This window comes from Patulibacter ginsengiterrae (assembly GCF_056269115.1).
In genome coordinates, this window is the sequence record NZ_JBWDOG010000004.1 from 1 (window position 1) to 115343 (window position 115343).

A 115343-nucleotide genomic window follows, 5' to 3' on the forward strand; every position below is an offset into this window, starting at 1 on the left:
CGGGTCGCCGGCCGAGTTCGGGTCGCCGGCCGAGTTCGGGTCGCCGGCCGAGTTCGGGTCGCCGGCCGAGTTCGGGTCGCCGGCCGAGTTCGGGTCGCCGGCCGAGTTCAGTAGCGGGCCGGTTCCGTGGCCGCCCGGGTTCGGGTCGCGGGCCGGGGACAGGTCGCCGCCCGGGTTCGGGTCGCGCCGGGACGGAGCGGGTCACGATCCGTCGCTCCGCCTGCTCTGGGGTCATTTCGCGTCGCCATCCGACGCGAAATGACTCCACCTCCGTGGAGCCGGTGCAACCTGACCCCGGAGGCGCGGCGTCGTGCCCCCTTTGGGGTCAGGCAGCGTCACGTTGCCTGTCCCCGGCAGCGAGCAGGTCGAGGAGCGTCGCCGTCACGCCCCGCGCGTCATCGACGATCCGCCGCCAGGTGAACCGCACCACGCGGTAGCCCGATCGGACGAGCTCGGCGTCGCGCCGCCGATCGGTCTCGAACGCTTGCCGCCCGGAGTGCACCGACCACCCGTCGACCTCGACGATGAGACGCGCCTCGGGCCACAGCGCGTCGACTTCGTACCGCCGGCCTCGGAGCTCGAGCGGGACGTTGAGCCGCGGGATCGCCAAACCCGCTGCTGCGACCAGCTCCGTGAAGAGCAGCTCCAGTTCGCTGCGCGTGATGCCGTCGAGTCCACCATCAGCAGCGGTGGCGAGCAAGCGGCGGATCGCGGCCGATCCGGGGCGTCCAGCCTCGAGCTGACGCGCGAGCTGCCTGGTGTCGAGCGTCCGCATCTCGACAGCACGCCTCCAAGCGCGCGTCAACCCGCGGTCGTCCACGAACGTCGCCAGCTGGACGAGGGTGCGGGCGACCGAGACGACAGGAATCCCGCGCACGACGACGATCTCGTCTGCGGGCAGGCTCGTCGTGCGATGCCCGATGATCCCGGGCCGGGTCGGGACGTTCCGCGGGGACACGACGTGAATCGACGGGCTCCCGGTCTGTCGCAGCCCGTGGAGGTCGGCCGCGGTCGCGTGACTGATCGCGGCCCCGTCTCCGGCGGCGAAGGTCGCAGCGAGCAACCGCCCGTCGGCCGCGACGTTGACATGACCGACGGCGAACACGCCTCGGTGCAGCGCGTGCAGGCGGCCCGTGCGCAAGCGCCGGTCGATGCCCGATGGGGAGAGTCCGACCGCCACCAGCTGTGCCCGCGAGACGACCCCGTGCTGACGAGCGGCCAGTGTCGCGATCCGTCGCTCGCGGACCGAGCTCGTGTCGGAACGGTCACCGCGCGTCCCTCGCTCGCGACCCTGCTGGGTCGACGGGGATCGGGGCGACACCAGGTGAGGGGTGACATCGCGGGAGTCAGGCATCGTTCATCTCCAGCCTTCTGGGATCTCGGTGTTTGGGCGTCGCGCGCAGGGACCGCGGCGCCGGACCGCAGGAGACGACGGGAGGGGGAGGACCAGGCGACGGAGGTCCGCCGTCGGCATGCCCTCGCTCCGCCCGCCGCGCCCCGCCGCGGCCAGCGCCCCGCCCCGCCCCGCCGCGCCGCGGCCAGCGCCCCGGCGTCAGGACCCGAGACCGGGATCACCTCGCGTCGCCGCCGCGCCCCCGGGTCATCTCGCGTCGCATTGCGGGGACAAATGACCCCGCGTCGCCCCGGGCGACGCGGAATGACTCCGGGCGTCCCCCGAGCCGCGCAGCGAGGTCGTTGGTCCGCAAGACGCACCATCCCCTCCAGCGTCGCGCGTCCCGCGTTGCCCGTGGGGTGCTGACTGCACCAACTCTGCGCCATTCCTGCGACGACTGTGCGCCGCCGCGCCCGGGGCGACCGTCGCGTTCGGGAAGGAGCTCCGAGCCCGCCCTCATGCGCCGCACCTGGATCGCAGCGGCGTCCCAGAACCGTGGTGCCCCGCCGGGGACGGCGGAGCGCTGCCGGATCCCGGCCCGGCCTATGCTCCGTACGTGCCTTCCGCCGCCTCCCTGGCGATCGCCCAGGTCGCCCCGTATCCGTTGGAGGCCGGTCATCCGGTCACCGCGCACGCCCGCCGACTGGCCGACGAGCTCGCCGCCCGCGGACACCGCGTGGTCGTGCTCGTCCCCTCCCGCGATCCGGAGCTGGTCCGCCAGACCCGCCACGACCTGCACGAGGACGCCGCCGCGCTGCTGCCCGCCCCGGGCGGCCCGCCGGCGATCCTGGCCGTCGCCGAGGCGCTGTCGGGCACCGACCGCCATGCGACGGTGCCGGTCGACGCCGCCCGCGCGGTCGAGGACGCACTGCGCGTGCTGCCGCTCGACCTCGTGCACGTGCACGAGCCGTTCGGGCCGTCGGTCTCGACCGCCGCGCTCCGCCACAGCCACGCGCTCAACGTCGCGACCTTCCACCTGCCCGTCGAGCGGATCGGCTCGGGAATGGGGGCCGGAGTCGGGGGCACCACCCTCGGGCGCAAGCGGGCCGAGCGGCTGCTGGGACGGATCGACGACCGGCTGGCCGCCAGCGAGGCCGCCGCCGCGGTCGTCGCCCACTCGTTCCCGATCGGCCTCGGCTACACGGCGCGCGTCCCGCCCCCGGCCGACGCGGGCCGCGAGCCGCCGGCGCTCCCCGCCGGCCCGGCGCCGCCGGACGCCGCGTCGCCTGATCCCGGCAGCGCCGCGAGTGGCTCCTCCCCGGCCGGAGCCACCGGGGCGAGCAGCGACACGGACCAGACCGCGACCCCACTCCAGACCGCGACCCCGCTCCACGTCGCCAGCCCGCTCCACACCGCCAGCCCGCTCCACATCGTCGTCCCGCTCGACGAGGACCGCCCCGCTCGCCGCGCCGCCCTGCGCGCGCTCCGGCGTCTCGACCCGGCGCTGCCGTGGCGGGCGACGGTCATCGTCGGCGACGACGCCCCGACCCCGCCGCTGCGGGCCAGCCTCCGCGACCGGATCTCGTTCGTCCCGCTCCAGCGACTCCCGGCCGACGCCGACGTCGTCCTGCTGGCCTCGTCCGGCACCCGGCCCGCCCCGCACACGCTGGTCGAGTCCCTGCACCTCGGGGCCGTCCCCGTCGCCAGCCGGATCGACGTCTACGACGAGCTGACCGACGGCGGCCGCCGGGGGCTGCTGTTCGAGCCGGGCGACATCGACGTGCTCGTCGCCCAGACCGAGCGGCTGCTGCGCGACCGCGAGCTGCGGGAAGGACTGCGGGCCGCGGCGGTCAACGCGCCCGTGACCGAGAGAGGCTGGGGCGCCTACACCGACTGGGTGCTGGGGCGCTACGAGGGACTGCGGGCCAAGCGCCACGACCCGGACCGCTTCGACCCCGCGGTCGTCGCCCGGATCCGCGCGCGGCCGCTGATCGACGTCGACATGCACATGCACACCGACCACAGCGGTGACTGCGCCACGCCGGTCGAGGTCCTGCTCGACGCCGCCCGCCGGCAGGGTCTCGGGGCGATCGTGGTGACCGACCACAACGAGGTCTCCGGGGCCCACGAGGCCGCGGCCAAGGCCGAGCAGTACGGGATCAAGGTCATCATCGGCGAGGAGGTCAAGACCGCCGACCAGGGCGAGGTGATCGGCCTCTTCATCAACGAGAGGATCCCGAAGGGCGTGACCCTCCAGGAGGCGATCGCCGACATCCGCCGCCAGGGCGGGCTGGTCTACGTGCCGCACCCGTTCGACCGGATGCACTCGGTGCCCGACTACGAGCACATGCTCGACATCGTCGACGAGATCGACGCCGTCGAGATCTTCAATCCGCGGGTGGCGATCGGCTCGTTCAACGAGGAGGCCGTCCGCTTCGCCGCCAAGTACCGGATGGTCGCCGGGGCCGGCTCCGACAGCCACGTCGCCCAGGGCCTCGGCTCGGTCCGGGTCCGGATGCACGACTTCGACGGCCCGGAGGAGTTCCTCGCCTCCCTCGCGCAGGCCGAGATCCAGACCAAGCCCGGCACGCTGGTCTACGTCCAGGCGCTGAAGTTCCTGGAGACCAAGGCCGTCCCCGCGCCCGCCCGGAAGATCGTCCGCGACCGACGGGTCCGCCGCGCGACCCGCGACTGAGGTCCGGGCGGCGGCCACGGACGGGTCCGGATGGGGGCCGGGCTCCGGATCGTCGTCGCCCGGCCGGACCGCCGTCCGCGACCCGGCGACCGCCACGACCGACCACGGGCCGCGGCCGCCGGAAGCCCCCGCGCCGTATCCTGACCCGGTGCGTTGGCGCTCCGTCCCGCCGTGGGCGCTGACCGCGCTGATCGGCCTGGTCTACCTGCTGGCGACGCCGGCGACGACCGATCTGGCCGCCCAGGAGCACCGGATCGCGCTGGCCCGCGACGGCGTCTGGCTGTTCGACCTCTCGTGGTTCGGGGGCCACCACCTGCCGAGCTACAGCGTGCTGCTGCCGCTGTTCGGCTCGTGGATCGGGGGCACGCTGGTCGGCGCGCTGTCGGCGGTCGTCGCCGCGTGGGCGTTCCGCTGGCTCGCCGAGCGCCACTGGGCGGGCACCGCCGGACGGGTCGCGAGCTGGTGGTTCGCGGCCGGGATCGGCGGGCTGCTGTTCACCGGCCGGCTGACCTTCGTGCTCGGGATGGCGTTCGGCCTGCTGACCCTGATCGCCGCGGTCGGGTGGGAACCCCGGGCCCGACGGTCCGACGGGCCCGGCCCCGAACGGCCCGATCGCGTGCCGGCGGGCTCCGACGCCCTGCTCCGCCGGTCGCTGCTCGGCGCGGTCGGCGCCGTCGCGACCGCGCTCGCCAGCCCGGTCGCCGCGCTCTTCCTCGCGATGGTCGCCGCCGCCTGGGTGCTGACCGCGGACGGCCGCCGCGCCCGGATCGCGCCGCTGGTCGTCGCCGGGGTCGCCTTCGTCACCGCCGGCGTGCTCTCGCTCGCGTTCCCCGGTGGCGGCAGCGAGCCGTTCGTCGCCTCCGCGCTCTGGCCCGCCGTCGCGGCGATGGTCGTGGTGCTGGTGGTGCTGCCGCGGGACGAGCGGACGTTGCGGGTGGGGGCGGCGATCTACCTGGTCGCGATCGTCCTCTCCGGCCTGCTCGAGACCCCGATGGGCGGCAACGCGACCCGGCTCGGCGCGCTCGTCGGCGGCCCGCTGCTGGCCGGCGCGCTCTGGGGCCGGCGGCCGCTGGCGCTGGCCCTGCTCGCGCTGCCGTTCCTCTACTGGCAGTGGTACCCGCCCGTCCGCGACGCGGTCCAGGCCTCCGGCGACCCGAGCGCCCGCGCGAGCTACTGGCGGCCACTGGCCGACCAGCTGCGCGTGCGGCTGGCCGCGTCGCCGTCGCGGGTCGAGGTCCCCCCGACCGCCCGCCGCGGCGAGGTCCGCTGGCTCCCGCCGGAGGTCCCGCTCGCCCGCGGCTGGATCCGCCAGCTCGACCGCGACCGCAGCGCGCTCTTCTACGACGGCCGCCCGAGCGCCGCCGCCTACGTCGCCTGGCTGCGCGAGAACGCCATCGGCTGGATCGCGCTGGCCGACGCCCCGACCGACTACGCGTCGCGCGCGGAGATCGAGCTGCTGCGATCGGGCCGGGTTCCGGGGCTCCGGCCGGTCTGGCGCGACGCGCACATCAGCCTCTGGCGGTTCGAGGACGCCCGCCCGCTGGCGAGCTGGGCGACGGCCCGCCCGAACGACGACCCGGCGTCGGCCGAGCGAGCCGACGCCCGCGCGGCGCGGACCGCCGGCGGGACCGAGGCGACGCCGCGCGTGACCACGCTCGAGCCGGAGCGGGTCGTCCTCGAGGTCCCCCGCGCCGGGGCCGTCGACCTGCGGATCCGCTGGAGTCCGTACCTCCGGATCAGCGCCGGAAGGGCCTGCATCCGCCGCGGTCCGGGAGGCTGGACACACGTGACGACCTCTGTTCCCGGTACGGTTACCGTGGGCACCGGCTTCGCGGTGCCCTGGCGACACCCCGGATCGGCGACCTGCAACACCTAGGGCCGGTACCCGCGGACGGTCGCCTCGACCGGTCCCGCGCGATGCCTGAAGCTCTCACCCGTCCCCGCCGATTCCTGCCGAACGGCATCCTCGATGCCCTGACGCAGCTGTTGATCGTGGTGGTGGCGTACAAGCTCTACCAGAACACCCGCGGCCTGATCAACGATCAGTTCGGGGCCAGCGACGCGTTCGCCAACGCCGACTGGATCGTCTCGACCGAGCGCCTGCTCCACCTGAACATGGAGGGCGGGATCCAGCGGTTCGCGGACAGCGTCCCCGGCCTGATGGACGCGTCGAGCCTGATGTACCTGAACGCCCAGTTCTCGGTCACGTTCGGGGCGATGATCTTCATCTACGTGGTGCACAACGAGGCGTTCGGCTTCGTCCGCAACATGTTCATCATCGCCTGGACCCTGGCTCTGGTCGGCTACGTCGCGATGCCGACCGCTCCGCCGCGGCTGGTCCCCGGGCTCGGGATCCTCGACGGGGTCGCCCGCTACACCGGGATCGATCCGACGACGCACAGCGTCAGCAAGCTCTTCAACCCGTACGCGGCGGTCCCCTCGATGCACGTCGGCTTCTCGCTGATGGTCGGGATCCCCCTCGCCCGGCTGTCGAAGCGGCGCCCGGTCCGGATCTTCTGGGCGATCTACCCACTGGTCGTGACCTTCGTGGTGATGTCGACCGGCAACCACTTCTTCCTCGACGCCGTCTTCGGCGCGCTGGTGATCGCGATCGCGGCGCTCGGTGCCCGCTGGCTCGGCCAACGGCGACCGCACGCCTGGCAGTTCGGCAGCAGCAGCCGGGTCGCCGACGGGGCCACCTCCTAGGGGTTCCTGTGCGTGGGGACCGGACGTCCGCCGCGCACCCCCGAACTCCTGCCCGCGCCGGCATGCAACATGGATTGCTGCATACGGCAACGCTCGCTGCACCGGCGAGGACGCGGGGCCGCGTGAGCCAATTCAGGCCACGATGCCCGTGACCGACGACGAGATCCACGACAAGTACCTCGAGCGTGCGATCCGTGAGATCAACGCCCTGACCCATGACGTGCAGACGTGCTCGCACTGCCCGCGCGGGTCGGCGATGCCGATCGTCGGCTCGGGCCACCCCCAGGCCGACGTGATGCTGCTCAAGCACCACGCGACCCGCGAGGAGATCGACGAGGGCGTCGCCTTCTACGGTCGTTCAGGCGGAGCGGTCCTGAAGAGCCTCAAGCGGCTCGGGATCGACCCGACGACGATCTACGGCACGCTCTGCGTGAAGTGCCCGGTCGACCTCGCCGAGCACCCGGAGTGGACCGCCGGCGGCGCCTGCGTCGCGCGGGTCGCCGAGGAGATCGCGATCGTCCAACCACGGATCATCGTGGTGATGGGCAGCGACGCGGTGGAGGTCCTCAACGGCCTCGACCTGCCGCTTGCCGAGCCGGTGCTCGACGCGCCCGGCGTGCTCCAGCGCCTGACCCCGTCCTGCCGGGTCCTCGTGACCCCGTCGATCGACGATGCGCTCGACGAGCTGGAGGCGAAGCAGGCCTTCTGGACCGCGTTCCGCACGCTCGGCGCCTGGCACGACGCGCTGCCGCCCTACTAGCCGAGGTCGAGCACGACCTTGCCCAGCTTCGCCCCGGCGGCGAACCGCTCGTAGGCGGCCTCGGCCTCCGCGAGCGGGTAGGTCGCGGCGACCGGGACCGTGATCCGGCCGCGGGCCACGAGCGGCAGCAGCTCACGTTCGACCGCCCGCGCGGCGGCGGCCTTCTCCTCCAGCGGGCGGGCCCGCAGCGTCGAGCCCATGATCCGGCCGCGGGCGCCCATCAGCGCCAGCAGGTTGATCTCGCCCTTGAAGCCGCCGCCGACCCCGATCACGGCGATCCGGCCGCCGGTCGCCAGCCGCCGCAGGTCGACGTCGAGGTTCGGTGCCCCGACCAGCTCGAGGATCACGTCGAACGGCGCGATCTCGCGGCGCTCGCGGTCGCTCAGCACGTCCGGCGTGACGACCTCGTCGGCACCGAGCCCGGCGACCGCCTCGTGGTGCTCGCCGTTGCGGACGGACGCGGTCACGTGCGCGCCGATCGCGTGGCCGATCTGGACCGCGGCCGTGCCGACGCCCCCGGCCGCCCCGTGGACGAGCAGCCGCTCACCCGGACGCAGCCCCGCCTGGGTCACGAGCGCATCGTGGGCGGTGGTGAAGACCTCGCTGAAGCCGCCGGCCTGCAGCCAGTCGAGACCCGCCGGGACGGGCGTGATCTGCCGCTCGTGGACGTTCAGCAGCTCGGCCTGGCCCCCGCCGCCGACGATCCCGGTGACCCGGTCCCCGAGCGCGAACCGCGTCGCCGCGGCCCCGCAGGCGACGACCTCTCCCGCGAACTCGAGGCCGGGGATGTCGGCCGGGCTCCCGGGCGGGGCGGGGTAGCCGCCCTTCGCCTGCAGCAGATCGGCGCCGTTGAGGCCGGCGGCTCGGACCCGCACGAGCACCTCACCGGTGCCCGGGGTCGGATCGGGATGCTCGGCGACGACGATCCCGCCGTCGAGGATGGTGGCGGCACGCATGCGCACACGCTACCCGTCCCCCGCCGGGCACCCGAATCGCTCTGGTCCCGCCCGGCGCGGCCGACCGGTTCGCGCGCCCACCGCCTACCCGTCCAGAATGTGGCGCCGAAACGCTCATGAAGACTCACTTGTAGCTTGCAGTCCTATACGCTCGCCCGGATGTCGGGCAAGAAGCCAGCTGACCCCTTCGATCACCTGCAGCTGGAGCTCGCGATCCTGGCCCGTCGGTCCGAACGGGTCCGGGTGGCGTCGCTCGACGATGCCCGCTCACCGCTCGACCGCTCCGGCTACCTGCTGCTGGTGCTGCTGGAGCAGCGCGGCAAGCAGACGATGAGCCAGCTCGCCCTGGCGTTCGACCTCGACGCCTCGACCGTCACCCGCCAGATCGCTCCCCTGGAGCGGCGCGGGTTCGTCGAGCGCGAGCGCAGCACCGAGGACCGCCGCGCGACCCTGGTCTCGATCACCGAGAGCGGCCGCGCCGAGCGCGAGCTGGTCCGGCAGGCGCGGATCACCCACATGCAGAAGCGTCTCGCCAGCTGGAACGCGAAGGACGTCCGTCAGCTGGCGACGCTGATCGACAAGCTCAACACCACGCTCGCCGAGGCGACCGGCGCCGAGTCGATCCTCGAGCGCTGAGCAGTCCCGCCGCGCGCGCCGACCGGCGCACGGCGATCCCATGCGCAGCGGCGCGGCCGTCCGCCGAACCCGACGGTTCCCGTGGGGCGACCGATCGCCGCCCCACGGCCCGCCCTACGCGTCCTTCTTCGGGGCGTTGGACTTCGGGGCGTTGGACTTCGCCGTCTTGACCGGCTTCGCCGGACGCGGCTTCGGGACCGGCGGAGCCGGCGCGTCGGGCCGGCGATCGAGGACCGCGACGCACTCGACGTGCGGCGTCTGCGGGAAGAGGTCGACCGGGCGGACCTTGCGGAGCTCGTAGCCGGCCTCGACCAGCCGCGCCGCGTCCGGGGCCAGCGTCGTCGGGTTGCACGAGACGTAGACGATCCGCTTCGGCGCGGCCTCGATGATCCGGCGGCAGACCCGCGGACCGAGGCCGGCGCGCGGCGGGTCGACGATCAGCACGTCCGGGCGGCCGACCAGCTCGATCGCGTCGGGCAGACCGGTACGGGCGTCGGCGGCGAGGAACTTCGCCGACCGGATGTCGTTGTTCTGGGCGTTGGTCGCCGCGTCCTGGACGGACTCCTCGACGATCTCGACCCCGATCACCTCGCCGGCGCGGGCGGCCATCGAGAGGCCGAGCGACCCGCTGCCGCAGTAGAGGTCGAAGACGCGCTCCCAACCCTGGAGGTCGGCGTACTCGGCGGCCAGCTCGTAGAGCCGCTCCGCCATCACCGTGTTGGTCTGGAAGAACCCCTCGGGGCTGATCCGCAGCCGCAGGTCGCAGATCTCGTCGTAGAAGTACGCCTCGCCGGAGACCAGGTCGGTCTCGCCGCCGGAGGTCGTCTCGCCGACGCCGCCGATCTGGGTCCAGAGGATCCCCGTCAGCGGCCGGCTCATCGTCTCGTTGAGGTGGGTCGCGAGGCCCATCACGTCGAACTCGCCGGGGCTGGTGACGATCCGGACCTGGAGGTCGCCGGTCCGGAAGCCCTCGCGGACCACGAGGTTGCGCAGCAGCCCCTGGTGGTGCTGGCGGTCGTAGGCGCTGAGGCCCCGCTCGCGGCACCACTCGTAGACGCGCTGGCGGACCTCGTTGCCGATCTCCGTCGCCAGCAGGCAGTCCTCGATGTGCTCGATCGTCTGCCACGAGCCGGCGGCGTGGAAGCCGCAGACGAGCGACCCGTCGGCGCGCTCGCCGAACGAGTACTCGAGCTTGTTGCGGTACCGCCACTCGGCGACGGCCGGGATGATCGGCTCGATCTCGGTGTCGGCGTGGCCACCGATCCGGCGCAGGGCATCCTCGACCTGCTCGGCCTTGATCTCGAGCTGACGCGCGTACGGCAGCACCTGCCACGGAGCACCGGGGTGGTCGGCGGCGGGATCGATCCGCTCGGGCGAGGCCTCGAGGACCTCGTCGATCACGGCCTCGCCGTAGTCCTTCTTGCGCTTGGTGATCGTGCCCCGGACGAGGTCGCCCGGGATCCCGCCGCGGACGAAGACGACCCAGCCGCCCTCGGTCCGGGAGATCCCGTTGCCGCCGTGGGCGAGCGCCGTGACGCGCAGCTCGATCTGCTCGCCGCGGTGCGGGCGGGCCGGGCGGACGCGCTTGCCCTCCGAGGCGACGGCCGCGTCGGGCGCGTTCGCCGTGATCGTCGGGCTGTCGCCGGTCACGCTGGCGGGAGCGGCGGTCGCCGGTGTGTCGGAAGCGACCGCCGGCGAGGCGGAGGTCGCCGTTTCGTCGGAGAGCTCGGGGGCGCCAGCGGCGGCGGAGTCGACCGTCGACACGGCGACGGCGGCCGGAGACGCGGCCGCGGCGGGTACGGGGTCGGTACGGGAAGCGTCGTCGGCCATCGACCAAGGGTGGCACGACCGGTCCCAACAGGGGATCCCGCCCTTCGCGGCCGCGCGCCCGCGCGAGGCCGGTCGCGGCCGGATGGGCACCGATCGGGGCGGGACGACGGCGGCCCGGCCGCCCCACGAGCGGCCCGACGCCATTCCCGAGCGATCTAGTTGGCATTCGCCCCGAAGGTGCGCTACTGTCCCCGCTGGTCGCAGGAGTTCGGGTAACCAAACTCTTGCAGCAGACCGCAATCGAGCACCCGCTGACCCCGCGGCTCGCCCCGTCATGACCGTCGTCCCGCAAGGGCCGGCGGGTGAGCGGGCCGCGGGCGTCGGTGCCCACCAGCGCCACGCCAGCAGCAGCAGCCACCACCACCAGACTTCCCACGATCACGACGTCTCCGCCCGGTGTGAGGGCCGCCGGAGGCACAGGGACCACCAGCGCTCCGCGTATTGAGGGATACGCGGGCGCGGGATCCGGGGGCTTCGGCCCTCGGATCCCGCGTCGGCGCTGGATCGATGGGGCCGGGGCGGCGCGGGCACGATGCGGCGGTCGCCGCGCGGACCGTGAGGCGCCGCGCGGGAGACGAGGCGCCGCGCGGGAGACGAGGCGCCGCGCGGGAGACGAGGCGCCACGCGCACCGACTCGTTCTCCTTGAGGTTGACCACCGCTACGGTGGCAAACCTCAACGAGAACGCGGGAGCGCCGGGCCGGGGCTCGCCGACCGCTCGCTCAGGCCGCGAGTCGCCGGTCGACGGCAGCCAGAACCGTCTTGCGCTCGGCGTGCGCGGCCTCGTAGCCGCGGACGGCGGTCAGCTCGGCCGCCGAGAGCCCGGCGAGGCGCTTGCCGACCTCGGTCGCGGTCAGGTCGTCGTAGCCCGCGAACGGCGGCGCCGCCTTCGCCTCGCCCTTCGCGGCCGACGGCTTCGCCCCCGCCGCCTTCGCCCCCGCCGCCTTCGCCTTGCTCTTCGCCCCAGCCGGCCTCGCCGCGGGCTTCCCGGTCGCCGGCTTCGCGCCAGCCGCCTTCGCAGCCGGCTTCGCCTTCGCCGCCGCCGCGCCCTTCGCGACCGCGGACGTCGCGCCGGCCTTGGCCGCCGTCGCGGCCTTGGCCGTCTTGGCCTTCGCCGCTCCGGCCTTGGCCTTGGCCTTGGTCTTCGCCGCCGTCGGCTTGGTCTCGCCCTTCGCGACGGCCTCGGCCCCGCTCGACGCGACCGACTCGCCCTCGCCCCCGCGGCCCTTGCGCGCCCTGTTCCGCTCGAGCAGCAGCTCGAGCTCGTGCCGCAGCTCGTCAGTCTGCCGGCGGCTCGCGCTGACGATCGCCGCCGCCAGCTCGTGTGCGTCCTTGCGGGTCATCCGCCCGCGCCGGACGGCGTCCTCGATCGTCTCCTGGACCCGCTCGCCGGTCACGACCACGCCCTGCTTGAGGGTCTTGACCAGATTCGAGGCCTGGGCCAGGAACGCCTCGTCGCGCTCCTCGCCGGCCGACTCGCGGCCCGGACCGTCCGGAGCACCGGACGTTGCGTCCGGCTCCCGCTCGCTGCTGCTGTCGCTGGTGTCGCTCATCACGTGCCCGGCCGGTCGGAAGGTGTCCGCGAGGACCTGCTCGCGAGCCTACCCGACGCGCCGTCCGTTTCAGAACGACCGGCGCGCGGCGACGGCCCCGGGCTCAGCTCGGCTCGGCGAACGGGCCCACGCGCAGGACCCACTCCAGCAGCGCCTTCTGCGCGTGCCGACGGTTCTCGGCCTGGTCCCAGATCCGCTGACGGTCGCCGTAGAGGACCTCGGCGGTGATCTCCTCGCCGGGATGCGCCGGCAGGCAGTGGAGGGCGATCGCACCCGGGGCCGCGGCGTCGAGCAGCGCGTCGTCGATCGAGTAGGCGGCCAGCGCGACCCGGCGCGCGTCGGCATCCTCGTCGCCCATCGAGACCCAGACGTCGGCGTAGAGCGCGTCCGCGCCGGCGACCCCGGTCCGCGGGTCGGAGGCGAGCGTCGCCGGCGTCTCGTCCGTGGCGAGCTGGTAGCCGTCGGGAGCGACCACCGTCACCTGGAGGCCGGCGATCGCACCGACCAGCGCCAGCGAGCGGGCGACGTTGTTGCCGTCGCCGACGTAGGCGAGGTGGAGGTCGTCGAGGCCGCCGTCCTCGCTCAGCCGCTCCGGGAACGCCTCCTGCAGGGTCAGCAGGTCGGCGACCGCCTGGCACGGGTGGTGGCCGTCGGTGAGCAGGTTGACGACGGGGATCGTCCCCTCCTCGGCCAGCTCCTCGAGCAGCGCGTCGGGGCCCGTCCGGATCCCGATCGCGGCCACGTGACGGGAGAGCACCAGAGCGGTGTCCTGGACCGACTCGCCGCGCGAGAGCTGCATCTCGTCGGACCGCATCAGCACGGGGTGACCGCCGAGCTCGAAGACGCCGGTCTCCATCGAGACCCGGGTCCGCGTCGACGGCTTCTGGAAGATCAGCGCGACCGAGCGACCGGCGAGGGTCCCGGGGTGGGATGCGGGGGTCGTCGGATCGGCCAGCCCGGCCTTGAGCTCGTGCGCGCGTCGCAGGACGGCCAGGAGGTCGGTGCGGGTGAGCTCGGTCCCGGTCAGCAGATGGCGCGTGGTCACCACCAAGAAGCTAGACGACGCCCCCGCGCGAGGAGTGGCGCCCGACCGCCCGACCCGTCACGATCCGGCCACGGTGCGCGTCGTCAGCTGGAACCTCTTCCATGGCCGTGCGCTGCCGGCCGCCGGCCGCCCGCTCCTGCACGAGTTCGCCACGACCCTGGCCGGATGGGAGTGGGACGTCGCGCTGCTCCAGGAGGTCCCGCCGTGGTGGCCGCCCTTGCTCGCCCGCAGATGCGGCGCGGAGACGCGGTTCGCGGTCGCCCTGACCTCGCGCAACGGACTGCTGCCGCTCCGTCGCGGGATCGCCGCGCGGCGGCCGGACCTCTTGCGCAGCAACGGTGGCGGCGCCAACGCGATCCTCGTCCGGGGCGGCCTCCGGATCACCGCCCACCACCAGCTGCGACTGCGGGCCTGGCCCGAGCGACGGATCCTCCACGGCGTCCGCGTCGGCGGGCGACACGGCGACGCGCTCGACGGCGCGTGGGTGGCCAACGTCCACGCGCAGAAGGGCGAGTGGGACGGCGGGCCGGGGCTGACCCGCCCGCGGGAGGATCTGGACCGCTCGATCGCGCGGCTGAACGTCTGGGCGGCAGGGGCGGCGGGGACGACGGGGACGACATCGCCGATCGTGCTCGGCGGCGACCTCAACCTGCCGCGGGACGCGGTCGAGGATGCGCTGGCGGTCCCGTGGACGCGGATCGCCTCGCACGGCCCCGACCACGTCCTCGGCCGCGGGGTCGTCGCGCGTGGCGCCTCCGCGTGCCCCGACCGCGGCGGGCTCTCCGATCACGCCCCGCTCGCCGTCGCCGTCCGCGCTCCCGCGGACGGCTGACCCCGCCTGCACCCCCCGATCGGCGGGCCAGCCCCGCCGCCGATGTGAAGATCGCGAGACCAGAGCCGGGGGTGTCGCTGTACACCGGCCCGCTTCACCAGCGAGCAACACCGTTCCGCCGAGCGCGCGTGAGCATGCCGCGACGGCGGGCCGCTCCCGGCCCGCCGTACCCTTCACCCCACAGAAGGAGGGCGGATGTCCGCCCCCACCGCTCACGCCCCGTCGCCGCGTCGTCGCCCGACCGCCCGCGTCCTGCTGGCCGGCAGCGTCGCGACGGCCCTGCTCGGCGTCTCCGCCGTCCAGCTCGCGCCCGCGGCACAGGCCGCCGACACACCGCTGCCCGCCGTCCAGCGCTACGCGCCGACTCCGGTCCCGGACCGCGTGACGCTGATCCCGACCGCCGACCCGGCCCACAGCCAGAAGGTCAGCTGGCGGTCGACGGCCGAGAGCCCGCGCGCCCAGATCATGGAGGCGCCCGCCGCCTTCGGCGACGTGATGCTCGACCGGACCGACGACGGCAAGCCGCTGCCGACGGTCGACGGCGCCGACTACACCAAGATCATCACGCTCGACGCGACGACCGCCGAGGTCGACCCGAAGACCGGCTACAAGAACCAGTACCGCTCGGTCGAGTTCCAGGACCTCAAGCCCGGCACCCGCTACTCGTACCGGGTCGGCGACGGCACCGACCCCAACGGCTGGCCCGTCTCCAACTGGAGCGCGTGGGAGGACTTCACCACCGCGGAGACGGACCTCAAGCCGTTCTCCTTCGTCTACTTCGGCGACGCGCAGAACTACATCGACACCGCGGTCCCGCGCGTCTTCCACCAGGCGATCCTCGACCGGCCGAAGTCGAAGCTGATGATCCACGCCGGCGACCTGGTCAACCAGACCGGCACCAGCGACGGCAACCTCCAGATCCAGGAGAAGGAGTGGGGCGAGTGGTACGGGGCGGCCGGGTACAACAACCAGACCCGCAACGTGCTCGCCACGCCCGGCAACCACGAGTACAACAGCTCGACGGCGATCACCGCCTTCTGGAAGCCGCAGTTCCCGTTCCCGGAGAACGGCCCGAAGGGCACCGACGGCCAGCCGCTGGAGGCCGTCCGGCGCAGCACCTACTACGTCGACTACCAGGGCGTCCGCTACATCTCGCTCGACTCGAACCCGTTGCAGAACGGGCCGATCCAGAACGACGTGCTCGCCGCCCAGACGGCCTGGTTCGAGTCGGTCCTGAAGGACCCGAACCGCCCGAAGTGGACGGTCCTGACCTTCCACCACCCGGTCTACGCCGGGACCAGCACGCGCGACAACAAGGCGGTCCGCGAGAACTGGAACCCGCTGATCGACAAGTACGGGGTCGACCTGGTCCTGCAGGGCCACGACCACGTCTACAACCGCGGCAACCAGGTCAAGGACGACGACGCCGTCGATCCGACCAAGAGCCACGGCGCCGTCTACTCGATCTCGGTCTCGGGCGGCAAGATGTACCAGCTCAACGCGGGCAAGAACTGGAGCGACAACGGCGCGCACCGGCGGGTCGCGGCCGAGAACATCCAGCTCTACCAGCTGGTCGACGTCGAGCAGGACAAGCTGACCTACCAGGCGCGACTGGCCAACGGCCGGTTCTTCGACGGCTACACCGTCACCAAGAAGGGCGACGACGCGACCGGCCCGAAGACGGTCCAGGACCTGACCACCGATCCGGACGCCGACCGGGCCACCGCGACGGCGACGACCACGCGGATCACGGCCTCGGCCGCCCACGTCGCCAGCGGTCGCGAGCTGACCGTGACCGCCAGCGTCGACGGCGCCGCCGGCAGCGTCCGCTTCTACGACGGCGACACGCCGCTCGGGGACCCGGTCACGCTCGCCGACGGCAAGGCCCAGCTGCGGACCACGGCGCTGAAGGACGGCTCCCACGCGCTGAGCGCGGTCTTCACGCCGGCCGACGAGCGCTTCGCGCCCTCGACCTCGACCGGCCTGCTGGTCACCGTCGCCCCCGTCGCCGTGCCCGACCAGCGCGTCCCGGGCGGCCCGCTCCAAGCGCCGCCGGCTCCGGCCCCCGAGCCCACGGCGAGCCGGGCGAAGGCCCGCGTCACCGCCCACGTCGCCGGCGGCAGCATCGGCCGCGGCCAGCGCGCGTCGATCGTCGTTGCGGTCGCCGCCGACGGGCGCTTGGTGCCCGGCACGGTCACGGTCGTCGACCGCACGACCAAGCAGACCTGGAAGGCGAAGGCGGCGCTCCGGGGCGGTCTGGTCACGGTCACCTCGCCGCGTCTGACCGCCGCCGGCACGCACCGCCTGGCCGTCTCCTACGCCGGCTCGGCGGCCGCCCACCCGGGCACGGCCACCGCGACGGTCCGGGTCGCCCGCCGCTGACCGGCAGCTCCATCGGCGCCGTCCTCGCTCCTCCGGCGGGGTCGGCGCCGACCGGGTCGGCCGACCGAACCGGCCGGCCATCCCGTCCACCGATCCGACGAGAGCACCATGCCCTCCACCCCCTCGCCCGCCGCCCCGCGTCGCTTCCGCCCGCGCCTCCCGCTCGTCCTCGCCGGTCTGCTCGCCCTGGGCATCGCCCTCGCGATCGTGCTGGCGACGAGCGGCGGCTCGTCCGCCCGGGTCGTCCCGACCAAGGACGCGCGCTACCTGAACGCCGACACCCCCGGCGTCCGGACCTTCGAGAACGGCGACTGCTTCCACGACGTCGACGTCAACGAGGCGATGGGCGAGCCGATCCTCAACACCGTCGGCTGCGTCGGAGCCGAGAACCAGGTCTACGGCTTCGCCGCCCTCGACGAGGGTCCGTGGAACGAGCGCGTGCTCGTAGCGCAGGCCGACCGTCGTTGCCACCAGCTGGCCACCCAGGTCTGGGACGCGAGCCAGCTGCGGGCGCTGCGGTTCTACCCCGCGCTGCCGTCGCCGCGGTCGTGGCGCGACGAGCGCGACCGCGACGCGATGTGCGTGGTCGCCTCGCCCGACGGTCCGTTCCGCGCCGACCCGGTCGAGACCGGACGCGCCTCGTAGGCCGACGAGCGGCGCGGCGCCAACCCGTATAGGCCGTCCGCAGGCGGGCTACGATCGCCGCATGCGTGACCACGACGTCTCCCGTCCCCACCGTCCTCGGCCCGAGCCGGGAGCCCTACCACTCCCCCGCCGGTCGTTCCTCGGCCTTGCCGCGGTCTCGGTCCTCGGCCTGACCGTCGCCGGCTGCGGCGGCGACGACGACAAGGGCTCGGCGTCGTCGACCACCACCACGACGACCGGCGCCGGCACCTCGACCGGCAACGGCGACCTCCAGATCGCGATGCAGAACATCCAGTTCGTGCCGAAGGTCGCGACGGCGAAGGTCGGGCAGAAGGTCACCTGGACGAACGAGGACTCGGTCCAGCACGACGTGCGCGCGCTCAAGGGCGCGAAGTTCCAGTCGAGCCTGTTCGGCAAGGACGGCAGCTACAGCTTCACCCCGAAGGAGCCGGGCACGATCGCCTACGACTGCTCCGTCCACCCGGGGATGGTCGGCGTGCTGAAGGTCGTCGCCTAGCGACCCCAGAGCAAGCCGAAGCCCTGGATCGCCCGCACCGCCCGGTCGCCCACGGTGCCCGCCTGCGGCAGGACCCCGAGCTGGACCGCCGCCGCGTAGCGATCGGCGAAGAGCCGGGCCCGGTGGACGCGGTGGGCGGTCGCGTCGAGCTCGAGCACGAGCATCCCGTGCACGTGCAGGAACCGCTCGCTCGCCGGGATGCCGCCGAGCGCGGCGGTGTGGTTGCCGGTCACCCGCATCGGGATCGCCACGATCCGGCTGCCGTCGTGCAGCAGCGGGCCGGTCGCCTCGAAGCGGGCGTCCGGGAAGCCGCTCCACAGCAACGCCAGGTGGTCGGCGAGCTGGTCGGGGCCGAGCAGCGGCCGCGCCGCGAACGCGTCCTCGTAGTGGACGTCGTGGGTGACCAGCGCCGCGACGGCCTGCCGGTCGCGACTGCCCAACGTCCGGACGACCCGGTTCAGCAGCGCCTCGCCGTCGATCTCCACCCGCGACATGATGGCGCCTAGAGCTCCGGGGTCCCGGCCACCGGCGTCGACGGCAGTGCGTAGGTCCGCTTCGGGATCCGGCCGGCGGTCCGCGCCAGCCGTCCACCCTCGACCCCGTGCCGGATCGCCCGGGCCATCCGCAGCGGATCCTGGGCGCGACTGATCGCGGTCGCGCAGAGCACCGCGTCGCAGCCCAGCTCCATCGCCAGGGCCGCCTCCGAGGCGGTCCCGATCCCGGCGTCGAGCACCACCGGGACGCCGGCCCGCTCGACGATCAGCTCGATGTTGTGGGGGTTGCGGATCCCGAGCCCGGAGCCGATCGGCGACCCGAGCGGCATCACCGCGGCGCAGCCGACGTCCTCCAGCCGGCGGGCGAGGATCGGGTCGTCGTTGGTGTACGGCAGGACCACGAAGCCGTCGGCGACCAGCTCCTCGGCGGCGGCGAGCAGCTCGACCGCGTCGGGCAGCAACGTGCGGTCGTCGCCGATCACCTCGAGCTTGACCCAGTCGGTCTCGAACGCCTCGCGGGCGAGCTTCGCGGTCAGGACCGCGTCACGGGCGGTGAAGCAGCCGGCGGTGTTCGGCAGCAGCCCGACTCCCGTCCGCTGGAGCCCGTCGACGAGCGACCCCTCGATGTCGCTGCCGCCGGAACCGGCCCGCCGGAGCGCGAGCGTGACCAGCTCGGTCCCCGACTCGCGGACCGCGTCCTCGAGCGTCTGCATCCGGCTGAAGCCGCCGGTGCCGAGCAGCAGCCGCGACGAGAACGTGCGGTCGCCGATCCGCAGCGGATCGGCCACGGGGGCACGAGGATCGGCGGCCGGGGGGACGTCGGCGGTCATGACCTCCAGCGTAGTCGGCGACGGAGGGTCGGTGGCGGCGGAGGGCCCGGAGCACGCCTCCGACGCTCGCGTCCGAAGCGGGGGCGGCTCGCCCGCTCGCTCAGCGGAGCCCGAGCCGCTCGGGCAGGCTGGCGACCGGCGGCTCGAGGAAGCCGAGCCCGGCCGCCGCCGCGCCGTCGCGGTCGACCGCCTCGTCCCCGAGGTGGGCGACCCGCTCGGGCGGCAGCTCGAGCAGCTCCAGGGCCGGAGCGAAGATCCGCGGATCCGGCTTGGCGACCCCGGCGCCGCCGGAGCTGATCACCCCGCGCAGGTGGCCGGCGATCCCGAGCCGCGCGAGGTGGTCCTCCAGCCCGCTGTCCCAGTTGGAGACGCAGACCATCGGCACCCCGGCGGCGCCGAGCACGGCGAGCGCGTCCAGCACCCCGTCGAGCGGCTCGAAGCGCAGCGCGGCGAGGAACCCGTCGACGAACGCCGCGTCGACCGCCAGCCCGAGGTCGTCGGCGACCAATCCGGCGCAGACCCGTTGCAGGGCCCGCAGCGAGTCCGGATCGCGGCCCTCGAGGTGGTGGGCCTTGTAGTAGGCGATCTCGGCCCGCAGCGCGGCCCCGATCGCGGCCGGCGGGCGCGGCGTCCCCCGCTCCTCGAGCAGCCGCGCGAGGGCCGGGATCGGGTCACGCAACGTGACCAGGCAGCCCATCGCGTCGAGGGTCAGGCCCTCGATCCGGCGGCCGTCGGAAGCGATCGTCGACACGGGGCGATCATCGCGCACCCGGGAACGACGTCGCCGCCCGGAGAGGACGTCGTTCCCGCGGGCGGACGGTGGACGGGGTCCGTCACCCGCGGGAACGGCGTTTCGCGGCCGTCGTCCGGCGCGGGATCGAGGGGATCGGTCCGCACCGGCCGTGGCGTTTGCCGATCGGCGCGCTGGTGTTGCTACCTGCGCTCCTCGTCGACAACGGGCGTTCGGAAACCGAGCGTCCGGGGGGATGTCCCGAGGAGAACTGCATGTCCCAGTCAAGCAGGTACGCCCCTGCCAAAACGTGAAACTGCCCGAATCGGACACCTGTTGGACCAGTCGACACCAGTGGTCTGGCCGGGTGATCCACACGGGCCCGGCAAAGCGCCCTCGACGAGCGTCCGCCGTCCCCGGATGCCACGGCCGATAGCCTCGCCGCATGAGCGACGACCTGCCCGTCCTCGGCTACCGACTGCGTGAGCTGGACGAGCGTGTGCTGCGGCACCCCGCCGACCGCGCCGCGACCGCGGCGCTGAAGGCGATCCCCGGCCTCGACAGCGTGATCCGCAAGCTGATCGAGCTGGGCTACGAGCGGGCCCTGCGCCAGAGCCTGCTCGCGTCCTCGGTCCGGCTCGGCCCGCGCCAGCTGGCCGAGGTCTGGGGCCGCCACCGGACCGCCTACGTGACCCTCGACCTCGGCGAGGCGCCCGAGCTGTACCTGGCCGAGTTCCCGTTCGCCAACGCCTCGACGATCGGCTCGACCGACCCGCTGGTGCTGGTCAACTCGCGGCTGATCGACCAGCTCGACGGCGACCAGCAGCGCGTCGTCTTCGCCCACGAGGCGGCGCACATCATGTGCGACCACGTCCTCTACGGGACCGCCCTGGAGATCCTGATCGCCCTCAGCGGCTCGATGCTGAACCGGACGCTCCCGACCGCGCTGCCGCTGAAGGCGATCCAGTCCGCGCTGCTCGAGTGGTCGCGGGCGGCCGAGCTGACCTGCGACCGGATCGCCGCCCTGACGGTGCGCGACCCGCTGCTCGTCTGCCGGACCCTGATGTCGCTGGCGGCCGGCACCGCCAGCGACCGGCTCGACCTCGACGCCTTCCTCGCCCAGGCCGACGACTACGGCAAGCAGGGCCAGAGCCTGCCCGGCCGCTGGAACCGCCTGAGCCTGGAGCTGACCGCCACCCACCCGCTCGCCGTCCAGCGCGCCCACGAGCTGATGGCCTGGGTCAAGAGCGGCGAGTACGAGCGGATCCGGGACGGCGACTACCCGCGCCGGGGCAGCGAGGACCCGAGCGTCGGTGCCGAGGCCCGCGCGGCCGCCGACCACTACCGCGAGAAGGTCACGACCGCCTTCAAGGACGTCGCCGGCCAGGCCGAGGGCGCGACGAAGGCGGTCTCCGACTGGCTGTCCAAGAACCTCGGCCCCGACGGCAAGGGCTGAGCCGGGATCGGGACGGGAACCGGGAACCGGGGACCCAGGACCCGGGACTGGAGCCAGGCCGGCGTATGGGGAATGTCCCCGGGGTCTGAGGGATCACCCCGGAAACGCCGGACGCGCCGGCGAACCTGTGGTGAGGTCGTCGACGTGCTCCCGCGCCGACCGCCAACGACCGCCGTTCGCCCGAGGCGGTGACCGTGCTCGACCCGATCTTCGACCTCGCGCGGGAGGCGCTCTCGTCGCCGTGGGCCTACGTCGCGATCTTCGCCTTCGTCGCCGCCGACGCCGTCCTCCCCGCCCTGCCCGGCGAGACGCTGGTGATCAGCGCCGGGGTCTTCGCCGCCAGCGGCGCGCCGGACGTCCTGCCCGTGGTCGCGACGGCCGCGGCCGGGGCGTTCGTCGGCGACCACCTCTCCTACCTCGTCGGCAAGCTCGGTCGGGGTCCGCTTCGGCGACGAGCCGCCCGCGGGACCCGGCTCACCGCCGCGCTCGGCCGGGGACGGACGATGCTCGACGCCCGCGGCGGCTCGATGCTGATCGTCGCCCGCTACATCCCGGGCGGACGCACGGCGACCACCCTGACCGCCGGGGCCGTCGGCTTCTCGCTCCGCACGTTCACCGCCTACGTCACCGTCAGCGCCGTCACCTGGGGCCTCTACTGCACGCTGATCGGCTACGTCGGCGGCAGCGCCTTCGAGGACGATCCGCTGCTGGGCCTGGTCCTCGGTCTCTCGCTCGCGGTCGGGGTCGCCGGGGTCGTCGAGATCGTCCGGATCCGGCTGCGTCGGCGGCGCGAGGGGCTCGTCGACGAGGCGGCGCGACGAGCGCCGTGAGCTCCGGCTCAGCCGCCCTGGATCGCGGTCAGGACCTCGACCCGCTCGCCAGCCTCCAGGATCCGCCCGGCCCACGTCCCGCGCGGGACCACCTCGCCCGCGACCGCGACCGCGACCCCGCGGCCGGTCGGCGGCAGCCCCAGCTCGACGACCAGCTCGGCGATCGTGCGGCCGGCGACCGCGCGCGGCTCGCCGTTGACGGAGACGGTCTGGTCGGGCACGGGGTCCTCGGTGGCGGTCGGATCGGTCATGGCGTCGTGCCGGCCGCGGTCGCCGCGGTCGTGGACGTGGACGTGGTCGTGGTCGGCGAGGCGGCGGCGTCCTCGCGGGCGAACCGCCCCGGATCGACGAGCGCCCGCAGCGGCGCCAGCTCCGGCGTCCGCGGCTCACCTTGGATCCCGTCGGCAAGCAGGGCCGCGGTCAGGGAGGCGAAGAGGACACCGTTGCGGTGGTGCCCGGACGCCCACCAGAGGTCCCGCACCAGCGGCGAGGGACCGATCACCGGCAGGCAGTCCGGGGTCGTCGGGCGAAGGCCGGCGAGCGTCTCCTCGACCCGCAGGTCGAGCAGTCCGGGCACCAGCTCGGCCCCGTCGCGGAGCAGGTCGTGGAGCGCCCAGGCGGTGACCGCGCGGTCGAAGCCCTGCTCCTCGGTGGTCGCGCCGAGCACGTAGCGGCCGTCGTCGCGCGGGACCAGGTAGCCGGGCCCGAACCGCAGCACCCGCTCGACCAGACCCGGCCCGGCCGGATCGCGGAGCACGAGCAGCTGGCCCTTGACCGGACGGACCGGGACCCGGGCCGCCGCCGGCACGCCCTCGAAGCCGCCCGACCACGGCCCCGCCGCGAGCACGACCGCGCCCGCCCGCCGCTCGCGACCGTCGTCCAGCTCGACGCCGACCGCCCGCCCCGACTCGACCAGCAGCCGCCGGACGCCGACGCCCGTGTCGATCCGTCCGCCGGCCAGCTCGATCGCGCCGACCAGCGCGGCGACGACCTCGCGCGGGTCGATCGCGTGGTCGTCGGGAACGCTCAGCGCCAGTCGCAGGGTCGGGGCGAGGGCCGGCTCGAGCCGGCGAGCCGCGCTCGGCAGCAGCCGCTCGACCGGCAGCCCGAACCGCGCGCAGACGCCCTCGAAGTGGACCAGCGCCTCGGCCTCGTCGCGGTCCCGGGCAACGGCCAGGGTGCCGCGGGTCCGCAGCTCGAGCGCGATCCCGGACGCCAGCCGCAGGCCCTCGGCGAAGGCCGGCCAGCGCGCCAGCGCCTCACGCCCCAGCGCCAGGTGGCCGGGGTCGTCGGGCTCGATCTCGGTGATCGGGGCGAGCATCCCCGCCGCGACCCGGCTCGTCGCCTGCCCGGGCCGGTCGCGGTCGACCACCCGAACCCGCGCCCCGCGCCGGACCAGCTCCCACGCGATCGGCAGTCCGGCGAGCCCGGCGCCGACGATCAGCACGTCGTCGGTCGGGGTCTCGGAGGCGCTGTGGCGGTCGTTCACGGTGGTCTCGCTTCGCCGGCATGACCCGGAGCAGCTGTTGGCGGTCGGGGCGAACGCGCCCCCTCTCAGCCCACCGACGCAGGCTCCCGCAACTCGTTCGTCCCGATCGTAGCCGCCCCCGTGGGTGACCGGGGGCCGTGACGACCCCGCCTGCGAGACTGATCGGCCATGACTCCCGAGCAGCGTCGTGCCCGGTTCGCCGCCGTCCACCTGTACCTGGTCAGTCCGCTGGCCTCGAACGGCCGGACGCTGCTCGACCTCGCCACGCACGCGATCGCGGGCGGCGTCGACGCGCTCCAGCTGCGCGACAAGCACGCCAGCGACGAGCAGCTGGTCGCCGGGCTGCGCGCCCTGCGACCGCTCTGCGACGCCACCGGCACGCTGCTGATCCTCAACGACCGGCCGGACCTGGCCGTGGCGGGCGGCGCCCACGGCGTCCACGTCGGCCAGGACGACATGCCGGTCGCCGATGCCCGCCGGATCGTCGGCGAGGACCTGCTGATCGGCCTCTCGACCCACAGCCCCGAGCAGGCCGACGCTGCGGTCACGTCCGGCGCCGACCACTTCGGCGTCGGACCGGTCTTCGCGACCCCGGTCAAGGCCGGCGTCGACCCCGTCGGCACCGAGCTGGTCGCCAACGCGGCCCGCCTCCCGCTGCCCTCGGTCGCGATCGGCGGCATCGAGGCCGGCAACGTCCGTGCGGTGCTCGAGGCCGGCGCCCGGCGGATCGCCGTCGTCCGGGCGATCACCGAGGCCGACGACCCGCGGGCCGCCGCCGCACTGCTCCGGACCGCGATCGACGAGTACCGCGCGTAGCATCGCGGCGCCCGGCCCGGCATCATTCGGGGTGATGGCCGATCGCAAGCGCAAGCGCAAGCGTCACTCGACCCCCGCCCCCGGTGGCGGCGGACGGGTCACCGCACCGCGCAACGGCAGCACCGCGGCGCCCGAGGCTCCGGCCCCCGCCGACCAGTCCGCTGGCGGCAAGGGGGCGATGACCCGCGGCTACGCCAAGGCCGAGCAGAAGAACCAGGCGATCCGCGAGGCCCTGGTCCCGCTGACCAAGGGCGAGCGCCCGCGAGTGATCGTGTTCGCGATCCTCTGGTTGCTGGTGCTCGCGGCCAACATGGCCTACAACGCGATCGCCGCCGACGGGGTCACGACCGGCGACCGGATCCGCAACGTCCTGATGATCTGCCTGATCCTCGCGGCCGCGGTCGGCACCTGGCACCTGCGGTACTGGGCGATCCTCGGCACCCAGACGATCCTCGCGCTGGCGTTCGCCTTCGCGGTGCTCGCCGCGATGGTGCTCCCCGACGTGCTGTTGATCCTGCTCGTGCTGCTCGCCGCCGTGATCAGCGGCGTGCTCTTCTTCAAGATGGTCAAGGTCATGGCCCGCGTGCAGAAGGCCGACCTGCTCCGCCGCGAGGCCAAGCGCAGCTGACCCGCGTTCGCGCCCGGCGCGCCGTCCCGGGACCCGACGATCGTCGGGTTCTCGTCCGGCCTGCCCGCCCCGCGGACACCACGCCCCACCCCACCCCGCGCCGATCGACGCAGATTGGCCCCGTGGGGGTCCCGTCCCGCGCTGATCGGCCCTCCCAGTCGGTTCAGTAAGGTCGAGGCGCGACCCAGAGAACGACGCAGGAAGACGCCCAAATGGCTCAGTACGACACCATCGTCATCGGTTCCGGACCCGGCGGCTACGTCGCCGCGATCCGTGCGGCCCAGCTTGGTCAGAAGACGGCGGTGATCGAGAAGGACACCGTGGGCGGACGGTGCCTGAACTACGCCTGCATCCCGGCCAAGGCCGTGCTGCGGACGGCGGACGTGCTCACCGAGGTCAAGGACGGGGCCGAGTTCGGCCTCCAGATCGAGGGCGTCAAGGTCGACTTCCAGGCCGTGATGGCCCGTCGTCGCAAGGTCATCGACCAGCTCACCGGTGGCGTCGCCGGGCTGCTGAAGAAGAACGGCATCGACTACATCGCCGGCAGCGCGCAGCTCGACGCCGACGGCAACGTCGTGGTCGACGGGGAGACCCACACCGCCGCCAAGGGCGTGATCCTCGCGACCGGCTCCGTCCGCCGCGCGATCCCCGGCGTCGAGTACGGCGGGCGCGTGATCGGCACCGAGGAGGCGTGGGCGCTCGACGAGCTGCCCGGCTCGATCGTGGTCGTCGGCGCCGGCGCGTCGGGCACCGAGATCGCGTCGGCCTACGCGCGGCTCGGGTCGAAGGTCCAGCTGTTCGAGTTCCTCGACCGGGTGCTGCCGTCGGAGGACGTCGACATCTCCCGCGTCGCCAACCGCGAGTTCAAGAAGCAGGGGATCGACGTCCACGTCGGGACCAAGGTCTCGAACGTCCAGACCAGCGACTCCAGCGTCTCGTTCAGCTTCGCCAAGGGCGACGCCGAGCCGACCGCCGGCCAGGCCGACTGGCTCGTGATCGCCACGGGCCGCGCGCCCGACGTCGAAGGCCTCGGGCTCGACGTCGCCGGGATCGAGCTGGACGACCGTGGCCTGATCAAGGTCGACGGCGCGCTGCGGACCTCCCGCAAGGGCGTCTACGCGATCGGCGACCTGGTTCCCGGTCCCGCGCTCGCGCACAAGTCCTCCGACGAGGGCGTGATCGCCGCCGAGGACATCGCCGGCAAGCAGACGCACCCGATCTCCTACCCGGACATCCCCCGCGCGACCTTCTGCAAGCCCAACGTCGGCTCGTTCGGGCTGACCGAGGAGCAGGCGCGGGCGCAGGGCTACGACGTCGTCGTCGGCAAGGTCCCGTACGGGGCCGTCGGCGGGGCGACCGTCTACGGCGAGTCCGGGACGATCAAGATCATCGGCGAGAAGAAGTACGGCGAGCTGCTCGGCGGCCACATCGTCGGCGCCAAGGCGACCGAGATGATCCAGGAGCTGGTCAACGTCCGCGCGCTCGAGGGTGGCTACGCCGAGGTCGCGCGCACGATCCACGGCCACCCGACGCTGTCGGAGGCCGTGATGGAGGCCGCCCGCGCCGCCGACGGCTGGCTCATCCACGGGTGACCGACCACCCGCAACGCGACACCCGGGAGCCCGCCGCGAGCGGGCTCCCGGTGACGCGCTGGGAGGGATCGGGCGACGCTGCCCGGTCCCCCGCCTCGGGTCCGCCGCCGACGGCCGACTCGAGCCCGTCCCCGACGGGTGACTCCGGCCCGCCGCCGATCGACGTCACCGCGGCGCCGGACGAGCAGGGCCCGCCGGCCTTCTACTTCGACTTCCGGGACCCCTGGTCGTACCTCGCCGCCGAGCGCGTGATGCAGGTGCTGCCGGTGGCCACGCCGTGGGTCCCGATCGACTCGTCGCGCCTCCCCGACGGCGAGGCCTGGTCCGGCTTCCGCTGCGAGAGCGACGAGCTGGCCGCCCGCGACCGGGTCGAGGCGCTCGCCCGCGAGCGCGACATGCAGCCGCTGCGGTGGCCGGTCGAGCTGCCCTTCGACAGCACCCGAGCGCTGCTCGCCGCCTGGTACGCGAAGGGGATCGGGCGGGTCGTCTCGTTCAGCCTGCCCGCCTTCCGCCAGGCGTTCGCGGGCGGGCACGACCTCTCGACCGAGACCTACGTGCTGCTGGCCGCCGCAGCCTGCGAGATGCATCCGCGGGCCGTGGTCCAGGCCTTCGGTCGCGACGCGGTCGCGGCCGAGCTGACCGCCGCGACCGAGCGAGCGATCGCCCGCGGCGTCCGGACGGTGCCGGCGGTCTGGACCGGGGACCGGGTCTTCCACGGCGACGACGGCCTGGAGGCTGCCGCAGCCCACCTCGCCCGCGCGGTGCCGCCGGCTCCGCCGGTCGCCGACCAGCGGTAGGCAGGGCGCCGGGGTCCGACACGGCGAGGAGCGGCGCGACGGCGCGCGGCTGGCCGCGGCGAGGCGGGTGACGCGTCTCCAGCCGGGCCGCGGGGCAGGCGATCGCCGCCGGCGGAGCCCGCCCGTTCAGCCGATCGGTTCGTCGTCGGGGTCGACGTCCAGCCCGAGGTCGAGCTGGGCCTCGTGCTCGTCCGGGCTCGCCTGGTACTTGCGGCGGGCCGCCTTCTTCCAGTGCCGGATCAGCTCGCGCGAGGTCGCCGTCCGCCACGAGACGCCCCGGCAGACAGGCTCGATCCGGACATCGCCGGTGCCCTCGATGCCGATCACGAGGGCGAAGAAGCGACGCCCCTTCTTGTCGACCTCGACGATGTCCCCCGGCTCGATTGGCGCGCGACGCACCGCTCGAGGCTAGCCGAGCGGGACCCGTCGGCCGCGGGCGGGTGCCGATCGCCGCTCGTGGACGGGTGGCATCGGCGGCGTACGTCCCGTGTGCGCCACGCGCCGCACCGGCAGGACGACGCGACGAGCGGCCACCCGCCGTGCCGGACCACCACCGGCGGACCCGGCGGCCGCTGATCCCCCCGGTCGTCGGGTCCTCGCCCGGAACCGACCGCGTGCCGCCCCCCGGTCGTCGGGTTCGCCGAAATCCCCGTCTGCAACGGGCAAAACGGCCGCTACGGTGGGCGGCAATGCCTGAGGTCCTGATGCCCCGTCTGTCGGATTCGATGGACGAGGGAACGATCGTCGCCTGGCTGGTCGAAGACGGCGCGCGGGTTGCGTCCGGCGACGAGATCGTCGAGATCGAGACCGACAAGACCACGACGACCTGGGCCGCCGACCAGAGCGGGGTCCTGCGGATCACCGCCGGCACCGGCGACACCGTGCCGCTCGGCGCGACGATCGCCCGGATCGAGACCGACGACGCGCTGGTCGGCATCGCCGCGACGCGCGGCACGGCCGCGGCCGGCGAGCGCGTCCTGACCGGGACCGTGGCGCACGCCGGCGGCACCAACGGCGCGACGGCGAAGGCCGGCGCAGGGACGGGTCGCAACGGGCACGACGGCGCGAAGGCGGCCGGTCCGGCGGCGGGCGACGACGAGACCGCCGGTGAGGCCGAGGCGGCCGTCCCCGCGACGACGGCGAAGCGGACCGGCGACGACGCCAGCCAACCGGCCGCGCCCGCGACGACCGCCGCGAAGGGCCCGGATGTCGACGTCGACGTCCGCGAGCCGTCGCGGATCGAGCGGATCGTGGCCAAGCGGATGGTCCAGAGCCGCACGGAGATCCCCGAGTTCACCGTCACGGTCGAGATCGACATGGCCGCCGCGCTGGCCCTCCGCGGCGAGCTCAAGGCCGTCCACAACAGCAGCACCGAGAAGCGGGTGCCCTCGGTCAACGACCTGATCGTCAAGGCCTGCGCGATCGCCCTCCGCGAGCACCCGCGCGTCAACAGCGCCTGGAGCGACGACCGGATCCACCGCTTCGAGCGGGTCAACGTCGGGGTCGCCGTCTCGACCGACGACGGCGGGCTGGTGGTCCCGGTCGTGCCCGACGCCGACACGCTGACGCTGGGGACGATCGCCGCCCGGACCCGCGACCTGACCCGCCGCGCGCGGGCCGGCAAGGCGACCCCCGCCGACCTCTCGGGCGGCACCTTCACCGTCAGCAACCTCGGGATGCTCGGCGTCGCCCACTTCACCGCGATCATCACCCCCGGTCAGGGCGCGATCCTGGCGGTCGGCTCGACCACGCAGCGCTACGTTCCGGTCGACGGGCAGCCGGTCCTGCGGCCGATCATGGCGGCGACCCTGAGCAGCGATCACCGGGTGATCTACGGCGCCCACGCCGCGGCCTTCCTCGACCGCCTGCGGACCCTGCTGGAGCATCCCGGCAGCCTCGCGCTCTAGCCCCGGGCACGGTCCCACGGTCCGTGTCCCGCGTCCGGGTGGCCCGGGACCGCGCGGCCTCGGGGCCCGGGAAGCGACCGGCCTCGGGACCCGGAAGCGACGGGCCTCGCGGCCCGGCACCGACCGGCCTCAGGACACGACCTCGGCCGCAGCGACGGCCCGCCATCCGTCCCGTATCCGCGACGCCGACGGTCGGCCCGCGCCGCCGACGTGCGATGCTCGAAGGCCCCATGTCCGAGTCGACCGATCTCGTCACCCCGCCCAACGACGTCACCGTCGCCGAGGGCACGAAGCGCGGCACCGCGACGACGCGGATCCCGTCCCGCGCCCAGACCGCGCTCGCCCGGCGGATGGCCGAGGTCCGGGCCACCGTCCCGACCTGGACCGCCACCGTCGACGTCGACGTCGAGGACCTCCAGGACGCGATCGGCGGCGACGTCGCACTGGTCGACGCGGTCGCCCGTGCGGCCGGGATCGCGCTCGGCGAGCACGAGCGCGTCAACGGCGCCTGGCGCGACGGCAAGCTCGAGTCGTGGTCGCAGGCCAACATCGCGCTGGCGGTCGACCTCGACGGCGAGGCGATCGTGCTGCCGACCCTGCTGGACGCGGCCCACCAGTCGCTGACGGCCCTGGCCGCCCGGCGGCTGGACGTGACCGAGAAGATCCGCAACGGCAGCCTCCGGGCTCCCGACAGCGCCGGCCCGACCTTCGCCCTGGTCGACGGCGGCAGCGACGGCCCCGATCGCTTCGACGCGATCATGCCGCCCGGGACCGGGGCCGTGCTCGCGCTCGGCGCCCCGCGGCGGCGGCCCTGGGTCGTCGGCGACGCGGTCGTCCCGCGGCTGCTCGTCTCGCTGACCCTGACCGCCGACCACCGCGCGATCTACCCGTCCCACGGCGGCGCGTTCCTCCGCCGCCTCGCCGACCTGCTCGAGCAGCCGGCCCCGCTGCTGCGGGCGTAGGCGCCAAGGGCGGCTCCGCGGGCGGAGGCGGGAGGCCGGGCCGAGGCGGGGCAGGCGGGCCGAGGCGGGAGGCCGGGCCGAGGCGGGGCAGGCGGGCCGAGGCGGGGCAGGCGGGACACCAGGCGGCGCGGCCGACCCCCGCGGTGCCGCAACCGGTTGCGGCACCGCTGAGAACACCCCGCGTTCTTGCTTCGCGATGTGTTCTCGACCGTCACGGTGGAGAACACATCGCGAAGCGCGGCCGGCGGCCCCCAACCGACCGAAGCGCGCCCGCCGAACCGGCAGCCGGCAGCGGAAGCGCCCCGCCGACCCTCAGGTGGCCGGCAGCGTCTCGGTCAACCAGCCCGCCGCGGCGAGGACGTCGGTCGGGACGATCTGGTGGGCGGCCTCGGACTCGTGGTAGCTGACGTCGATCCCGCCCGCGCGCAGCAGCTCGGTCGCCTGGCGACCGAACGCCACGTCCATGATCGGGTCCTGGCGGCCGTGGGCGACGAAGGCCCGCAGCTGCGGGCGCCCGAGCAGGTCGGGGGACCAGCCCTCGACGGTCGGGATGAAGCCGGAGAAGGCGAGGATCCCCGCCGGCGCCGGCCGGTCGCCGCCGAGCCCGAGCGCGTAGCTCATCACCGTCCCCATCGAGAAGCCGCCGAGGACCGTCCGCTCGGGACCGATCCCCGTCCGCTGCCAGAGCTCGTCGTGGAACGTCGCCAGCGCCCGGTAGGCCGCCGCGAAGGTCTCGGGGTCGGGGTAGCCGACCCGCGGGACGACGTACCAGTGCTTGCCGGGCCAGCCGGGCACCGTGAGCGGCCCGCCGGGCGTCACCACGTGCAGCCGCTGCTCGGGGTCGAGCACGTCGGCGAGGCCGATCAGGTCACGCTCGTCGGTGCCGCGCCCGTGGTGGAGGACGAGCAGGCCCTCGGCCGCACCGGCGGCGGGACGCTCCTCGAAGAGGAGCGCGCTCATGCCGTCACCCGCCCGCGGATCGCTACCCGCGGGGCCGCGTCCTGTCGCGATTCGGAGGGGGCTCCGTGGCGCCTGCCCTGCCGCTGTCGTGCGCTGCGTTCCATGACCGCTCCTCCAGTAGGAAGTTGCCAAAGCAACGGTACCAACAGATAGTTGCACTTGCAACCACTTCGGCTGCGCAGCATTTGGGGCGCGCGAATCGTTCTCCTTGAGGTTTGCCACCACTACGGTGGTCAACCTCAACAAGAACCGCCGCCGTGCCGCCCCGCACGCCCCGCCCCGGCCGCGTCGCGCCCCACGCCCTGCCGCGCCGGGGTGCCGCGCCCCGGCCGGCAGCCACGCCCCGCCGCCGCGCCGCCCCGCACGCCCCGCCGCCCCGCACGCCCCGCACGCCCCGCACGCCGCGCCCCGGCCCCGCCGCCCCACGGACCGCCCCGCCCCGCCGTGCCGCCCCGCCCTACGGCTCCCGCAGCTCGACCGGCGCCGGCCCCGCCACCCCGCCGGCCTGGTCGTTCGGCCGGGTGTCGAGGTCGTGCCGGGCCCGGAAGTCGGGGCCGTCGCGCCGGACGTTCACGCACCACGCACGGTCCGGCTGCTCCAGCGAGAAGCAGACCCGGTAGACGTTGGTCGTCAGCCGGCGCAGGTCGACCCGATCAAGGTGCTCCCGGACGACCGCCGGGGCCGCCCGCTTCGCCAGCTCGCGAGCGCTGGAGAGCACGTCGTCGATCTTGTTCCGCTCGGCGGTCACCGCCGGACGGTGCACGATTCCTGCCAGACAGACGGCGACGATCCCGCCGAGCATCGCGTAGGTCGCCGCCCGGTCGCGGGCGACCAGCCGCGGAAGCGACGGATCGCGACGACGGAGCAGGCGGGCGCCGATCGCCCCACCGACCACCACGAGGGCCAGGTTGAGGGCCACGCCGACCAGCAGCGCACGGGTGAACGGACCGCCGTCGCCGCGAACCGGGAGCAGCGTCAGCAGTAGCGCGTCGACGAGCACGGCCGCGACGAAACCGAGCAGCGCGCTCTCCCCGCGCAGGGTCCAGCGCAAGCGCGCGAGCCACCAGGGGAGGTCGTCCCCGCGAGCGATGCGCGGCCACCGCATGTGCCCAGAGTAGCCCGTGCGATGCGCAAGGCCGCTCTTGGTCTACCGTGGTCGTGTGGCTCCCGCCGGACCGCCTTCCGATCCCCCGAGCCGCCCCGGACACCGTCCCGATCGCAAGATCGCCGATTGGGACTGGGGCGACGACGAGTGGGACGCCCCGCCACGCGCCCGCGACGAGCGCGGCAGCGAGGCATCAGCCGACCTCGCACCGCGAGCTGGAGCGCCCCTGCCCGGACCGTCGTCCGCGACGGCAGCTGACCGCGGCACCGAGGCCACCGCGACCCACGACCGCGGTGGACCGGCGACCATCGCCAGCGACGACCCGCCCACCGGCAACGGCACGGGCGACGGCCGCGGCAACGGCACGAGATCCGGCCGCGGCAGCGGCAACGGCGGTGGTCAGCCGCCCCGCCGGCCCCGCCCCGGTGGCCCCACGGGCCCCATGGGCCCCACCGCCCACATCGTCCGCCGCCGCCGACTGCTCGCCGGGGGCGGCCTCGCGCTCGTGCTCCTGCTCGTGGTCCTCGTCGCGGCCGTCGCCAGCAGCGGAGGCGACAGCCCCGACACGCCGGCGACGACCTCCGCCGACCGACGCCTCCTGACCTCCCCATTGGCCCTCGCCTCGACCTCCGCCGTCGACCAGCTGAGTCGGATGCAGGCCGTCGACCGCTACGCCCAGACGGGCCTGCCGGTCTACTGCGGCGCGGGCCGGAAGCCCTGGGTCGCCCTGACCTTCGACGACGGCCCCGGCGAGCTCTCGCCGAAGTTCATCTCGCTCCTGAGCAAGGAGAAGGTCCCGGTCACGATGTTCCGGATCGGCCGCAACGTGCCGGGCCGCGAGGAGTTCGTCCGGGTCCAGCGCAACCTCGGCTGGGACTCCGGCTCCCACACCCTCAACCACCCCGCGCTCGCGACGCTGAGCGAGAAGGACCAGCGGACCGAGATCGACGCCGGCAACCGCGCCAGCCAGCGCGCGCTCGGCCGTCCCCCGCAGCTGTTCCGGCCGCCGTACGAGTCGCACAACGCGACCACCGACCGGATCATCCAGGAGAACGACCAGGTCCAGGTGCTCTGGAACGTCGACACCCAGGACGCGCTCGGCGCAACGACCGCCGCCTCGATCGCCGAGACCGCGATCAAGGGCCTCCACCCCGGCTCGATCATCCTCATGCACGAGGTCAAGCCGAACACCTTCGCCGCGCTGCCCAAGATCATCGCCGAGATGCGCAAGCGCAAGCTCGAGCCGGTCACCGTCTCGAAGATGCTCGCCGAGGACGGGCCGAGCAAGGAGCAGCTGCAGAAGGGCTTCGACGGCTGCCGGGTCGACCTGACGCCGGGCAAGGCGATCTCGTGAGCGACGCCGTCCCCGATCCGCCGAACGCCTGCGCCGGCTCCGACGCGCTCCCGGCCGGGGAGAGCAGCCCGCTCAGCGACCCCGACGGCCCGCTCGCGGTCGCCTGGCTCGGGAGCGTCCCGTACGAGCAGGCGCTCGACCTCCAGCACCGTCTGCGCGCGGCCCGGATCGACGACCGCGTCGGCGACCTGCTGCTGCTGCTCGAGCACCCGCCGGTCTACACCCGCGGCCGCCGCTCGACCTCCGACGAGCTGCCGATGGGCAACGAGTGGTACGCCGAGCGGGGGATCGAGATCGTCGACGTCCGCCGCGGCGGCAAGGTCACCTACCACGGGCCCGGCCAGCTGGTCGGGTACCTGATCGCCCGGACCCGCGACGTGATCGGACTCGTCCGGCGGTTGGAGCGGGCGATGGTCGCCGTCGCCGCCGCCGAGGGAGTCGACGCCCGCGGTCGCTGTGCCGAGTCGCTCGACTTCACCGGCGTCTGGGTCGGGGACCGCAAGCTCGGCTCGATCGGCCTCCACCTCTCGCACGGGGTCACGGCCCACGGCGTCGGCCTCAACGTGGTCACCGACCTCGAGCCGTTCTCCTGGGTCGTGCCCTGCGGCCTGACCGCGCCGATGACGTCGATCGCCCGCGAGGCCGGGCAGCCCGACCTCGCCAGCGACCCGGGCCTCGACTCGGCCGTGCGGGTGCGCGCCGTCGGCGAGCGCTTCGCGTCCGCGCTGGCGACCGAGCTCGGCGTGCCCACGGTCGCGGCCGACCCGGACGAGCTGCGGCGGCTGGCCGCGGCGGAGCCCGACCCGGACGACCGTCGGGCACACGGCTCCGGTCCCGACGAGGCGCCCGGCGCGGCGCGCTAGGCTGGACACGTGTCCGAGGCGACGACCAAGCCGCTCCCGATCCGCCAGACGCGGTCGCGGGCGAACCCCGGCGGAATGGACGTCAGCAAGGTCCTCGGGACCGAGACACGGCCCTTCCGCGAGCGCAAGCCGGAGTGGTTCAAGGTCAAGGCGCCGGGCGGCGAGAAGTACCGCGAGCTGAAGAACCAGATCGCCACCGAGGGCCTCAACACGGTCTGCCAGGAAGCGGCCTGCCCGAACATCGGAGAATGCTGGGAGCGCGGCACCGCGACCTTCATGATCCTCGGCGACACGTGCACCCGCCGCTGCGGCTTCTGCCACGTGATGACCGGCACGCCGACCTGGAACGACCCGCTCGAGCCGGCCCGCGTCGCCCGCTCGATCGCGCTGATGGGCCTCCGCCACGCGGTCGTGACCTCGGTCGACCGCGACGACCTGCCCGACTACGGCTCGCGGATCTGGGCGGCCACGATCAACCAGATCCGGCGTCAGTCGCCGGAGACCAAGATCGAGACGCTGACCCCCGACTTCCGTGGCGAGGAGATGCCGCTGGCGACCGTGCTCGAGGCCGGCCCCGACGTCTTCAACCACAACGTCGAGGTCGTCCCGCGGCTCTACCAGGTCGCCCGTCGCGGCTCGACCTTCGAGCGCTCCTGCCGGGTGCTGCGCAACGCCAAGGCGATCGCCGGCGACCGCATCTCGACCAAGTCCGGCCTGATGGTCGGCCTCGGCGAGAGCTTCTCCGAGGTCGTCGAGACGATGAAGATGCTGCGCGCCGTCGACGTCCAGATCCTGACGATCGGCCAGTACCTGCGGCCGACCGAGACCCACCTGCCGGTCGTCCGCTACTGGCACCCGGACGAGTTCGACGAGCTGGCCAAGATCGGCCGCGAGGAGCTCGGCTTCGACCACGTCGCCGCCGGGCCGCTGGTCCGCTCCAGCTACCACGCGGACGAGCACATCAAGCAGGACCAGCCCGGGGTCGGCCCGCTCGCGCTGCCCGAGGCCACGGCCGCAACGGCCGCGTGAGCGCGACCGCCGGCAGCGCGCTGACCGACGCGCCTCCGCCGTGGGCGCCGAAGCCGTCGAGCGGGCCGGTCGAGCTGCGCGTACGGGTCCGGTTCCTCGAGTGCGACCCGCAGGGCGTGCTCGCCCACCCACGCTTCCTCGACCTCTTCGACGACGCCTACATGCGCTTCAACGAGGGCCGGCTCGGCGGGTTCGCCGCGATCCGGTCCGGCGGGATCGAGACCCTGGTCGTGAAGACCGAGGTCGAGTTCTCGCGCTCGGTGCGCCCGGAGGACGAGCTGCTGATCACCGTCGACCTGCACCGCCTGGGGCGCTCGTCGGTCACGCTCCGCTATCGCGCGACCGACGAGGGGGACGGTGAGCTGCGGGCCGAGGCCCACACCACCTACGTCTGCGCCCTGATCGGCGAGGGACGCTCGGTCGCCTTCCCGGTCTGGATGCGCGAGCGCTACCTCGCGCTCGGGGGGCCCGGCGCGTGATCCCGCTCAAGGATGCGTTGCCCGGCAGCCGTGCCTGGGTCGCCGTCGCCCTGACGTTCCTGGTCCTGGCCGGCGGGGCGGTTCGCCCGCTCGTCGCCGTGCTGGCCGCGCTGGTGGTCTTGATCGCCGCCGACGGGGTCGCCCGCCGCTCGCGGCCGGTCGTGGCCGTCGCCGTCGCCGTCCTCGGGGCGGCGATCGCGCTGGCGATCGGGCTCACCGGTGACGCCGAATCGGCCTGGAACCCGCTCGGGCCGCTGGCCGCCACGGGCGCGGCGATCGCCCTGACCGCGGTCCACCTGGCGCTCGCCCCGCGGGCCCGGATCCTGAGCTTCTCGCTGGTCCCCGCGGCCGGGGGGATGGTCGCGGTGCCGGCGGTGCTGTGGGCGGCGGTCGGCGCGGTCCTCGTCGTCGTCCTGCACTGAGCCCGGCGCGAGACGCAACACGGGCAGCATCGGCCGAGGGCCGGTGAGACCGCGGGGACGCCTCGACGCAGCGCTGACCGTCAGCGGTTCAGGTTCCTGATCGGCTGAGGGGGAGCACAGGTCGCGCTCAGCCCTGCCTGTCACCATCCCGCGCGTGCTGCTGCCGTCCCACGTCATCCCCAGCCTGCTGAGCATGCTCGTGCTCGTCGTCACCGCCGTGGTGACCGCGCGGTTCGTGGCTCGCCGGAGCGTGCACGTGCCGCTGGCTGCGGGGATCGCCGCCGCGGTCGCCGGACTGGCCAACCTGGCGTCGGCGCTGACGCCGTTCCGCAACCAGCGCTTCGACCTGCTGCACGATCTGGTCGGCTCCGGCGTCCTCAACGTCGCCCATGCGCTCTCCGTGCCGGCCGGGGTCGCGCTGCTGCTGAGCGGGCGCTACCTCGCCCGCCGCCACCGGCGCGCGCTCGAGGCCGCCGTCGGCTGGCTGGTGGTGCTGGCCGTCCTCAACGTCTTCAAGGGCCTCGACCTGGTGACCGCCGCGGCGACGGGCGGGCTGGCGTGGGTCCTCTGGCGGGCCCGCGGCGCCTTCACCGTCGAGCCGCTCGAGGTCCGCTGGACGGCGGTCGCCTCGATGATCACCCGGCTCGCCGTCGGCGTCTTCGCGATCACGATGGCGATCCTCGCCGCCGCGAACTGGCGGACCGACAGCGGGGCCTCGATCACGACCCTGGCCCGCGAGTCGGCCGCCCTGCTGACGCTCTCGCGCGACACCATGCTGCCGATGCCGCACCTGCTGCGGTGGGTGCCGGACGCGATCGGCGTGACCAGCATCATGGCGCTGCTGCTGGCGGTCACGATCGTCTTCCGGCGACGGCCGGTCGCCGCCCTCCACGGGGCCCGCGAGCGGGCCGAGGTCGTGCTCGCCACGCACGGCACCGACACCCTCAGCGGCTTCTCCCGCCGCGGCGACGTCCACCACCACGTGACCGCCGACGGACGCGCCGCGACCTGCTTCCAGATCCGGGGTGGGGTGCTGCTGGTCGGCGCCGCCCCCTGCGGGCCGCCCGACGCGGTCGCCGAGCTGCTGACCGAGCTGCGGGAGATCGCCGACCACCACGACCTCCGGCTCGGCGTGCTCGGCGCGAGCGAGGAGCTGGCCGCGCGGATCCCCGAGCGGACCCGGCTGCGCGCGCAGTACGTCGGCTGCGAGGCGCTGCTCGACGTCGACGCGTTCACGCTCGACGGCCGGCCGATGAAGAAGGTCCGCCAGGCCGTCCAGCGGGTGACCCGCCACGGCTATACGGCGGAGCTCGTCCGACTCGGCGACATCGACGCCGCCACCCGCCACGGGATCGCCCGCGTGGTGCTGGCCTGGGGCGAGAAGCAGACCCACGGCTTCTCGATGGAGCTGCCGCTCGGCGACGCGGCCTCCGCCAGCTCGCTGGCCGTGCTCGCGCGGGACGCCGAGGGCGCGGTGCGGGCGCTGGTCCACGTGGTCCCGACCCCGGTCGGCCCGCGCTGGTCGCTGTCGAGCACCCCGCACGAGCGCGATCTGCCCAACGGCGTGGTCGACTTCCTGATCGCCCGCACGGTCGAGGCCGCGCGCGAGCACGGGATCGAGCAGGTCTCGCTCAACTTCGCCTTCATGCGGCGCTGGATCCACGACCCCCAGCGGCGGCTGGAGCGGATCGTCGGCTGGATCGCGCTGAAGCTCGACCGCTTCTTCCAGATCGAGCGCCTGTACCGCTTCAACCAGAAGTTCCGGCCGGTCTGGGTCCCCCGCTACCTGCTCCACGAGGGGCCGAGCGCGATCGTTCGGACCGCGCTCGTCGCGGCCGTCGTCGAGGGCCAGCTGGCGCTGCCGGAGCTGCCGCTGGCGGACCGCCTGCGTCGCCGTCGGGTGCTCGTCGGCCACGGGCCAGTCGAGGCGCCGAGCAGCTAGCCCGGGCGCCCCAGCCCGGCGCGCAAAGCCCCGGTGACGTTCAGCACAGATTGCAAGAGCCAATCTTTGCGGGTGGTAAGATTTGCTTGCAAAGAACGCCGGGCCCCTTCACCGGCCTCTTCACCGCCGCGACTCCGCCTCGCCCCGAACGACACCGCTCTGGAGGCCGCATGAGCACCACCGCCGATCCCACCCGCACGACTGCCGCCGGTGACGCCGACGCGACGGCGACGACCGCCGAGGTGGCCCTCGCCGAGAACGCCACCGCCCCGACGCCCGGGACCGGGACCGGGACCGGGACCGGGACCGGGACCGGGACCGGGACCGGGACGATCCGCGATCCGAGCGCGCCGGACCGCTCCTCGGCGACGCCCCTCCCGACCGAGGCCGACGAGCTGGTCGAAGCGGTCTTCGGCCTGTTCGGCGCCGCCCGCCGCCTGCGCGGTCGCGACCAGCAGCGATCCGGCGAGCTCTCGCACTCCCAGCTGCGGATCGCGACCCACCTGCTCGACGCCGGCAAGCCGCTGCCGGCCGGCGCGCTCGCCCGCGCCGTCGAGCTGAACCCGGCCTCGATGACCGCCGCGATCGACCAGCTCGAGCAGCGCGGCGTCGTCCACCGCGAGCCCTTCCCGGGCGACCGCCGGGTCGTCCTCGTCCGCCTGACCGACGAGGGCCGCGCGCTCGTCGTCGCCAAGCGCGACGCCTGGGACAGCCGCTGGCACGAGGCCCTCGCCCAGGTCGACCCCGCCGACCTCGCCGTCACCGCGAAGACGTTGCAGCGGGTCTCGGCGCTGGTCGACGAGCTGTAGGGGCGCGGACGGCCGGGTTCCGGCCGAGCAGGTCCCGGCCGGGCGATCGCCGACGGGATCGCCCACCCGCGCCCTCCCGGCCGTCAGTCATCCCGCTCCCGCTGCTCCCGCCTCGACGGATGGCCGTTGAACCGGCTCGGGCCCCACAGCTGGAAGGCCGACAGGACGAAGGACACGCCCACGAACACCAGCGTCGTGGCCGAGAAGCGCTCGATCAAGCCGACGGCGCCGAGCGCGACCAGCACCACGATCAGCAGCGTCAAACCGACCCAGAGCCTCCGCACGACGGTCATCACGAGACCTCCGGCCGGCGCGCACCGGTGCCCGCCGGAACCGCGTACGGGGCGAACTGCGTCCGCACGCGCCGCACCTCACGCCCCGGCAGCCGATCGATCCACGAGCCACCGCTCCGGTGCGTCACGAGCGGCGCCGCCGGATCTCCGATGATCAGCATCCGCCGACCCTCCCGGCCGCGGCGCCACCGGACCGCCTCGACCACCCGCCCCCGCAGGACCTCGCGCACGATCGCGTCCAGCGAGGCGAGGCCGTCGCGGTCCCTGGCGCGGAGTGCGCAGATCCGGGGGGAGAACAGCTCCGAGCCGGCCACCCAGAGCTTGACCCTCCGGCCCTTGCGCGGCACGAGCACGATGATCGGCGCGCCCCGCCCGTCCGCGGAATCGAGCCGGTAGAACCGCTCCACGTCCGACCGACGGTCGCCGTCGGCAGCGGTCAGGACGGCCGCCTCGCCGGACCGCCGGACCAGCGAGTGCATCAGGTGCCCGGTGCGCTTGCCCAGCCGCATCGGATGCCTGACGGAGACGACCCGGCGATGGCCGCGCTCCCCGGGACCGGGTACCAAGGCGAACTTCAACCGGCTGACGCGAATCCGCAGGAACGAGCCCCCCGGGCCCTCGAGCGTCAGCCTCAGCCCCAACGCCTCGACGTCGACCGAGAGGGCGAGGAACTCCAGCCCCTGCGAGTGCGCGCCATCGCCCTCGCCTCCCCACGATTCGAGGCCGTAGACGCGCAGCGTGCCGCTGTAGCGCTCGGGGACCCGCTCACGCCGTTCGGGGTGGCCGCCCGCACCGGCGATGACGCGGCCACGCCCCACCGGGATCTTCAGGACGCCACGCCTCACGTCGACGTTCGCGAGGTCGATCCATCGTCCCTCGAGGAACTTCCGCAGCAGCGTGATGCCGGCGCGGTACGCCAGATCGCTGTCGTCCTCACCCATCCCGCCGCCCTTCACGCCCTTCCGGTCGGGGTCCGCCAGGTCGGGTTCCGGGAGGAGACCCACGATTCCGGTCATCACGTCGAGGGCGTCCTCGAGCATCAGCCCACCCCCGCCCCGCCCGTCACGCCCCGTAGTCGGCCTCCGAGGCCGGGCACGGGGGCCTGCCGCACAGCGAACCGCCACAGAGCGTCATCGCTCGCAGCAACGCACCGCGCGTGGGTCTCGGCATGAATCGAACGCATCGGTCTCTCTCCCTGCGTCATCGGCAGCGCGACGCCCGGACGAACCTACCGTCCCCGCCCGTTCTCGTCGTGGGCGCCCACCACGACGGTGCCCAAGCTCGAACAGACGCCGACGCGCACCACGCTCCCGACCGCCAGCCGCCCCCCGCCCTCCCCGGGGGGCCACCAACCGCTTGGGATCCGGCCCCGGGACCCGTATGCTCCGCACATGCCTGGCTGGCCAGCCAGACAGCAGCGAGCGGCGTCCCTGAGGGCGCGGGAAGGACGAGATCGTGGATCTGAACGACGACCCGGAGCAGGCAGCGTTCCGGGAGCAGGTGCGGGCCTGGCTCGACGAGCACGCCGCCGAGGCCCCGAAGGTCCGCGGCGCCGACGCGATCACCGACGAGCACGAGCGGATCGAGGCCTGGCGCGGCTGGCAGCGGAAGCTGACCGAGGCCGGGCTCTGCGGCGTCACCTGGCCCGAGGAGTACGGCGGCCAGGGCAAGGGCCCGATCGAGCAGGTGATCGTCAACCAGGAGCTCGTCCACGCCGGCGTTCCCGGCCCGCTCGACTTCATCGGCCTGGGGATGATGGGCCCGGCGATCATCGTCCACGGCACCGACGAGCAGAAGCGCCGTCACCTCGCCCCGATGCTGCACGGCGACGAGGTCTTCTGCCAGCTCTTCAGCGAGCCGGCCGCCGGCTCCGACCTGGCCGGGGTCACGACCCGCGCGGTCCAGCAGGACGACGGCTCGTTCCGGATCAGCGGCCAGAAGGTCTGGACGACCAACGCCCAGTTCTCGGCCTTCGGGATCCTGCTCGCGCGGACCGACGCCGAGGTGCCGAAGCACAAGGGCCTGACCATGTTCATCGTGCCGATGGACGCGCCCGGGATCACGATCCGCGGCCTCCGGCAGATCTCCGGCGAGGCCGAGTTCAACGAGGTCTTCCTCGACGAGGTCCAGGTGCCCGCCGACGCCGTGCTCGGCGCGGTCGGCGGCGGCTGGGGCACGGCCCTGACCGTCCTGATGTTCGAGCGGCTCTCGATCGGCACCTCCCCGATGGGCTACAGCGCCGAGCGGTTCGCCGCGGCCGTCGCCGCGGCCCCCGGCGCCCGCGAGGACAGCGACGTCCGCCGCCGGCTGGGCGAGATCGGCACCGAGCTGATCGCCAGCCGCTTCGCGGGCCACCGGCTGCTGAGCGACCTCGCCGGTGGAGCGTTGCCCGGCCCGGAGTTCGGGCTCGGCAAGGTCACCGTCGTCCGCTCGGTGATCGAGGCCGGCGACCTGATCGCCGACGTCGTCGGTCCCGACGCGCTCGACGAGGCCGGCGACATCGGCTACATGATCTCGTTCCTCCCCGGCCTCAAGTCGGCCGGCGGCACCGAGGAGATCCTCCGCAACACGATCGGCGAGCGCGTGCTCGGGCTCCCGCCCGAACCGCGACTGGACAAGGGCGTGCCCTTCAGCGATCTGAAGGCCCGCGAGCAGGAAGGGGTGGCGTAGTGCTCCCCTCGGTGACGACCCCCAACCTCGTTCGAGGAGAGCACTGATGGATCTGTCGCTGACCGACGAGCAGGAGTTCCTGCGCGAGGCCGCCCGCGGCGCCCTCAAGCGGATCGACACCGTCGCCGCCGCCCGCGAGGCGATGGAGGACGAGCCGACGCCGCTGCCCGACCTCTGGCCGACCGCGGTCGAGGCCGGCTGGCCGGGGCTGCTCACCAGCGAGGCCAACGGCGGCGCCGGGCTCGGCCTCTACGACGCGATCATCGTCGCCCAGGAGGCCGGCCGCGTGCTCGCCCCGGTGCCGCTGGTCTCGGTGCTGCCGGCGACGCTGATCCTCGACGCCGCCGGCGACCCCGAGGCCGCGGCCGCCGCGGCCGGCGAGCTGCGCGTGGCCTGGCTGCCGGCGTCGCCGCCGACCGACGGCGATCCGCGCTGGACCGTCGACCCGCGCAGCGGGCTGGTGCGGGGCGCGCTGCCGACCGCGAAGGCCGACGGCGACGACCTGGTCCTCGACGGCGAGGTCTGCTGGGTCCCCGACGCGGCCGGTGCCGACCGGCTGCTGGTGATCGCCGCGCTCGACGGCGAAGCGACCCGGCCGGTCGCGGTCGTGGTCGACCCGGCGAGCGACGGCGTCGACGTCGAGTCGCTCTGGCGCTACGACGCCACCCGGCCGCTCGGGCACGTCCGGCTGGCCGGGGCCCGCGGGCGCCGGATCGCCAGCGACGAGGCGACGATCGCCCGGGCCTGGCACGTCGCCCAGGCGCTGCTGGCCGGCGAGGCGGTCGGGACCGTCGAGACGCTGCTGGCGACGTCGGTCGCCTACGCCAAGGAACGGCACACGTTCGGGCGGGCGATCGGCTCCTACCAGGCGGTCAAGCACCACCTGGTCGAGGTCCTGCGGCTGCAGGAGAACGCCAAGTCGCTGCTGATCTACGCGGCCTGGGCCGAGGAGCACGCGCTCGACCAGCTGCCGCTGGCCGCGGCCGCCGCCCGTTCCGGGGCCGAGAAGGCGATCGACTACGCGACCCGCGAGACGATCTCCGTCCACGGCGGGATCGGCGCGACCTGGGAGCACGACGCGCCGCTGTACTTCCGGCGCGCGCAGCTGTCGCGGCGGCTGGTCGGCGGGGCCAGCGGCGCGACCGACCGGGTCGCGGGCGAGCTGCTGGCCGGGGTCGTCCCGGCCTGATCGGCGGGGTCGCGATCGCGCTGGATCAGTCCGGCGGGATCGCGATCCCGCCGGTCGGGGCGTCGTTGATGACGGCGGACCTCAGCGCGACCGCGACCCGGTCGGCCGCGGGGCGGTGCGGGCCGTGGGGTGCGGGGCGGTGCGGCCCTGGGGCGGTGCGGCCTGGCAGGCGGTGCGGCCCTGGGGCGGTGCGGCCCTGGCAGGCCGCGCGGCCGGCCGCGGGCCAAAGGCCGGCTCCGGGGTCATTCGGCGTCGCCCCAAGGGCTCCGGGGTCATTCGGCGTCGCCTGGCGGGGCAAGATGACCCCGCCCCGCGGCGACCGGGGCGTCCTGACTCCAGGCCGCCCCCGACTTCGGCCTCTGGGGTCATTTGACGTCGGCCCCGGGCGACCGGCGTCATCTCGCGTCGCAGGGCGACGCTTCCTGACGCCAGGCCTTCCGGCGAGGCATCGTGACGCCACCCGCCCCCACCCGCCACCCGCTCACCACCCCCCCAACCCGCCCCGCTGACCCCCGCCCCAGCCACCCGACCACGCCCGACCACCCGGCCACATCACCCCGACCGTCGCGCTCCTGATCGGATCCTTACGCCGGTCTGACGCGGATTGCGCGATGGTTGTGGAGCCCGCACTCCGCCGGGCTCCCCGAACCTCGCGCCCCGCCATGCCTTCCGACAACCGCTCCCTCTGGTCCGACGGTCCCGACGAGGACGACCACCACCCGTGGCTGGACGGCGCCGACTCGCCGTCGGATGCCGCCACCCGCGAGCACCGTCAGGCGACGGGCTCAGCGCGCCCCGCTCCGCCCAACGAGCCGCCGCGCTGGACCGGGCCACGCCGCCGCGCCATGATCGGCCTGGTCGTCCTCTGCGCGATCGCGCTGCTGGCCTCCGGGATCGCGATCGGCACGCAGGTGATCGCCACCCGCACCGTCGAGCGGACGCTCGTCACCGGCAACGGCGGGGGCGGCGGCGCGATCCGCGCCGCCTACGAGGCGACCCACGACGGCGTCGTCCGCGTCTCGACCAACAGTGGCAACGGCACCGGCTGGGTCTACGACGACCGCGGCACGATCGTGACCAACAACCACGTCGTCAGCGGCGGCGGCAACTCGATCAAGGTCCGCTTCGGCGACCGCGGCGAGGACGTGCCCGCGAAGCTGCTCGGGACCGACGTCTCGTCCGACCTGGCCGTCCTCCGCGTCGACCCGAAGCTGGTCAAGAAGCTCGTCCCGCTCCCGCTGGCCAACTCCGACAAGGTCCAGACCGGCGATGGGGTGATCGCGATCGGCTACCCGCTCGGGCTCGACCAGACCGTGACCGCCGGCATCATCTCCGGTCTCGGGCGCCAGATCAGCGCCCAGAACAACTTCTCGATCGACAAGGTCCTTCAGACCGACGCGCCGATCAACCCCGGCAACTCGGGCGGCCCGCTGCTCGACCTCAAGGGCCGGGTCGTCGGCGTCAACTCGCAGATCGCCACCACCGGCGCCGGCGGCGGCAGCGTCGGGATCGGCTTCGCGATCCCCTCGAACACGGTCCGCGACGCGGTCCCGCGGCTCGAGAGCGGCAAGTCGGTCCAGCACGCCTACCTCGGCATCCAGATGGGCGACTCGCCCGGGATCAAGGGCGCCGTGATCGGCGTCGTGACCCCCGGGGGTCCCGCCGCCCGCGCCGGCCTGCGGCCGGTCAGCCCCAGCTTCAAGGCCGGGGACACCCCCGACGGCGACGTGATCACCAAGATCGACGGCCAGACGATCGAGCGGGCCGACGACGTCACGCGGACGATCAACGAGCACAAGCCGGGCGACACGATCAAGGTCGAGATCGAGCGCAACGGGCAGAAGAGGACGGTCGACGTGACCCTCACCGACCGCCCCGCCAACGTCGGCTCGAAGACCACCACGGTGCCCGACCCGAAGACCCCGACCACGCCGCAGGCCCCGCAGACGCCGACGCCGACGACCCCACAGACCCCGACGACCCCTGACCCGCTGAGCCCGAACCCGACGCCGTGAGCTTCGCCGCCCCGCTGCTGCTCCTGCTGCTGCTGTTGGCGCCGTTGGCGGTCGTCCTGTACGTCCTCCACGAGCGCCGGCGGCAGAGCCGGGCCGCCTTCGCCAGGCCCGCGCTGCTGCCCTCGGTGGTGCCGCGGCCGGCCGGCTGGCGGCGCCACGTCGCGCCGGTCGCGTACCTGCTGGCGGCCGCCGTCCTGGTGATCGCGATCGCCCGTCCGGAACGGAGCGTCGCGATCCCGATCGAGCAGGCGTCGGTGATGCTCGTGACCGACGTGTCGGGGTCGATGCGGGCGACCGACGTCGCGCCGAGCCGGATGGCCGCCGCCAAGGCCGCGTCGTTCCAGTTCCTGGACGACGTGCCCAAGGACGTGCGGGTCGGCGCGGTCGCCTTCAGCAACCGGGTCCGGTTGCTCTCGGAGCCGACCACCGACCGCGAACGGGTCCGGCAGCTGACCGCGGAGCTGACCGCGCGCGGCAGCACCGCCGCCGGCGACGCGCTGCTCGCAGCGATCCGCGTGCTGCGTCCGGGCGGGACCCAGGGCAAGCCGGTGCCGGCCTCGATCGTGCTGCTCTCCGACGGTGAGACGGTCCGCGGCGAAGATCCGCTGGCGGTCGCCGAGGTGGCCAACCGCGCCGAGGTCCGGATCTTCACGATCGCCCTCGGCACCGACGGTGGGACCCTGACCTCGCGCCGACGCAACGGCACGATCAAGACCGAGCCGGTCCCGCCCGACCGCGAGACGCTCCGCAAGATCGCCGAGCTGTCCGGCGGGAAGGCGTTCGACGCCCCCGACGACACCGCCCTGAGCGCCGCCTACGAGGAGCTGGGCAGCGCGGTCGTGACCAAGCCGGGGAAGAAGCAGTCGACCCCGGCCGTGGTCGCCGCGGCGATGGCCCTGATGCTCGCCGGCGCCGGCGCCTCGCTGGTCCTCGTCGGCCGCGTGATCTGAGCGCGACCGGCGACGAGCATCCATCGCCAGTCCTGGCGAGACCTTTACGCCATCCTCAGCCCCGTCCGGTTGGCTGGACAGGCGATGGTTGCTCGACGCGGTGCTCTCCCACTGCTGCTCACCGGTACGGCCGGAATGGCGCTGCTCGGCTTCGGCCTGACCGGCCTCTCCGGGCTCGACGGCGAGATCCGCTCGGCGGCCGACGCCGCCGAGGTCCAGCAGCGGCAACAGACCCCGCAGCCGCTCCTCTACCTCGACGTCTCCTGCCCGCCGATCCCCGCGCCAGCGACCCCGGGCGAGGTCTAGCGTGCGGGTCCTGGTCGTGGAGGACCACGAACGGGTCGCCGACGCGATCGCGCGTGGGCTCCGCCGCGACGGGATGGCCGTCGACCTCGCCGGGGACGGGACGACCGCCCTCTACAAGGCCCGGGTCTACCCCTACGACGTGGTCGTGCTCGACCGCGACCTGCCCGAGACGCACGGCGACGACGTCTGCCGGGCCCTCAACGCCGAGCAGCCGAACACCAAGATCCTGATGCTGACCGCGGCCGGGTCGCTCGACGACCTGGTCGAGGGTCTCGCCCTGGGCGCCGACGACTACCTCGCCAAGCCGTTCCGGTTCGCCGAGCTGGCGGCGCGGGTGACCGCGCTCGGCCGCCGCAGCGAGCGCGTCCGCCCGAGCGTGCTCCGTCGCGAGGACGTCGAGCTCGACCCGGCCCGCCACGTCGCCTCCCGCGGGGAGGTCCCGCTCGAGCTGTCGCCGAAGGAGTTCGGGGTGCTCCACGAGCTGCTCGTCGCCGACGGCGGGGTCGTGACCGCCGAGCAGCTGCTCGAACGGGTCTGGGACGAGAACGCGGATCCGTTCACCAACAGCGTCCGGATGGTGCTCGTCACGCTCCGGCGCAAGCTCGGGGATCCGCCGCTGATCGAGACCGTCCGCGGCGCGGGCTACCGGATGTGACCGACGGCGCCGACTCCCCCACACCGTCGGGCTCGCGCCGCCTCGGGTTCTCGCGGCTCCCGCTCCGGGCGCGGCTGACGGCGGTCTACACCGCGCTCTTCGCGGGCGCCTCGCTGGTCGTGCTGGGGATCGCCTACTGGCTGCTCGACCACCACCTCCATCGGACGCTGCCGGGCAACCTCGCCGACCCGCTGCTCTCGCGGATCGCGGTCCAGCTGGCGCTCGCGCTGGCGGGCACGACCCTGATCGCGATCACGATCGGCTGGTTCGCCGCCCGCCGGGTGCTGCGGCCGATCGGCGCGGTCACCGCCGCCGCCCGCCGCGTCTCCGACGAGCGCCTCGACGAGCGTCTCGCGCTCGACGGCCCCCAGGACGAGGTCCGCGAGCTGGCCGACACCTTCGACGCGATGCTCGAACGGCTCTCCCACAGCATCGACGCGCAACGACGGTTCGTCGCCAACGCCAGCCACGAGCTGCGGACCCCGCTGACCGCGATCCGGACCGAGGTCGACGTCACGCTCGGCGACCCGGCGGCCAGCGCCGACGAGCTCCGCCGGATGGGCGAGCAGGTCCTGGCCGGCACCGACGAGCTCGACGAGCTGCTGGAGGCGCTGCTGGTGCTCGCCCGCAGCCAGCGCGGACTCGACCGCCGGACGACGGTCGACCTCGCGGAGACGGCCCGCCGGGCGGTCGCCGCCGTCCCGGCCCCGATCACCGGCGTCGAGCTGCGCGTCCGCGCCGATCGGGCCGAGGCCTGGGGCGACGAGCCGCTGCTGCGGCGGCTGGTCGCGAACCTGCTGGACAACGCGCTGCGCTACAACCGGCCCGCCGGCCGGGTCCTGCTGGAGACCGGCTCGGGCGTCCGCGACGGCCGCCCCTACGCGACGCTGCGGGTCACCAACGACGGGCCGCTCGTGCCCCCGGCCGACCTCGACCGGATCGGCGAGCCGTTCGAGCGGCTGGCCCGCCACGGTACAGGCAGCGGTTCCGGCCTCGGCCTGTCGATCGTGCGCTCGGTGGTCGAGGCGCACGGCGGCCGGACGCGGATCAGCGCCCCCGAGGCCGGCGGCCTCGACGTCACGGTCGAGCTGCCCGGCCCGACGCTTATCCCCGCGTGACGCGCCGCGTACTAGTGTCGTGAGCCGGAAGTTCGGTGGTGGATTGCCGGATGCACGGTCGTGTCCTGACGGTGACCGGATCCCTTTCCCGTACTGGTGGTACGGGGACGGGATGCGGGTGCCGTCAGGTGCGATCGGGCGCCGGCAAGGCACGACGAACTTCCGACTCAGGACACCAGCTTCTTCCTGACCGTTCGCCCCGCTCCGCCGGAGACCGCCCATGACCCCGACGCCCGACGACCCGCCGTTCGATCCCCTGCCCGCGACCGGTAGCCCGTCCGCCGTGCCGCCGCCCGTCGCCGCTCCCGAGCCGCCGACCGTCGTCGCGCCCGGTACGGCAACGCCGCGCGGGTCGGAGCCGTCGGACGCGATCCAGCTGGCCTCGCGCGATCTCGAGGCCGTCCTGCATGAGGTCAAGCGGATCGTGATCGGGCAGGACGCGATGCTCGAGCGCGTGCTCGTCGCGCTGCTGACCGGCGGCCACGTGCTGCTGGAGGGAGTTCCCGGCCTGGCCAAGACGTTGACGGTCAAGACCCTCGCGACGGTCCTCGGCGGCAGCTTCCGGCGCGTCCAGTTCACCCCCGACCTGGTCCCGGCCGACCTCGTCGGCACGCGGATCTGGCGTCCGGACACCGGGACCTTCGAGACCCAGCTCGGCCCGGTCTTCGGCAACCTGCTGCTGGCGGACGAGATCAACCGTGCCCCGGCGAAGGTCCAGTCGGCGCTGCTCGAGGTCATGCAGGAGCGGCAGGTGACGCTCGGCGGCGACAGCTTCCGGATGCCCGACCCGTTCCTCGTCCTGGCGACCCAGAACCCGATCGAGTCGGAGGGCACGTACCCGCTGCCCGAGGCCCAGATCGACCGCTTCCTGCTGAAGGTCATCGTCGACTACCCGAGCATGGCCGACGAGGCGGCGGTCGTCCACCAGGCCGTCGAGGGCAGCCCCGACGTCCGTCAGATCCTGACCCCCGAGCGGCTGCTGGAGCACCGGGCGACGGTCCAGACCGCCCACGCCGACACCCGGGTCGTCCAGTTCGCCGTGCAGCTGGCCGACGCGACCCGTCATCCGGAGCGCTACGGGCTGCCCGAGCTGGCCTCGGCGATCGAGGTCGGCGCCAGCCCGCGCGGACCGATCGGCCTGATCCAGGTCGGCCAGGCCCTCGCGGTCCTGCGCGGGCGCGACTACGTGACGATCCGCGACGTCCGCGACCTCGCTGCCGACGTCCTGCGTCACCGGCTGGTGCTCTCCTACGAAGCCCACGCCGACGGTCTGACCGCGGACGACGTGCTGCGCTCCGTGCTGCACGCCGTCGGGTCGACGCACGGCGGCTCGCTTCGCTCCGACGAGCCGACCGACGCCATCGGCGCGGCGGCCGCGGCCTGAGGACGAGCGTGTCGGGCACCCTGATCGATCCCCCCGGACGGCAGGGGCCGGGGCGGGTGGACGGCCCCGGCGTCGCCTCGCTGGAGCTGACGCTGGCGCGTCGCAGCAGCGGCCTGCTGCCGGGCGACCACCTGGCCCCCGGGCTCGGTGGCGGGACCGAGCTGAGCCAGCTGCGCCCGTACGTCGAGGGCGACGACGTCCGTCACCTCGACCCGGCGGCGACCGCCCGCACCGGCGAGCCACACGTCCGGCTGCACGTCCCCGAGCGCACGCTGACGACCTGGATCGTCTTCGACGTCTCGGCGTCGATGGCGTTCGGGACCGCCGACCGGCTGAAGTCGGACGTCGCCGAGGGCGTCGTCCGGGTCTTCTCGCGGATCGGGATCCGCCGCGCCGGCCGGGTCGCGCTGCTGCGCTGGGGCACGCCGACGTCGCACGGAGTGCTGCTGCCGCCCGCCGGGGGCCGCCCCGCGCTCGGCGCGATCGAGCGGGTCCTGAGCGAGGGCGTCGCGGCCGACGGCACGCCCGACCCCGAGCAGCTGGCCGACGCGCTGCGGCGCCTCCACCGCGTCGCCCGCCGGCCCGGGATGGTGGTGATCGTCTCCGACCTGCGCGACGGTTCCGCCTGGGAGCGGCCGCTGGCGATGCTCGGCCGGCGGCACCGGCTGGTCGTCACCGAGATCTTCGATCCGCGCGAGCGCGCGCTGCCCGACGCCGGGCTGGTGGCGATGGTCGACCCCGAGACCGGGGACGAGATCGAGGTCGACACCTCCTCCCCGCGCCTGCGCGCGGCCTTCACCGAGGCCGAGGCGCAGCGCAGCGCGGCGATCGACGACGCCCTGCGCCGGGTTCGCGCGCGGCACGTGGCGCTGTCGACCGAGGGCGACTGGCTGCGCGACCTCGGACGGGGCCTGCGATGAGCCTCGCCGTCCGCGCCGGCCGATCGTCGCGCGAGCGGTCGGGAGCGTCGCGATGAGCTTCGCGACCCCGCTCTTGCTGCTCCTGCTGCTGCTCCTCCCGCTCGGGGCGCTGGCCGTGCACGCCGGCCGCCGCCGCAATCGCCGGTACGCGATCCGGATGCCGGCCGTGGCGACGCTGCGGACGATCGCCGTCGGGCAGCCCCAATACCGGCGCTGGCTGCCGGCGGCGCTGCTCGGCGCCGCGCTCGCCCTGATGGCGTTCGCCGTCGCCCGGCCGGAGGTCACCGTCTCGGTGCCGACCGATCGTTCCTCGGTGGTGCTCGTGACCGACGCCTCGGGCTCGATGCAGGCGACCGACGTCCAGCCGACCCGGATCGACGCGGCCCGCAGCGCCGCACTGGAGCTGCTCGGCCGGGTCCCGCCGCAGACCCGCGTCGGCCTGGTCGGGTACTCGACGTCACCCCACACGATCCAGCAGCCGACGACCGATCGCCAGGTCGTCCGCGATGCCCTGAACGGGCTCCAGGCCGACGGCGCGACCGCGACCGGCGACGCGCTGCGGGTCGCGCTGCAGGCGCTCAAGGAGGAGCGCGCCTCCAGCACGGCGCTTCCCGGTGCCCGCCCCTCGGGGGCGATCCTGCTGCTCTCGGACGGCGCGACGAGCGACGGCGAGGACCCGCTCGCCGTGGCCCAGCAGGCCAAGCGCGACGGCATCCCGATCTACACCGTGTCGCTGGGGACCGACGCCGGGACGGTCGTGATCAACGGCCAGCAGCTCTCGGTCCCGCCCGATCCGAAGACGATGGCCGAGATCGCCCGGATCTCGGGCGGCCAGACCTTCGCCGTCGACGACGCCGGCGAGCTCGATCAGGTCTACAAGCAGGTCGGGACGCGGGTCGCGACCGAGTCCAAGCAGCGCGAGATCGGCGCCGCCTTCGCCGGGGGCGCGCTGATCGTGCTGCTGGTCGGGGTCGGGCTCGGACTGCGCTGGCGGAGCCGGCTCGCCTGAGTCAGACGCCCAGCTCCCCCAGCAGCCGCTGCCGCAACGCGACGACGCCCGGATCGCTCCGCCGGCGGCCGGCGTCGAGCGTGATCCGCTCGTCGTAGGCGATCCGGCCGTCGCGCAGGACCAGCAGCCGGTCGGCGAGCGCGATCGCCTCGTCGACGTCGTGGGTGACGATCAGCGCGGCCGGCGCGTGCCGCTCGCAGAGCTGCCGCAGCAGCACGTGCATCCGGATCCGGGTCAGGGCGTCGAGCGCCCCGAACGGCTCGTCGAGCAGCAGCAGCCGCGGGCTGCGGATGAACGCCCGCGCCAGCGCGACCCGCTGCGACTCGCCGCCCGAGAGCGTCGCCGGCCAGGCGTCGGCGCGGCCGGCGATCCCGACCTCCTCCAGCGCTGTGAGCGCGTCGGCCCGGGTTCGCCCCGACAGCCCGATCAGGACATTGCGCCAGACCTTCTTCCACGGCAGCAGCCGGTGGTCCTGGAAGACGACCGCGCGCTCGGCCGGCACGAGCACCCGTCCGTCCGCCTCCGGGTCGAGCCCGGCCAGCGCCCGCAGCAGCGTGCTCTTGCCCGAGCCGCTGGCGCCGAGCAGGGCGACGACCTCGCCGTCGGCGATCGTCAGGTCGACGTGCTCGACGACGGTCCGCCCCGCGAAGCGGCGCCCGTAGCCCTCGATCACCACCGCCGGCTCGGCCGCGACCGCCGCCAGGCTCGCCGGATCTACAGGGACTCGAAGCCGCGTCGCCATGACAGGGCCCACCTTTCGAGCAGTCGGACGATCAGGTCGGAGGCCACGCCGAGCAGGCTGTAGACCAGCAGCCCGACGAGGATCACGTCGGTCTGGAGCAGGTTCTGGGCGTTGGTCATCAGGAAGCCGATCCCCGACGAGGCGTTGATCTGCTCGCTCGCGACCAGCACGATCCAGGCGATCCCGAGCGAGAACCGCAGCCCGACCAGCCACGAGGGCAGCGCGCTGGGCAGGATCACGTCGCGGATCAGCCCGATCCGGCCGAGCCCGAAGACCCGTCCGGCCTCGACCAGCCGCGGGTCGACGTCGCGGATCCCGGCGTAGAGGTTGAGGTAGATCGGGAAGGTCACGCTCGACGCGACCAGCAGCACCTTCGGCGTCTCGTCGACCCCGAACCAGAGGATGAAGAGCGGCACCAGCGCCAGCGCCGGCATCGTGCGGAACATGTGCATCAGCGGGTCGACCAGCCGCTCGCCGACCCGGAACAGCCCCGAGAGCAGCGCCAGCGCCGTCCCGGCCGAGACGCCGATCAGCAGTCCGAGCGCGACCCGCCGCAGCGAGACGAGCAGGGCCTCGGGCAGCTCGCCGCTGGCGATCAGGTCCCAGGCGGTGCCGAGGACCACGGTCGGCGGCGCGAGGGTGGTCTCCGAGACGTCGCCCCAGACGGTCGCCAGCTGCCAGGCCGCGAGCAGCAGCAGCGGCCCGACCAGCCGGATCCAGCGCGACCGCCAGACCGCCGCCCAGGCCCGCCGGGCCGCGCCGTGCGACGGCCCGACCCCGGGGCCGACGACGACCTCCAGCGGGCGATTGCCGCCGTTCCCCGTGATGCTGACGGTCGCCATCGGGTGCTGCCGCTCAGCGGGTCGCGGCCGGCAGGGTCCGGACGTCGACGACGCTCTTGGCGATGTCGGGGCGGGTCGGGATCACGCCGGTCTCCTGGAAGAAGTCGGCGACGCCCTGGAAGCGCTCGACGTCGGCCTTGCCGATCGGCTCGACCAGCGGCTGGGTCTCGTAGGACGCGGTCTGGAGCGCGGCGACCTCGGGATCGAGCTTGGCCGTGCGGTTGCCGAGCGCGGTCGCCGCGGCGGGGTCCTTGCGGACCTTCTCGCTCTCGGCGCGGGCGGCGTCGAAGACCGTCCGGACCAGCGCCGGGTGCTTCTCGAGGAAGCCGTTGGCGACCACCAGGATCACGTCGTTCTGCGACTTCAGCTGGCCGCCGGTCGCGATGAAGCGGGCGCCGTACTTGGAGCGGGCAGTCCCGGAGAAGTTGCCCCAGGTCGCCCAGGCGTCGAGCTTGCCGGTGGCGAAGGCCGGGGCGGCCTGCGGCGGCGGCAGGTACTGGAGCTTGACCTTGTCGATCGAGACGCCGTTCTCGTCGAGCGCCTTGCGCAGCAGGTACTCGCCGGTCCCGCCCTTGTTGATCGCGACCGTGTGGCCGGCGAGCTCCTTGACCGTCCGGATCTTGCTGTCCTTCGGCACCAGGATCCCCTCGTCGACCTGGTTGGCGGACTGGAAGCCGAAGACCTTGAAGCCGGGCTTGCCGACGAGGCCGCCGATCCCCGAGGTGATGCTGCCGACGCCGATGTCGAGGGCTTCGGCGTTGAGGGCCTGGGCGACCGGGGCGAAGGCGCCGAGCGGAGCGGAGAAGGTGACCTTCGACCCGGTCGCCTCGACCGCCTTCTGGATCGAGCCGTCGGCCTTGCCCAGCGCCAGCGGGTCGAAGTAGCCGGTCAGGGCGATCCGGACGGTGGCCGTGTCCTTGGCGGCGTTGGTCGTGGCGGCCACCGCGGTGCTGGTGTCCTTGTCGTCCGACCCGCCGCAGGCGCTGAGGCCGAGGGCGAGGGCGGCGGTGGCCAGGAGGCTGAGAACCTGTTTCAGGATCAGTGGCTGTCTGGGGTGGTCGTTGACCGAGCCGGCCGGTGACCGGGACCCGAGAGCCAGACTGGTTGTCTGACTGAGGGTCCGGGTGCCGGTCCGGCGATGCGTCAACGGCCGTCCCAGGCGGCCGATCAGCCTGAAGCAGGTTCCAAGCGGGAGTCGCAGGCGACGGGTCATCGGTCGGTCCTTCGTGCGCCGCGGCTGGCGGCGAGGGGTTCGGGGGCGATCCAGGCCTCGACGTCGACGTCACCGTCGAGGAAGCCGTGGGTCAGGAGGAAGTCCTTCTGGTCGATCAGCGCGGCGACGCGATCGGGCGAGAGGTCGATGTCGAGGTGCCGGTGGAGCTCGCGGTAGGCGCTGGTGACGCCGCGGGCGCCGGTCTCGGCGGTGACGATCTCCGCGACCCGCTCGGGCCGGGTGCTCGCCCAGTCGGCCGTGCGGGTGAGGACCCCGAGGAAGCGGGCGACGAGATCGCCGTGCTCGTGCAGCAGACGCTCGTCGACGGTGATCGGGCGCGGGGTCCCGTTGTTGATCCGGACGGCCGGGTCCGGGTGGGCGCCGAGGTCGATCACCTCGACGCCGCCGAGCCGACGGGCGGCGTCGAGACCCGGCGCGCCCTTGACGTAGATCGCCTCGACCGTCCCCGCCCGCAGCGCCTCGATCTCGGTCGCGTAGTGGTCGATCGTCCCGTCCGCGCGCCGGACCGAGGCGGTCGGCCCGGGCACGTCGACGTAGCGCACGTCGTCGGGGTGGAGGCCCGCGACGGCCAGCGCCGCGTGGTGGCCGCGCAGCGCCATCGCCCGCCAGAAGTCGATCGAGCCGCCGCGGTCGGGCAGCGCCAGCCGCTGACCGGCGAGCCCGATCGGGCTGCTGATCGAGCTACCGGGAGCGGCCAGGATCGCCTGGTACTCGTCGACCCAGGTGAGCCCGATCAGCCGCGTGGCCGTCCCCCGCGACCGCGCCCAGAGCGCCGGGACGTTGCCGCCCTCGCGGATCAGGGTCGGCAGGTCGTGGGTGAAGTGGCTCTCCCGCAGGCCCGCGCCGCGCTCGTCCTGGAGCGAGGCGATCCCGATCCCGTCGGCGGCGAACTCCTCGCCCAGCCAGCCCTGGTCGTAGGCGATGCTGGTCGCGGTCGGCACCGGGCAGCGGGTGAACCACAGCTCGGTGGGGCCGCCGGGCGTCGCGGCGGCGACCGTGGCCGCGTGGTCGGTGGCGCTCACGCGATCGCCGCCGGGGTCGGCGCGGAGGCGGGGCTGGCGTCGGGGACCGTGTCCGAGAGGTTCGGCTGGGTGCGGCGGTCGACGACCGGTGCCGGCGGCCGCGCGTTCATCGCCGGGAGGATGGTCTCGGCCACGTGGTAGGCCTCCTCGAGCAGCGGGTAGCCCGAGACGATGAAGGTGTCGATCCCGAGCGCCTCGTACTCCTGCAGCCGCTCGACGATGTGCTCGTGGCTGCCGACCAGGGCGGTCCCCGGTCCCGGCCGCAAGAGGCTCATGCCCGGCCACAGGTTGGGCGAGATCTCGAGGTCGCGGGCGCGGTCGGGCAGCCGGCCCTGGTGGTGCTCGTACTGGCGCTGCTGGCCGACCGAATCGGCCCCGCGCGAGATCGCGTCCATCCGGTCGAGGGTCTTCTTGCTCGTGGAGGTGAGCAGGTGGTCGGCCTCGCGCCAGGCCTCGGCGTCGGTATCGCGGGCGATCAGGTGGACCCGCAGGCCGAACTTGATCTCGCGCCCGCGGGCCTCCGCGAGCGAGCGCAGCCGGGCGATCTTCTCCGCCAGCTGGGCCGGCGGCTCGCCCCACGAGAGGTAGCGGTCGATGTGGCTGGCGGCCATCTGGAGGCCGGCCTCCGACGAGCCCCCGAACCAGAGCGGTGGGTGCGGCTGCTGGATCGGGCGGAAGCCGAGGCCCGATCCGGCTCCCTCGACGCGGATGTGCTCGCCGTGGAAGTCGAACGTCTCCCCCTGGAGCAGCCGCTTGACGACCGTCCAGTACTCGGCGCTGAGCGCGTAGCGGTCGTCGTGCTCGACGAACAGGCCCTGCTGGCGGAAGCTCCGCGTGTCGCCGTTGACGACGTTGAAGAGCAGCCGTCCGCCGTGCAGGTCGTCGAAGCTGAAGGCCATCTTGGCCAGCAGCGTCGGCGAGATCAGGCCCGGGTGGACGGCGAGCAGGAACCGCATCCGCTCGGTGAACGGCGCCAGCGCGCTGCCCAGGACCCAGACGTCGTGGAGGCCGGTCGCGAGCAGCGCGCCGGTGTAGCCGAGCCGGTCGACCGCCGAGGCGATCTGCTTGAGGTGCTCGAAGTCGGTCGCGCGGGTGCCCTCGGGCTCCCACGGGAAGCGCCCGTCGGGCGCGACGATGTACCAGAGGAACTCGGACGACATCAGCGTTACCGGCTGCGGGTGGCGATCGGGGGCAGCGCGGCGACCCGTTCGCCGATCGCGGGGACGACCGCGTCGGCGACCACGATCGGGCGGGCCAGCTGGCCGTTGCGGTGGAGCAGATCGGCCGAGGCCTGCTGCTCCGCGACGTACTCGTCGGTCAGCGGGTGCAGCCCCCAGGGGCGCCGGACCAGCGCGGCCTCGAGCGAGTCGACGGCATCGACGGAGTGGTCGCCGTCGAGCTCGCGGGCGAGCAGCGCGGCGGCCGCGCGTGGGTTGGCCGCGATCCAGTCGTCGGTCTCCTGGAGCGCGGCGACGATCGCGTCGAACGCCTCCGGCCGCTCGCGGGCGAAGTCGCGGCGGGCGAACCAGACCGAGCGGTTGGAGATCAGCTCGTCGGTGTCGACCAGCTGGCGGACCTCGACCGTCCGCTGAACCTCGGCCAGGTGCGGGTCGCCGCCGATCCAGGCGTCGAGCTCGCCGCTCCGGAACGCCTCGGCGCCGGGGCGGCCGTTGCCGGAGACGGCCTCGACGTCCTGCCAGGTCAGACCGACGCGGTCGAGCGCGAAGGCGAGCAGGGTGCTCTGGTACGAGCCGATCCCGAGGCCGATCCGCTTCCCGCGGAGGTCGGCCAGCGAGCGGATCGGCGAATCCTCGCGGACGACCAGCGCGCCGTGCTCGGGGCGCGGCTCGCTGATCGCGGCGTAGACGACGTCGGCCCCGTCGGCGAGCGCGGCCAGCGGCGGCGTCGAGCCGGTCCCGGTGAAGTCGATCTCGTCCTCCCGCAGGGCGCGGCCGGTGTCGGTCCCGGAGACGGAGACCCAGCGGACGTCCGGGAGGGTCGCCTCGAGGGTGCCGCGCCGTGACAGCATGAAGAGCGAGGTGTTGTAGGGGTGGATCCCGATGCGCGTGGTCGTCATGCGTGTCGCTCCGTGGGGTTCGGCGGAAGGAGATGGAGAGGTCGTCCCGGTCGTCTTGCCCGCTCGGCAGCGCCCCGCGGCGCTGCTAAGTTGTAATTCCGATCCGGTTTCCGGGTTTATAGCAGAACACTTGAGTCATGTCGACTATTGAGGTCTCTCAATGATCTTCTGACCCCGACCACGAGATAGGCTCGGGGTCCGTGTCCCAGCCCTCGACGCCCGCGACCCCGGCCCCGCCGCTGACCCCGGAGAGCCGGTTCACCAGCCCCGGCTTCCTGCTCCACAAGGTCGGGCGGGTGGCGGGCCGCTGGATCACCGACGCCCTCGCGCCGGTCGCGCTCACGCCGCGCTCAGCCCACGCGCTGCTGGTCCTCCGCACCCGCGGGCCGATCAGCCAGCAGGTCCTGGGCGAGGAGCTGGAGATGGACCCGAGCACGCTCGTCCTGCTGCTCAACGCACTGGAGGACGACGGCCTGGTGACGCGGAGGCGCGACCCCGCCGACCGTCGCCGTCACATCGTCGAGATCACCGGCGACGGCCTCGAGCGCCGGGCCACCGCCGACGCCGCGGTGACGGCGATCGAGGAGCGACTGTTCGAGGGCCTCGATCCGGCCGAGCGCGAGCAGCTGCGCACCCTGCTGTTGCGGGTCGACGAGCAGACCGGACCGAGCTGGGAGCCCGACCCGCCGACCTGAGCCGACCGGATCCGGTCAGCGCCCACCAGAGCCCAGGCGCGGGGACCGGCCGGCGGCCGCCGCGATCCGGTCAGCGGAACCGGTGACGGCAGGACGACCGCGATGCCCGCGGTGGGCCGTTGCCCCGCGGGGACGCCGCGGGCGGAGCGCAGGCCGAGCGGTCGCGCTCGTCGTCCGGCCGAAGCCCTGGGCCCTGCGTCGCCCCGGCCCCCTGGTCCGGCCGCCCGGACGGCCCCCGCACGGCCCAACCCCCGACCCCCAGGTCCGCCGACCCGCAGCCGCGGCGCGTGACCTGCCCGAACCCCGGTCGCGCCGTGCCTCCGCCGTGGTCGGCGCCGGACATCCGACTCAGAAGATCGAGGAGCGGAGCCGGACGGGCGGCGCGTCCGCCACCGGCGTGGCCCGGGCGGCGCGCGACGAGCGGCGGCCCGGTCGGACGCGGGTGACGATCGGCTCGTCGTCGAGCCGTGAGCGGAGCAGTTCGATCGGTGGGGCGGGTACGAGGTCGGGCGCCGGGTTCAGGTCCCAGGCGGGGCGGGCGAGGGCGCGCCGGCCGCGACGGGCACGGGCGCGGAAGGCGCCGCGGGAGCAGGCCAGCGCGGCGGCCGCACGGCTCGGCTCGAGCCGTTCCCAGGAGACGAGCAGGAGCGCCTCGCGGTCGTTCGGCCGGAGCGCGGACAGCGCCCGGAAGCCGCGGCGCTCATCGTCCGTCGCCCCGCGATCGACGAAGCCGACCCCCGGCACGGTGCTGGCGACGAGCCGGGCCGTCGTGTAGAGCCACGGCAGCGCGTCCCCGGGGACGTCGTCGAGCCGACGCCAGGCGAGCACGAAGGTCTCGACCAGCACCTCCCGCGCGTGCGCGTCGCCGACCCGCCGGAGCGCGTAGCCGTGGACCGCGGCGGCGTGATCCTCGTACAGCCCCTCGAGCCGCGCACGCCGAGCGAGGTCGTGGAACGGGGCCACGGGCTCGCTCGGCGGGGACACGGGGCTCATACGACGTATATGTCCGGGACGACCGAGAACTAACCGACCGAACAGGATCTTTATATTTTCCCGCGTGATGCAGGCGTTTTCCGAGGGCCCCGGGGAGCCGTCGCGCGCCTGATCAGACCGCGGTCAGGCGGACGATCGGGATCCGCCGCCCGACGGCAGCCGTGCGGCGCCGGTAGTCGGCGTAGGGCGGATAGATCCGGTCGGCGAGGTCCCAGAGCCGCGCGACCTCGGCCGGGTCGGTGACCTCCTCGGCGCGCATCGGCCGCCCGTGCCCGGCGGTGCCGAGGCGGACCTCGGGCTGCGCTTTGAGGTTGTGGAACCAGGCCGGATGGCGGTCGCGCCCGAAGCTGGAGGCGATCACGACCACGTCGTCGCCGTCGTGGAAGTAGAGGACCGGATTCTCCCGCTGCTGGCCGCTGCGGGCGCCGGTGGTGGTGATCAGCGCCGACGGCAGCATCAGCGCCATCCCGACCCGACCGCCGCTCTTGCGCAGCAGCCACGGGTCGACGCGGGACGCCACGTTGATCGCCAGCCACCGCCCCGGCGGGGTGCGCAGCACCGCCGCGTACCCGCGAGCGGTCCGCGACAGCGTCCGCCGCGGGTCGACGTACGGCAGCTCGCTCATCGCCGCACCCTAGCGCCGCGATTGCGTTTCCGGGCATTCTCGTCCGGGGCTGCGGAACCACCCCAACCGCGGTAGCCTTGAGGTACGGGGCCTTAGCTCAGCTGGGAGAGCGCCTGCTTTGCAAGCAGGAGGTCAGGGGTTCGATCCCCCTAGGCTCCACCTGATGCGATCCCCGTCACCGACGGGGATCGCGCCGTTTCAGGGGCCACCACACGCCGCGAGTCCGAGCCGCGTGGCGCGCGGAGCGGTAGCGGTCGAGCCGCTCGGCCAGGGCGCTCGCGCCGCCGCCTACGGCACGTACGAGATGGTCGTGCCCAGCAGCTTGCGCAGCGGCGTCGTGCGGGCCAGCCAGTGGCCGCTGCGGCCGGGCAGCGCGTCGAGCAGGCGCTCGACGGCGATCAGCGGGCCGGAGGGGACCGCCCACGCCCGGCCGCGGGCGACGATCAGGACGCGGACACGGGCGAAGCCGGCCTCCCGCAGCAGCGCCGCGACGTCCCCCGTCCCGTACTCCTTCAGGTGGAAGCCGCGCGGCACGTCGTCGTAGAGCTGCGAGATGTCGTGGGGGCCGGTCAGGCGCGACGGCGTGACGCAGACGTAGGCGCCGCCGCTGCGCAACGCCCGGGCGATGTCGCGCGCCTGGGTCGCCGCGTCCTCAGGGTGGAGGTGCTCCAGCAGCTGGTCGCTGAAGGCCAGGTCGACGCTTCCCGGCTCGGCCGGGATCGTGCAACCGTCGATCAGTCGCAGCTCGACGTTGGCCGGGCGGTCCTCGCCGCCCGTGACCGTCGACGAGACATCCACGGCGATCACCTTCGCGGCCCGCTCGGCCAGCCGGCGGGAGAGCGCGCAGTCGCCGGCGCCGATCTCCATCACGGTCGCAGCCGGTCCCGTGAAGCGCTCCAGGATCTGCGCCTGGCGCGCCACCTCCCGCATCCGCTGGGAGGGGTCGACCTTGGCGGTCAGCTGCGGATGGTCGGGCACCCGCGCGTAGAGCTCCTCGTAGACCTCGGCGTAGAGCCTCGTCCGCTCGTCTGCCCCGGCCTCGCGCAGGCGATCGGCCAACTCGCGCTCCACCAGGTAGTGGGCCCGCAGCCGCTCATCCGAGCGCTGGTCGAGCGGGGCGGGCGGGGCGGGATCCGGGGAGGCTGCGAGCCGTTCCGTCATGGGCTCACCGTACGGCGGCCCCCGCCCCGCGCAAGGGGAGAGCGCCCGTCGGGACGGGGGAGATATCTGCCCGGGAGGCCCGCCCGCCGGACACCTCGTCCTGGTGCGGTGCTGCTCGTCGCCCGTGCTCCGACGCCAGGCGCGACGCGCGGCGCTCCGGGCAGGTTCCTCTGCGCGTCGCGGGGATCCCAGCTCGCGCGCGTGACGCGCCGCCTGCGACCCCCGGGAACCTGCCGACCCCCGGGACCCCGCGCGATCTGGCAGCCTGCCCCCGTGGCCGTGACCCCCGAGCAACCGTCGGAGCAGTACCTCGAGCACCACCGGCGACTCCTCGACGGGATGGCCGACGCGGTCCGCGCGCACGGGCTGCGGGGGTCGACCGTCGCCGAGGTGGTGAAGGCGGCGCGGGTCTCGCGCCGGACCTTCTACCAGCACTTCGACGACCTGATCGACTGCTACCTGGAGCTGATGAACCGGCTCGGCGACGAGATCCTCGCCGAGGCCCGCGAGGCGGCGACGACTGGCGGCACGGTCGAGGAGCGGATCGACCGCGCCGTCGGCGGCTACCTGGCCAAGCTCGAGGAGGATCCCGCGCTCAGCCGCAGCTACTGGCAGGAGTACCACCTGACCGGCGAGCGCGGCCAGGGCACCGCCGTCGCCCGCGGCCAGATGACGGCCGAGCTGATCCACAGCCTCGCGACCGAGCTGCGGCGGGCCGACCCCGCGCTCGGCCCGATCCCGTTCGAGGTCTCGGTGATGGTCTCGGGCAGCCTCCGCGAGCTGACCCTGCACCAGTTCGAGCACGGCCGCCGACCGAGCGAGAGCCGCGCGATCGTCGTCTGGATGATGCGGCTGGTCGCGATGGCGGACGCCCCGCGGGACCTCGCCGGCGACTGAGCCTGGATCCACCGCTAGTCGGTTGAGCGTCGGTGTGGAGGACCCGACGCAGCACCCCCGCTCCGGCACCACGTCCGGCGGGGCGTCGCCGTCGACCTCCGGGGTCGCCGGTTACTACCGCTGGTATCGAACGGTACGCTGGTGTACCCTTCGGTTCGACGGTGTGTTCGCAGCCGCTGCGTCCGGCCGTTCGTCCGACGACGTCACCACAGGGAGAAGCCCGGATGACCAGCGCTGATGGATTCCGTATGCCGCCCGGCCCGAAGGCCCCCGCGGTGGTTCAGGGGCTGATGCTCCTGGCCTCGTGGTCGCGCACGCTGCAGCGGGCTCACCGCCGCCACGGCGATGCCGTCACCCTCCGGCTGCTCGGGATCGGCACTGCGGTGGTGATCTCCGACCCCGACCTGATCAAGCAGACGTTCACCGCCAAGCCGCACGTCCTCCACGCCGGCGAGCGCAACCCGCTGCGGGCCGTGCTCGGCGAGGGCTCGGTCTTCGCGATGGACGAGGGCCGCCACCTCCGCGAGCGCAAGCTGCTGCTGCCGCCGCTCCACGGCGAGCGGATGCAGAGCTACGAGCAGATCTTCGAGGAGGAGACCCTGCGGGAGATCGCCAGCTGGCCCGAGGGCGAGTCGTTCCGGACGCTCGAGCCGATGAACCGGATCACGCTCAACGCGATCATCCGCGCCGTCTTCGGGGCCGGTGGGGCCGAGTTCGACCACCTCCGCAAGCTGTTCCCGCCGTTCGTCGAGCTCGGCTCGCGGCTCTCCTCGCTGACCTTCCTCCAGCGCGACCTCGGCCGCTGGAGCCCCTGGGGCCGGTTCCTCGCCTACCGCCGGGAGTACGACGCCCACGTCGGTGCGCTGATCACCGCCGCCCGCCGCGATCCCGCGCTGTCCGAGCGCTCGGACATCCTCGCGCTGCTGGTCCAGGCGAGCTACGAGGACGGCACGTCGATGACCGACAGCGACATCGCCGACGAGCTGCTGACCCTGCTGGCCGCCGGCCACGAGACCACCGCCGGCACGCTCGCGTGGGCGGTCGAGCGGCTGCGCCGCCACCCGCAGGCCCTGCGCCGGCTGGGCGAGGAGATCGCCACGGGCGGCCGCGACTACCGCGACGCGACGATCCGCGAGATCCAGCGGACCCGGCCCGTGATCGGCGCGACGATGCGGACGGTCGTCGAGCCGTTCGAGCTCGGCCCCTGGCTGCTGCCCCCGGACACCGCGATCATCATCGACGGCCTCGCCGTCCACGCCGACGACCGCTTCTTCCCGCGCGCCGCGAGCTTCGAGCCCGAGCGCTTCGTCGGCCGCCGCCCCGAGACCTACTCGTGGGTGCCGTTCGGCGGTGGGGTCCGGCGCTGCGTCGGGGCCTCGTTCGCCCACGTCGAGATGGACGTCGTCCTGCGCACGCTGGTCGACCGGCTCGACTTCGTCCCCACCAACGACCGCGACGAGGCGTGGAACTTCCGCGGCGTCGCGTTCGCCCCCGCCCGCGGCGGCCTGGCCGTGATGCGCCGGCGGCCGCGGCCGCTCAGCGAGGACCGCGCGGCGGCACCGGAGGTCGAGGCCGCCGCCTGTCCCGTCACCCACGCCACGGCCGGAGCAGCAGCATGAGCCCGAACGAGCAGCTGGTCGACGTCGGCGGCGGGATCAGCCTCTGCTACGAGACGTTCGGCAATCCGAGCGACCCGCCGCTGCTGCTGATCGCCGGCCTCGGCCAGCAGCTGCTCGCCTGGCCGACCGAGCTCTGCCGTGGCCTCGCCGAGCGCGGCGCGTTCGTGATCCGGTTCGACAACCGCGACGTCGGGCGCTCGACCACGATCGCCACGTCGCCCCCGGCCTCGTCCAGCTTCGTCACCCACCGCTGGCGTCCCGAGCAGTACACGCTGGCCGACATGACCCGGGACACGGCCGGGCTGCTGCGGGCGCTCGAGCTGCCCGCGGCCCACGTCGTCGGGATGTCGATGGGCGGGATGATCGGCCAGACCCTGGCCGCCCGGAACCCGGAGATGGTCCTCAGCCTGACGTCGATCATGTCGACGACGGGTGCCCGCAAGATCGGCCGTCCGGCGCTCTCGACCTGGGGCCTGATGGCCCGCCGTCCGCCGCGCGGGCGGGCCGCCGCGATCGAGGCGAACGTGCGGATCTACCGCCACATCGCGTCGAGCGGCTTCCCGTTCGACGAGGCTGGGACCCGCGCCCGGGCCGAGCAGGCGTGGGAGCGCGGCCACTCGGCCGCCGGGGTCTCGCGTCAGCTGGCGGCGATCTTCAAGTCGCGCGATCGGACCCGCGAGCTGGCCGCGGTCAGCGCGCCGACGCTGGTGATCCACGGCGACCGCGACCAGATGGTCCACCCCAGCGGCGGCGCCGCGACGGCGGCCGCGATCCGGGGCGCCCGGCTCGAGACGATCAAGGGCCTCGGCCACGATCTGCCGGCCGGGGCGTGGCCGCAGCTGATCGACCTGTTCTCGGGGCAGGTCCAGTCGGGGCAGCCGGCCGCGGAGCGCACCACCGCCGGCTGAGGCCCTCACTCGAGTCCGGTCACCCGCAGCGTCAGGTTCAGCCGCCCGGCGGTCAGACCGGTCGCCGGCGGCACGGTCCCGGAGCGGATCCGTCGCGGGACGCCGTGGTAGGCGAACCGCGACGGACCGCCGAAGACGAAGAGGTCGCCGGAGCGCAGCTCGACGTCGGTGTACGGGGCGCCGCGGTCGTGGCTGTTGCCGAGCCGGAAGAGGCAGCTCTCGCCGATGCTCAGCGAGACGACCGGTGCGGAGCTCCGCTCGTCCTTGTCCTGGTGCAGGCCCATCTTGGCGTCGGCGTCGTAGAAGTTGATCAGCGCCGCGTCGGGCGCGTAGCCGTCGCCGGCGGCCGGGTCGCCGTAGGCGTCGACCAGCGCCCGTCGGCCGAGGTCGGCCAGCCAGTCGGGGAACGGTGCCACCGGCAGCCCGCCGAGGTCCTCCGCGGTCCGCGTGTAGCGGTACGGCTGCCAGTGCCAGCCGAGGCAGACGGTCTGGACCGACATCGTGCCGCCGCCGGGCAGCCGGGTGTGGCGCATCGGCGCCGGCCCCCGCGCCCAGCCGCGGCAGGCCACGACCAGCTCCCGCTGCTGCTCGATCGTCAGCCAGTCGGGGACATGGACCGCGCCCGGGGCGACCTCGACGGCCGGCCGCGGGACGAGCGACTCCGGGCTCCCCTCCGGCAGCGCGAGCTGGCGCTGGTCGGTCGCCCGGGCCACGGTCAGACCGCCTGCTCGAGCTCGAGCAGCTGGGTCTTGGCCGCCACCCCGCCGCGGTACTGCCCGAGCGCCCCGTCGGTGCGGAGCACGCGGTGGCAGGGGACGAGGATCGGCAGCGGGTTGGTCGCCAGCGCGGTGCCGGCGGCACGGACCGCGTTCGGGCTTCCGGCCAGGGTCGCGACCTCCCGGTAGGAGGAGGTGGTGCCGTAGGGGATCCGCGCGGTCGCCCGCAGGACCTCGCGCCGGAACGCCTTGCTCAGCGTCCAGTCGAGCGGGACCTCGAACGCCTCGCGGCGGCCGTCGAAGTACTCGTCGAGCTCGCGGCGGGCCTCGCTCAGGACCGGGCTGCTGCCGCGCAGGATCCGGGTCGAGATCTGCTCGGCGAGCCGGTCGACGACCGCGTCGGCGTCCTCGATCGGGAGCGCGACGTAGACCACCCCGGTCGCGGTCGCGCTGAGGCGGATCGGGCCGAGCGGGGTCTCGTGGTCCTCGAAGCTGACGTCGACGAGCCCGTCCTCCGCCGCGCGAGCCGCGAACCGTCCGCGGATCGCCGCCCACGCGTCGTCGGCCGGCGGGACGGCCGACCGCAGCAGCCGCTCGAGGCGGGCGTCGTCGTGGCTGTCGTCGGTGGGCATGGTGGTAGGACGGTCCGCTTCGGTCGGTTCGTGAGGTCGGGGGCGGTGGGCGGCTCGGCGGCTCACCGGTCCAGATCCTGACGGAGTCGCTTGAGCCCCTCGAAGACGTTGCGGCGCGCGGCCGCCTCGGAGATCCCCATCGCCGTGGCGACGTCGGCGTGGGCGAGGTCGGCGAGATAGCGGAGGCCGACCGCCTCGCGCTGCTTCGGGGGCAGCTCGGCCACCCGGCTCCAGATCGAGCCGGTCGGCTCGGGGTCGCGCCAGACGGCGGCGTGCTCCTCCAGCGTCTCGCTGGGGACCGGCGCCCGTGCCCGGCTGCGAGCGGTGTCGACGACCTTGCGGTGCGCGATCGCGAACAGCCAGCCGCCGACCGCCTCCGGATCGCGCAGCTCGTCGTAGTGGCGGAGCGCGGCGAGCAGCGTCTCCTGGAACGACTCCTCCCCGCGATCGGGGCCCAGCCGCGCGACGCAGAACCGCAGCAGCGCCGGCCCGTGCCGCTCGACGACCGTCTCGAACGGCGGCAGCGGCACGCGACGACGACGGCGCGGGGTGCGGTCGGTATCCGGGTCGGCGTCGGTCACCGTCCGTAGACCTTGGCGGACGGGGCGGTCGGCGGGACGGACCGGCTCTGCGGGCTCGGGATCAGGCACGTCCCGGTGGGACGCGCGAGCACCGGAGAACGTGAGATCCGGCCTCGGCCCGTTCCAGCGGCGACGTGCGATCGTCGGCGGCGGCACCCTCGCCGGAGCCAACCGGTCGTCCGGTCGACCCCCGTCCGCGAACCGCGACATGGCCCACCGTCCGGGGACTAGCGTGGGTCGCATGTTGGCCCTCCGCCGCGAGCCGTCCTCCGAGCGTCCAGCGGAGCACCACCGACGGCGGGCGGTCCGCGCGCTCGTCGTCCCCGTCGTCGCGGCCGGCCTCGGCCTCGGGGCCTCCGCGTCGGGGGCATCGGCGGCGGCCACCGTCTCCCCCCAACCCGGCTCGTCGGTCGCCTCGCCCCAGACCCAGCTGAGCTTCCGGGGCGTGACCGCCCGCCAGCTCTCGCGGGTCGAGGTCCGCGGCTCGCGCAGCGGCAGCCACCGCGGCGTGGTCCGTGCGCATCCCGACGGCGGCGGCGCGAGCTTCGTGCCGAAGCGTCCGTTCGTCGCCGACGAGCTGGTCAGCGTCCGCACCGGGCTCAAGCTCCGCGGCGCCTCCCGCGGGCGCTACCGGCTCAAGATCGCGCGACGCTCCCCGCTGCCGCGGGCCGCCGACACCAAGCGGGGTTCGCGCGAGCCGATCCGCGCCTTCCGCAGCCGCCCCGACCTGCGACCGCCGAGCATCGCGATCCGGACCCCGCCGACCGGTGCCGCCCCCGGCAAGATCTTCCTGGCCCCGAAGCTCGGCCGGGGCCAGGGCGGCCCGATGATCCTCGACGGGCACGGCCGGTTGCTCTACTTCGAACCGATGCCCGGCAGCACCACGTCGGGCGACTTCCGGGTCCAGAGCTACCGCGGCAAGCCGGTCCTGACGACCTGGGAGGGCGCCAGCTCGGCCGGCCAGGGCCACGGCGAGGGCGTGATCCGCAACCAGCGCTACGAGGTCATCGAACGGGTCCGCGGTGGCAACGGCTACTCGCTCGACCTCCACGAGTTCCTGCTGACCGACCGTGGCACCGTGCTGACCACGATCTACCAGCCAGTCCGCCGCGACCTCTCCTCGATCGGCGGTGCCCGCAAGGGGGTCGCCGTCGACTCGATCGTCCAGGAGATCGACGTCGCGACCGGCCTGGTGATCTTCGAGTGGCACTCGCTCGACCACGTCGGGCTCCGCGAGAGCGTCCGTGACCGCCCCGCCAAGGGCTTCAGCTACTACGACTACTTCCACGTCAACTCGGTCACCGAGGACGGTGCCGGGGCGCTGGTGATCTCGGCCCGCCAGACCTCGGCGGTCTACAGGATCGACCGCGCCTCGGGCGGGATCGACTGGCGCCTGGGCGGGACCCACAGCGACTTCCGACTCGGGCCGGGCGCCGCCTTCCGGCTCCAGCACGACGCGCGGCTCCAGCCCGACGGCACGCTCCGGATCTTCGACAACTCGTCGGAGGCCGCCGGCAAGCGGACCCGCGTGCTCACGCTCGCGCTCGACCCTCGGGCGAAGACCGCCACGGTCGTGCGCGACGTCCGTGCCCCGGACAAGATGTTCAGCGCGACCCAGGGCGACGCCCAGCTGCTGTCGGACGGCGCGCTCTTCGTCGGCTGGGGCTCGCAGGGACGGATCTCCGAGATCGGCCCCGGCGGTGAGCTGCGGTTCGACGCCCGGCTGCCCGCCGGCTACGACTCGTACCGGGCCTACCGGATGCCGTGGAACGGGCGCTCCGCCTCCCCGCCGCGGGTCGCTGCCGCCACCCGCACCGGCGGGGCCGACGTCTGGGTGAGCTGGAACGGGGCCACCGACGTCGCCTGGTGGGAGGTCCTCGCCGGACCCGCGACGGGGTCGCTCAGCTCGGTCGCCAGCAACCCGTGGCAGGGCTTCGAGACCCGGATCCAGATCGGCGGCAGCCCCAAGCGGGTGGCGGTCCGGGCCCACGCCGCCGACGGCTCCGTGCTCGGCCGCTCGAAGACGGTGACCGTCGGGAGCGGATGACCCCCGGCGCCTTGCTGACCGGCCGTCGGGCGGCGGCCCGGTCGGGCCGCCATCGCGGCCCCGCCCGGCGGAGAGCGCCCGGGTTCAGGCCTCGGCGACGACCGCCGCGACGAACCGGTCCAGCACCGGCGTCCGCTGGCGGTAGGCCACGACCGTGGTGACCGCCGCGGCGTCCTCCTCGAGCGCCAGGTAGCGGACGTCGTCGCGCCGGAGGGCAGCGACCGAGGCGGGCACGACCGAGACCCCGAGGCCGCCCGCGACGAGGCTCACGATCGTCGCCATCTGGACCGCCTCCTGGCGGACCTCCGGCGTGAATCCGGCCTCCGCGCAGAGCCCGACCGTCAGGTCGTGCATCCCGGGCCCCTCGCCCCGCGGGTAGAGCACGAACGGCTCGCCGGCCAGCGCGGCGAGCGGGATCCGTCGCTCGGCGGCCAAGCGATGGTCGGCGCCGACGACGGCGACCAGCGGCTCGCGGCCGATCGGCTCGACGACCAGGTCGGGGGCGACGGGCGGCTGCATCCCCAGACCGACGTCGAGCTGGCCCTCGCGCAGCTCCCGCAGCTGGGCCGCGGTCGTCCGCTCGTGCAGCGTCAGGCGCACGTCCGGAGCCTGCTCGCGGTAGCGCCGCAGCACCCGCGGCAGCAGCGAGAACGACGCGCTGCCGACGAAGCCGATCCGCAACGTTCCGTGGCGTCCGGCGGCGGCGTCGCGGGCGACGGTCGCGGCCCGGTCGGCGCTGGCCAGCAGCGCGCGGGCCTCGGGCAGCAGCGCGGTACCGGCCGCGGTCAGGCTGATCCCCCGGCGGCTGCGATCGAACAGCACGACCCCGAGCTCCCGCTCGAGCCGTTGCAGCTGACGGCTCAGCGGCGGCTGGGTCATGTGCAGGCGCTCGGCCGCACGCCGGACGTGCAGCTCCTCGGCGACGACGACGAACGAGCGCAGGCGACCGAGATCCACCGTCAATTGGGTATCACAGACGACCGTAGAGGTGTTGATCGGGCATCACCGGGCTGTGACGCTCTCGGGCATGAACGCTTCCTCTCCCCGCACCGTCGTCGTGACCGGCGGCGGCACCGGCCTCGGTCGGGCGACCGCCGCCGCCTGCGCCGCCGCGGGCGACGACGTCCTGATCGTCGGCCGCCGCGGCGCGATCCTGGAGGCCGCCGCCGCGGAGCTCGGCGTCCGCACCCACGTCGCCGACCTGACCGACCCGGCCCAGGTCGCGGGGCTCGCGGCCGCCGTCGGGGGACCGCTCGACCTGCTGGTCAACAACGCCGGGGCGACCGCCGCCGGGCCCGGCGCCGACCTCGAGGCCGAGGCCGAGCGCTGGCGCCGGTGCTTCGACGTCAACGTGCTCACCGCCGTGCTGACCACGGCCGCGCTCGCGCCGCTGCTGCGCCGCCCGGGCGGCCGGGTCGTGACGGTCTCGTCGATCGCCGCGGCGGACGGCGGCGGGGAGGCCTACGGGGCCGCGAAGGCCGCGCTGATCAGCTGGAACCGGGCGCTGGCCGCCCGGCTCGGTCCGGAGGGGATCACCGCCAACGTGATCGCCCCCGGCTACGTGCCCGGGACCGAGTTCTTCGGCGACGGGCTGCCCGCCGATCGGCACCAGGCGCTCGTCGACCGCACGCTGCTCGGCCGCGCCGGGCACCCGGACGAGATCGCCGCCGCGATCGTCGCGTTCGCCGGTCCGGCGGGCGCCTGGACGACCGGGCAGACGCTGCACGTCAACGGCGGCGCCCACCTGAGCTAGGCGACGGAGCTCGGCGACGGATGGCGTCCGCGCCGCGCGCGAGGATGCCCGGAGCCGATGAGCTCCCTCGTCACCGACCTGTTGACCACGGTTCACGCCGCCTGCGTCGAGGACCGCTCGGGCGCGGTGCTCGATCCGGTCCCGGAGCTGGGGATGATCGACCCGGAGTCGTTCGGGATCTGCGTCGCGACCGCCGACGGCCACTGCTACGAGGTCGGCGACAGCCGCGCCCTGTTCCCGATCCAGTCGATCTCGAAGACCTTCACCTTCGGGCTCGCACTGGCCGATCGCGGGGTCGCGGCCGTCGCGGAGAAGATCGACGTCGAGCCGTCCGGCGACGCCTTCAACGAGATCAGCCTCGACCCGACGACCGGGAGGCCGCGCAACCCGATGATCAACGCCGGGGCGATCACCGCCGCCTCGCTGGTCGCCGGGACGACGCCCGAGGCGCAGTTCGACCGCGTCCAGCGGGCGTTCTCGCGCTTCGCCCACCGCGACCTGGCCGTGAGCGAGGAGGTCTTCGCCGCCGAGCTCGCCGTCGGGCACCGCAACCGCGCGATCGGGCACATGCTGCGCGAGTTCGGGGTCCTCGAGCAGGACCCGACCGGCGCGCTCGACGTCTACCTGCGGCAGTGCTCGCTGCTGGTCGACTGCCGCGACCTCGCCCGGATGGCCGCGACCCTGGCCAACGGCGGGGTCGAGCCGCACAGCGGCGAGCGGCTGCTCGACGTCGACCACGTCGACCGCGTGCTCAGCGTGATGACCACCTGCGGGATGTACGACGGCGCCGGGGCGTGGGTCGCCGACGTCGGCCTGCCCGCCAAGAGCGGCGTCGGCGGGGGGATCATCGCCGTGCTCCCGGGGCAGATCGGGATCGCGGTCTTCTCGCCCCGACTCGACGCCCACGGCAACAGCGTCCGTGGGGTCGCGGCCTGCCGCCAGCTGTCGCGCGACCTCGGGCTGCACTTCCTGCACGTCAGCCGCGCGACCCGCTCCGCCGTCCGCAGCAGCTACAACGTCGCGACCGCCCCGTCGCTGCGCGAGCGCCCGCCGGCCGAGGCCCGCGTCCTGCGCGAGCACGGTCACCGCGCCCGCGTCTACGAGCTCCAGGGCGACCTGCTCTTCGCCGGCGCCGAGTCGGTCGTCCGTCGGGCGGAGGCGGCCGGTCCGCACCTCGACCTGCTGGTGCTCGACGTCCGTCGCGTCGACGAGGTCAGCGGCGTCGCCTGGCAGATGCTCGTCGACCTGCGCAAGCGGCTGCGGGAGGGCGGCTGCGAGGTGGTCGTCGTCGACCCCGACCACCGGATCGTCACGGCCGCCAGCGCCGATCCGCAGGCCCCGGTGCTCGGCCACCTCGAGGCGGCGATCGCCTGGTGCGAGGAGCAGCTGCTGGCCCGCTACGGGCCCGGCGAGCGTCGGATCGAGGCGATGAACCACCCACTGCTCGCGGGCTTCGACAGCGCCGAGCTGCTGCCGCTGCTGGTCACCCGGCGGGCGACCGACGGCGAGCGGATCGTCGCCGCCGGCGATCCGCCCCAGGGACTGTTCCTCGTCCTCGACGGCCGCGTGGTCGCCGCCGCCCCGGGCGACCCCTCGATGCGGATCGGGATGTCGCCCGGCACCAGCTTCGGCCAGTCGCCGTTGGTGACCGGCCGCGAGCACCGGTTCGACGCCCACGCGGTCGGCGACGCCGAGCTGCTGGTGCTGACCCCGGAGACCTTCGCGCAGCTCGAGACCACCGCTCCGGCGCTCCGTGAGGCGCTGATCGAGGCGCTGCTGCGCGCCGCCTACGAGGCCGCGGACCGGTCGCTCGCGACGATCGCCGGCCGCTCGGCGGGGCGCGGCTGACGCTGCGGCCGCGGTCGGTCCTCCCGAACCGGCAGACTCGCGCGATGGACCGCGACGATGCTCCGCCCCTCGCCGCCCGGATCGTCGTCGTCCCCGACTCGTTCAAGGGGACGTACTCGAGCCCCGAGGTGGCGGCGGCGATCGCCGACGGGATCCGCCGAACGGGCCTGCGTGCCGCTGTCTGCCCCGCGGCCGACGGCGGCGAGGGCACGCTCGACGCCCTGCTCTCGGCGGGCGGCGTCGCCGTCGAGGTGCCCGTCCACGACCCGCTCGGGCGCCCGGTCCTGGCCCGACTCGGACTGCTCGACGATCGCGTCGGCGCGCACGACGATGGTCGCGGCCCCGACGACCCCCGAGGCCTGGACGGCACCCCGGCCGGAACGGCCGTGATCGAGATCGCGCAGGCGTCGGGACTCGGCCTCGTGGCCCCGGAGGAGCGCGACGCCGAGCGTGCGTCGACCCGCGGCACCGGCGAGCTGATCGCCGCGGCCGTCGCCCGCGGCGCCCGCGAGCTGCTGGTGACCGTCGGGGGCAGCGCCACCAGCGACGGCGGGGCGGGCGCGATCGAGGCGATCCGGGCCGTTGGCGGCCTGCGCGGGGCGCGGATGACGGTGCTCTGCGACGTCACGACCCCGTTCGAGCAGGCCGCCGCCGTCTACGGCGCCCAGAAGGGCGCCGATCCGGCGGCGATCGTCCGGCTGACCGCCCGCCTCCACGCCTTCGCCGAGACCCTCCCCCGCGACCCTCGCGGCGTGCCGATGACCGGGGCCGCGGGTGGGCTCTCCGGCGGGCTCTGGGCGGCGTTCGACGCCGAGCTGGTCCCAGGCGCTGAGCGGGTGCTGGACGTGCTCGGCCTCGACCGGCTGCTCGACGGTGCCGTCGCGGTCGTCACCGGCGAGGGACGCCTCGACCGCCAGACGGCCGCGGGCAAGCTGATCGACGTCGTGGCCCGCCGCGCGGCCGCGGCCGGCGTGCCCGTCGATGCGATCGTCGGCCGCAGCGACCTCTCCGGCGACGAGGCCGCTGCCCTCGGCCTGCGCCACGTGCTCGTCGCCTCGACCCGGGCCGAGATCGAGGACGCCGGAGCCCGCCTCGCCGGCCTCGTCGCCGCCGCGGCCCGTTCGACCGGCTGACCGCGACGCGGCCGGACGCTCCCGACCCAGGTGTCCTAGCGCCGAAGTCGCCCGACCCGCCTTCTGCACGGCGATCTGGTCCGGCTCATCGTTGATGTGGTCGGCGACATCAGCCCTGGGAAGCAGGCCGACTTGGTCTTCCCGCGGCGTGCCCGGAGTCGGTCGACCCGCGCACGCCCGGGACCAGCCTGCGAGGTTAGGGGCATGGCCTACAGCGAGAAGGACTACGTCGTCGAGCTCGAGCGCCACCCGGGAGCGGCGCAGCACGAGGAGACGTTCATCGTCCGGCGCCCGGACGGCAGCGAGCAGCGGATCCGGCTGCACGACTACGACCTCGTCTACCCGATCCCGGGGCTCTACGAGGAGGTCGTCCAGCGCCTGCTCCAGTGCGCGTCGCCGCGCAAGATCGTCGAGTCGCTGGTCGCGGCAGTGACCGCCGCCGGGCTCGCGCCCTCGCAGATCCGCGTGCTCGACCTCGGCGCCGGCAACGGCGTGATCGGCGAGCAGCTGCGGGACGCCGGGATCGCGACGCCGGTCGCCTCCGACGCCCTGGTCGAGGCCCGCGACGCCGCCGCCCGCGACCGTCCCGGGCTCTACGCCGAGTACCTGGTCGACGACGGCGGGCCGGAGGCCTACGACGCGCTGACCGACGCGATCGCCCGCCACCAGCTGAACGCGCTGACCTGTGCCGCCGCGCTCGGCCCCGACCACATCCCGATCGAGCGGCTGGTCGGCCTCTGGTCGACGTTCCCCGCCGGCTCGTTCGTCGCCCTGACCGCCTCGTCCGCGCTGGTCGCCGACGAGTGGGGCGGCGCCGCGGGCGCGCTCGAACGGCTGTCCGGGATCGATGCCACGACCGAGCTGGTCCACAGCGAGCGGTTCCGCCACCGGCTGCTGATGGACGGCGGCTCGGTCGACTACGACGTGATCGTCGGGCGCAAGCCGACCCCCTAGGAACCACGCCTCGGTGGTGCCCACGGCGGCGGGCGTCGCCGCGGGCACCGCCTTCCCCGGGGTCCCCGGAGCCCTCGCCGTCCCCGCCCTCGGCGTCCCCGTAGCGCTCGTCGTCCGGCCGTCCGCGCCGCCGCCCGGGGTACCAAATCAAACAAACGGTCGTCTTCACGAGATCGCCACAGGATCAAGACCTCCCGTTCACCTGGGCCGGTCGTTCGCGCGTGAATCTGCCTCGGTGGGCCGTACCCCGGCCAGGAGGGGTCGGCTCGCTGCTGTCGCAACCGACCCAAAAGGGATCCCTCAGTGCATCTCCAGCCTTCCGTGCGCCCGTCGCGGCGCCGTCGGGGGTGGCTGGCCGGGGCCGCGTGCGCGTTCGCGTTCGCCGTCCCCGTCACCGCTGCCCACGCTGCCCCGCTGACGCTGGTCGACAAGACCGAGCCGCTCGGCCCCGGCGTCACCCTGCGCCACCTCAAGACGCTCCAGCCCTCCGGCTGGTTCGATCAGCAGATCCTGACCGCCGACCTCTCGAACGCGGCCGTCTCGAGCGATCTGCTGGCCGGCGACAAGGTCACCGACGCCGGCCCGATCTCGAAGAAGGCCGACAAGGCCGGAGCCGTCGCCGGCATCAACGGCGACTTCTTCGACATCGGCAACTCGAACGCCCCGCTCGGCGGCGAGATCCGCAACGGCGAGCTGCTCAAGAGCGGCCCGTTCACCGGCTGGGACCACGTCGGCGTCGGCAAGGACGGCGTCGGCCGGATGGTCGACATGGCGCTGGAGGCGAAGGCCACCCTCAAGGGCACCGACCACCCGGTCCAGGCACTCAACGTCGCCAACACCGGCGGCGGCCCAGCCGACGCGATCGTCGCCTACACGCCGGTCTGGGGCACGCCCAGCCGGGCCCGCGCGATGGCCGGCTCGCCGAACATCGCCGAGGTCATCGTCCGCGACGGCAAGGTCGTCTCGGTCCAGGCCAACGGCGCCGGCGAGGGCGAGGTCCCCAGCGACGGCTTCACCCTCGTCGGCCGCAACGGCGCCGCCGACGCGATCCGCGCGCTCCAGCCCGGCGACGACGCCTCGCTGACCTACGGCCTCAAGGACGCCGTCGCCCAGCAGATGAAGTTCGCGCTCGGCGCCAACCGGGTGCTCGTCCGCGACGGCGCGGTCGTGCCCGACGACCAGCTCGACACCGACGTCCACCCGCGGACCGTGATCGGGTTCAAGGACGGCGGCAAGACGATGATGCTGGTGACCTGGGACGGTCGCCAGAGCCCGGTCCTCGGCGCCGACATGCGCCAGCTCGCGCACTTCATGCACGACGAGCTCGGGGCCGAGACCGCCCTCAACCTCGACGGCGGCGGCTCGACGACGATGGTCGCCCGGACGCTCGGGGCCGACAAGGTCAACGTCCGCAACAGCCCCTCCGACGGTGCCGAGCGCTACGACCCCAACGGCGTCGGCGTCTTCGTCGCCCCCGGCAGCGGCAAGGCCGAGGACCTCGTCGTCAGCCCCTCGGGCAAGGCCGCCCGGGTCTTCCCCGGCCTCCACCGGACGCTGACCGCGAAGGCGATCGACGACCACCAGACCCCCGTCCCGCTCGCCCGCGGCGACGTCCGCTGGAGCACCAGCGCCGGCAGCGTCGACGGCGGCCTGCTCGCCGCGCCGGCCGACGCCCGCGGCACGATCAAGGTCCGCTCGACCGCCGACACCGCCCAGGCCGACACCCAGGTCCGGGTGCTCGGCAAGCTGCGGACGCTGGAGCTGTCCAGCGCCCGGCTCTCGCTCGCCGACGCCGCCCCCGAGTCCGCGACCACGATCCGCGTGACCGGCCGCGACGGCCACGGCTTCACCGCCCCGGTCGAGGCCGCCGACCTCGATCTCGACTACGACCGCTCGATCGTCCGGATCGCCCCGTCCGGGACCGGCCTGCGGATCACACCGCTGAAGAACGGCGGCACGCTGCTGAAGGTCCGGGCCGGAGGGCAGGAGGCGAAGCTGCCGATCTCGGTCGGCGTCCAGACCGATCCCGTCTACGCGTTCGACGCCGCCGACGAGGTCTCGCGCTGGGCCACCAACGGGACGGCGGGCACCGCCAAGACGCTCTCGCAGGATCCCGACGGCCTCCGCCTGACCTACGCCGCCGCCCGCAACATGGGGATCTCGAAGACCCCGGTCGAGACCCGTCCCGCGGTTCCCGGCCAGCCGCTGCGGATCCGCGCGCGGATCAAGGCCAGCCACGACATGCAGTTCGGCTCGCTCTACTGGACCGACGCGACCGGCGCCTCGAAGAACCTCCTGACCGCGGGGCCGACCGGCCCGGGCTGGACGAACCTCGAGTGGACGATGCCGGCGGACACCAAGTTCCCGATCAAGATCAGCCAGCTCCAGGTGATCGAGACCGCCGCGCTCAAGCAGCGCGACGGCTACGTCGTCTTCAACAAGATCGAGGCCGACAACGCCGCCGAGGTCGAGATCCCGGCCCAGGACGCGCTCCGGCCCGACCCGCTGTTCTCGCCCGACGGCCGGACCAACGGCAACGACGACTGGTCGTTCTCGACCCTCTCCGACGTCCAGTTCACCGCCGCGATCCCCGAGCTGGCGAAGGTCGGCGTGGCCGCGCTCGAGCGGATCCGCCAGGCCAAGCCCGACCTGATCGTGCTCAACGGCGACATCACCGACCTCGGCGCCCCCGCCGACCTGACGCTCGCGCGCCAGACGCTCGAGACCGGCGGCTGCCAGCTGATCCCGCTCTCGACCACGATCGGTCGCGACGACACGCCGGCCCCGACGGCCGACAAGACCCCCTGCTACTACGTGCCGGGCAACCATGAGTCCTACCGGGCCGCCGGCCAGGGCGACCTGGCCCCGTTCAACGCCGAGTTCGGCCCGAGCTACGGGACCTTCGACCACAAGGGCACCCGCTTCATCCTGCTCAACAGCGCGCTCGGCTCGCTGCGGGCGTCGGACTTCGGCCAGCTGCCGATGTTCCAGGAGGCACTCGACACCGCCGCGAGCGACCCGAAGGTCGACAACGTGATGGTCTTCGCCCACCACCCGGTCGACGACCCCGAGGCGACCAAGCAGAGCCAGCTCGGTGACCGGACCGAGGTCCAGCTGATCGAGAAGCTGCTGACCGACTTCCGCGAGACGAGCGACAAGGGCGTCTCGATGGTCGGCAGCCACGCGCAGGTCGCCGACGTCCACCGCGTCGAGGGCGTCCCGTACACGGTCCTGCCGTCGTCCGGCAAGGCCCCGTACGGCGTGCCGGACCGCGGTGGCTTCACCGGCTGGCTGAACTGGTCGGTCGACCAGGACGCGACCGCCGACCAGCAGTGGCTGACCGCCGACGTCCGCGCGTTCGCGCAGTCGATCACCCTCAACACGCCGGAGTCGATCGAGGTCAGCACCTCGGTCCCGCTGAGCGGCAGCATCGTCCAGCCGTCGGGGGTCCAGAACGGCACCCGGGTCGTGCCGCTGGCCTACCCGATGTCGGTCCGCTGGTCCGGCTCCGAGAGCCTCGCGATCGGCAGCGGCGAGGCCGCGATCGAGGCCGCCCGCGAGGCCGGCAAGACGGCGATCCTCGATCCCCAGACGCGGGCCCTGACCGGCCTCCGCAAGGGCTCGGTCACGGTCAAGGTGACCAACGACTCGATGCGCGAGTACACCGACGCCGGTTCGCTGGCGCCGATCACGACCGAGAAGACGATCGAGGTCACGCCGTGGACCGGTGACGGGCCGCGGTTCGTCGCCAACACCCCCGTCTTCACGGCCCAGCCGACCGGCACGGTCAGCGTCGGGCAGTGGGTCACGGTGACCAACCCGGGCAACGCGCCGCTGAAGATCGAGAAGCTCGCGGTCCGCGCCGGCGACGACGCCTCCGAGGGCGACTTCCTGACCTCGTCGGACGACTGTGACGACGCGACGATCGCGCCGAACGGCTCCTGCCGGGTGCTGGTCCGGTTCGCGCCGTCGCGGGTCCGGGCGACGTCGACCGCGCAGCTGGTCTTCACGACCAACACCGCCGATCGCGAGCAGACGGTCGCCCTCAGCGGCCAGAGCGTCGACCTGCCCAAGGGTGAGCAGGGCGAGCAGGGTGCCCCGGGCGCGAACGGCGCCGCGGGTGCCGACGGGGCCAAGGGTGACGCGGGCAGCACCGGCGCCGCCGGCCCGACGGGCAACGCCGGCGCGAACGGCAACCCGGGCGCGAACGGCGCTCCGGGCGCCAAGGGCGAGACCGGCGCGAAGGGCGACGCCGGCGCGAAGGGCGACGCCGGCGCCAAGGGCGATCGCGGTGCCGCCGGCCGCGACGCCAAGGTGACCTGCAAGCTCGCACGCTCCGGCAAGCGCCAGCGCGTCTCCTGCTCCGTCACCACGGGCAAGAGCACGAGCAAGGCCGCGACGAAGGCCAAGGCCCGCCTCACCCGCGGCGGCCGGACCTACGCCCGCGGCACCGTCGCGCGGATGACGGTGAGCCGCAAGCTCACGGCCGGCCGCTACACGGTCCGGATCGGCAGCGGCCGGACCGCGATCACGCAGGCGATCCGGATCCGCTGATCCCGAGTCCGTCGGGCGCCGCGACGTTCGCGGCGCCCGGCGGCCCAGGCAAGACGCCGACCGACAGGGGCCGGGCTCGTCGCGGACGGGCTCGGCCCCCGTCGTCTCGGGGTCAGGTCGACGCCGGCCCGCCGGCCGCCCGGGCGCGTACCACGACCCGATCCGTCACCCGCGCGACGCGCGACCCACCAAACGGTCGGTTCACGCGATCGCCACACGATCGCGACCGGCGGTTCACCTGGCGGCGTCGGCGGGGCGTGAAGCTGGCCCCGGAGGCCCCGCCTCGGTCACGAGGGGGCGGCCGTTGCCCGCCGTACCGAACCAAAGGATCCCCGTGAACCTGCCCCCCGAGCGCCCGTCGAGGCGCCGTCGTGCGTGGCTGACCGGGGCCGCGTGCGCGATCGCGCTCGTCGCCCCCGTCTCCGCCGCGCACGCTGCTCCGCTGGCCCTCGTCGACGAGACCGAGCCAATCGGTCCCGGCGTCACGCTGCGGCACCTCAAGACGCTCGACCCGTCGGGCTGGTTCGACCAGCAGATCCTGACCGTCGACCTCGCCAACCAGGCCGTCGGCGCCGACCTGCTGTCCGGTGAGACCGTCACCGAGACCGGCCCGATCTCGAAGAAGGCCGACAAGGCCGGAGCCGTCGCCGGCGTCAACGGCGACTTCTTCGACATCGGCAACACCAACGCCCCGCTCGGGGCCGAGGTCAAGGGCGGCCAGCTCCTGAAGTCCGCCGACGCCAGCGGCTGGGCCCACGTCGGCGTCGGCCAGGACGGGGTCGGCCGGATGGTCGACATGACCCTCGACGCGACCGCCACGTTCCAGGGCTCCGACCATCCGGTCGCGACGCTGAACGCCAACGGCAAGGCCGGCGGCGCCCTCAACGCCTACACCCCCGCCTGGGGTGCCTCCGACCGCGGCCGCGGTCTCAGCCCCAACGTCGCCGAGGTCGTGGTCCAGGACGACGAGGTCGTCTCCGTCAACGCGACCGGCGTCGGCACCGGCACGCTCCCCGCCGGCAGCTTCTCGCTCGTCGGCAGCGACGCCGCGGCCGACACGCTCCGGACCCTCGCCGTCGGTGACGACGTCAGCCTGAAGTACGGGCTCAAGGACGCGATCGCCAAGCAGATGAAGTTCGCGATCGGCACCAACCGCGAGCTGGTCCGCAACGGCGAGGCCCGTCCCGACAGCGAGCTCGACAACGACCTCCACCCGCGGACGATGGTCGGGTTCAAGGACGGCGGCAGGACGATGCTGCTGGTCACCGCGGACGGGCGCCAGTCGCCGGTCCTCGGCATGACGATGCGCCAGCAGGCGAAGCTGATGGTCGAGCTCGGCGCCGAGACCGCGGCGAACCTCGACGGCGGCGGCTCGACCACGATGGTCGCGCGACCGCTCGGCGAGACCAGCACCACGGTCCGCAACAGCCCCTCCGACGGCAGCGAGCGCTTCGACCCGAACGGGATCGGGATCTTCGTCAGCCCGGGCAACGGCAAGGTCGACGACCTCGTCGTCACGCCCGGCGACGGCGACGCGAAGGTCTTCCCCGGCCTCCATCGCACGCTCACCGTCAAGGCGGTCGACGACCACCAGACCCCGGTCCCGCTGCCCCGCGGCGACGTCCGCTGGAACGCGTCGGCGGGCGCCGTCGACGGCGGCCAGCTGCGGGCGCCGAAGGACGCCTCCGGCACGATCCGGGTCCGCAGCACCACCGACGCGGCGCAGGCCGAGACGAAGGTCCGCGTGCTGAAGCCGGTGCGGAGCCTGGAGCTCTCCAGCAACCGCCTCTCGCTGACCGAGCCGGTCCCGGCCAACGCGGTCACCGTCAAGGTCACCGGCCGCGACGACCAGGGCTTCACCGCCCCGATCGAGATGGCCGACCTCGACCTCGACTACGACCGCGACGTCGTCCGGATCTCCCCCGCCGGCGACCGCCTGAAGGTCACGCCGCTGGCCAACGGCGGCACCGTCCTGACCGTCAAGGTCGCGGGGCGCACGGTCAAGCTGCCGATCACGGTCGGCGTCCAGCGGCTGACCCCGTTCAGCTTCAAGGACGCCGGCATGATCGGCGCCAACCGCTGGACCTGGACCGGCAGCGCCGGCGCCAACCAGGTGCTGACCGACACGGCGGCCGGCGTCGAGGTGACCCACGGCGCCGCCCGCAACGTCGGGATCACCGCCGTCGGCAGCGGCGCGGCCCTGGTCGACAACCAGATCTCGCTCCCCGGCCAGCCGCTGCGGGTGCGGGTCAAGATCAAGTCGGAGGCGCGCTTCAGCCTCTCCTACATCGCGCTGGCGAAGGCCTCCGGCGGCTACGCCAACGTCTACGGCGGGCCGATCGAGGTCGGCGAGCACACCGTCGAGGTCGCGGTCCCGTCCGACGTCTCGTTCCCGATCCGGGTCGACACGATCCAGGCGATCGAGACCAACACCGCCGCCCAGGCCCCCGGCAAGCTGACGATCAGCGACATCGAGGTCGACGTCCCGAGCGAGGTCGAGCTGCCGGAGCAGGAGGGCCTGCTGGCCGACGACCTCGTCTCCCCGGACGGTCGGACCAACGGCAAGGACGACTGGTCGTTCGCGACCCTCTCGGACGTCCAGTTCACCCACACCCAGCCGGAGCTCGCGAAGGTCGGCGTCGCCGCCCTCGAGCGGATCCGCGCGACCAACCCGGACCTGGTGGTGCTCAACGGCGACATCACCGATCAGGGCGAGGCCGCGGACATGACGCTCGCCCGGCAGACGTTGGAGACCGGCGGCTGCCAGCTGATCCCGCTCGACACCCAGATCGGGAAGGACGACACGCCGGTCCCGACGGCCAACAAGACGCCCTGCTACTACGTGCCGGGCAACCACGAGTCCTACCGGCCGGCGGGCCAGGGCGACCTGGCGCCGTTCGAGACCGAGTTCGGCAAGACCCACGGCACCTTCGACCACAAGGGCACCCGCTTCATCCTGCTCAACAGCGCGCTCGGCTCGTTCCGCGGCTCGGACTTCGCCCAGCTGCCGATGCTGCAGGCGGCGCTCGACAGCGCGGTCGGCGACCCGGCGGTCAAGAACGTCGCGGTCTTCGCCCACCACCCGGTCGACGATCCGGCCGAGACCAAGTCGAGCCAGCTCGGCGACCGCGTCGAGGTGGCGCTGGTCGAGAAGCTGCTCAGCGACTTCCGCGAGCGCAGCGACAAGGGCGTGACGATGACGGGCTCGCACGCCCAGATCGTCGACGTGCACCGGCTCGAGGGCGTCCCCTACACCGTCCTGCCCTCGTCGGGCAAGGCCCCGTACGGGGTGCCGGACCGCGGCGGCTTCACCGGCTGGCTGCGCTGGAGCGTCGACCGTGACGCCAGCGCCGGCCAGCAGTGGCTGACGCAGGACGTGCGCGCGTTCGCGCAGTCGATCGAGCTCAACGCCCCGGAGTCGATCGAGGTCGGCACGAGCCAGGAGCTGTCCGGCTCGATCGTCCAGCCCTCGGGCGTGCAGACCGGCTCCCGCGTGGTGCCGCTGCGCTACCCGATGTCGGTCCGCTGGAGCGGGGACGCCGGCCTGGCCGTCGGAAGCGGCAGCGCCGCGATCGAGGCCGCCCGCAGCGCTCGCAAGATCGCGATCCTCGACCCGGCGACCCGCGCGCTGACCGCACTGCGGCAGGGCACGGTCAAGGTCTCGGTGACCAACGACTCGATGCGCGAGCTCACCGACGCGGCGTCGCTGGCGCCGGTCACCACCGAGAAGACGATCCGGGTCGCCGCGTCGACCGGTCCGGGAGCGAAGCTCACGGCCAACGTGCCGGTCTTCACCGCCCAGCCGGTCGGGACGATCAGCGCCCCACAGACGGTGACGGTGCGGAACGAAGGCGACCAACCGCTCGAGATCAGCGCGCTGAAGCTCGAGGCCGACAGTGGCTTCGCGGGCGACTTCGTGCTCGCCGGCGAGAGCTGCCGCAGCGGTGCGATCGCCCCGAACGGCTCGTGCCGGGTGCTGGTGCGCTTCTCCCCCTCGAAGGTCGACGTGACCTCGACGGGCCGCCTCGTGCTCGAGACCAACACCGCTGACCGCGAGCACGTCGTCGCGCTCAGCGCGACCAGTGTCCCGCTGCCCAAGGGCGATCCGGGCGAGGCGGGCCTCAGCGGTGCGCCCGGCGAGACCGGCGCCCAGGGCGCCAAGGGTGACGCCGGCGCGACCGGCCCGCAGGGCTCGACCGGCGCGAACGGCAACCCCGGGGCGAACGGTGCGCTTGGCACCAAGGGCGAGACCGGCGCTCCGGGTGCCAAGGGCGACGCCGGCGCCAAGGGCGACCGTGGCGCCGCCGGCCGCGACGCGAAGGTGACCTGCAAGCTCACGCGTTCCGGCAAGCGCCAGCGGGTCTCCTGCACGGTCGGCGCCGCCAAGCGCTCGACGGCGACCAAGCCGTCGGCGAAGGCCAAGGCGACGTTCACGCGGACGACCACGGCGCGGCTGACGCGCGGTGGCCGGACCTACGCCCGCGGCACCGTCGCCCGGATGAGCGTGAGCCGCAAGCTCACGGCCGGCCGCTACACGGTCCGGATCGGCAGCGGCCGGACCGCGACCAGCCAGGCGATCAGCCTCCGCTGATCCCCGTCCTGCCGGGGCCGCCGCGACGGTCGCGGCGCCCGGCAGGACAGGCAGCGGGCCTCGGTCCGATGTGGTGGACCTCATCGTCGATGGGGCCCACCACATCAACCGCCGGCCGCGCGGCGCGATGTGGCGGGCCCATCACCGATGGGCACGCCACATCAGGTCGAAGAAGACGGTGTGCCTCGAATCGGGCGGGCGGATCCGTCTCGTTCCGCCCCGCCCCTCGTTCCGCTCCCGCCTCGTCCCGGCGACCGCCTCGACCGCCTGGCCACCGCACCCGCGGACCCGGCCTAGGCCCGGCGGGCCGCCCGCGCCGCGGCGATCCGGGCGTCGGCCTGCCGCTCGGCCGCGACCAGCGGGGTCACGTCCGCCGCTGCGGCGTCGGCCATGATCCGGGACACCCGGGGGCCAATCGCGAGCACCTCGGAGCGCAGCCGGGTCTCGTCCCAGCCGGACCGCAGGGCGTGGATCTGGACCACGCCGCCGGCGTTGGCCACGTAGTCCGGCACGTAGGCGATCCCCCGCGCCGCGAGCAGCACCGCGACCGAGGCCGCGGTCAGCGTGTCGTTGGCGGCCCCGGCGACGAACCGGCAGCGCAGCCGGTCGACCGTCTCCGGGCCGATCACCCGCGCGACCGCGCAGGGGGCGAAGACGTCGCAGTCGACGTCGAGCAGCGACGCGAGCGGGACGACCTCGCCGCCGAGCCGCGAGGCGACCGCCGCCGCCCGCTCCGCGTCGATGTCGGCGATCAGGACCGTCCCGCCGTCGTCGGCCACGTGCTGGGCGAGCGCGGCGCCGACGTGGCCGGCGCCCTGGATCAGGACCCGCGTGCCCGAGAGGTCGGAGCGGCCGTCGACGTGCTCGACCGCCGCCCGCATCGCCGCCCAGACCCCGGTCGCGGTCCACGGCGACGGGTCCTCGGTCGCGCAGGAGACCTCCGCCCCCGCATCGCCCATCGCCTGCAGGTCGTCGACGCTCGTGCCCATGTCGACGCCGGGCAGGTAGCTACCGCCGAGCCGGGCCACGAACTCGCCGAACCGGCGCATCAGCGCGACCCGGTCGCTGGCGCGGCCGTCGTCGAGGATCACCGACTTGCCGCCCCCGAAGGGCAGCCCGGCGACCGCGTTCTTGCGGGTCATCGCCCAGGCCAGGCGGCGGGCCTCGGCGACCGCGGCCTCGCCCGTTGGATAGGGCTTGAAGCGGACGCCGCCCAGGCCCGGCCCGAGGGTGGTGTCGTCGATCGCGATCACCGCCCGCAGCCCGACCTCGTCGTCCCGGCAGAGCACGAGCTGCTCGCTCGCCCAGAGCCCTTGGCCGAAGCCGTCGTCGGCGGTCGCGGTGACCGGGCGTGCCTCGCTGATCGTCTCCATACGGCGATCAAACACCGTGTCAGGACCGCCCCGCAACGGTCATCGCCGCTTCCTGCCCTGAGACGCAACAAGGCGCCGAATTCCACCCACTGGACGACGATTCGTTGCGTCGGGGAGCGCTTCAGCGACCGCGCTCCCCGACCACCACTGCGCTCAGCGCCTGGCGCGCTTGCCGACCGTCACCGCCACCGGCGTACCGTCCGCGACGCTGCTGCCGACCTTCGCCTTCTGGCTCAGGACCCGGCCGACCTGCTTGCTCTTCTTGGTCTTGCGGGCGGTCTGCTTGCCGAGCGTGCAGCGGGCCGCCTCGAGCTTCTTGCGCGCCGCCGCCAGCTTGAGGCCGACGACCGACGGGACCGTGCAGCGCTTGTCCGCGACCGGCGCCACGGGCGGCCCCGGCACCGGTACCGGCACGGTGACGACCGTGGTCGGACCGGGCACGGTGATCGAATCCGGCTTCCCGAAGGTGTTCGTCGGGCTGCCGTCGGTGCCGTTGCCGACGATCTGGTGGTCGCCGTAGCTGTCGAGGATCCCGCCTTCGGTCACCACGCCGGTGTCGTTGCCGAAGATCGACGAGCCGAACAGCCGCACGTGGCCACCGGCTCCGACGCGGATGCCGGTCCCGGCGTTCGTGATGGTCGTGTCCCGGACCAGCCCGTCGACGCTGGCACCCGGAGCGGGCGCGACGTCGAGCCCGGCCCCACAGGTCTCGCCGATCGTCACGTCGTCGACCACGAGACTCGTGTTGCCGGCGGTCGGCGCGACCTGGATCCCCGCCTGCCTCTGGTGGGTGATCCGGGTGTCCTCGACCCGCAGCGACCCCGCCTTCAGCAGGCGGATCCCGTTGAGCCCGTTGTACACGCAGGGTCCCACCCCCGACGATCCCCCGTCGATCCGGAGCCCGCGGAGGACGACGTCATCGTCGACCCCGGCGTTGATGACCACCCCGTTGACCGAGGAGTTCAGGATCCCGCCGAGCACGCTGGAGAGGTCGATCGTGATCGCCTTGGCGATCGTCACGGTGCCGAAGCCGGCGGAGTCGATCGCGTTGATCTCGCCCCCGGCCGCGGTCTTGCCGATCGCCCCGGAGAGCGTCTTGCAGGGGGCGGTCCGCGAGCAGGGGTTGACGTCGTCGCCGATGCCCGAGACCCAGGTCCGGGTCGCCTGGGCGCCGGCCTGGGCTGGGACCAGCGCCGCACTGGCGGCCACGGCGACGGCGGCGAGCGCCAGGCGGCGCCTCCAGCCGGAGCCGGTTGGGCGGTCGATACGTAGCCTCATGCGGGAGCTCTTCTCGTTCGGGATCTGGCATTAGGAGCCAGGCGCCGACACTGTAAGCGCGACTCCGGATGTCACCGCCCCGGCTCCCCGACGAACGTGGCGCCGGCGGCAACGGCGATCCCGTTCGACCTCCGGACGATCCATGACCGTCCGGCGGTCCGATCCCGCCGCGCCGCTAGATGGCTGACCCCACGGGTTCGTCGAGGTCGGGTGCGTTCGGGGCGGTGTCCTAGACCAGCGGCGGCCGCGGAACCCCGATGCCGTTGTCCCCCGGCTTCGGGCGCCCCTCGAACGCGGACGGCGCGTCGTCGATGTGGACGATGCCCTTGACCTGGTACTGGGCGCCGCGCTTGGAGTAGGCGCTCGCGCGGACCTTGCAGTTCGTGCGCGGCTTGACCCGGCCGTAGACGATGATCCCCTTCGCGCCCTTGGTGCAGCGGATCCGCGGCTTCGGGCCCTTGGCGAACGACTCGACGTAGTTGGCGCCGCCGCGCAGGGTGACGGTGTTGCGACCGCGGCCCTGGAGGCGGATCACGTTGTGGCCACCGCCGGTGGTGATCGTGTTGTCGCCCTCGCCGGCCCGGATCACGTTGTCCCCGCGGCCGACGCTGATGATGTTGTTGCCGCGCCCGCCGAAGATCTGGTTGTTGCCGTTGCCGGCGGTGATCGTCGTCGTGCTCTTGCGGGCGCGCTTGTCGCCGCCCGCCTTCAGGTGATCGGCCCAGAGGATGTTGTTGCCGTTGCCGGCGGCGATCGTCCCCGACCCGTGCGAGCCGAGCAGCTTGTCGTCGCGATCGGGCGTGCCCTTGAGCCGGAACTTGGAGTAGCCGCGCTTGATCCGGGTCACGCCCGCCTGCGGGTCGTGCTGGGCCTGCTGCTCGACGATGTTCGGGCAGTTGCGGATCTGCCCGCGCTGGATCGCCCCGAAGTTGCCCGTCCCGCCCTTGCTCTTGCGCGGGTTGATGTAGAGCACGCTCTGCGGGTTGCCGCCGCAGTCGACCGACCGGACGGCGCTGCTGGTGTTGACGTAGACGACGTTGATCCCGCTGCCGAGCGTGATGTCGGCCGGCCCACTGCCGTAGAAGACGATGTTGTTGCCGTTGCCGAGCGTGTAGCTGCCGCCACCGCTGCCGGTGTGGAGGATGTTGCTGCCGTGGCCGGCGACGACCTTGTCGTTGCTGGTGCCGACGTCGATGTAGTTGTTGCCGTTGCCGACGGTGATGCTGTCGTGCCCGGAACCGGTGTAGATCGTGTTCGCCCCGTCGCCGGCGGTGACGGTGTCGTCGCCGGTCCCGCCCTCGACGTAGTTGTTGCCGACGCCGGCGCGGATCACGTTGTTGGAGCGGATCCCGTAGAGCTGGTCGTTGCCTGGGCCCCCGATCAGCGTGTCCGCTCCGCCACCGCCGACGAGCACGTCGCCGCCTGGCGAGGTCGCCGTGAGCCGGTCCGGGCCGGGCGTGCCGACGATCGTCTTCGCCGAGGCACCGGTCGCCGCGGACAGCGCGAGCGCCACGCCGACGGTGATCCCGACCAGTCCGCGGGCCACGTGCCCGCGGTGGCCTGGGCTCACGTGGCCCGCCCATCGGCCGTCGCGCCCGTGCGGGCGTTCCCCTGGTGACACGCATCCCATGCCGCGAACACTAGCCTTGCGGAGCGCCGTTCGCACGTCCGTCGAGGCCCCGCCGTTTCGAGATGAACTGACCTGACGGCCGTTTGAAAGCAGGTCCCTGACGGGCTTCCCGCGCCCGGTCACGAGCCTCCGGCGCCCGGGATCGCGTCGTCGCGCAGCCAGTCGCGCAGCTCGGTCCGGCGGATCTTTCCGCTGACCGTCTTCGGCAGCTCGGTCACGAAGTGGACCTCCCGCGGGTACTTGTAGGGGGCGGTCAGCTGCTTGACGTGGTCCTGGATCTCCCGCGCCAGCTCGTCGCTCGGGGTGAACCCCGCGGCGAGGATCACGAACGCGGTCACGATCTGGGTCCGGTCGGGATCCTCCTTGCCGACGACGGCGGCCTCGACCACGGCCGGGTGCTCGACGATCGCCGACTCGACCTCGAACGGGCCGATCCGGTAGGCGGAGGAGGTGATCACGTCGTCGTCGCGGCCCTCGAACCAGAGGTAGCCGTCGGCGTCGCGCGCCGCCTTGTCACCGGTGTAGTACCAGCCGTCGCGGAAGGCGGCGGCGGTCGCGTGGGGGTTGCGGTGGTAGCCGGCGAAGAGGCCGACCGGACGGTGGTCGTCGTCGACCCGGACGGCGATGTTGCCGACCTCGCCGTCGGGCGCGCGGTTCCCGTGGTCGTCGAGCACCTCGACGGTCCAGCCCGGCACGGGCAGCCCCATCGATCCGGGCCGGACCGGGACCGCCGGGTAGTTGGCGACCAGCACCGTCGTCTCCGTCTGACCGTAGGCGTCGTAGACGGTCAGCCCGCCGGTGCCGGAGGCCCAGACCTTGATCACCTCGGGGTTGAGCGGCTCGCCGGCGCTGGTGCAGTGGCGCAGCGCGGCGAGGTCGTGGGCCGACAGGTCGGCCTGGACGAGCGCCCGGTAGAGGGTCGGCGGTGCGCAGAACGACGTGACCCGGTGGCGCTCGATGATCCCCAGGATCGTGTCGGCGTCGGGCCGCCCGAGCGCGACCTGGACGATCGTCGCGCGCTCGTGCATCTGCCCGAACAGGCCGCCCCAGGCCGCCTTCGCCCAGCCGGTGTCGGTGACCGTCCAGTGGCGGTCGCCGGGACGCAGGTCGTGCCAGAAGCGCGCGGTCGCGACGTGACCGAGCCCGTACTCCTGGGTGTGCAGGACCATCTTCGGCTGGCTGACGGTGCCGCTGGTGAAGTAGATCAGCAGCGGGTCCTCGCGCCGGGTCGGCTCGGCAGGCAGGCCGTCGCGCGGGACCACGACCGAGGCGCCACCCGACCCGTCGCCGGTGGCCCCCGCCCCCGTCGCCCCGCGACCGTCCGCGACCGGCGTGTCCCTCCAGGCGACGGTCGCCGCCTCGTCCCAGTCGCCGGAGGCCCGGTCGGCGGCCGCGCCGAGCAGCTCGTCGAGCCCGTGCCAGCCGTCCGGGGTGCCCTCGGGGGCCCAGGCGATCCGTTGGCGGAGGCTCGGCAGCTCCTGCTCGATCGCCTCGATCTTGGCCGCCCCCGCGGCATCGGTGACCGCCACGACGGCGTCCGCCTGGGTGATCCGGTAGCCGATGTCCTTCGGCGTCAGCAGGTTCGGCCCCGGCATCGGGACCGCCCCGATCCGGATCGCGCCCAGCACCGCCGTGTACCAGGCGGGCACGCGCGGGAGCATCACGAAGACCGGGTCGCCCTTGCGAACGCCGAGGTCGAGCAGCGCGCGGGCGAAGCGGCGCGCCTCGCGGGCCAGGTCGGCGGCCGTCTGCTCGGCGACGACCTCTCCTTGCGGCCCGAGCGACAGCAGCGCCAACGCGTCGGGCGCGTCGGCGGCCCAGCCCTCCACGATCGAGACGACCGGGTTGTAGACCGCGGGCACGGTCACGCCGAAGCGCTCGCGCTCGGCGGCGTAGTCCTGCATTCGGGCCGGAGCGTTCCGTCCGGGGGTGGTCAGCTGCTCGCTCACGCGGGGTCCTCTCTCCTCCGACGACCCGACACGGCGTCCGATCGCGTGCGAGCACGCTACGCCCGGCATGCTGCCCGGGCAACCGTTCGAAAGTCGCTATTCGCGGCCATCCCGACGGCCCGGACGCGACCTTCGTCGCGGCCGCCCCGGCTCCGACCCCCGATCGCGGGGGTGTGCGCGAGCTATGCTCGAACGACCGGTCCCGGACGCCGTCCGTGGCCCCGACTCCCCTGCCGATGCCCACGCCCACGATCCTTCCGACCCGCGAGGCCGCGACGATCGTCGACCACGCGGTCCGGACGATCACCGCCGACCTCGACGGCGAGCTCGCGTTCGGGGGCCTGAACGCCGGCGACGGCACCGTCCCGTTGCTGCACACCGCACGGGTGACGCCGGACCGGTTCGCCCGGCTGGCGCCGCGGCCGGGGCTCGGCCTCGGCGGGCGGGTGCTCGCCGAGGGCCGGCCGCACGCGGTCGCCGACTACGGCACCGCCCGCACGATCACCGACGACTTCGCCGTGCCGATCGGCGCCGAGGGGCTGCGCGGGATCGCCTGCGTCCCGATCCTCGGCCCGTGGGGCATCGTCGGCCTGCTCTACGTCGGCTCCCGTCGCGCGGGCGCGCCCGGCGGCCGGCTGGTCGGCGCGCTCGAACGGCTCGCCGGGACGACCGCGACCCGCCTCAACGACGCGGCCACCCGCCAGCTCGAGGTCGAGCTGCGCGCGCGCCAGCGGTTCGTCCCGCCCGGGAGCGCCGTGCCCGGCGGAAAGCGCCTGCCCGCCGACGTCGCGACCGTCTCGCTGACGACGGGCTCAGCCGCGGGCAGCCCCGACCACGGCGCCGCGCCGAGGCCGGCCCTGACCCGGCGCGAGCGCGAGGTCCTGCTGCTGCTCGCCGCGGGCTGCGGCAACCGCGAGGTCGCCGCCCGGCTGGTGATCGCCGAGCCGACGGTCAAGGGCCACGTCGGCCGGCTGATGGACAAGCTCGGGGCCCGCTCACGGCTGCACGCCGTCGCCCGCGCGGGCGAGCTCGGCCTGCTCTGAGCGGGCGCTCCCTCAGCCGCCCTCGACGACCCGGAACTCGATCCCCGCACGCTGGACCCGCGCGAGCAGCGCGTCGCCCATCGCCTGCGCGGTGGTGACCTGGCCGGCGGTCGCCGGCAGCTCGTCGAGCGCCAGGCAGAGGCCGGACTCGGCCAGCATCTTGGCCGTCTCGTCGTAGCCCGGATCGCCGCCGCTGACCTCGGTCACGACCCGCTTGCCGCCACCCTCGCCGACGAACCGGATCCGGAACCAGCTCTTGGCGCGGGTCTCCGGCGAGGGACCGTCGCCCTGCTTCTTGGCCCGCAACAGCAGCTTGCGGGTCGGCGGCGCCTGCGCGAGCAGCGCGACCACGCTGATCCCGCCGACCAGGCCGACCACCGTCGGCAGCCGCTTGGCGACCATGTAGTGCCCGTAGGAGAAGTCCGGCCCGTACCGCTCGAGCGCCCGCGCCGAGCGCCGGATGATCTGCGGGTCGACGGTCGGCAGCGCCAGCACCCATCCGCCCCGATCCGTGTCGCGCCGGAGCGCGCCCTTGACCGCCGAGACCCGGCGGTTGGTCGGGCGCGGCTCGGCGGCCCGGCGCTCCTTCGCCGCCCGCAGCGTCTGGCGCGCCCGCCCGAAGCCGTTGACCGCCGAGTGGTAGGTGCCGCCGGAGAACTCCGCGCCGGCCCGGACGAAGCCCTCGACCTTCAGCGGCACGCCCTCCGGCAGCTGGAGGACGGTGTAGTACGCGCCGAGGTCGTGCGGGACCGAGTCGAAGCCGCAGCAGTGGACGAGCCGGGCGCCGGTCTCGACCGCTCGGGCGTGGTGCAGGACCCAGGTCCGGTCGACGAACTCGGGCTCGCCGGTCAGGTCGACGTAGTCGGTGCCCGCCTCGGCGCAGGCGGCGACCAGCGGCCCGCCGTAGAGCGCGTACGGGCCGACGGTCGTGATCACGACGGCGGTGCTCTCGGCGACCCGGCGCAGCGACTCGGGGTCGTCGACGTCGGCGGTCAGCAGGTCGAGCTCGGACGCGGTCGGGTCGATCGCCGCCAGCCGCGCCCGCAGCGCCTCGAGCTTCGCCGGGTTGCGGCCGGCGAGCGCCCAGCGGAGGCCGGCGGGGGCGTTCCGGGCCAGGTACTCCGCGGTCAGCCCTCCGGTGAATCCGGTGCCGCCGAAGAGGACCAGGTCGTACGTGCGATCGCCACCCATGGCGCCAGTCTCGCACGCGCCCGAAGCCGACGCTACGGGCGGTAGCAAACAATTGATGCTGCCCACACCTCGGCCTGCGACGATCTACCTATGAGTGACGACCGACCCGACCGCGACTCGAACGGCTTCGAGGCAACGCTGCGCGCGATCGCCGCCGAGGTCACGCGCTCCGCGGAGCGCCTCTCCAAGGCCGATCTGGGTGATCTGGACCACCTGGCCCGCGCGACCGGCATCGATCCGGAGCGCGCCCGTGGGATGGCCGAGGGCGCCGGGCGCTGGCTGCGCGAGCAGGCCGACCAGTTCGACTTCGACGTCTCGGTCGGATCGTCCACGCCGACCGGTGACCCGCAGGCCGCCCCGGCCCCCGAGCCGACCCCGACCGCCGGTCCGACCGGTGCCGGTCCCGATCCGCTCGACCTCCCGACCCTCGACCAGGGCCGCGCGCTCGCCGCGCTCGACTCCGGCCGCTGGACGGTCGAGCCGGGCACGGTCACCCTCGCCACCCAGACCGGCAAGGGCACGATGCCGGAGAACGCCCACGCGCTCGGCCACGAGCTGCACGTCCGCGACTGGGTCGACGCCGACGGCGAGCTGACCCTCGCCGGTGGCCACGCGCTCGGCCGCTGGCTCGCCGCCTCGACGCCGACGGAGTAGCCGACTCGGGAACGGTCCCGCCGGTACGCCGGGCGGGACCGCAGCGGGCCGGGCCCCGCCGCTCAGGCGCCGGCGGGCTCGAGCAGCACGACCGGGATCTCCCGATCGGCCTTTGCCTGGTAGTCGTCGTACTGGGGCCAGGCGCCGACCATCGTCTTCCAGAGCTCGGGCTTCTCCTCCGCGGTCGCGACCCGCGCCTTGGCGGCGAAGCGATCGCCCTTGACCTGGACGTCGACGTCCGGGTTCTCGAGCAGGTTGAGGAACCACCCGGGCGGCGCGGCGCCGCCGTTGGAGGCGACGATCGCATAGCGATCCCCGACCTGCTGGTAGATCAGCGGCGTGCTGCGCTGCTCGCCCGAGCGACGGCCGGTGGTGGTCAGGATCAGGGTCGTGGTGCCCTGCCAGTCGTGACCCTCCTCCCCGTCGGTCTCGCGGTAGCGGCGGACGTGTTCGGCACCGAAGAGCATGGGGCTTCCCCGTTCGGTCGTGATGAGTCGGATGGCGACGCTCGCCATCCCACCCCACGCTACCTCAGGCGTTGCCCGCCGATCGAGGGTCGGCGTCCGTTCGGCTCCGACCCGCCATTGCGCCGTTTCACGCTCCCGCCGGGTGGGTAGCCGCGAACCACCGCTCGCGCCCGAAGGAGCTGCCGATCACGATGCCGTCCCCCGAGTACTGGTTCGCCGGATCGACCGAGGAGTTCACCCCACCGCAGCTGGTCGGCCAGGCGCAGGCCGCCGAGGCCGCCGGGTTCGATTCGCTCGGGCTCTCCGACCACTTCGCGCCCTGGTTCCCCGACGGCCAGGCCGCGCAGGCGTGGGTGACCCTGGCGGCGATCGGCCAGGTGACGACCAAGCCGCTCGCGACCGGCGTGACCCCGGTCGTCCACCACTACCACCCGGGCGTCGTCGCCCAGACGTTCATGTCGCTCGAGAGCCTCTTCCCCGGCCGGGTCACGCTCGGCGTCGGCTCCGGCGAAGCGGTCAACGAGTCGCCGCTGGGGCTGGACTGGCCGTCGGTGCCCGTCCGCCAGGAGCGGTTCGCGGCCGGCCTCGACGCGATCCGGCGGCTGTGGGCCGGCGAGCGGGTGACCGTCGACGGCGACTGGTTCGCGCTGAGGCAGGCCGAGCTCTTCACCCGCGCCGCGCGGGCGCCCCGGATGATCGTCTCCGCCTTCGGCCCGCGGGCCGCGAAGATCGCCGCCCGCTACGGCGACGGGCTCTGGACGCTCGGCGATCCCCAGCAGGCCCCCGTCGTGATCGATGCCTACCGCGCGGCCTGCGACGAGCTGGACAAGCCGCCGGGGACGATCGTGCTCCAGAACGGGATCGCCTGGGCGCAGGAGCAGGACACGGTGCTGGAGGGCGCGCGCCGCTGGAAGCCGACCCAGCTGCCCGAGATCTACACCGACGACATCGCCGACCCGAACGAGATGCAGCGGCTCGCCGACGAGCGGATGAGCGACGAGCAGTTCGCGCACGAGGGCTTCATCGTCAGCGCCGATCCCGACGAGCACGTCGAGCGGATCCGCGAGATGGCGGCGCTCGGCGCCGACGCGATCTCCCTCCAGCTGGTCGGCCAGGCCGACCCCGACGGCACGATCCGCACCTACGCGGAGACGGTCCTGCCCCGGCTGCGCGGGTAGGGGGGGGGGCGCCGCGACTCAGCCGGTCGCGCGGATCGGCTCGACGGGCTCGACGGGCTCGATCGTGGTGGCCACCGGCGGTTCGACGACCACGGCATTCCGGCCGGTGTCGAAGTCGAAGTCGTGCCCCGCCTCCGAGCACCAGAAGTCGGGATGCCGGTCGAGCCAGCTCTGCGCGTCGCGCTTGCCCGCCTCGATCAGCAGCTCGAAGTAGAGGTCGTCGAAGAGCAGGAACGACAGCAGCTCGCCGCGGGCGCGCGTCCGGCCGCCACCCAGCATCCGCGAGAGCATCGGGAAGTCCGGGCGCGTCAGCCCACGCCAGCCGGCGTAGCGACGTTCGAAGACCTCCTCCGCCAGATCGCCCAGCTCGCCGCGGTACTCCGGCGAGACCAGTGCGTACTCGACCTTGCGGTAGGCGGGCTTGTTGCGCGAGCTGCGGAAGGCGCGCGAGGCCCGGGCGCCAGCGCTGCGCGGGGCGGCGAGCATCTCGTTGAGCGTGACCATCTGGTGCAGGTCGTCGTTGACCTGGTCGACGAGCAGCCCGTCGACGATGTTGCTGACCACGTCGGCGATCCGCGGCACCTGCGGCCCGTCCGGCGACTCGCGCGGGGCCCGCTGGCCGAGCGGCTCGAAGCCGATCACGATCACGCGGTCCGCGCCCAGCGCCAGGGCCGGCGCGATCGGTGTGTTGAGTCGGGTCGCCCCGTCGACGTAGTAGTCGGCCGCCTCCGGCGGGTGGTCGACCCGGACCGGCGCGAACAGCAGCGGGATCGCCGCCGAGGCGCGAACGTGCTGGGCGTCGAGCGCGTCGACGGGGACGTAGCGCAGGTCGGCGGCCATGCGCGAGACCGGCGTCGGGGCCGAGCCCTGGACGAACGCGACCGGGCCGCTCCGGGCCAGCGATGTCGCGACCAGGCAGACCGCCTCGTAGCTGCCGTCCTGCCCGTTGCGGGCGAGGTCGTCCCAGTCGACGAGCCGGTCGAGCGTCGCCCGCAGTGGAGTCGGATCGAGCAGGCCGGCGAGCCGGACCCCGGGGACCTCGAGCATGTCGCCGATGAAGCGCAGCGCCGTCCGCGGGAGCCCCGGGCCGACGACGTTGCGGATCACGTCGCCCTTGCGCAGGCTCTGCCAGTGGGCGAGGCCACGCTCGACCTGGTCGGCGACTGGCAGGTGCGCGACCGACCCGAGGTAGGCGGCGTTGATCGCCCCGACCGAGGTCCCGCAGAAGATCGTCGGCCGCTCGCCGCGGCGCTCCAGGGCGGGGAGCATGACGGAGAGCGCGCCGACCTCGTAGGCCCCGCGCGCACCCCCTCCGGGCAGGACCAGGGCTACGCGCTTGGCAGAGCGGTCCTGGGCGGTGCGATCGACGGGGGGCATCGCCGAAGAAGTATGGCGTGATGCGACCGCGGGGTCGCCACCACCGCTAGAAGTCGAAGTCCCTCGGCGGCTTCTGCTCGAACCACAGACGGTCGTGGTCGGGCGTCTCCTCCAGGAACTCAGGCGTCTCGGCCAGCGGGTCGCTGGTCGTCTCGCCCTGGCCCTGGGTGGTCTCGCCACCGATCCGGCGACGCGGAACGGGCGGCACCGTCGGAGCCGGCGGCTCGTCCGAGACCCGCGGCGGCTGCGCCGGGGCGGGCGGCACCGCGCCTGAAGGCGGGGCCGAGGCCGGCGGGGCGGGCGGCGCGGCCGGGGGCGGCGGCGGTGCCATCGAGGCCGGAGGCGCCGGCGGAACGGGCGGAACCGGGGACGGGGCCGGCGGACCGGCGGCCGGGGCCGCAGAGGCAGGCGGGGGCGGCGGCGGAACGGCGGAGGCCGGGGCCGGCGGAGCGGCAGCCGCGGGCGGCGGCGGGCCGTCGTCGATGTCGGCGCCGAAGTCGAACTGCTCGTCGAGGTCGCCCTGGAAGCTCGCCGCGGGGGGCGGCGGAACCGCGCCGGTCACCGGCGGGGGCGGCGGAACGGCCGCGCCCGGGGTGGGCGGCGGCGGCGCGAAGGCGGGGGGCGGCGGCGGGACGGCCGATGCGGGGGCCGGGGCCGGCGTGTCGGCGAACGCCGGGGGCGGCGGAGGCATCGTCTGCTCGACGGGCATCTGGTACGCCTGCGTCGGCGGCTGCTCCGTCATCGCCGGGTGCGGTTCGGCCGGGTACTCGCCCCCGTTGGTCACGGGCTCGTCGACCCAGTCCGCCTCGGACTCGCCGCCGATCTCGAGTTCGGCCGCGGTGACCGGCCCCAATGCCTCACGCTCGAGCCGAGAGACCTCCACGGGGTCGGACCCGTGGCGGCGCTTCAGTTCGAGGTGCTCGCGAATCGCGTCATCCAGCACGCCCATCCTTGAAGCCTACCCGGGCTTGGCCTCGACGTCAGCGGTGACCGTCTTGTTGCGTCCCGTCCGCTTGGCCCGATAGAGCGCTTCGTCGGCCAGCAGCGCCAGTCGCGCCGCCTCGACGGTGGTGCCCGAGAGCGTCGAGGTGCCGATCGAGACGGTCACCCGAATCTCCTCGCCGTCGGTCCCGACCGCCGTCCGCAGCTCCTCGATCGCCGCCCGCAGCCGTTCCGCCAGCACCCACGCCCCGTCCGGATCGGTGCCGGGCAGGATCACCGCGAACTCCTCTCCGCCGAGCCGGGCGGGGGTGTCGATGCCGCGGACGCACTCGCGGAGGACCCACGCGACCCCGCGCAGGACGGCGTCGCCGGTCTGGTGGCCGTACTGGTCGTTGACCTGCTTGAAGTGATCGAGGTCGAGCGCGAGCAGCGAGACCGGCTGCCCGTCGGGCCGTGCGCGCGCGACCACGCCGGCCAGCAGGTCGTCGAACCGACGTCGGTTGGCGAGCCCGGTGAGCGGGTCGGTGAGGGCCTCGCGCTCGGCCTCCTCGTGGCGGCCGACGTTCTCCAGCGAGACCGTCGCCTGCCCCGACAGGTAGGCGACGAGCTCCGCGTCGGCGGCGGTGAAGGCACCGCTGCGGCGGGCGACCGTGACCGTCCCGTGGAGCCCTTCGCCCCGCATCGCGACCGCCATCGCGTGCTGGTCGCCTTCCGAGAGCAGCCCGTCGCCACCGGCTGCGAGCTGGGTTTCCGCCCGCGCGAAGATCGCGTCGAAGGCGGCGGCCTGGCCGGTGATCGCGACCTCGTCGCGGCCGGCGACGGAGATCCAGGCCCGCGCGGCGTCGGCCCGGACGCCGTCGGCGGCGGCCTGGGCGACGATCTCGAGCAGACCCTCGCGGTCGAGGTTGGCGGCGAACGACTCGCCGATCCGGCGGATCGCGGCGCGCAGCCGGACCCGCTCGGCGTCGAGCTCCTCCATCCGGCGCCGGAGCTGGCCACTCATCGCGTTGAAGCCGTCGGCGAGCTGGGCGAACTCGTCCTCGCCCTGGCGCGGGATCTCGTGGTCGAAGTCGCCCCGCCCGAGGCGACGGGAGCCTTCGAGCAGGATCCCGACCTGCCGCTGGAGCGAGCGGGAGACCATCAGCGCGCCGACCGCCGCGAGCACGAGGAAGAGCACCAGCGTGCCGATCAGGGCGACCCGCTCGCTGGTCGACGCCTTGCTGGCGGCGGCCGGGGCGGAGAGCACGATCTGATCGCTGCCGCGGCCGAAGGCGGACTCGCGGACGGTGACCGCGGTCCAGGCGCCGTCGTCGGTGCGCCGGACTCGTCCGGGCGGCGGCGGCACGCTCGGCCCGTCCTGCGACCCGGCGAGCAGGCTGCCGTTGCTGGCGTTGCGGATCTGGATCGAACGGCCGGTCAGCCGGTGGAGGCGCTGCTCGAGCGCGACCGGTCCGATCACGGCGACCTCGAGCTCCCCGAGCGGGCGCTGGTCGGGTACGGGGCTGACCAGGGCGTTGCGCTGGGGCAGCAGGGCGGTCCGCTCGCCGACGTCGACGACCCCGCCGCGGGCGATCCGGATCCGGATCCGACGGGCGGGCGTGGTCGGCGTGAGCAGCTGGCGGGCGCGGGCGCGGACCGCGGGCACGTCGTCGGCCCGCAGCGCGGCGGCGAGCTGGTGGTCACCGGCGATCTCCTGCGAGGCGGCCTCGGCTTCCTGCCGGATCTCCCCGTTGACCGTCGCGACGGCCCGGGCCTCGGAGGCGAGCGCCGATTCGGTACGACCGAGCGCGGCGCCGTCGAGCGTCCGCAGCAGCACGACGCCGACCGCGAACAGCGGCACGACGACGAGCAGCACGAAGAACAGATTGAGTCGGGCCCGAAAGCTCACGCGCTGGCGAGCCTAGTCCCCTGGCCGCTCCTCGCCCGATCCGCTGGCCGGATAGCCGCCCGGCCGACACGTCCCGCCCCCGCCCCGCTATTCTTGAAGAAGACCTGGGGCTATAGCTCAGCTGGAAGAGTGCCTGGATCGCACCCAGGAGGTCGCCGGTTCGAGCCCGGCTAGCTCCACTCAGGACAGAAGACCCGCAAATGCGGGTCTTCTGCGTTTCTGGGGTCGGGGGACCTGGGGCCAATCGAGCGGGCTTCTTCAGGCACTGGTGCCTGACAGGGCGCGGTATCCCTCGGGATGCTCGTGGATCACCGGCGATTCAGCGCGGACACGAGAATGGCCGCAAGGCGTCCGCTGGTCACAGTTTGTTGAGGCGCGCGCTCGGACGCCTGACCTCGTCCCACCACGCGGATAGGCTCCAGACATGCGTGTCTCAGATGCGGGCGGCGCTCCGCGCACTCACCGCCCAACAGCATCTCGCTAGTCAGTGTCCCGGCGAGCTGTGATTGACCTCCCGAGTTTTTCTCGCTTCTGGGTCCCCGACGGGTCACCGATAGCGCTGCTCGACAGTGGGTTTGTCGCGGACCCCTCAAGTTCGATCGCATCAGCTTGGATCCCTGACGCAGGTCCCTTCGTGCGGTTCGCGGACAGGCGCTGCACGATCCTCATCGGCGAGCCAGGCCTAGGAAAGTCGACGGCACTTCGCCAAGAGCTTGCACGGATCCAGGAGATAGGCGATGCGACTCTGATAGTTGACCTCAGCTCGAGCGCTGATGAGAACCGGTTGCACAAGCGGATCTTTGGCACGCCGGAATGGGAGCGCTGGCTCGCTGGCAATCACCACCTCCATCTGCTTCTGGACTCGCTTGACTTTGCGTTGCTACGCCTGGAGACAGTCGTCGAGTTGCTGCAGAACGGTCTAGGTGACGCCCCTATTGAAAGGCTGACGCTCCGGCTGGCATGCCGCACAGCCGAACGGCCACGCGACCTAGAAGCATGGCTGCGGCGGAAATTCGGACCAGCCGCCTTCGAAGTCCTTGAGTTGCTGCCATTGCGACGGATCGACGTGATTCGCGCCGGAGAGCACGTCCTGACCGACGCATCGGCGTTCATCGATTCCGTCGTGTCCCAGCAGCTGCAGCCGCTCGCGATGATCCCGATCACGCTGCGGATGTTGCTCGAGATCGCTGCCGCTCGCGGGGGGTTGCCGGATTCGCGGCGTGAACTGTACGAGCTCGGTTGCCTAACGCTTGCAGACGAGTTCGACGAACCGCGCCGCCGCGCCAGAGAACGCCGAGCGTCTTTGTCAGCCACCCAGCGCCTCGCAGTAGCCGAACGCGTGGCCGGGCTGTTGTTGCTGAGCGCGCATCCAACCGTGACCCCCGCCGCATCCGGCCCCGCTGCCGAAGCCCTTCTTCCGTCCGCCCTTGCTGGCGGGACCGAGATCAATCGATCGCTCGGAACAGCCAGCGAGTTTGAGATCGACGAGCACGCGATCAATGACACGTTGCGCTGCGGCCTGTTCACCAACGCCAGCGATGGCCTCTTGCACTTCGCCCATCAAACCTACGGGGAGTATCTGTGCGGACGGTGGCTGGCAACTCGGTTTTCGCCGGAGCAGCTCGACGATTTGCTCTTCGCGGAGACCGATGACGGGCTTCGCGTTATCCCGCAGCTACGAGCGGTCGCCGGTTGGCTAGCGAGCCACTCACCCGCTTTCGCTGCTTCCCTTCTGCTTCGAGACCCGGCCGTTCTGCTTCGGGCAGATCCGGCCACGACACTTGAGGGCGAGCGATCGCTGATAGTGGAAGCGCTACTGCGCGGGGTTGCGAACTACGATCTCAGACGCTTTGACCTGCCGGTCCGCAATGCCCTGCCTCACCTTGCACACCCCGGGCTTGCCCAGCAGCTGCGAACAGTGCTGGCTGACAACGACTCAGCGATACCCGCACGCGAAACGGCCGCCGATCTGGCGGCCGCCTGCTGCGTCGTTGATGTAGAAAGCGATCTTCTCGACCTAGCTCTCGACGACGCGGCACCCGTGCAGGTTCGAGACGCCGCCGTGGCTGCGCTTGGCGGGTTCGCCGGGGAAGAGACGCGCCGACGGCTCGTTCCCTTGGCTGTAGATCCGCAGATCGCTGATACCGATGACGAACTAAAGGGCATCGCGCTGAGTGTTGTGTGGCCTGACGTTCTCTCGCTGGCCGAGCTGCTGCCGGCGATCACACCGCCCAAGCGTCGATCGCTCTTCGGGTCCTACAAGCAGTTTCTACGGACTGATTTTCTGGCCGGCATCTCGATCGAGCAGTTGCCGATGGCACTCGCCTACGCCCATGCCTGGCCGTATTCGTGGTCTGAAGCAAGGGAGGCTCTCGGCGATGTGCGCGAGAGGTTGCTCGTGATGGCTAGTGAGCACCTCGGTGACGACGTGATTACCGACGCTGTCGCACGACTCATCCTCCCCGTCCTTGATGACCACGGCCACCTCACCTCTCGGGACGGCGCGTCCGAGCACGAGGACTTTCTTGCAGACGCCCCCGGACGGCGCGCGTTGGTCGAACGGATTGTGAATCTCGAGCGATTCAATCTGGATGGGGGCGTGTTGACCATTTGCAGCCCACCACTTATTCGCCCAGATGACCTTGATTGGATCGTGGACCAACTGGCGGTCGCCGTCGGAGGACCTCGCGAACGGACATGGGCGGAGAGCGCCGAGGCGCTGACCGCCGGCCGTTCGTCAGACATTGATGAGCGGATCTATGACGCGCGCATACGAAGCCCGGCGCTCCGGGAGTTGACGGCCGCGCGATACGACGCCGTTGGTCTCGATTCCGTCGAGGCCGCGTCGATGCGCGAGCGGTACCTCAAGATGCAGCAGATGGCCGAGACTCGCGAGGCTCGCCTTCAGCCCCCTTTCGACGTCCAGCAAAAGGCAGCCGGCGCGATTGGTCTCTGGAACGCGGGCGACCTCAACGGGTACTGGTCAGCGATGGGCTGGTTGGAACAGGTCGACCAGACGCATTCCGGCTTCGCAACATCCGATCCGCGACAGCTCGCCGGCTGGCAGACGGTCGACGAAGGTGTCCACCGTTTTCTCGCCGACAACGCGGTGCGGTACCTCAACGAAGCCCCCTCCCAGTCCGACGCCTGGTTCGATCGGCAAACCGTTGATCTAGCCGCCTGGGCGGCCTACCGGGCGCTCCGGCTCTTGTCTGAAGAGCACCCAAGTGCTTTCAAGTTGCTGGCCGATGAGGTGTGGGTCCGGTGGGCAGCAGTGATTATGGGCTGGCCCTGCAATGGAGAAGACGAACGTGTCTTCAACGCCCAGCTTGTCGCCGAACTGACGCGTCGATCCCCCGCTACCGCGGCAATCTGGCTTGCCCGCGCCCTGCGGCGCGAACAGCGAGATGAGGGATCTTTCGCTTCCTTGAGCCGTGTCGTATCTGTCTCAGCGCCCGAACTCGACGCTGTCGTGCTCAAGAAAGCCCGAGACGGCCGATGCACACCGAGCCAGCGCGCGTCAGCGCTCGAGCATCTGCTGTCGCAAGGCTCGCGAGAGGCCGAAGCTCTTGCTCGTCGGCTGGTGGTGCCCAGCGCGGTGCGCGCGGGCGGTCGCCGGCTAGAACTCGCAGCACAGGTGGCAGCGCTCCTGGCTCTCGAGCGACCAGACGCCGATTGGTCGCGAACGTGGCGACTCTTCAAGGTCGCTCCGGATTTTGGCGACCAACTCGTCACCAAACTGGCGAGCGACCGCGAAGCCGCGATCGGCCCGCGACTCACCGAAGGGCAGAACGCAGACCTTTTCGCGTGGCTCACGGAACGCTACCCCCATTCCGAGGACCCCTCTGAGGAGGACATTCATTGGATTGGCCCTCGAGAACAGATCGGGCGATGGCGCGACGGCTTGGTCCAAGGGCTCGTCCTCCGCGGCACCGCCGAATCCGTACAGGAGCTCGACGCTCTCCACAAGCGGTTCCCGAACCTGCCTTGGCTCAAGTTCATGCGAGTTCAGGCGGCCGAAGCTGCACGGCGCGCCCAGTGGATGCCTCCGAGTCCGGCTCGCGTCCTCGAGATGGCAGAGCACAACGGCAGACGGTGGATCACCTCCAGCGAGGCCCTCCAGTCTGCGGTGATTGAGGCTCTTTCGGTCTTCCAACGGCGCCTCATCGGGCTCGATCCCCAGGCGGCCGACCTGTGGGATACGGCGAGCGCACAACCTAAGGGCGAGCAGGACATCGGTCGGGTTGTTTCGCGCTTCCTCAAAGACCATCTCGGACAGCGTGGCGTCTTTCTCGCCCGCGAACCGGAAGCCCGACCATCGAAAAGTGGATCGGGCCGCGGCGAGTCGATCGACATCTGGATCGAGGCGCTTGTTGGCCCGCAGACGACGCACACCCCGCACGCAACAGTCGTCATCGAACTCAAAGGCTCGTGGAACCCTGATCTCCTGAGCGCCATGAGCGACCAGCTTGTCGACCGCTACCTCGAGCCTCCCGCGTATCGCCACGGGATCTACCTCGTCGCATGGTTCGCGAGCGAGCGCTGGGATCAGCGAGCCGATAGGTCACGCTACAAGCTTGCCGGCCGTCATCAACGCGATGCGCTCCGCGACGCGCTTGCCGCCCAGGCCACGGAACTCAACGAGCTACGAACTGTTGCGGTCGACGCCATCGTTCTCGACTGTTCGCTGCCACCCGTGAAGGGCGCGACATACGAAGCATGAGCCGATACGCGATCGCCCGCTACCCGCGTCTGCTTGTCTGCGAGGCCCGACGAGATTCTGTTCCCCCGACGAGATATCCCACCTATGACGCTCGCAGCGATCTGGCGAAGCGGCGAACGCGGCACACACGGACATGACCTCTGGGCCGCATCGGATAGCCGCATCAGCGATGCCTACGGCAAGCTCATCGACGAAGGGGTCAAGCTCTTTGAGCTGCCAGTGAGATGTGCACGGCCCGACGACGACGGCCATTTCAGCGACGTGTTCTACGCGTCCTCATTCGGGCTGGTGTGCGCAGGAAGCACGCTGATCTTTCAGCACGTCTACGCCACACTCGTCCCACTCCTGAACAACCTCACCTCGGTCAGCGAAGCCCCGCCTTCGATCCAAGACGTCGCAGGTCTTGCAGGGTGGGTTACGGAGACGTTGGTCGCGTCCCTCGCCCAACGAAAGGGTCCCGAAGCGCTACGCGTGGAGATGGCTCTGATCGGCTGGTGTCCAGTGCGTCAGCAAATCGACGGCTATAGCCTCATTCCGCGAACGACCTGCGGCGCCTTTGACGGCGTCGAGCCCGTTCAGCTCGACCTGTCGGACGGCCATATCGTCCTTCTTGGTGACCAGCTCAGAACAGCCGGACGCCTCATGACGGAGCTGGACTCTTCCGGGGCGCGAGACGCCCCGGTCGGCACGGCCCCGCTCCGCGTGATCAGGCAGATGATCGAAGATGAGGCCCATCCGACCATTGGTGGTGAACTCCAGATCGGGTCGACGCTTGGGCCGGAGTTCCGACGTATGGGAACCATCGTCCCAACGCCCAACGAACCCGGGGAGCGCACCATCCGCCTCAACGGACTGGACCTGTTCCCGCGAATGACCGTCGGTAGCTGTATGACCGGGATACCAATCCACGGCGGTGCGGCAACCGCCGCCTGGCCCCCGCCGGACTAGCCCCGGACGAGCCGACCGTCCCCGGCAGGTTTGTCGACCACCCCGGGACCGGGTTCGATCGTCGTTGGGGTCTTCGTCGTGGCGAAACGTAGACGCGGTCGTCGACGCGCAGCGCGTCGCCCTTGGTCCAGACGGTGCCCGGCAGGCTCTCGGGCTCGGGCTCATTTCTGCCTCTCCTGGGGTGGCAGTGTTCTTCGCGGATTGCGGGCCCATGCCGCAGTCAGCTCCCGGTCGGTGGCCGTGGATCCGGTGGTTGACGGCAGGCTCTGTGTCTCGCCGTAGACCAGCGCCTTCAGACGGGCGCGTTCGGCGGGGTCGCGGCGCATGAGGTGCGAGTAGACGCGCAGGGTGAACTTCGGGTCGGCGTGGCCAAGCTGAGCCATGACCGAGGTCGGGTCCTCGCCGCAGGCGACGATGATCGACGCGAAGGTGTGACGCAGCTTGTGCAGGGTCACCCCCAGGGGCAGCGGCATCTGGTCGCGGGCGGTGAGGAGTTCGTCGGCGCGAGCCAGGACGGGTTCGAGGACTCGGTCGCGGAGGTTGGCGACGCTGCGGACCCCGCCGCGGCTCTGTGGGAAGACGAGATCGTCGGGACCGGTGCGTAGCGAGCGGGCCTTGTGGGCGGCTAGCTCATCGCGCAACAGCGGCAGCAGGTGAATCTCCCGCAGTCCGAACCCACGCCGAGGCCGCCCCGCCGCGGCACCCCCGGGCGCCGAGCCGGCCGGCCGTGCCGAACTCCTCGCAAAACGCCGCCGCAACGAGACCTCGGCCGCTTGAAGCGCTGGACAGACGCGTGCGTGACGCCACAGCTCGAGGACGTCGAGGAGACGAGTCGGGCACGCGCGGGCCTGACCGCTTCTGGCAGGCAGACCCGCGCGCTACGCATCACGTTCAGTCCTGCGCCTGCGCGACACGACGAGAACCGCAGTCAGCACAAGAGCTCCGGAAGCCCCGGCGAAAATCGACGCGCGCTTCCACGGCCGTGCCTCATCGCAGCTCACGCATGTCCGTCCCGATGCCTGGTATTCGGCGGGCGAGCCGATGCCTGCCTCCACCTCCGTGGGCGTCCAGTACCGCCGGTCGATGGCGACGATACCGAACCCCGCCGAGGCGACGAGGAGCACCACTCCAGCCAGCAACGTGAGGATGCGCGCCCTGTTCGTCATCGCCTCAGTGCCACCCTGACGCCAAGGAGATTCTGCGCTCCAACGATTCCCTGGTATTGGGTGATGCAGCTCGTGTCCCTATTACTGGAGGAATGCAGACCGAAAGCCACATTCCCCGCGTACACCGGGGCGCCGCTATCGCCGCCGGTGGCGCCGCAGATTCGAGCTTCGCCCATCCAATGACGCGTAATCCCGTCCGTCGTCTCGACCTTCTGCCCGAGCCTCGTGATCTCGCCGCACCTCGTGCCGTGCGTGGCACCGGTCTGACAAACACGGTCGCCTGGCTCGCTCGCGCCGACGCTGCGAATGGGGTATGCGACGTCCCGGCTCGTCGTGCCGACTGTCGCCTTCGTTACGAATACCACCGCCCGACGCTTCGCCGTCGGCCGGAACACCGACGTCGTGCCTACCGCAATCGCTGCGGCGTCCCCGTTCTTCCCGTTGACGGGCGGTCCTGCTGCGGTGCCGATCCCCTCGGCCGACGTCATTCTGCGTGAGGAATCACGCGTCGCCCAGCTCTGGTTCTGCTGGCCATCGACGCAGTGCCCGGCCGTAAGAATGCGCGGCGCGGATGATGAAATCGCTCGCGCGTTGAATCCCAGGGTGCACCAATAGTCGGGATCAAGCACGAGCTCGATGCGCACGCCGCCGCGCAGCGGTGCGTCGCACCAAGGAAAGCGGCAGGCTTGAGACTCCACGAACAGGGTTTCCTCATCCCGCTCCAATACGGCCACTGTAACGAGCGATTCATCGGCCGCATCGTCGATCAGCGCGCGCTGCGCGGGTGTCGCCGACGCAGCAACGTCGATCTCCAACCGGTTGCGCTTGACGTTCCTGCTCATCTGCACCAGCCCAAGACCGTCGAGCGGCTCCAGTGCATCCAAGAGCGGCTGCTGTGCCTGCTCCAGCTGCCCTGCCGTATGCGCCACCGTCACGATATCGACGAGCGACCCGACTCCTCGATCATCAGCTGCGTCGTTCACGGCGCCCGACGACGTGCCGGACACCAGTCCCACCTTGATCCGTCGATTCTGATTGTCGTACCAGAGCCCACCGTAGGTCAGCGGCGGCACCGCGTCGCGCACTTCCGCTGCGAGCCCGCGAGCCTTGGCCTGATTGCGAAGCCACTGCCTCGCAACCGGCTCGCTCGTGCCCGGGTAGTCCTCGACGAACGACTCGACCTGAATGTCCTCAAGGACCGGATCCTCGAGCCGCTCGGTCAACGTGACGCTGCCGGCAGCAACACCGGAGAGGTTCCCAACGGCGTCGGTCGCACGAACTTCGAGCGACACAACATCCCCACTCTCACCGCCCATCAAGATCAGATCCCCGTCTCCGACCGGGTTCTCCTCGACCCCCTGAGAATCCGGCGCGTTTGAGTCTAGCCACGCCGACCACGCGCCACCACCAATGCGGTAGCGCAGCTCGGTCTTCGCGATACCCGCCCCGGGAATGCCACCCGGCAGGTCCGGATCCTCCGGCATCTCCCACGTGATCGTCGCCGACGCCGCCGGGTCGCTCGGATCGAAGTACGAGAGTTTGAAAGCCGATGCCGCAGTCGGCGGCGTCTTGTCGACGAGCACGTTCCACCCGTCGGAGGTCGCGTGGTGCTGCTCGTCATCGTCCGCGGCCGCACGGATCGCCTGCTCGCCCTCCGGAACGCTGACGAAACTCACGTCGAGGCTCGAGGCCTGGCTGGTCGGGCAGACCAAGTCGAACGGGGTGCTCGTGCACAGCACGTCCTCGCCCTCGATCTCGTCGCCGTTGTCCCGTTCCACCAACAGACGCCGCAGGCCGGCGCCGTCGGGCTGGTCCGCCGCGACGCTCAGCGCGTAGGTCTGGTTGGGGCCAACATAGTCGTTCTCCCGATCGCGCAGCTCACCGGAGGCCGTGACGGTCGGCACATGGTCCGGGTCGTAGTCGCGCGTCACCCGCCAGTCGTCGTCGTAGGCGTAGGTGCGACGCGTCGCATCCGGCGCTGTCACGTCGGTCTTGTAGGCCCGCCGGGTGTAGACGAAGCCGGTGGTTTGCGGCACCCCGCCCGGCAGCGTTGTGGTGATCGATTGCACCCGACCGGCCAGCGAGACGTCAAGCTCGACCGTCGTACCGCCCGGCTCGACGATCTCGTCCAGGAACCCGTTGGAGTCGTAGCCGTAGCTGGTGATCGCCCCGGTCGGGCTCTCGTACTCGGTCACCTTGCCACTGGTGTACCGGTAGGAGTGATGGCCGGAGGCCGGGTCGTCCATCAGGCGCACGAGGCTGTCGCCGTTGTAGGACAGGTTGACCCGACGACCCGACGAGGTCCCGTAGCTCGACAAGACGGTCCGGTCGGCAGCACTGGTGCCCTGGACCGTGAAGTCCCGCACCGATGAGTCCTTCGTCCAGGTCAACGTCCCAGAGTTGTCGAACCCGAACTCGTCGCCTTGCGAGGTGCGGGTCAGCGTCCAGCCGTTCGCGGTCTTCACGAGAGACCCGTCGAAATCGTCAGGTGCGACATAGGAGCCGTCGGGCTGCCGTGCGAAGCGGATCCGGTACCCGGACGGCCCCGCGACGGTCGTGTCCTGGTTGGACTCGAGGGTCAGCTTCGTATCGGGACCGACGTCGAACTTCCAACGCGGCGAGAGGATCGAGAATTCACTTGGCGCCAAACTGTTATAGGCACGATCCACCACCACGTGGTAGGTGAGCGGGCCGTCGGCGAGATCTCGGGTACGGATCAACGCATTTCCGGAGGCCACGTTGATCTGGGTTCCGCCCACGACATCGGCTGGTCGGAACGTGAAGAACCCGGAATCACCGGTGCCGGGGTTGTTGGCCGCCGATGCCGTGGTGCCGCTGAAGGCGAGCAGGCCCGCCGCGGCGAGGGCGAGAAGGGATGCAGGTCGTCGTGGGACCGACGCGGGACGAGGTCGGCGGCCGCACACGCGCGACCAACCGGGAGACGTAGTCATATTCCGCATCGTAGTTGGAATACGCGTCCGTGTACCGGGCGTAGGGCATAGCGGACGAACGGCGCAAACATGGACACGCTTCTTTAGGTAGCGCTGACTCTCGGCCAACGTTCCTTGCGTTGCGACCGCACCAGCAGTCCGCGGCTAGGTCGCACGCCTCACGCACGAACGGCAAAAACAAGGACATCGTTCGAGCTAGGTGTCGGATCCCGGCGGGCCGGGGTCCTGCCGCAAGCGATCGTTGCAGCAGCCGAGGACTCGGCCACGGATGCGTCGCAGTTTCGCTGCAGTCGGTCGCAACCGGCGGGGGTTCCTGCGTTCTGGGGTCGGCCCCGGATCGAGGCGGGTTCTTGGCCCGCCATGAGGCACGAGTGCCCCATCGGCGCGATATGGGCGGCGGTTGGTGGGGATAGACGGCGATTCGTGCGCGTCGCCCGCCCACCCGCACTGCTGCCCAGCTTCGACGCCGTCCCGCTGAGGCCCGCACCAGGACGCGCAGAGCGCACGCGGAACAAGCCTCCTCGAGATGACCCAAGGCGAGTCGCGGATCAGTGCGTTCGCCATGTGTCATCGCGGCGCGGATCGTGTGCGACAGTCATGCGCATGGTTCGTAGCGGAGAGCGCGGCGCAGGTGTGTGGTCAACGTCGGCGCGTCTACGGGTGCGGGTGACCGCCGTGCTGGCCGCGGCAGCCGGGGGCATCGCGGCCGGTGCTGCCCTCCTCGGCGCGTTCGACGGGCCGGGCGAGGCCGCCGCGGCGTCGACGGCGCCGATCGTGGGCCACGTGTTCCGCTCGGTGTCCGTCGAGCAGGACGGGCGCCCGATGCCGCTGTTCGAAGGCGCGCCGGTCTGGCTCTCGATCGAGCGTCGGTCGCTCGGGGTGTACGGAGGCTGCAACCGCATAGGGGGTGCGCTCCGCGTGACCGCTTCCCGGCTCCGCGTCTCCGCCATCGGGCAGACCCTCGTGGGCTGCTCGCCCGAGCGGGAGCGAGGCGACGACCTCCTCGTCTCGTTCTTCGCCGGTGACCCGGAGTGGCGGCTGCACGACGACCAGCTCGTGCTCGTCCAGGGCCCGACGACGATGACGCTGGAGCGCGACGACCTTCCGCCCCCGCTGCCCCGCACGAACCCCGCCCGACCGCAGGACCTGATCGACGCCTCGCTCAGCACGGGCGAGTACCGGACCTGGCCGTGGGACCTCGGCGACACGTGGGGTGGACCGTTCGTCACGGTCGACGTGGCGGTCCGCGACGGACGCACCCTCCTGACGATGCGGGCGCGGTGCCGACGCCTCGAGGCACCGGTCGCGATCCACCGCGCCACCCTCACCGTCGGCGCCCCGCGCGCGAAGGCCGCGCCGTGCCGCTCGTCCGGGTCGGACGAGTTCCTGCGCTCGGTCCGCCCGTTCTTCGGTGGCGAGGTGATGTGGCACCTCGACCGACGGCGGCTGACGCTCCAGCGCGATCGCTCGACCCTGACGCTCCGGATGCGGCGAGCCACGTAGAGCCGGGTCGTGAGCCGACGACGGCCGGCCCACGACCCCGCCGGTCAGGCCTGGATGAACGCGAGGAGGTCGGCGTTGATGGTGTCGGCGTGGGTGGTCGGCATGCCGTGGGGAAGCCCCTGGTAGGTCTTGAGCGTGCCGTTCTGGAGGAGCTCGGCGGAGCGCGGACCGGACGCGGCGTAGGGGACGATCTGGTCGTCCTCGCTGTGGAGGACCAGCACCGGGACGGTGATCCTCTTGAGGTCCTCGGTGAAGTCGGTCTGCGAGAACGCGACGATCCCGTCGTAGTGGGCGTTGGCGGCGCCCATCATGCCCTGGCGCCACCAGTTCTGGATGATCGCCTCGGACGGCTCGGCGTCGTCCTGGTCGTAGTTGTAGAACGGGCCGGACGGGACGGCGCGGTAGAACTCCGAGCGGCCGGCAGCCAGCTGAGCCTGGAAGTCGTCGAAGACCTCCTTGGGCGTGCCCTTGGGGTTGGCGTCGGTCTTGACCATCAGCGGCGGGACGGCGGCGACGAGCGCGGCCTTGGCGACGCGATCCTCGCCGTGGCGGGCGATGTAGCGCACGACCTCCCCGCCACCCGTGCTGTGCCCGACGTGGACGGCGTCCTCGAGGTCGAGGTGCGCGACGACGGCGGCGAGGTCGTCGGCGTAGTGGTCCATGTCGTGGCCGCCGCTGGGCTGGCCGGAGCGTCCGTGGCCGCGGCGGTCGTGCGCGACGACGCGATAGCCCTGCCGGAGGAAGAACATCAGCTGGGGGTCCCAGTCGTCGGAGGAGAGCGGCCAGCCGTGACTGAAGACGATCGGCTGACCCGACCCCCAGTCCTTGTAGAAGATCTCGGTGCCGTCGTTGGAGGTGATCGTGGGCATGGGGGGTCGTCCCTTTCCGTGGTCGTTCCGGGATGGTCGTCGTGGCGAAGGCCCGGACGCTCCCGGTGGCGCTGCGCGACCTTCGTGCGCCTCCTACCCGCCGGGCGGTCGGCCGACCCACGAAGGCCGGCCGCCCGAGGTCACCAGGAGATCCTCTCCGCTGCCCCTTGCCGCACGAAGGGCGACCGGGCGACGGTCTTCGGGTCACGGTTCGGTCGGCTCTCGGCGGGCCGCCAGACGCCAGCGCTGCCACGGCCAGACGCCGTCCATCTCGACCTCGAGCGAGAAGCTGAGCAGGATCCGGATCACCACGATGGCGCCGAGGACGCCGACGCTCTCCAGCGTCGGGTCGACGATGATCGTGCGGACGATGTCGGCGACGATCAGCACCTCCAGCCCGAGCAGGATGCAGCGGCCCATGTTCCGCCGCAGATCCTCGTAGGACGCGGACGGAGACGCCGACCTCAGCACCCGCGCGGCGAACAGCAGCAGCGCGCCGAGGCCGCCGAGCACCATGATCCCCGCCCCGACGGCCTCGACCACCTGAACGACGTGCGAGATCACGTGCTCGTAGCTCATCGGCGCATCCTATGACCGCCTCAGACGCGCGAGATCATCCGCTTCGGGCGATTCGGCGGAGTCAGCATCAGCGTCGGCCAGTCCTCCACCGCCGTCAGCAGCGTTCGGTCGTGGGTGATCAGGACCACCGCCGCGGAGGTCGCCAAGAGCGCCTCGGTCACGTCATCGACGAGCGCGACCGATAGGTGGTTGGTCGGCTCGTCGAGCAGCAGGACGGCCGGCCTGTGGATCAGCAGTCCGGCGAGAGCGACGCGTCGACGTTGCCCGGTCGACAGCCGGCCAAGCGGACGGTCCAGGTCGGACGCGCGGAGCAGACCGGTGCGGAGCACCGGAGCGCGCAGGTCGTGGGGGTCGAGGACCGGTCGCGCGGTGCGCGCGATCACTTCGAGTGCGGACAGCTCGGGGTCGAAACGGTCCTCCTGGCTCAGCAGCCCGATCCGCGCGCCGGGCCGTCGCTTGACCGTCCCGGCGTCGGAACGCAGCTGCCCCGCCAGCAACGCCAGCAACGTGCTCTTGCCCGCACCGTTGACACCACGGATCAGCAGCCGCCCTCCCGCCTGCAGGTCGATCGGATACCCGCTGGCCATGGCTACGCGGTCGTCCAAGGCAAGCTCACTGGCGCGCAGCAGCGACCCCTTCGCCCCACCTCGGAGGTCCGGGAGCACGAACCGCATGTCGTCCGGGGGCGTTGGCCCGCGGACGTCCAGCAGGTCGTCGATCCGGCGCTGGAACAGCCGCACCGTTCCGGCTGCCCGACTCGCTCGGCCGTGCTTGGCCGCGCCCTTTCCCGGTCGCCACTGGTCGGGAGCGCTGGCCTGCGCCGCCGCCAGCTGTTCCCGCAGACCACGTTCGGCGACGAGGCTCGCGCGATGGTCCGCGCGCCAGCGTTCGAGCGCGGCCGCGCGGCTGGCGCGGTACTCGGCGTAGCCCCCGGAGAACAGGACCCCGGCGCCCTCGGACGACGGATCCAGGTCCAGCAGCGTCGTCCCGACCGCGTTCAGCAGCCAGCGATCGTGGGTGACCAGGACGACGATCCCGGGGTGCGACGCCAGACGCTGGGCGAGCACGTCCAGTCCGCTGTCGTCGAGGTGGTTGCTCGGCTCGTCGACGAGCACCACCCCCGCCGGGTCGTGCAGCGCGCACGCCAACCGCAGGCGGTAGCGCTGGCCCGGCGACAGCTCGACCAGTGCCGCGTCATCGGCGAACTCCGCGCCGAACGCCCGGAGCGCCTCCCGCAGCCGCCGTTCGGCGTTCCATGCGTCCAGGGCCTCGGCCTGCGCGAGCGCTTCGTCGTAGCGCGCTGCGGCGCCAATCGCGTCGTCGACGAGCGCCAGCGTGGCCCGCTCGAACGCGGCGACGGCGTCCTTGGCGCGCCGGAGCGCGTCGTCGTGGAGCGTCGCGACCGTGTCACCGGGGCGCAGGTCGAGCTCCTGCTCGACGAGCGTCCGGCCGGTCGTGGACGTCACCGCACCCACGTCGGGCGCGATCGTGCCGGCGAGCAGGCGCAGCAGGGTGCTCTTGCCCGTCCCGTTGTCGCCGATCACCGCCAGGCGCTGACCGGCGCGGACGGTCAACGACACACCGTCAAGCACCGGCCCTTCGCCGAAGCCCTTGACCAGATCCCTCGCGGCGAGGTGCGCCGAGCGCGGGTAGCTACCACTCGGCGCAGAGGCGCCGTTCCTGTCCAGGTTCATCCTGGGTCCTTCCGTCTTCGTCAGGGGCAACGTGTGCCACCACGGCCAAGGCCGTGGGGCGATTCCGGGGGAACCGACGTTGCTGCTAGACGAAGAAGCGGAAGCCGCGCATCCGCGGGAACGTACCAGCCCGGCGAATCCCGACGCCCCGACCACCGCCCCGGCGCGCTCCACCGAGGATCGGAACCCCCGCTCTCACGGGGTTCCTACGTTTCGGCGCGGCGCCGCTGTCACCCCGATCGGGGCGCCCGCCGAACGGCCCTACCCGAGCACGGCGGGGATCGAGGCTCAGCCGCCGACCACCGTCTGCGCTGCGTCCTGCACCAGTGCCGACGCGAGCAGCTCGTAGGAGCGGATCCGGGCGGGGAGGTCGGCGACGTTCATCGCGACCATCACCTCGTCCGCGCCCGCCTGCTGCGCGAACGCGGACACCTGCTCGCCGACCTGGTCGCCGTCGCCGACGGCGGAGAAGTGGAGCATCTGCTGGGCGTGTCGTCCGACCGGAGAGCGCAGGATCGCCTCGGTCTCGGCGCGATCGTTGCCGTCGATCTGGCGGCCGCTGAGCGCGCGGGCCATCTTCTCGAGCGCTGTGGCGTGGAGGATCTTCGCCTGGTCCTCGGTGTCGGCGGCGAAGACGTTCATGCTGGCGATCATGTACGGCGCCTCGAGCTGCTCCGAGGGTCGGAACTCCTCGTGGTAGAGCGCCGACGCGTTCAGGAGCTCGGCCGGCGCGAAGTGCGACGCGAACGCGTACGGCAGGCCGAGCTGGGCGGCGAGGCGCGCCCCGAACAGCGACGAGCCGAGGATGTAGAGCGGGACGTTCGTGCCCTCCCCCGGGATCGCGCGGACGGTCTGCCCCGGCTGCTTCGGGCCGAGCAGGCCCTGGAGCTCGACGACGTCCTCCGGGAAGCGGTCCGACGCCTCGGGCGAGCGGCGCATCGCGCGGACCGTCTCGAAGTCCGTGCCCGGCGCGCGGCCGAGGCCCAGGTCGATGCGGCCGGGGTAGAGCGTCTCGAGCGTCCCGTACTGCTCGGCGATGATCAGCGGCGAGTGGTTGGGCAGCATGACCCCGCCCGAGCCGACGCGGATCCGCTCCGTGTTCGCGGCGATGTAGCCCGCCAGCACCGCCGGCGTCGAGGACACGATGCTCGGCATGTTGTGGTGCTCCGAGAACCAGTAGCGCCCGTAGCCCCACTCCTCGGCGCGCTTCGCCAGCTCGGCGCTCCCGAGCAGGGCGTCCCGCGGCGAGACGCCCCCTCCCGCCGTAGCCAGATCCAGTACCGACAACCGTACGACCATCACGACCTCCTCACCGCCCCGGGGCACCCCGGGCGCGTGCCCCGGGCGACTCCCGGAACCGTCGATCCACGGTACTCCGGGTCTTCGGGGAGGCCCACGGGACGGGGCGATGCGGGCACGAGCGCGCGAAGGGACGCCGCCCGCCAGCGGAGATCGCCGCGACCGCCTGTCAGGCCGGGGCGCCGTCGTCCTGCGCGGAGGCCGCGAACTGCTCGGGTCCCTGCTCCGCCGCCGCCGGGTCCATCCACATCACCTGCCAGCCGTGGCCGTCGAGGTCGAAGAAGCTGCGCGAGTACATGAAGCCGTAGTCCTCGGCCCCGTCCGCCTCGGTGCCGCCCGCGGCGAGGGCCGCGGCCGCGACCGCGTCGACCTCGTCGCGGGACGACACGCTGAAGCAGTAGAGCGCCAGCGCGTGCGTGGTGGGATCGGCGATCGGCAGCTTCGAGAACTGCGCGAACTTCTCACGGCTGAGCAGCATCACGAAGGCCTGCTCGCCGACCAGCATGCAGGCGGCGGTCTCGTCGGTGAACGCCGGGTCGTAGCTGAACCCGAGCTTTGCGAAGAACGCCTTGCTGCGCTCGAGGTCCGCTACGGGGATGTTCACGAACAGCATGCGTCCGGGGTGCGCGGGAGGGGTCATGGTGGTCTCCAGTCGGTGGGTGTGATGGCCTACGTCCTGGTAGACCGGCCCCGCCGGCGGAACTCATCGGTGGCGGGCGGCGGCCGGATGCACCTCGGCCAGGAGGGCCCGCTACGGCGGGCCCTCCCGCGTGCTGCGAACAGCGACGACGACGCCCGGGCGCCCCGGACCTCGGCTGCCGACTCACAGGGACAGGTCGACCACGAGCTTGCCGTGGGCGCGACCGGCCTCGATGTCAGCGAACCCCGCCTGCACGTCGCCGAGCGCGAGGACGCCGGAGACGTCGACCTGGAGCGCCCCGCTCGCGGCCTGGACGGCCAGCGGCGCGAGCGCCTCGCGGCCCGGGGACGCCATGACCTGCCCACCGGTCAGGCCGCGGGCCTCCAGGGTGGCGTCGTCGGGGACCTGCGTGACGGTACGGACCACCCCTCCGCGCCGGACCGCCCCGACCGGGACGTCGTCGAGCGTCCACCCGTTGAGGTTGA

At 73.2% G+C, this 115343-nt stretch carries 96 protein-coding genes, 2 tRNA genes and 2 pseudogenes (1 of these 100 running past the window's edge); 53 read left to right on the forward strand and 47 right to left on the reverse strand.

Going from position 1 to position 115343, the window contains the following annotated elements; translation table 11 throughout:
• Positions 1–325 precede the first annotated feature (325 nt).
• Both ACVUH9_RS07910 and ACVUH9_RS07915 read right to left on the reverse strand, forming a co-directional pair.
• Entirely contained in the window at positions 326–775 is a 450-nt protein-coding gene (locus ACVUH9_RS07910; RefSeq protein WP_475756106.1) for an endonuclease domain-containing protein, read from the reverse strand.
• Between the two features lie 330 nt (positions 776–1105).
• Positions 1106–1354 (reverse strand): annotated as a pseudogene (locus ACVUH9_RS07915) (type IV toxin-antitoxin system AbiEi family antitoxin domain-containing protein); the annotation flags it as partial.
• A gap of 595 nt (positions 1355–1949) precedes the next feature.
• Between ACVUH9_RS07915 and ACVUH9_RS07920 the strand changes: the two are divergent.
• The 4 genes from ACVUH9_RS07920 to ACVUH9_RS07935 all read left to right on the forward strand — a co-directional run bounded on the left by ACVUH9_RS07920 (position 1950) and on the right by ACVUH9_RS07935 (position 7494).
• Positions 1950–4028: a PHP domain-containing protein gene (locus tag ACVUH9_RS07920; RefSeq protein WP_475755651.1), complete on the forward strand. Its 2079-nt coding sequence runs from the start codon at positions 1950–1952 to the stop codon at positions 4026–4028.
• 148 nt (positions 4029–4176) lie between these two features.
• Positions 4177–5904: a hypothetical protein gene (locus ACVUH9_RS07925; protein WP_475755653.1), complete on the forward strand. Its 1728-nt coding sequence runs from the start codon at positions 4177–4179 to the stop codon at positions 5902–5904.
• Between the two features lie 41 nt (positions 5905–5945).
• Positions 5946–6734 (forward strand): phosphatase PAP2 family protein, encoded by a 789-nt coding sequence (locus ACVUH9_RS07930; RefSeq protein WP_475755654.1) that lies wholly within the window; start codon positions 5946–5948, stop codon positions 6732–6734.
• Positions 6735–6876: 142 nt separating this feature from the next.
• Positions 6877–7494, forward strand: coding sequence for a uracil-DNA glycosylase family protein (locus ACVUH9_RS07935; RefSeq protein ID WP_475755656.1), 618 nt, complete (start codon positions 6877–6879; stop codon positions 7492–7494).
• Here the strand turns inward: ACVUH9_RS07935 and ACVUH9_RS07940 are convergent.
• Positions 7491–8450, reverse strand: a complete 960-nt coding sequence (locus ACVUH9_RS07940) for a zinc-binding dehydrogenase (protein WP_475755658.1) — start codon at positions 8448–8450, stop codon at positions 7491–7493. The genes ACVUH9_RS07935 and ACVUH9_RS07940 overlap by 4 nt on opposite strands.
• Before the next feature lie 159 nt (positions 8451–8609).
• Between ACVUH9_RS07940 and ACVUH9_RS07945 the strand changes: the two genes are divergently transcribed.
• A complete protein-coding gene (locus ACVUH9_RS07945; RefSeq protein WP_475755660.1) occupies positions 8610–9086 on the forward strand; it encodes a MarR family winged helix-turn-helix transcriptional regulator in 477 nt (158 codons plus the stop codon).
• A 114-nt stretch (positions 9087–9200) separates the two neighbouring features.
• On the opposite strand, the gene rlmD is transcribed toward ACVUH9_RS07945, so the two are convergent.
• From rlmD to argF, 3 genes are all read right to left on the reverse strand, one after another.
• Positions 9201–10916, reverse strand: coding sequence for a 23S rRNA (uracil(1939)-C(5))-methyltransferase RlmD (gene rlmD / locus ACVUH9_RS07950; RefSeq protein ID WP_475755662.1), 1716 nt, complete (start codon positions 10914–10916; stop codon positions 9201–9203).
• A gap of 721 nt (positions 10917–11637) precedes the next feature.
• Positions 11638–12468 carry a hypothetical protein gene (locus tag ACVUH9_RS07955; RefSeq protein ID WP_475755664.1) on the reverse strand — a complete coding sequence of 277 codons (831 nt, stop codon included), beginning with the start codon at positions 12466–12468 and terminating at the stop codon, positions 11638–11640.
• A gap of 103 nt (positions 12469–12571) precedes the next feature.
• On the reverse strand, positions 12572–13513 hold the full coding sequence (argF, locus tag ACVUH9_RS07960; RefSeq protein WP_475755665.1) for an ornithine carbamoyltransferase: 942 nt from the start codon (positions 13511–13513) through the stop codon (positions 12572–12574).
• A 73-nt stretch (positions 13514–13586) separates the two neighbouring features.
• Between argF and ACVUH9_RS07965 the strand changes: the two genes are divergently transcribed.
• From ACVUH9_RS07965 to ACVUH9_RS07980, 4 genes are all read left to right on the forward strand, one after another.
• Positions 13587–14345, forward strand: a complete 759-nt coding sequence (locus tag ACVUH9_RS07965; protein ID WP_475755667.1) for an endonuclease/exonuclease/phosphatase family protein — start codon at positions 13587–13589, stop codon at positions 14343–14345.
• A gap of 195 nt (positions 14346–14540) precedes the next feature.
• Complete coding sequence (locus ACVUH9_RS07970; RefSeq protein WP_475755669.1) at positions 14541–16727, forward strand: Ig-like domain repeat protein; 2187 nt, start codon at positions 14541–14543, stop codon at positions 16725–16727.
• A 108-nt stretch (positions 16728–16835) separates the two neighbouring features.
• Positions 16836–17372 (forward strand): hypothetical protein, encoded by a 537-nt coding sequence (locus ACVUH9_RS07975; protein WP_475755671.1) that lies wholly within the window; start codon positions 16836–16838, stop codon positions 17370–17372.
• A gap of 61 nt (positions 17373–17433) precedes the next feature.
• On the forward strand, positions 17434–17889 hold the full coding sequence (locus tag ACVUH9_RS07980; protein ID WP_475755673.1) for a cupredoxin domain-containing protein: 456 nt from the start codon (positions 17434–17436) through the stop codon (positions 17887–17889).
• Here the strand turns inward: ACVUH9_RS07980 and ACVUH9_RS07985 are convergent.
• From ACVUH9_RS07985 to ACVUH9_RS07995, 3 genes are all read right to left on the reverse strand, one after another.
• The gene (locus tag ACVUH9_RS07985) at positions 17886–18383 is read right to left on the reverse strand and encodes an ester cyclase (RefSeq protein ID WP_475755675.1); all 498 of its coding nucleotides are present in this window, start codon (positions 18381–18383) and stop codon (positions 17886–17888) included. The genes ACVUH9_RS07980 and ACVUH9_RS07985 overlap by 4 nt on opposite strands.
• 8 nt (positions 18384–18391) lie before the next feature.
• Positions 18392–19213, reverse strand: coding sequence for a thiazole synthase (locus ACVUH9_RS07990; RefSeq protein WP_475755677.1), 822 nt, complete (start codon positions 19211–19213; stop codon positions 18392–18394).
• Positions 19214–19313: 100 nt separating this feature from the next.
• Positions 19314–19964, reverse strand: coding sequence for an HAD family hydrolase (locus ACVUH9_RS07995; RefSeq protein ID WP_475755679.1), 651 nt, complete (start codon positions 19962–19964; stop codon positions 19314–19316).
• 424 nt (positions 19965–20388) lie between these two features.
• Between ACVUH9_RS07995 and ACVUH9_RS08000 the strand changes: the two genes are divergently transcribed.
• Both ACVUH9_RS08000 and ACVUH9_RS08005 read left to right on the forward strand, forming a co-directional pair.
• Positions 20389–21399 carry a M48 family metallopeptidase gene (locus ACVUH9_RS08000; RefSeq protein ID WP_475755682.1) on the forward strand — a complete coding sequence of 337 codons (1011 nt, stop codon included), beginning with the start codon at positions 20389–20391 and terminating at the stop codon, positions 21397–21399.
• A gap of 194 nt (positions 21400–21593) precedes the next feature.
• Positions 21594–22229 (forward strand): DedA family protein, encoded by a 636-nt coding sequence (locus ACVUH9_RS08005; protein ID WP_475755684.1) that lies wholly within the window; start codon positions 21594–21596, stop codon positions 22227–22229.
• An 8-nt stretch (positions 22230–22237) separates the two neighbouring features.
• On the opposite strand, the gene thiS is transcribed toward ACVUH9_RS08005, so the two are convergent.
• Together thiS and thiO are read right to left on the reverse strand one after the other, a co-directional pair.
• Positions 22238–22480 carry a sulfur carrier protein ThiS gene (gene thiS / locus ACVUH9_RS08010; RefSeq protein ID WP_475755685.1) on the reverse strand — a complete coding sequence of 81 codons (243 nt, stop codon included), beginning with the start codon at positions 22478–22480 and terminating at the stop codon, positions 22238–22240.
• Positions 22477–23718: a glycine oxidase ThiO gene (gene thiO / locus ACVUH9_RS08015; protein WP_475755687.1), complete on the reverse strand. Its 1242-nt coding sequence runs from the start codon at positions 23716–23718 to the stop codon at positions 22477–22479. The genes thiS and thiO overlap by 4 nt, the downstream gene beginning before the upstream one ends.
• A 168-nt stretch (positions 23719–23886) precedes the next feature.
• On the opposite strand from thiO, the gene thiE reads away from it, so the two are divergent.
• From thiE to ACVUH9_RS08035, 4 genes are all read left to right on the forward strand, one after another.
• Complete coding sequence (gene thiE, locus ACVUH9_RS08020) at positions 23887–24534, forward strand: thiamine phosphate synthase (RefSeq protein WP_475755689.1); 648 nt, start codon at positions 23887–23889, stop codon at positions 24532–24534.
• 34 nt (positions 24535–24568) lie between these two features.
• A complete protein-coding gene (locus tag ACVUH9_RS08025) occupies positions 24569–25162 on the forward strand; it encodes a hypothetical protein (protein WP_475755691.1) in 594 nt (197 codons plus the stop codon).
• A 212-nt stretch (positions 25163–25374) separates the two neighbouring features.
• Positions 25375–26754, forward strand: a complete 1380-nt coding sequence (lpdA, locus tag ACVUH9_RS08030; protein WP_475755692.1) for a dihydrolipoyl dehydrogenase — start codon at positions 25375–25377, stop codon at positions 26752–26754.
• Entirely contained in the window at positions 26751–27551 is an 801-nt protein-coding gene (locus ACVUH9_RS08035) for a DsbA family protein (protein WP_475755694.1), read from the forward strand. Before lpdA ends, ACVUH9_RS08035 begins: the two co-directional genes overlap by 4 nt.
• Before the next feature lie 126 nt (positions 27552–27677).
• Here the strand turns inward: ACVUH9_RS08035 and ACVUH9_RS08040 are convergent, their stop codons facing one another.
• Positions 27678–27950, reverse strand: a complete 273-nt coding sequence (locus ACVUH9_RS08040; RefSeq protein ID WP_475755696.1) for a hypothetical protein — start codon at positions 27948–27950, stop codon at positions 27678–27680.
• Between the two features lie 290 nt (positions 27951–28240).
• On the opposite strand from ACVUH9_RS08040, the gene ACVUH9_RS08045 reads away from it, so the two are divergent.
• Together ACVUH9_RS08045 and ACVUH9_RS08050 are read left to right on the forward strand one after the other, a co-directional pair.
• Positions 28241–29458: a dihydrolipoamide acetyltransferase family protein gene (locus ACVUH9_RS08045; RefSeq protein WP_475755698.1), complete on the forward strand. Its 1218-nt coding sequence runs from the start codon at positions 28241–28243 to the stop codon at positions 29456–29458.
• Between the two features lie 230 nt (positions 29459–29688).
• The gene (locus tag ACVUH9_RS08050; RefSeq protein ID WP_475755700.1) at positions 29689–30420 is read left to right on the forward strand and encodes a 2-oxo acid dehydrogenase subunit E2; all 732 of its coding nucleotides are present in this window, start codon (positions 29689–29691) and stop codon (positions 30418–30420) included.
• 312 nt (positions 30421–30732) lie between these two features.
• Here ACVUH9_RS08050 and ACVUH9_RS08055 read toward each other — a convergent pair whose 3' ends face one another.
• Complete coding sequence (locus ACVUH9_RS08055) at positions 30733–31380, reverse strand: alpha/beta hydrolase (protein WP_475755701.1); 648 nt, start codon at positions 31378–31380, stop codon at positions 30733–30735.
• Positions 31381–31837: 457 nt separating this feature from the next.
• Entirely contained in the window at positions 31838–32485 is a 648-nt protein-coding gene (locus tag ACVUH9_RS08060) for a hypothetical protein (protein ID WP_475755703.1), read from the reverse strand.
• A 442-nt stretch (positions 32486–32927) separates the two neighbouring features.
• Between ACVUH9_RS08060 and ACVUH9_RS08065 the strand changes: the two genes are divergently transcribed.
• The 7 genes from ACVUH9_RS08065 (at position 32928) to ACVUH9_RS08095 (ending at position 39383) form a co-directional block, all read left to right on the forward strand.
• On the forward strand, positions 32928–33839 hold the full coding sequence (locus ACVUH9_RS08065) for a polysaccharide deacetylase family protein (protein WP_475755705.1): 912 nt from the start codon (positions 32928–32930) through the stop codon (positions 33837–33839).
• Positions 33836–34702 (forward strand): lipoyl(octanoyl) transferase LipB, encoded by an 867-nt coding sequence (gene lipB / locus ACVUH9_RS08070; RefSeq protein ID WP_475755707.1) that lies wholly within the window; start codon positions 33836–33838, stop codon positions 34700–34702. Before ACVUH9_RS08065 ends, lipB begins: the two co-directional genes overlap by 4 nt.
• Positions 34703–34777: 75 nt before the next feature.
• Positions 34778–35731: a lipoyl synthase gene (gene lipA, locus ACVUH9_RS08075; RefSeq protein ID WP_475756108.1), complete on the forward strand. Its 954-nt coding sequence runs from the start codon at positions 34778–34780 to the stop codon at positions 35729–35731.
• The gene (locus ACVUH9_RS08080; RefSeq protein ID WP_475755709.1) at positions 35728–36210 is read left to right on the forward strand and encodes an acyl-CoA thioesterase; all 483 of its coding nucleotides are present in this window, start codon (positions 35728–35730) and stop codon (positions 36208–36210) included. Before lipA ends, ACVUH9_RS08080 begins: the two co-directional genes overlap by 4 nt.
• A complete protein-coding gene (locus ACVUH9_RS08085; protein WP_475755711.1) occupies positions 36207–36632 on the forward strand; it encodes a hypothetical protein in 426 nt (141 codons plus the stop codon). The genes ACVUH9_RS08080 and ACVUH9_RS08085 overlap by 4 nt, the downstream gene beginning before the upstream one ends.
• A gap of 154 nt (positions 36633–36786) precedes the next feature.
• Positions 36787–38574, forward strand: coding sequence for a bifunctional lysylphosphatidylglycerol flippase/synthetase MprF (locus tag ACVUH9_RS08090; protein ID WP_475755713.1), 1788 nt, complete (start codon positions 36787–36789; stop codon positions 38572–38574).
• A 170-nt stretch (positions 38575–38744) separates the two neighbouring features.
• On the forward strand, positions 38745–39383 hold the full coding sequence (locus ACVUH9_RS08095) for a MarR family winged helix-turn-helix transcriptional regulator (protein WP_475755715.1): 639 nt from the start codon (positions 38745–38747) through the stop codon (positions 39381–39383).
• A gap of 83 nt (positions 39384–39466) precedes the next feature.
• Here the strand turns inward: ACVUH9_RS08095 and ACVUH9_RS08100 are convergent, their stop codons facing one another.
• Positions 39467–39676, reverse strand: a complete 210-nt coding sequence (locus ACVUH9_RS08100; protein WP_475755717.1) for a hypothetical protein — start codon at positions 39674–39676, stop codon at positions 39467–39469.
• Positions 39676–40716: a hypothetical protein gene (locus ACVUH9_RS08105; protein ID WP_475755719.1), complete on the reverse strand. Its 1041-nt coding sequence runs from the start codon at positions 40714–40716 to the stop codon at positions 39676–39678. The genes ACVUH9_RS08100 and ACVUH9_RS08105 overlap by 1 nt, the downstream gene beginning before the upstream one ends.
• Before the next feature lie 415 nt (positions 40717–41131).
• Between ACVUH9_RS08105 and ACVUH9_RS08110 the strand changes: the two genes are divergently transcribed.
• The 10 genes from ACVUH9_RS08110 (at position 41132) to ACVUH9_RS08155 (ending at position 51892) form a co-directional block, all read left to right on the forward strand.
• Complete coding sequence (locus ACVUH9_RS08110; protein WP_475755721.1) at positions 41132–42346, forward strand: acyl-CoA dehydrogenase family protein; 1215 nt, start codon at positions 41132–41134, stop codon at positions 42344–42346.
• A 46-nt stretch (positions 42347–42392) separates the two neighbouring features.
• Complete coding sequence (locus tag ACVUH9_RS08115) at positions 42393–43535, forward strand: acyl-CoA dehydrogenase family protein (RefSeq protein WP_475755723.1); 1143 nt, start codon at positions 42393–42395, stop codon at positions 43533–43535.
• Positions 43536–44197: 662 nt separating this feature from the next.
• A complete protein-coding gene (locus ACVUH9_RS08120; RefSeq protein WP_475755725.1) occupies positions 44198–45550 on the forward strand; it encodes a S1C family serine protease in 1353 nt (450 codons plus the stop codon).
• Entirely contained in the window at positions 45547–46500 is a 954-nt protein-coding gene (locus ACVUH9_RS08125; protein ID WP_475755727.1) for a VWA domain-containing protein, read from the forward strand. The genes ACVUH9_RS08120 and ACVUH9_RS08125 overlap by 4 nt, the downstream gene beginning before the upstream one ends.
• Positions 46501–46584: 84 nt before the next feature.
• Entirely contained in the window at positions 46585–46806 is a 222-nt protein-coding gene (locus ACVUH9_RS08130) for a hypothetical protein (protein WP_475755729.1), read from the forward strand.
• A gap of 1 nt (position 46807) precedes the next feature.
• Positions 46808–47461 carry a response regulator transcription factor gene (locus ACVUH9_RS08135; RefSeq protein ID WP_475755731.1) on the forward strand — a complete coding sequence of 218 codons (654 nt, stop codon included), beginning with the start codon at positions 46808–46810 and terminating at the stop codon, positions 47459–47461.
• Positions 47458–48579, forward strand: coding sequence for an ATP-binding protein (locus ACVUH9_RS08140; protein ID WP_475755733.1), 1122 nt, complete (start codon positions 47458–47460; stop codon positions 48577–48579). Before ACVUH9_RS08135 ends, ACVUH9_RS08140 begins: the two co-directional genes overlap by 4 nt.
• A gap of 220 nt (positions 48580–48799) precedes the next feature.
• Positions 48800–49963, forward strand: coding sequence for an AAA family ATPase (locus tag ACVUH9_RS08145; protein WP_475755735.1), 1164 nt, complete (start codon positions 48800–48802; stop codon positions 49961–49963).
• A gap of 8 nt (positions 49964–49971) precedes the next feature.
• Positions 49972–50883 carry a DUF58 domain-containing protein gene (locus ACVUH9_RS08150; protein WP_475755737.1) on the forward strand — a complete coding sequence of 304 codons (912 nt, stop codon included), beginning with the start codon at positions 49972–49974 and terminating at the stop codon, positions 50881–50883.
• A gap of 52 nt (positions 50884–50935) precedes the next feature.
• Entirely contained in the window at positions 50936–51892 is a 957-nt protein-coding gene (locus ACVUH9_RS08155; protein WP_475755739.1) for a VWA domain-containing protein, read from the forward strand.
• A 1-nt stretch (position 51893) separates the two neighbouring features.
• On the opposite strand, the gene ACVUH9_RS08160 is transcribed toward ACVUH9_RS08155, so the two are convergent.
• The 6 genes from ACVUH9_RS08160 to ACVUH9_RS08185 form a co-directional block, all read right to left on the reverse strand.
• A complete protein-coding gene (locus ACVUH9_RS08160) occupies positions 51894–52634 on the reverse strand; it encodes an ABC transporter ATP-binding protein (RefSeq protein ID WP_475755740.1) in 741 nt (246 codons plus the stop codon).
• Positions 52607–53476: an ABC transporter permease gene (locus ACVUH9_RS08165; RefSeq protein WP_475755742.1), complete on the reverse strand. Its 870-nt coding sequence runs from the start codon at positions 53474–53476 to the stop codon at positions 52607–52609. The genes ACVUH9_RS08160 and ACVUH9_RS08165 overlap by 28 nt, the downstream gene beginning before the upstream one ends.
• Before the next feature lie 13 nt (positions 53477–53489).
• The gene (locus ACVUH9_RS08170) at positions 53490–54419 is read right to left on the reverse strand and encodes an ABC transporter substrate-binding protein (protein ID WP_475755744.1); all 930 of its coding nucleotides are present in this window, start codon (positions 54417–54419) and stop codon (positions 53490–53492) included.
• A gap of 266 nt (positions 54420–54685) precedes the next feature.
• The gene (locus ACVUH9_RS08175; RefSeq protein WP_475755746.1) at positions 54686–55732 is read right to left on the reverse strand and encodes an ABC transporter substrate-binding protein; all 1047 of its coding nucleotides are present in this window, start codon (positions 55730–55732) and stop codon (positions 54686–54688) included.
• A complete protein-coding gene (locus tag ACVUH9_RS08180; RefSeq protein WP_475755748.1) occupies positions 55729–56892 on the reverse strand; it encodes an LLM class flavin-dependent oxidoreductase in 1164 nt (387 codons plus the stop codon). Before ACVUH9_RS08180 ends, ACVUH9_RS08175 begins: the two co-directional genes overlap by 4 nt.
• A gap of 5 nt (positions 56893–56897) precedes the next feature.
• Complete coding sequence (locus ACVUH9_RS08185) at positions 56898–57809, reverse strand: ABC transporter substrate-binding protein (protein ID WP_475755750.1); 912 nt, start codon at positions 57807–57809, stop codon at positions 56898–56900.
• Positions 57810–58009: 200 nt separating this feature from the next.
• Between ACVUH9_RS08185 and ACVUH9_RS08190 the strand changes: the two genes are divergently transcribed.
• On the forward strand, positions 58010–58504 hold the full coding sequence (locus ACVUH9_RS08190) for a MarR family winged helix-turn-helix transcriptional regulator (RefSeq protein WP_475755752.1): 495 nt from the start codon (positions 58010–58012) through the stop codon (positions 58502–58504).
• 348 nt (positions 58505–58852) lie between these two features.
• Here the strand turns inward: ACVUH9_RS08190 and ACVUH9_RS08195 are convergent, their stop codons facing one another.
• Both ACVUH9_RS08195 and ACVUH9_RS08200 read right to left on the reverse strand, forming a co-directional pair.
• Positions 58853–59488: an RNA polymerase sigma factor gene (locus ACVUH9_RS08195; protein ID WP_475755754.1), complete on the reverse strand. Its 636-nt coding sequence runs from the start codon at positions 59486–59488 to the stop codon at positions 58853–58855.
• A 121-nt stretch (positions 59489–59609) separates the two neighbouring features.
• Complete coding sequence (locus ACVUH9_RS08200; protein WP_475755756.1) at positions 59610–60122, reverse strand: nitroreductase/quinone reductase family protein; 513 nt, start codon at positions 60120–60122, stop codon at positions 59610–59612.
• 86 nt (positions 60123–60208) lie between these two features.
• On the opposite strand from ACVUH9_RS08200, the gene ACVUH9_RS08205 reads away from it, so the two are divergent.
• Positions 60209–60281, forward strand: a tRNA-Ala gene (locus ACVUH9_RS08205).
• 129 nt (positions 60282–60410) lie between these two features.
• Here the strand turns inward: ACVUH9_RS08205 and ACVUH9_RS08210 are convergent.
• Complete coding sequence (locus tag ACVUH9_RS08210) at positions 60411–61283, reverse strand: class I SAM-dependent methyltransferase (protein ID WP_475755758.1); 873 nt, start codon at positions 61281–61283, stop codon at positions 60411–60413.
• Between the two features lie 273 nt (positions 61284–61556).
• Between ACVUH9_RS08210 and ACVUH9_RS08215 the strand changes: the two genes are divergently transcribed.
• The 3 genes from ACVUH9_RS08215 (at position 61557) to ACVUH9_RS08225 (ending at position 64707) form a co-directional block, all read left to right on the forward strand.
• Complete coding sequence (locus ACVUH9_RS08215; protein ID WP_475755760.1) at positions 61557–62180, forward strand: TetR/AcrR family transcriptional regulator; 624 nt, start codon at positions 61557–61559, stop codon at positions 62178–62180.
• A gap of 224 nt (positions 62181–62404) precedes the next feature.
• Positions 62405–63799: a cytochrome P450 gene (locus ACVUH9_RS08220; protein ID WP_475755762.1), complete on the forward strand. Its 1395-nt coding sequence runs from the start codon at positions 62405–62407 to the stop codon at positions 63797–63799.
• Complete coding sequence (locus ACVUH9_RS08225) at positions 63796–64707, forward strand: alpha/beta fold hydrolase (RefSeq protein WP_475755763.1); 912 nt, start codon at positions 63796–63798, stop codon at positions 64705–64707. The genes ACVUH9_RS08220 and ACVUH9_RS08225 overlap by 4 nt, the downstream gene beginning before the upstream one ends.
• A gap of 5 nt (positions 64708–64712) precedes the next feature.
• Here the strand turns inward: ACVUH9_RS08225 and ACVUH9_RS08230 are convergent, their stop codons facing one another.
• The 3 genes from ACVUH9_RS08230 to ACVUH9_RS08240 all read right to left on the reverse strand — a co-directional run bounded on the left by ACVUH9_RS08230 (position 64713) and on the right by ACVUH9_RS08240 (position 66636).
• A complete protein-coding gene (locus ACVUH9_RS08230; protein ID WP_475756110.1) occupies positions 64713–65387 on the reverse strand; it encodes an alpha-ketoglutarate-dependent dioxygenase AlkB family protein in 675 nt (224 codons plus the stop codon).
• 35 nt (positions 65388–65422) lie between these two features.
• The gene (locus tag ACVUH9_RS08235) at positions 65423–66055 is read right to left on the reverse strand and encodes a methylated-DNA--[protein]-cysteine S-methyltransferase (protein ID WP_475755766.1); all 633 of its coding nucleotides are present in this window, start codon (positions 66053–66055) and stop codon (positions 65423–65425) included.
• 62 nt (positions 66056–66117) lie between these two features.
• The gene (locus ACVUH9_RS08240; protein WP_475755768.1) at positions 66118–66636 is read right to left on the reverse strand and encodes an RNA polymerase sigma factor; all 519 of its coding nucleotides are present in this window, start codon (positions 66634–66636) and stop codon (positions 66118–66120) included.
• A 241-nt stretch (positions 66637–66877) separates the two neighbouring features.
• Here ACVUH9_RS08240 and ACVUH9_RS08245 point away from each other — a divergent pair, with 241 nt between their 5' ends.
• The gene (locus ACVUH9_RS08245) at positions 66878–68683 is read left to right on the forward strand and encodes an arylsulfotransferase family protein (protein WP_475755769.1); all 1806 of its coding nucleotides are present in this window, start codon (positions 66878–66880) and stop codon (positions 68681–68683) included.
• An 84-nt stretch (positions 68684–68767) separates the two neighbouring features.
• Here the strand turns inward: ACVUH9_RS08245 and ACVUH9_RS08250 are convergent, their stop codons facing one another.
• On the reverse strand, positions 68768–69640 hold the full coding sequence (locus ACVUH9_RS08250; RefSeq protein ID WP_475755771.1) for a LysR family transcriptional regulator: 873 nt from the start codon (positions 69638–69640) through the stop codon (positions 68768–68770).
• A 70-nt stretch (positions 69641–69710) separates the two neighbouring features.
• Here ACVUH9_RS08250 and ACVUH9_RS08255 point away from each other — a divergent pair, with 70 nt between their 5' ends.
• The 6 genes from ACVUH9_RS08255 to ACVUH9_RS08280 all read left to right on the forward strand — a co-directional run bounded on the left by ACVUH9_RS08255 (position 69711) and on the right by ACVUH9_RS08280 (position 83516).
• Complete coding sequence (locus tag ACVUH9_RS08255; protein WP_475755773.1) at positions 69711–70436, forward strand: SDR family NAD(P)-dependent oxidoreductase; 726 nt, start codon at positions 69711–69713, stop codon at positions 70434–70436.
• Positions 70437–70493: 57 nt separating this feature from the next.
• Positions 70494–72284: a glutaminase A gene (gene glsA, locus ACVUH9_RS08260; protein ID WP_475755775.1), complete on the forward strand. Its 1791-nt coding sequence runs from the start codon at positions 70494–70496 to the stop codon at positions 72282–72284.
• A 44-nt stretch (positions 72285–72328) separates the two neighbouring features.
• Entirely contained in the window at positions 72329–73417 is a 1089-nt protein-coding gene (locus ACVUH9_RS08265; RefSeq protein ID WP_475755777.1) for a glycerate kinase, read from the forward strand.
• 204 nt (positions 73418–73621) lie between these two features.
• The gene (locus ACVUH9_RS08270) at positions 73622–74371 is read left to right on the forward strand and encodes a class I SAM-dependent methyltransferase (protein ID WP_475755779.1); all 750 of its coding nucleotides are present in this window, start codon (positions 73622–73624) and stop codon (positions 74369–74371) included.
• A 321-nt stretch (positions 74372–74692) separates the two neighbouring features.
• Positions 74693–78925, forward strand: coding sequence for a phosphodiester glycosidase family protein (locus tag ACVUH9_RS08275; protein ID WP_475755781.1), 4233 nt, complete (start codon positions 74693–74695; stop codon positions 78923–78925).
• Between the two features lie 334 nt (positions 78926–79259).
• Positions 79260–83516, forward strand: a complete 4257-nt coding sequence (locus tag ACVUH9_RS08280) for a phosphodiester glycosidase family protein (protein WP_475755783.1) — start codon at positions 79260–79262, stop codon at positions 83514–83516.
• Between the two features lie 293 nt (positions 83517–83809).
• Here the strand turns inward: ACVUH9_RS08280 and ACVUH9_RS08285 are convergent, their stop codons facing one another.
• The 4 genes from ACVUH9_RS08285 to ACVUH9_RS08300 form a co-directional block, all read right to left on the reverse strand.
• Positions 83810–84889 carry a Leu/Phe/Val dehydrogenase gene (locus tag ACVUH9_RS08285; RefSeq protein ID WP_475755785.1) on the reverse strand — a complete coding sequence of 360 codons (1080 nt, stop codon included), beginning with the start codon at positions 84887–84889 and terminating at the stop codon, positions 83810–83812.
• A gap of 153 nt (positions 84890–85042) precedes the next feature.
• Positions 85043–86167, reverse strand: coding sequence for a PASTA domain-containing protein (locus tag ACVUH9_RS08290; RefSeq protein WP_475755787.1), 1125 nt, complete (start codon positions 86165–86167; stop codon positions 85043–85045).
• Positions 86168–86396: 229 nt separating this feature from the next.
• Positions 86397–87737 (reverse strand): hypothetical protein, encoded by a 1341-nt coding sequence (locus ACVUH9_RS08295; protein ID WP_475755789.1) that lies wholly within the window; start codon positions 87735–87737, stop codon positions 86397–86399.
• A 179-nt stretch (positions 87738–87916) separates the two neighbouring features.
• Complete coding sequence (locus ACVUH9_RS08300; protein ID WP_475755791.1) at positions 87917–89746, reverse strand: acetate--CoA ligase; 1830 nt, start codon at positions 89744–89746, stop codon at positions 87917–87919.
• Positions 89747–89982: 236 nt separating this feature from the next.
• Here ACVUH9_RS08300 and ACVUH9_RS08305 point away from each other — a divergent pair, with 236 nt between their 5' ends.
• Positions 89983–90789 carry a LuxR C-terminal-related transcriptional regulator gene (locus ACVUH9_RS08305; RefSeq protein ID WP_475755792.1) on the forward strand — a complete coding sequence of 269 codons (807 nt, stop codon included), beginning with the start codon at positions 89983–89985 and terminating at the stop codon, positions 90787–90789.
• A gap of 12 nt (positions 90790–90801) precedes the next feature.
• Here the strand turns inward: ACVUH9_RS08305 and ACVUH9_RS08310 are convergent, their stop codons facing one another.
• Positions 90802–91980, reverse strand: coding sequence for a saccharopine dehydrogenase family protein (locus ACVUH9_RS08310; protein ID WP_475755794.1), 1179 nt, complete (start codon positions 91978–91980; stop codon positions 90802–90804).
• A gap of 90 nt (positions 91981–92070) precedes the next feature.
• On the opposite strand from ACVUH9_RS08310, the gene ACVUH9_RS08315 reads away from it, so the two are divergent.
• The gene (locus ACVUH9_RS08315) at positions 92071–92634 is read left to right on the forward strand and encodes a hypothetical protein (protein WP_475755796.1); all 564 of its coding nucleotides are present in this window, start codon (positions 92071–92073) and stop codon (positions 92632–92634) included.
• Between the two features lie 62 nt (positions 92635–92696).
• On the opposite strand, the gene ACVUH9_RS08320 is transcribed toward ACVUH9_RS08315, so the two are convergent.
• Complete coding sequence (locus ACVUH9_RS08320) at positions 92697–93101, reverse strand: nitroreductase family deazaflavin-dependent oxidoreductase (protein ID WP_475755798.1); 405 nt, start codon at positions 93099–93101, stop codon at positions 92697–92699.
• A 191-nt stretch (positions 93102–93292) separates the two neighbouring features.
• Between ACVUH9_RS08320 and ACVUH9_RS08325 the strand changes: the two genes are divergently transcribed.
• A complete protein-coding gene (locus ACVUH9_RS08325; RefSeq protein ID WP_475755800.1) occupies positions 93293–94279 on the forward strand; it encodes a TIGR03557 family F420-dependent LLM class oxidoreductase in 987 nt (328 codons plus the stop codon).
• 18 nt (positions 94280–94297) lie between these two features.
• Here ACVUH9_RS08325 and ACVUH9_RS08330 read toward each other — a convergent pair whose 3' ends face one another.
• Genes ACVUH9_RS08330 through ACVUH9_RS08340 form a run of 3 tightly spaced genes read right to left on the reverse strand, consistent with a single transcriptional unit; the run spans position 94298 to position 98486 of the window.
• A complete protein-coding gene (locus tag ACVUH9_RS08330) occupies positions 94298–95656 on the reverse strand; it encodes a patatin-like phospholipase family protein (RefSeq protein WP_475755802.1) in 1359 nt (452 codons plus the stop codon).
• Positions 95657–95702: 46 nt separating this feature from the next.
• Positions 95703–96605, reverse strand: coding sequence for a hypothetical protein (locus ACVUH9_RS08335; protein WP_475755804.1), 903 nt, complete (start codon positions 96603–96605; stop codon positions 95703–95705).
• A gap of 9 nt (positions 96606–96614) precedes the next feature.
• Complete coding sequence (locus ACVUH9_RS08340) at positions 96615–98486, reverse strand: GGDEF domain-containing protein (RefSeq protein ID WP_475755805.1); 1872 nt, start codon at positions 98484–98486, stop codon at positions 96615–96617.
• Between the two features lie 106 nt (positions 98487–98592).
• On the opposite strand from ACVUH9_RS08340, the gene ACVUH9_RS08345 reads away from it, so the two are divergent.
• From ACVUH9_RS08345 to ACVUH9_RS08355, 3 genes are all read left to right on the forward strand, one after another.
• Positions 98593–98665 (forward strand) — tRNA-Ala (locus ACVUH9_RS08345).
• A gap of 605 nt (positions 98666–99270) precedes the next feature.
• On the forward strand, positions 99271–103209 hold the full coding sequence (locus tag ACVUH9_RS08350) for a hypothetical protein (RefSeq protein WP_475755807.1): 3939 nt from the start codon (positions 99271–99273) through the stop codon (positions 103207–103209).
• Between the two features lie 84 nt (positions 103210–103293).
• Complete coding sequence (locus tag ACVUH9_RS08355; RefSeq protein WP_475755809.1) at positions 103294–104157, forward strand: hypothetical protein; 864 nt, start codon at positions 103294–103296, stop codon at positions 104155–104157.
• 161 nt (positions 104158–104318) lie between these two features.
• On the opposite strand, the gene ACVUH9_RS08360 is transcribed toward ACVUH9_RS08355, so the two are convergent.
• Together ACVUH9_RS08360 and ACVUH9_RS08365 are read right to left on the reverse strand one after the other, a co-directional pair.
• A complete protein-coding gene (locus ACVUH9_RS08360) occupies positions 104319–104798 on the reverse strand; it encodes a tyrosine-type recombinase/integrase (RefSeq protein WP_475755811.1) in 480 nt (159 codons plus the stop codon).
• 521 nt (positions 104799–105319) lie between these two features.
• Positions 105320–108274, reverse strand: coding sequence for a S1 family peptidase (locus ACVUH9_RS08365; RefSeq protein ID WP_475755813.1), 2955 nt, complete (start codon positions 108272–108274; stop codon positions 105320–105322).
• A gap of 666 nt (positions 108275–108940) precedes the next feature.
• Between ACVUH9_RS08365 and ACVUH9_RS08370 the strand changes: the two genes are divergently transcribed.
• Positions 108941–109777 carry an META domain-containing protein gene (locus tag ACVUH9_RS08370; RefSeq protein ID WP_475755814.1) on the forward strand — a complete coding sequence of 279 codons (837 nt, stop codon included), beginning with the start codon at positions 108941–108943 and terminating at the stop codon, positions 109775–109777.
• Between the two features lie 44 nt (positions 109778–109821).
• On the opposite strand, the gene ACVUH9_RS08375 is transcribed toward ACVUH9_RS08370, so the two are convergent.
• The 7 genes and pseudogenes from ACVUH9_RS08375 to ACVUH9_RS08405 all read right to left on the reverse strand — a co-directional run.
• A complete protein-coding gene (locus ACVUH9_RS08375; protein ID WP_475755816.1) occupies positions 109822–110646 on the reverse strand; it encodes an alpha/beta fold hydrolase in 825 nt (274 codons plus the stop codon).
• A gap of 204 nt (positions 110647–110850) precedes the next feature.
• A complete protein-coding gene (locus tag ACVUH9_RS08380) occupies positions 110851–111225 on the reverse strand; it encodes a DUF1622 domain-containing protein (RefSeq protein ID WP_475755818.1) in 375 nt (124 codons plus the stop codon).
• 20 nt (positions 111226–111245) lie between these two features.
• Positions 111246–111899, reverse strand: coding sequence for an ATP-binding cassette domain-containing protein (locus tag ACVUH9_RS08385; RefSeq protein WP_475756112.1), 654 nt, complete (start codon positions 111897–111899; stop codon positions 111246–111248).
• Between the two features lie 429 nt (positions 111900–112328).
• Positions 112329–112802: pseudogene (locus ACVUH9_RS08390) on the reverse strand (ATP-binding cassette domain-containing protein); the annotation flags it as partial.
• A gap of 405 nt (positions 112803–113207) precedes the next feature.
• Positions 113208–114218: an LLM class flavin-dependent oxidoreductase gene (locus ACVUH9_RS08395; RefSeq protein ID WP_475755820.1), complete on the reverse strand. Its 1011-nt coding sequence runs from the start codon at positions 114216–114218 to the stop codon at positions 113208–113210.
• A gap of 169 nt (positions 114219–114387) precedes the next feature.
• The gene (locus ACVUH9_RS08400; RefSeq protein WP_475755822.1) at positions 114388–114858 is read right to left on the reverse strand and encodes a VOC family protein; all 471 of its coding nucleotides are present in this window, start codon (positions 114856–114858) and stop codon (positions 114388–114390) included.
• Positions 114859–115041: 183 nt separating this feature from the next.
• Positions 115042–115343: the 3' portion of an NADP-dependent oxidoreductase gene (locus ACVUH9_RS08405; RefSeq protein ID WP_475755824.1), read on the reverse strand. Its footprint extends 646 nt past the window's final position; the window shows 302 of its 948 coding nt (coding positions 647–948); its start codon lies beyond the right edge, outside the window; the stop codon is at positions 115042–115044.

Bases quoted from the DNA above. Each gene is read 5' to 3' on its own strand.
- ACVUH9_RS08310 (WP_475755794.1), bottom strand. From the start codon at position 91,980: ATGGGTGGCGATCGCACGTACGACCTGGTCCTCTTCGGCGGCACCGGA.
- ACVUH9_RS08325 (WP_475755800.1), top strand. From the start codon at position 93,293: ATGCCGTCCCCCGAGTACTGGTTCGCCGGATCGACCGAGGAGTTCACC.
- ACVUH9_RS08220 (WP_475755762.1), top strand. From the start codon at position 62,405: ATGACCAGCGCTGATGGATTCCGTATGCCGCCCGGCCCGAAGGCCCCC.
- ACVUH9_RS08265 (WP_475755777.1), top strand. From the start codon at position 72,329: ATGGACCGCGACGATGCTCCGCCCCTCGCCGCCCGGATCGTCGTCGTC.
- ACVUH9_RS07975 (WP_475755671.1), top strand. From the start codon at position 16,836: ATGCCCTCCACCCCCTCGCCCGCCGCCCCGCGTCGCTTCCGCCCGCGC.
- ACVUH9_RS08165 (WP_475755742.1), bottom strand. From the start codon at position 53,476: ATGGCGACCGTCAGCATCACGGGGAACGGCGGCAATCGCCCGCTGGAG.
- ACVUH9_RS08290 (WP_475755787.1), bottom strand. From the start codon at position 86,167: ATGAGGCTACGTATCGACCGCCCAACCGGCTCCGGCTGGAGGCGCCGC.
- ACVUH9_RS08365 (WP_475755813.1), bottom strand. From the start codon at position 108,274: ATGACTACGTCTCCCGGTTGGTCGCGCGTGTGCGGCCGCCGACCTCGT.
- ACVUH9_RS07930 (WP_475755654.1), top strand. From the start codon at position 5,946: ATGCCTGAAGCTCTCACCCGTCCCCGCCGATTCCTGCCGAACGGCATC.
- ACVUH9_RS08100 (WP_475755717.1), bottom strand. From the start codon at position 39,676: ATGACCGTCGTGCGGAGGCTCTGGGTCGGTTTGACGCTGCTGATCGTG.
- ACVUH9_RS08025 (WP_475755691.1), top strand. From the start codon at position 24,569: ATGGCCGATCGCAAGCGCAAGCGCAAGCGTCACTCGACCCCCGCCCCC.
- ACVUH9_RS08145 (WP_475755735.1), top strand. From the start codon at position 48,800: ATGACCCCGACGCCCGACGACCCGCCGTTCGATCCCCTGCCCGCGACC.
- ACVUH9_RS08160 (WP_475755740.1), bottom strand. From the start codon at position 52,634: ATGGCGACGCGGCTTCGAGTCCCTGTAGATCCGGCGAGCCTGGCGGCG.
- ACVUH9_RS08050 (WP_475755700.1), top strand. From the start codon at position 29,689: ATGTCCGAGTCGACCGATCTCGTCACCCCGCCCAACGACGTCACCGTC.
- ACVUH9_RS08200 (WP_475755756.1), bottom strand. From the start codon at position 60,122: ATGAGCGAGCTGCCGTACGTCGACCCGCGGCGGACGCTGTCGCGGACC.
- ACVUH9_RS08270 (WP_475755779.1), top strand. From the start codon at position 73,622: ATGGCCTACAGCGAGAAGGACTACGTCGTCGAGCTCGAGCGCCACCCG.
- ACVUH9_RS08380 (WP_475755818.1), bottom strand. From the start codon at position 111,225: ATGAGCTACGAGCACGTGATCTCGCACGTCGTTCAGGTGGTCGAGGCC.
- ACVUH9_RS08120 (WP_475755725.1), top strand. From the start codon at position 44,198: ATGCCTTCCGACAACCGCTCCCTCTGGTCCGACGGTCCCGACGAGGAC.
- ACVUH9_RS07940 (WP_475755658.1), bottom strand. From the start codon at position 8,450: ATGCGTGCCGCCACCATCCTCGACGGCGGGATCGTCGTCGCCGAGCAT.
- ACVUH9_RS07935 (WP_475755656.1), top strand. From the start codon at position 6,877: ATGCCCGTGACCGACGACGAGATCCACGACAAGTACCTCGAGCGTGCG.
- ACVUH9_RS08095 (WP_475755715.1), top strand. From the start codon at position 38,745: ATGAGCACCACCGCCGATCCCACCCGCACGACTGCCGCCGGTGACGCC.
- ACVUH9_RS08245 (WP_475755769.1), top strand. From the start codon at position 66,878: ATGTTGGCCCTCCGCCGCGAGCCGTCCTCCGAGCGTCCAGCGGAGCAC.
- ACVUH9_RS08320 (WP_475755798.1), bottom strand. From the start codon at position 93,101: ATGCTCTTCGGTGCCGAACACGTCCGCCGCTACCGCGAGACCGACGGG.
- ACVUH9_RS08115 (WP_475755723.1), top strand. From the start codon at position 42,393: ATGGATCTGTCGCTGACCGACGAGCAGGAGTTCCTGCGCGAGGCCGCC.
- ACVUH9_RS08055 (WP_475755701.1), bottom strand. From the start codon at position 31,380: ATGAGCGCGCTCCTCTTCGAGGAGCGTCCCGCCGCCGGTGCGGCCGAG.
- ACVUH9_RS08155 (WP_475755739.1), top strand. From the start codon at position 50,936: ATGAGCTTCGCGACCCCGCTCTTGCTGCTCCTGCTGCTGCTCCTCCCG.
- lipA (WP_475756108.1), top strand. From the start codon at position 34,778: ATGGACGTCAGCAAGGTCCTCGGGACCGAGACACGGCCCTTCCGCGAG.
- ACVUH9_RS08130 (WP_475755729.1), top strand. From the start codon at position 46,585: ATGGTTGCTCGACGCGGTGCTCTCCCACTGCTGCTCACCGGTACGGCC.
- ACVUH9_RS07945 (WP_475755660.1), top strand. From the start codon at position 8,610: ATGTCGGGCAAGAAGCCAGCTGACCCCTTCGATCACCTGCAGCTGGAG.
- ACVUH9_RS08045 (WP_475755698.1), top strand. From the start codon at position 28,241: ATGCCTGAGGTCCTGATGCCCCGTCTGTCGGATTCGATGGACGAGGGA.
- ACVUH9_RS08225 (WP_475755763.1), top strand. From the start codon at position 63,796: ATGAGCCCGAACGAGCAGCTGGTCGACGTCGGCGGCGGGATCAGCCTC.
- ACVUH9_RS08105 (WP_475755719.1), bottom strand. From the start codon at position 40,716: ATGCTCGAGGACGCCCTCGACGTGATGACCGGAATCGTGGGTCTCCTC.
- ACVUH9_RS08285 (WP_475755785.1), bottom strand. From the start codon at position 84,889: ATGGAGACGATCAGCGAGGCACGCCCGGTCACCGCGACCGCCGACGAC.
- glsA (WP_475755775.1), top strand. From the start codon at position 70,494: ATGAGCTCCCTCGTCACCGACCTGTTGACCACGGTTCACGCCGCCTGC.
- ACVUH9_RS08355 (WP_475755809.1), top strand. From the start codon at position 103,294: ATGACGCTCGCAGCGATCTGGCGAAGCGGCGAACGCGGCACACACGGA.
- ACVUH9_RS07985 (WP_475755675.1), bottom strand. From the start codon at position 18,383: ATGTCGCGGGTGGAGATCGACGGCGAGGCGCTGCTGAACCGGGTCGTC.
- ACVUH9_RS08315 (WP_475755796.1), top strand. From the start codon at position 92,071: ATGAGTGACGACCGACCCGACCGCGACTCGAACGGCTTCGAGGCAACG.
- ACVUH9_RS08335 (WP_475755804.1), bottom strand. From the start codon at position 96,605: ATGGGCGTGCTGGATGACGCGATTCGCGAGCACCTCGAACTGAAGCGC.
- ACVUH9_RS08185 (WP_475755750.1), bottom strand. From the start codon at position 57,809: ATGACGACCACGCGCATCGGGATCCACCCCTACAACACCTCGCTCTTC.
- lpdA (WP_475755692.1), top strand. From the start codon at position 25,375: ATGGCTCAGTACGACACCATCGTCATCGGTTCCGGACCCGGCGGCTAC.
- ACVUH9_RS08235 (WP_475755766.1), bottom strand. From the start codon at position 66,055: ATGCCCACCGACGACAGCCACGACGACGCCCGCCTCGAGCGGCTGCTG.
- ACVUH9_RS07970 (WP_475755669.1), top strand. From the start codon at position 14,541: ATGTCCGCCCCCACCGCTCACGCCCCGTCGCCGCGTCGTCGCCCGACC.
- rlmD (WP_475755662.1), bottom strand. From the start codon at position 10,916: ATGGCCGACGACGCTTCCCGTACCGACCCCGTACCCGCCGCGGCCGCG.
- ACVUH9_RS08305 (WP_475755792.1), top strand. From the start codon at position 89,983: ATGCCCACGCCCACGATCCTTCCGACCCGCGAGGCCGCGACGATCGTC.
- thiE (WP_475755689.1), top strand. From the start codon at position 23,887: ATGACTCCCGAGCAGCGTCGTGCCCGGTTCGCCGCCGTCCACCTGTAC.
- thiS (WP_475755685.1), bottom strand. From the start codon at position 22,480: ATGACCGATCCGACCGCCACCGAGGACCCCGTGCCCGACCAGACCGTC.
- ACVUH9_RS08255 (WP_475755773.1), top strand. From the start codon at position 69,711: ATGAACGCTTCCTCTCCCCGCACCGTCGTCGTGACCGGCGGCGGCACC.
- ACVUH9_RS08065 (WP_475755705.1), top strand. From the start codon at position 32,928: ATGGGCCCCACCGCCCACATCGTCCGCCGCCGCCGACTGCTCGCCGGG.
- ACVUH9_RS07990 (WP_475755677.1), bottom strand. From the start codon at position 19,213: ATGACCGCCGACGTCCCCCCGGCCGCCGATCCTCGTGCCCCCGTGGCC.
- ACVUH9_RS07980 (WP_475755673.1), top strand. From the start codon at position 17,434: ATGCGTGACCACGACGTCTCCCGTCCCCACCGTCCTCGGCCCGAGCCG.
- ACVUH9_RS08400 (WP_475755822.1), bottom strand. From the start codon at position 114,858: ATGACCCCTCCCGCGCACCCCGGACGCATGCTGTTCGTGAACATCCCC.
- ACVUH9_RS08330 (WP_475755802.1), bottom strand. From the start codon at position 95,656: ATGCCCCCCGTCGATCGCACCGCCCAGGACCGCTCTGCCAAGCGCGTA.
- ACVUH9_RS07955 (WP_475755664.1), bottom strand. From the start codon at position 12,468: ATGAGCGACACCAGCGACAGCAGCAGCGAGCGGGAGCCGGACGCAACG.
- ACVUH9_RS07910 (WP_475756106.1), bottom strand. From the start codon at position 775: ATGCGGACGCTCGACACCAGGCAGCTCGCGCGTCAGCTCGAGGCTGGA.
- ACVUH9_RS08375 (WP_475755816.1), bottom strand. From the start codon at position 110,646: ATGCCCACGATCACCTCCAACGACGGCACCGAGATCTTCTACAAGGAC.
- ACVUH9_RS08210 (WP_475755758.1), bottom strand. From the start codon at position 61,283: ATGACGGAACGGCTCGCAGCCTCCCCGGATCCCGCCCCGCCCGCCCCG.
- ACVUH9_RS08395 (WP_475755820.1), bottom strand. From the start codon at position 114,218: ATGGTCGTACGGTTGTCGGTACTGGATCTGGCTACGGCGGGAGGGGGC.
- ACVUH9_RS08060 (WP_475755703.1), bottom strand. From the start codon at position 32,485: ATGCGGTGGCCGCGCATCGCTCGCGGGGACGACCTCCCCTGGTGGCTC.
- ACVUH9_RS08180 (WP_475755748.1), bottom strand. From the start codon at position 56,892: ATGTCGTCCGAGTTCCTCTGGTACATCGTCGCGCCCGACGGGCGCTTC.
- ACVUH9_RS08000 (WP_475755682.1), top strand. From the start codon at position 20,389: ATGAGCGACGACCTGCCCGTCCTCGGCTACCGACTGCGTGAGCTGGAC.
- ACVUH9_RS08385 (WP_475756112.1), bottom strand. From the start codon at position 111,899: ATGCGGTTCGTGCTCCCGGACCTCCGAGGTGGGGCGAAGGGGTCGCTG.